99 protein-coding genes, 2 tRNA genes and 1 riboswitch (2 of these 102 running past the window's edge) are annotated in these 115,343 nt (G+C 53.6%); of the genes, 47 read left to right on the top strand and 54 right to left on the bottom strand.

What is annotated here, in order from left to right:
- From EE896_RS03540 to EE896_RS03520, 5 genes are all read right to left on the bottom strand, one after another.
- Positions 1–119: the 5' end (the start) of a ferritin-like domain-containing protein gene (locus tag EE896_RS03540; protein WP_004571240.1), read on the bottom strand. 388 nt of this gene lie to the left of the window's left edge; the window shows 119 of its 507 coding nt (coding positions 1–119); the start codon lies at positions 117–119; its stop codon lies beyond the left edge, outside the window.
- Between the two features lie 10 nt (positions 120–129).
- A complete protein-coding gene (locus EE896_RS03535; protein WP_004571241.1) occupies positions 130–612 on the bottom strand; it encodes a YciE/YciF ferroxidase family protein in 483 nt (160 codons plus the stop codon).
- Between the two features lie 503 nt (positions 613–1,115).
- A complete protein-coding gene (locus tag EE896_RS03530) occupies positions 1,116–1,280 on the bottom strand; it encodes a con-10 family general stress protein (RefSeq protein ID WP_004571242.1) in 165 nt (54 codons plus the stop codon).
- A gap of 746 nt (positions 1,281–2,026) precedes the next feature.
- Positions 2,027–2,992, bottom strand: a complete 966-nt coding sequence (locus EE896_RS03525) for a sensor domain-containing diguanylate cyclase (RefSeq protein ID WP_008925701.1) — start codon at positions 2,990–2,992, stop codon at positions 2,027–2,029.
- A 473-nt stretch (positions 2,993–3,465) separates the two neighbouring features.
- Positions 3,466–3,541, bottom strand: a tRNA-Phe gene (locus tag EE896_RS03520).
- Between the two features lie 223 nt (positions 3,542–3,764).
- Here EE896_RS03520 and EE896_RS03515 point away from each other — a divergent pair.
- Positions 3,765–5,084 carry a methyl-accepting chemotaxis protein gene (locus EE896_RS03515; protein ID WP_105099901.1) on the top strand — a complete coding sequence of 440 codons (1,320 nt, stop codon included), beginning with the start codon at positions 3,765–3,767 and terminating at the stop codon, positions 5,082–5,084.
- 27 nt (positions 5,085–5,111) lie between these two features.
- Here the strand turns inward: EE896_RS03515 and mrdA are convergent, their stop codons facing one another.
- The 10 genes from mrdA to prfC form a co-directional block, all read right to left on the bottom strand.
- Complete coding sequence (mrdA, locus tag EE896_RS03510) at positions 5,112–6,983, bottom strand: penicillin-binding protein 2 (RefSeq protein WP_008925702.1); 1,872 nt, start codon at positions 6,981–6,983, stop codon at positions 5,112–5,114.
- 220 nt (positions 6,984–7,203) lie between these two features.
- Positions 7,204–7,917, bottom strand: a complete 714-nt coding sequence (gene deoD, locus EE896_RS03505) for a purine-nucleoside phosphorylase (protein WP_003848553.1) — start codon at positions 7,915–7,917, stop codon at positions 7,204–7,206.
- A 26-nt stretch (positions 7,918–7,943) separates the two neighbouring features.
- Positions 7,944–9,167 (bottom strand): phosphopentomutase, encoded by a 1,224-nt coding sequence (deoB, locus tag EE896_RS03500; RefSeq protein WP_039659340.1) that lies wholly within the window; start codon positions 9,165–9,167, stop codon positions 7,944–7,946.
- A gap of 95 nt (positions 9,168–9,262) precedes the next feature.
- The gene (deoA, locus tag EE896_RS03495; RefSeq protein ID WP_008925704.1) at positions 9,263–10,591 is read right to left on the bottom strand and encodes a thymidine phosphorylase; all 1,329 of its coding nucleotides are present in this window, start codon (positions 10,589–10,591) and stop codon (positions 9,263–9,265) included.
- Positions 10,592–10,652: 61 nt separating this feature from the next.
- Positions 10,653–11,432: a deoxyribose-phosphate aldolase gene (gene deoC, locus EE896_RS03490; RefSeq protein ID WP_008925705.1), complete on the bottom strand. Its 780-nt coding sequence runs from the start codon at positions 11,430–11,432 to the stop codon at positions 10,653–10,655.
- Positions 11,433–11,680: 248 nt separating this feature from the next.
- The gene (locus EE896_RS03485) at positions 11,681–12,478 is read right to left on the bottom strand and encodes a TatD family hydrolase (RefSeq protein ID WP_140034097.1); all 798 of its coding nucleotides are present in this window, start codon (positions 12,476–12,478) and stop codon (positions 11,681–11,683) included.
- On the bottom strand, positions 12,475–13,527 hold the full coding sequence (locus EE896_RS03480) for a patatin-like phospholipase family protein (protein ID WP_140916622.1): 1,053 nt from the start codon (positions 13,525–13,527) through the stop codon (positions 12,475–12,477). Before EE896_RS03480 ends, EE896_RS03485 begins: the two co-directional genes overlap by 4 nt.
- 219 nt (positions 13,528–13,746) lie before the next feature.
- Positions 13,747–13,908: a DUF1328 domain-containing protein gene (locus EE896_RS03475; RefSeq protein WP_003848537.1), complete on the bottom strand. Its 162-nt coding sequence runs from the start codon at positions 13,906–13,908 to the stop codon at positions 13,747–13,749.
- Positions 13,909–14,007: 99 nt separating this feature from the next.
- Entirely contained in the window at positions 14,008–14,622 is a 615-nt protein-coding gene (gene osmY, locus EE896_RS03470; RefSeq protein ID WP_003848532.1) for a molecular chaperone OsmY, read from the bottom strand.
- A 258-nt stretch (positions 14,623–14,880) separates the two neighbouring features.
- Positions 14,881–16,467: a peptide chain release factor 3 gene (gene prfC, locus EE896_RS03465; RefSeq protein ID WP_008925708.1), complete on the bottom strand. Its 1,587-nt coding sequence runs from the start codon at positions 16,465–16,467 to the stop codon at positions 14,881–14,883.
- Between the two features lie 308 nt (positions 16,468–16,775).
- Here prfC and EE896_RS03460 point away from each other — a divergent pair, with 308 nt between their 5' ends.
- The 7 genes from EE896_RS03460 (at position 16,776) to EE896_RS03430 (ending at position 21,976) form a co-directional block, all read left to right on the top strand.
- Entirely contained in the window at positions 16,776–17,627 is an 852-nt protein-coding gene (locus EE896_RS03460) for a MurR/RpiR family transcriptional regulator (RefSeq protein WP_110411014.1), read from the top strand.
- Between the two features lie 250 nt (positions 17,628–17,877).
- Positions 17,878–18,705, top strand: coding sequence for a transporter substrate-binding domain-containing protein (locus EE896_RS03455; RefSeq protein WP_008925710.1), 828 nt, complete (start codon positions 17,878–17,880; stop codon positions 18,703–18,705).
- Between the two features lie 3 nt (positions 18,706–18,708).
- On the top strand, positions 18,709–19,338 hold the full coding sequence (locus EE896_RS03450) for a DUF1989 domain-containing protein (protein ID WP_110411013.1): 630 nt from the start codon (positions 18,709–18,711) through the stop codon (positions 19,336–19,338).
- The gene (locus EE896_RS03445) at positions 19,322–19,969 is read left to right on the top strand and encodes an urea carboxylase-associated family protein (RefSeq protein ID WP_110411012.1); all 648 of its coding nucleotides are present in this window, start codon (positions 19,322–19,324) and stop codon (positions 19,967–19,969) included. Before EE896_RS03450 ends, EE896_RS03445 begins: the two co-directional genes overlap by 17 nt.
- 6 nt (positions 19,970–19,975) lie before the next feature.
- Positions 19,976–20,626 carry an amino acid ABC transporter permease gene (locus EE896_RS03440; protein WP_003848526.1) on the top strand — a complete coding sequence of 217 codons (651 nt, stop codon included), beginning with the start codon at positions 19,976–19,978 and terminating at the stop codon, positions 20,624–20,626.
- Complete coding sequence (locus EE896_RS03435) at positions 20,626–21,291, top strand: amino acid ABC transporter permease (RefSeq protein WP_110411762.1); 666 nt, start codon at positions 20,626–20,628, stop codon at positions 21,289–21,291. Before EE896_RS03440 ends, EE896_RS03435 begins: the two co-directional genes overlap by 1 nt.
- Before the next feature lie 13 nt (positions 21,292–21,304).
- Positions 21,305–21,976 (top strand): DUF1989 domain-containing protein, encoded by a 672-nt coding sequence (locus tag EE896_RS03430; protein WP_140916621.1) that lies wholly within the window; start codon positions 21,305–21,307, stop codon positions 21,974–21,976.
- A gap of 44 nt (positions 21,977–22,020) precedes the next feature.
- On the opposite strand, the gene EE896_RS03425 is transcribed toward EE896_RS03430, so the two are convergent.
- From EE896_RS03425 to EE896_RS03415, 3 genes are read right to left on the bottom strand one after another with little or no spacing between them, the layout of a single operon-like run.
- Positions 22,021–23,124 carry a M20 peptidase aminoacylase family protein gene (locus tag EE896_RS03425; protein WP_008925715.1) on the bottom strand — a complete coding sequence of 368 codons (1,104 nt, stop codon included), beginning with the start codon at positions 23,122–23,124 and terminating at the stop codon, positions 22,021–22,023.
- A gap of 4 nt (positions 23,125–23,128) precedes the next feature.
- Positions 23,129–23,602: a YjiG family protein gene (locus EE896_RS03420; RefSeq protein ID WP_003848518.1), complete on the bottom strand. Its 474-nt coding sequence runs from the start codon at positions 23,600–23,602 to the stop codon at positions 23,129–23,131.
- Complete coding sequence (locus EE896_RS03415; protein WP_003848516.1) at positions 23,592–24,260, bottom strand: nucleoside recognition domain-containing protein; 669 nt, start codon at positions 24,258–24,260, stop codon at positions 23,592–23,594. The genes EE896_RS03420 and EE896_RS03415 overlap by 11 nt, the downstream gene beginning before the upstream one ends.
- A gap of 488 nt (positions 24,261–24,748) precedes the next feature.
- Between EE896_RS03415 and ftnA the strand changes: the two genes are divergently transcribed.
- The gene (ftnA, locus tag EE896_RS03410) at positions 24,749–25,255 is read left to right on the top strand and encodes a non-heme ferritin (protein WP_003848509.1); all 507 of its coding nucleotides are present in this window, start codon (positions 24,749–24,751) and stop codon (positions 25,253–25,255) included.
- A 60-nt stretch (positions 25,256–25,315) separates the two neighbouring features.
- On the opposite strand, the gene EE896_RS03405 is transcribed toward ftnA, so the two are convergent.
- Together EE896_RS03405 and EE896_RS03400 are read right to left on the bottom strand one after the other, a co-directional pair.
- Positions 25,316–27,679: a glycoside hydrolase family 31 protein gene (locus EE896_RS03405; RefSeq protein WP_140916620.1), complete on the bottom strand. Its 2,364-nt coding sequence runs from the start codon at positions 27,677–27,679 to the stop codon at positions 25,316–25,318.
- Positions 27,680–27,689: 10 nt separating this feature from the next.
- Complete coding sequence (locus tag EE896_RS03400) at positions 27,690–29,000, bottom strand: MFS transporter (RefSeq protein ID WP_003848505.1); 1,311 nt, start codon at positions 28,998–29,000, stop codon at positions 27,690–27,692.
- Positions 29,001–29,223: 223 nt separating this feature from the next.
- On the opposite strand from EE896_RS03400, the gene EE896_RS03395 reads away from it, so the two are divergent.
- Complete coding sequence (locus tag EE896_RS03395) at positions 29,224–30,288, top strand: LacI family DNA-binding transcriptional regulator (protein WP_003848500.1); 1,065 nt, start codon at positions 29,224–29,226, stop codon at positions 30,286–30,288.
- Positions 30,289–30,329: 41 nt separating this feature from the next.
- Here EE896_RS03395 and EE896_RS03390 read toward each other — a convergent pair whose 3' ends face one another.
- Positions 30,330–33,179, bottom strand: coding sequence for a bifunctional diguanylate cyclase/phosphodiesterase (locus tag EE896_RS03390; RefSeq protein WP_003848498.1), 2,850 nt, complete (start codon positions 33,177–33,179; stop codon positions 30,330–30,332).
- A 272-nt stretch (positions 33,180–33,451) separates the two neighbouring features.
- Positions 33,452–34,063, bottom strand: coding sequence for a cupin domain-containing protein (locus EE896_RS03385; protein WP_003848496.1), 612 nt, complete (start codon positions 34,061–34,063; stop codon positions 33,452–33,454).
- Positions 34,064–34,372: 309 nt separating this feature from the next.
- Between EE896_RS03385 and EE896_RS03380 the strand changes: the two genes are divergently transcribed.
- Complete coding sequence (locus EE896_RS03380; protein ID WP_003848494.1) at positions 34,373–34,855, top strand: YlaC family protein; 483 nt, start codon at positions 34,373–34,375, stop codon at positions 34,853–34,855.
- Here EE896_RS03380 and EE896_RS03375 read toward each other — a convergent pair.
- From EE896_RS03375 to EE896_RS03365, 3 genes are all read right to left on the bottom strand, one after another.
- On the bottom strand, positions 34,852–36,255 hold the full coding sequence (locus EE896_RS03375; RefSeq protein ID WP_105099908.1) for an aminotransferase-like domain-containing protein: 1,404 nt from the start codon (positions 36,253–36,255) through the stop codon (positions 34,852–34,854). The genes EE896_RS03380 and EE896_RS03375 overlap by 4 nt on opposite strands.
- 129 nt (positions 36,256–36,384) lie before the next feature.
- A complete protein-coding gene (locus EE896_RS03370) occupies positions 36,385–38,529 on the bottom strand; it encodes a putative bifunctional diguanylate cyclase/phosphodiesterase (protein WP_039659357.1) in 2,145 nt (714 codons plus the stop codon).
- A 153-nt stretch (positions 38,530–38,682) separates the two neighbouring features.
- A complete protein-coding gene (locus EE896_RS03365) occupies positions 38,683–40,767 on the bottom strand; it encodes a putative bifunctional diguanylate cyclase/phosphodiesterase (protein ID WP_105099909.1) in 2,085 nt (694 codons plus the stop codon).
- Positions 40,768–41,310: 543 nt separating this feature from the next.
- Between EE896_RS03365 and EE896_RS03360 the strand changes: the two genes are divergently transcribed.
- From EE896_RS03360 to EE896_RS03340, 5 genes are read left to right on the top strand one after another with little or no spacing between them, the layout of a single operon-like run.
- On the top strand, positions 41,311–41,880 hold the full coding sequence (locus tag EE896_RS03360) for a spore coat protein U domain-containing protein (protein WP_008925722.1): 570 nt from the start codon (positions 41,311–41,313) through the stop codon (positions 41,878–41,880).
- Positions 41,881–41,926: 46 nt separating this feature from the next.
- Positions 41,927–42,418, top strand: coding sequence for a Csu type fimbrial protein (locus EE896_RS03355; protein ID WP_008925723.1), 492 nt, complete (start codon positions 41,927–41,929; stop codon positions 42,416–42,418).
- A 25-nt stretch (positions 42,419–42,443) separates the two neighbouring features.
- Complete coding sequence (locus EE896_RS03350) at positions 42,444–43,142, top strand: fimbrial biogenesis chaperone (protein WP_008925724.1); 699 nt, start codon at positions 42,444–42,446, stop codon at positions 43,140–43,142.
- A gap of 7 nt (positions 43,143–43,149) precedes the next feature.
- Complete coding sequence (locus tag EE896_RS03345) at positions 43,150–45,597, top strand: fimbria/pilus outer membrane usher protein (RefSeq protein ID WP_140916619.1); 2,448 nt, start codon at positions 43,150–43,152, stop codon at positions 45,595–45,597.
- Positions 45,594–46,571 (top strand): Csu type fimbrial protein, encoded by a 978-nt coding sequence (locus EE896_RS03340; RefSeq protein WP_140916618.1) that lies wholly within the window; start codon positions 45,594–45,596, stop codon positions 46,569–46,571. Before EE896_RS03345 ends, EE896_RS03340 begins: the two co-directional genes overlap by 4 nt.
- Here the strand turns inward: EE896_RS03340 and tcuC are convergent.
- The 3 genes from tcuC to exbB form a co-directional block, all read right to left on the bottom strand.
- Positions 46,568–47,893, bottom strand: a complete 1,326-nt coding sequence (tcuC, locus tag EE896_RS03335) for an MFS transporter (RefSeq protein ID WP_003848486.1) — start codon at positions 47,891–47,893, stop codon at positions 46,568–46,570. The two genes, EE896_RS03340 and tcuC, sit on opposite strands and share 4 nt — an antisense overlap.
- 236 nt (positions 47,894–48,129) lie before the next feature.
- Complete coding sequence (gene exbD, locus EE896_RS03330; protein WP_008925727.1) at positions 48,130–48,552, bottom strand: TonB system transport protein ExbD; 423 nt, start codon at positions 48,550–48,552, stop codon at positions 48,130–48,132.
- A gap of 6 nt (positions 48,553–48,558) precedes the next feature.
- Positions 48,559–49,281: a tol-pal system-associated acyl-CoA thioesterase gene (gene exbB, locus EE896_RS03325; protein ID WP_181162245.1), complete on the bottom strand. Its 723-nt coding sequence runs from the start codon at positions 49,279–49,281 to the stop codon at positions 48,559–48,561.
- Positions 49,282–49,631: 350 nt separating this feature from the next.
- Here exbB and EE896_RS03320 point away from each other — a divergent pair, with 350 nt between their 5' ends.
- From EE896_RS03320 to EE896_RS03300, 5 genes are all read left to right on the top strand, one after another.
- Complete coding sequence (locus EE896_RS03320) at positions 49,632–50,603, top strand: TRAP transporter substrate-binding protein (RefSeq protein ID WP_078804978.1); 972 nt, start codon at positions 49,632–49,634, stop codon at positions 50,601–50,603.
- 49 nt (positions 50,604–50,652) lie between these two features.
- Positions 50,653–51,159 carry a TRAP transporter small permease gene (locus tag EE896_RS03315; protein ID WP_008925730.1) on the top strand — a complete coding sequence of 169 codons (507 nt, stop codon included), beginning with the start codon at positions 50,653–50,655 and terminating at the stop codon, positions 51,157–51,159.
- Positions 51,160–51,172: 13 nt separating this feature from the next.
- The gene (locus EE896_RS03310; RefSeq protein ID WP_003848476.1) at positions 51,173–52,459 is read left to right on the top strand and encodes a TRAP transporter large permease; all 1,287 of its coding nucleotides are present in this window, start codon (positions 51,173–51,175) and stop codon (positions 52,457–52,459) included.
- A 132-nt stretch (positions 52,460–52,591) separates the two neighbouring features.
- Positions 52,592–53,782, top strand: a complete 1,191-nt coding sequence (metC, locus tag EE896_RS03305) for a cystathionine beta-lyase (protein ID WP_140916617.1) — start codon at positions 52,592–52,594, stop codon at positions 53,780–53,782.
- A 174-nt stretch (positions 53,783–53,956) separates the two neighbouring features.
- Positions 53,957–54,619, top strand: a complete 663-nt coding sequence (locus EE896_RS03300) for a DedA family protein (RefSeq protein ID WP_003848472.1) — start codon at positions 53,957–53,959, stop codon at positions 54,617–54,619.
- Positions 54,620–54,669: 50 nt separating this feature from the next.
- Here EE896_RS03300 and EE896_RS03295 read toward each other — a convergent pair whose 3' ends face one another.
- On the bottom strand, positions 54,670–55,578 hold the full coding sequence (locus EE896_RS03295; protein ID WP_008925731.1) for an AraC family transcriptional regulator: 909 nt from the start codon (positions 55,576–55,578) through the stop codon (positions 54,670–54,672).
- Positions 55,579–55,782: 204 nt separating this feature from the next.
- On the opposite strand from EE896_RS03295, the gene dkgA reads away from it, so the two are divergent.
- Positions 55,783–56,607 (top strand): 2,5-didehydrogluconate reductase DkgA, encoded by an 825-nt coding sequence (gene dkgA / locus EE896_RS03290; RefSeq protein WP_003848468.1) that lies wholly within the window; start codon positions 55,783–55,785, stop codon positions 56,605–56,607.
- Positions 56,608–56,706: 99 nt separating this feature from the next.
- On the opposite strand, the gene ftsP is transcribed toward dkgA, so the two are convergent.
- From ftsP to EE896_RS03270, 4 genes are all read right to left on the bottom strand, one after another.
- Positions 56,707–58,137, bottom strand: a complete 1,431-nt coding sequence (ftsP, locus tag EE896_RS03285; protein WP_003848467.1) for a cell division protein FtsP — start codon at positions 58,135–58,137, stop codon at positions 56,707–56,709.
- Between the two features lie 141 nt (positions 58,138–58,278).
- Positions 58,279–59,016: a 1-acylglycerol-3-phosphate O-acyltransferase gene (locus EE896_RS03280; protein WP_003848465.1), complete on the bottom strand. Its 738-nt coding sequence runs from the start codon at positions 59,014–59,016 to the stop codon at positions 58,279–58,281.
- A 45-nt stretch (positions 59,017–59,061) separates the two neighbouring features.
- Positions 59,062–61,335 (bottom strand): DNA topoisomerase IV subunit A, encoded by a 2,274-nt coding sequence (parC, locus tag EE896_RS03275; RefSeq protein ID WP_140916616.1) that lies wholly within the window; start codon positions 61,333–61,335, stop codon positions 59,062–59,064.
- 189 nt (positions 61,336–61,524) lie between these two features.
- Positions 61,525–62,289 carry a transporter substrate-binding domain-containing protein gene (locus tag EE896_RS03270; protein ID WP_052250633.1) on the bottom strand — a complete coding sequence of 255 codons (765 nt, stop codon included), beginning with the start codon at positions 62,287–62,289 and terminating at the stop codon, positions 61,525–61,527.
- A gap of 167 nt (positions 62,290–62,456) precedes the next feature.
- Between EE896_RS03270 and EE896_RS03265 the strand changes: the two genes are divergently transcribed.
- Positions 62,457–63,038, top strand: coding sequence for an NAD(P)H-dependent oxidoreductase (locus EE896_RS03265; RefSeq protein WP_003848461.1), 582 nt, complete (start codon positions 62,457–62,459; stop codon positions 63,036–63,038).
- Between the two features lie 47 nt (positions 63,039–63,085).
- Complete coding sequence (locus EE896_RS03260; RefSeq protein WP_003848459.1) at positions 63,086–63,394, top strand: putative quinol monooxygenase; 309 nt, start codon at positions 63,086–63,088, stop codon at positions 63,392–63,394.
- 380 nt (positions 63,395–63,774) lie between these two features.
- Here EE896_RS03260 and EE896_RS03255 read toward each other — a convergent pair whose 3' ends face one another.
- The 6 genes from EE896_RS03255 to nudF all read right to left on the bottom strand — a co-directional run bounded on the left by EE896_RS03255 (position 63,775) and on the right by nudF (position 69,225).
- A complete protein-coding gene (locus EE896_RS03255; RefSeq protein WP_140916615.1) occupies positions 63,775–64,674 on the bottom strand; it encodes a LysR substrate-binding domain-containing protein in 900 nt (299 codons plus the stop codon).
- Positions 64,675–64,768: 94 nt separating this feature from the next.
- Positions 64,769–66,664, bottom strand: coding sequence for a DNA topoisomerase IV subunit B (gene parE, locus EE896_RS03250; RefSeq protein WP_003848457.1), 1,896 nt, complete (start codon positions 66,662–66,664; stop codon positions 64,769–64,771).
- Positions 66,665–66,712: 48 nt separating this feature from the next.
- Complete coding sequence (yqiA, locus tag EE896_RS03245) at positions 66,713–67,294, bottom strand: esterase YqiA (protein ID WP_003848456.1); 582 nt, start codon at positions 67,292–67,294, stop codon at positions 66,713–66,715.
- Between the two features lie 3 nt (positions 67,295–67,297).
- Entirely contained in the window at positions 67,298–68,125 is an 828-nt protein-coding gene (cpdA, locus tag EE896_RS03240; RefSeq protein ID WP_003848455.1) for a 3',5'-cyclic-AMP phosphodiesterase, read from the bottom strand.
- A 42-nt stretch (positions 68,126–68,167) separates the two neighbouring features.
- Positions 68,168–68,593, bottom strand: a complete 426-nt coding sequence (locus tag EE896_RS03235) for a DUF1249 family protein (RefSeq protein WP_008925735.1) — start codon at positions 68,591–68,593, stop codon at positions 68,168–68,170.
- Entirely contained in the window at positions 68,590–69,225 is a 636-nt protein-coding gene (gene nudF / locus EE896_RS03230) for an ADP-ribose diphosphatase (protein ID WP_033761442.1), read from the bottom strand. Before nudF ends, EE896_RS03235 begins: the two co-directional genes overlap by 4 nt.
- A gap of 213 nt (positions 69,226–69,438) precedes the next feature.
- Between nudF and tolC the strand changes: the two genes are divergently transcribed.
- The 3 genes from tolC (at position 69,439) to EE896_RS03215 (ending at position 72,887) form a co-directional block, all read left to right on the top strand.
- Positions 69,439–70,905, top strand: a complete 1,467-nt coding sequence (tolC, locus tag EE896_RS03225; protein WP_003848452.1) for an outer membrane channel protein TolC — start codon at positions 69,439–69,441, stop codon at positions 70,903–70,905.
- 142 nt (positions 70,906–71,047) lie between these two features.
- Positions 71,048–71,719, top strand: a complete 672-nt coding sequence (locus EE896_RS03220; RefSeq protein ID WP_003848451.1) for a DUF1190 family protein — start codon at positions 71,048–71,050, stop codon at positions 71,717–71,719.
- Between the two features lie 7 nt (positions 71,720–71,726).
- On the top strand, positions 71,727–72,887 hold the full coding sequence (locus EE896_RS03215; protein ID WP_140916614.1) for a glutathionylspermidine synthase family protein: 1,161 nt from the start codon (positions 71,727–71,729) through the stop codon (positions 72,885–72,887).
- Positions 72,888–72,939: 52 nt separating this feature from the next.
- Here the strand turns inward: EE896_RS03215 and ygiD are convergent, their stop codons facing one another.
- Both ygiD and ribB read right to left on the bottom strand, forming a co-directional pair.
- Entirely contained in the window at positions 72,940–73,725 is a 786-nt protein-coding gene (gene ygiD, locus EE896_RS03210; protein WP_003848449.1) for a 4,5-DOPA-extradiol-dioxygenase, read from the bottom strand.
- A 235-nt stretch (positions 73,726–73,960) separates the two neighbouring features.
- Positions 73,961–74,617 (bottom strand): 3,4-dihydroxy-2-butanone-4-phosphate synthase, encoded by a 657-nt coding sequence (gene ribB, locus EE896_RS03205; protein ID WP_003848447.1) that lies wholly within the window; start codon positions 74,615–74,617, stop codon positions 73,961–73,963.
- A 110-nt stretch (positions 74,618–74,727) separates the two neighbouring features.
- Positions 74,728–74,885, bottom strand: a riboswitch (FMN riboswitch).
- 170 nt (positions 74,886–75,055) lie between these two features.
- Between ribB and ubiK the strand changes: the two genes are divergently transcribed.
- Positions 75,056–75,445: a ubiquinone biosynthesis accessory factor UbiK gene (ubiK, locus tag EE896_RS03200; RefSeq protein ID WP_003848446.1), complete on the top strand. Its 390-nt coding sequence runs from the start codon at positions 75,056–75,058 to the stop codon at positions 75,443–75,445.
- A 40-nt stretch (positions 75,446–75,485) separates the two neighbouring features.
- Here ubiK and hldE read toward each other — a convergent pair whose 3' ends face one another.
- The 3 genes from hldE to EE896_RS03185 form a co-directional block, all read right to left on the bottom strand.
- A complete protein-coding gene (hldE, locus tag EE896_RS03195) occupies positions 75,486–76,910 on the bottom strand; it encodes a bifunctional D-glycero-beta-D-manno-heptose-7-phosphate kinase/D-glycero-beta-D-manno-heptose 1-phosphate adenylyltransferase HldE (RefSeq protein WP_003848444.1) in 1,425 nt (474 codons plus the stop codon).
- Positions 76,911–76,980: 70 nt separating this feature from the next.
- On the bottom strand, positions 76,981–79,833 hold the full coding sequence (glnE, locus tag EE896_RS03190; protein ID WP_140916613.1) for a bifunctional [glutamate--ammonia ligase]-adenylyl-L-tyrosine phosphorylase/[glutamate--ammonia-ligase] adenylyltransferase: 2,853 nt from the start codon (positions 79,831–79,833) through the stop codon (positions 76,981–76,983).
- 33 nt (positions 79,834–79,866) lie between these two features.
- Positions 79,867–81,177, bottom strand: coding sequence for a CYTH domain-containing protein (locus tag EE896_RS03185; RefSeq protein ID WP_140916612.1), 1,311 nt, complete (start codon positions 81,175–81,177; stop codon positions 79,867–79,869).
- Between the two features lie 272 nt (positions 81,178–81,449).
- On the opposite strand from EE896_RS03185, the gene EE896_RS03180 reads away from it, so the two are divergent.
- Positions 81,450–82,070, top strand: a complete 621-nt coding sequence (locus tag EE896_RS03180) for a TIGR04211 family SH3 domain-containing protein (protein WP_003848440.1) — start codon at positions 81,450–81,452, stop codon at positions 82,068–82,070.
- Between the two features lie 158 nt (positions 82,071–82,228).
- Positions 82,229–83,461, top strand: coding sequence for a multifunctional CCA addition/repair protein (locus tag EE896_RS03175; RefSeq protein WP_140916611.1), 1,233 nt, complete (start codon positions 82,229–82,231; stop codon positions 83,459–83,461).
- A gap of 15 nt (positions 83,462–83,476) precedes the next feature.
- Here the strand turns inward: EE896_RS03175 and bacA are convergent, their stop codons facing one another.
- Together bacA and folB are read right to left on the bottom strand one after the other, a co-directional pair.
- Positions 83,477–84,295: an undecaprenyl-diphosphate phosphatase gene (gene bacA / locus EE896_RS03170; RefSeq protein WP_003848438.1), complete on the bottom strand. Its 819-nt coding sequence runs from the start codon at positions 84,293–84,295 to the stop codon at positions 83,477–83,479.
- A 190-nt stretch (positions 84,296–84,485) separates the two neighbouring features.
- Positions 84,486–84,845, bottom strand: a complete 360-nt coding sequence (gene folB, locus EE896_RS03165; protein ID WP_003848437.1) for a bifunctional dihydroneopterin aldolase/7,8-dihydroneopterin epimerase — start codon at positions 84,843–84,845, stop codon at positions 84,486–84,488.
- Between the two features lie 108 nt (positions 84,846–84,953).
- Here folB and plsY point away from each other — a divergent pair, with 108 nt between their 5' ends.
- Positions 84,954–85,559, top strand: a complete 606-nt coding sequence (gene plsY / locus EE896_RS03160) for a glycerol-3-phosphate 1-O-acyltransferase PlsY (protein WP_003848436.1) — start codon at positions 84,954–84,956, stop codon at positions 85,557–85,559.
- A gap of 29 nt (positions 85,560–85,588) precedes the next feature.
- On the opposite strand, the gene tsaD is transcribed toward plsY, so the two are convergent.
- A complete protein-coding gene (tsaD, locus tag EE896_RS03155) occupies positions 85,589–86,602 on the bottom strand; it encodes a tRNA (adenosine(37)-N6)-threonylcarbamoyltransferase complex transferase subunit TsaD (protein ID WP_008925743.1) in 1,014 nt (337 codons plus the stop codon).
- Positions 86,603–86,880: 278 nt separating this feature from the next.
- Here tsaD and rpsU point away from each other — a divergent pair, with 278 nt between their 5' ends.
- The 3 genes from rpsU (at position 86,881) to rpoD (ending at position 91,132) form a co-directional block, all read left to right on the top strand.
- A complete protein-coding gene (gene rpsU / locus EE896_RS03150; RefSeq protein ID WP_001144069.1) occupies positions 86,881–87,096 on the top strand; it encodes a 30S ribosomal protein S21 in 216 nt (71 codons plus the stop codon).
- Positions 87,097–87,214: 118 nt separating this feature from the next.
- A complete protein-coding gene (gene dnaG, locus EE896_RS03145) occupies positions 87,215–88,960 on the top strand; it encodes a DNA primase (RefSeq protein ID WP_140916610.1) in 1,746 nt (581 codons plus the stop codon).
- A gap of 330 nt (positions 88,961–89,290) precedes the next feature.
- Positions 89,291–91,132 carry an RNA polymerase sigma factor RpoD gene (gene rpoD, locus EE896_RS03140; RefSeq protein ID WP_003848431.1) on the top strand — a complete coding sequence of 614 codons (1,842 nt, stop codon included), beginning with the start codon at positions 89,291–89,293 and terminating at the stop codon, positions 91,130–91,132.
- A gap of 74 nt (positions 91,133–91,206) precedes the next feature.
- Here rpoD and mug read toward each other — a convergent pair whose 3' ends face one another.
- Together mug and EE896_RS03130 are read right to left on the bottom strand one after the other, a co-directional pair.
- Positions 91,207–91,725: a G/U mismatch-specific DNA glycosylase gene (mug, locus tag EE896_RS03135; protein WP_003848430.1), complete on the bottom strand. Its 519-nt coding sequence runs from the start codon at positions 91,723–91,725 to the stop codon at positions 91,207–91,209.
- Entirely contained in the window at positions 91,722–92,306 is a 585-nt protein-coding gene (locus EE896_RS03130) for a TetR/AcrR family transcriptional regulator (protein ID WP_008925744.1), read from the bottom strand. The genes mug and EE896_RS03130 overlap by 4 nt, the downstream gene beginning before the upstream one ends.
- A gap of 138 nt (positions 92,307–92,444) precedes the next feature.
- Here EE896_RS03130 and EE896_RS03125 point away from each other — a divergent pair, with 138 nt between their 5' ends.
- The 7 genes from EE896_RS03125 to EE896_RS03095 all read left to right on the top strand — a co-directional run bounded on the left by EE896_RS03125 (position 92,445) and on the right by EE896_RS03095 (position 98,503).
- Positions 92,445–93,236 carry an SDR family NAD(P)-dependent oxidoreductase gene (locus tag EE896_RS03125; RefSeq protein ID WP_140916609.1) on the top strand — a complete coding sequence of 264 codons (792 nt, stop codon included), beginning with the start codon at positions 92,445–92,447 and terminating at the stop codon, positions 93,234–93,236.
- Between the two features lie 202 nt (positions 93,237–93,438).
- A tRNA-Ile gene (locus EE896_RS03120) sits at positions 93,439–93,514 on the top strand.
- Between the two features lie 238 nt (positions 93,515–93,752).
- Positions 93,753–94,568, top strand: a complete 816-nt coding sequence (locus EE896_RS03115) for a hypothetical protein (protein ID WP_140916608.1) — start codon at positions 93,753–93,755, stop codon at positions 94,566–94,568.
- Between the two features lie 116 nt (positions 94,569–94,684).
- Positions 94,685–94,903 carry a helix-turn-helix transcriptional regulator gene (locus EE896_RS03110; RefSeq protein WP_072008762.1) on the top strand — a complete coding sequence of 73 codons (219 nt, stop codon included), beginning with the start codon at positions 94,685–94,687 and terminating at the stop codon, positions 94,901–94,903.
- A 116-nt stretch (positions 94,904–95,019) separates the two neighbouring features.
- Positions 95,020–96,114 carry a YagK/YfjJ domain-containing protein gene (locus EE896_RS03105; RefSeq protein ID WP_140916607.1) on the top strand — a complete coding sequence of 365 codons (1,095 nt, stop codon included), beginning with the start codon at positions 95,020–95,022 and terminating at the stop codon, positions 96,112–96,114.
- 22 nt (positions 96,115–96,136) lie between these two features.
- Complete coding sequence (locus EE896_RS03100; RefSeq protein WP_140916606.1) at positions 96,137–96,844, top strand: hypothetical protein; 708 nt, start codon at positions 96,137–96,139, stop codon at positions 96,842–96,844.
- A gap of 732 nt (positions 96,845–97,576) precedes the next feature.
- Entirely contained in the window at positions 97,577–98,503 is a 927-nt protein-coding gene (locus EE896_RS03095) for a BstA C-terminal domain-containing protein (RefSeq protein ID WP_140916605.1), read from the top strand.
- A 537-nt stretch (positions 98,504–99,040) separates the two neighbouring features.
- Here EE896_RS03095 and EE896_RS03090 read toward each other — a convergent pair.
- The 4 genes from EE896_RS03090 to EE896_RS03075 form a co-directional block, all read right to left on the bottom strand.
- Positions 99,041–99,871 (bottom strand): hypothetical protein, encoded by an 831-nt coding sequence (locus EE896_RS03090; protein ID WP_140916604.1) that lies wholly within the window; start codon positions 99,869–99,871, stop codon positions 99,041–99,043.
- A 263-nt stretch (positions 99,872–100,134) separates the two neighbouring features.
- Positions 100,135–100,380 (bottom strand): GNAT family N-acetyltransferase, encoded by a 246-nt coding sequence (locus EE896_RS22525; RefSeq protein WP_238343236.1) that lies wholly within the window; start codon positions 100,378–100,380, stop codon positions 100,135–100,137.
- A gap of 516 nt (positions 100,381–100,896) precedes the next feature.
- Positions 100,897–102,147: a hypothetical protein gene (locus tag EE896_RS03080; RefSeq protein ID WP_140916603.1), complete on the bottom strand. Its 1,251-nt coding sequence runs from the start codon at positions 102,145–102,147 to the stop codon at positions 100,897–100,899.
- 340 nt (positions 102,148–102,487) lie between these two features.
- A complete protein-coding gene (locus tag EE896_RS03075) occupies positions 102,488–104,827 on the bottom strand; it encodes a KAP family P-loop NTPase fold protein (RefSeq protein WP_140916602.1) in 2,340 nt (779 codons plus the stop codon).
- Between the two features lie 319 nt (positions 104,828–105,146).
- Between EE896_RS03075 and hsdR the strand changes: the two genes are divergently transcribed.
- The 5 genes from hsdR to EE896_RS22340 all read left to right on the top strand — a co-directional run bounded on the left by hsdR (position 105,147) and on the right by EE896_RS22340 (position 112,635).
- Complete coding sequence (gene hsdR, locus EE896_RS03070; protein ID WP_140916656.1) at positions 105,147–107,579, top strand: EcoAI/FtnUII family type I restriction enzme subunit R; 2,433 nt, start codon at positions 105,147–105,149, stop codon at positions 107,577–107,579.
- A 72-nt stretch (positions 107,580–107,651) separates the two neighbouring features.
- Positions 107,652–109,127: an N-6 DNA methylase gene (locus tag EE896_RS03065; protein WP_140916601.1), complete on the top strand. Its 1,476-nt coding sequence runs from the start codon at positions 107,652–107,654 to the stop codon at positions 109,125–109,127.
- Positions 109,127–110,884, top strand: a complete 1,758-nt coding sequence (locus tag EE896_RS03060) for a restriction endonuclease subunit S (RefSeq protein ID WP_140916600.1) — start codon at positions 109,127–109,129, stop codon at positions 110,882–110,884. The genes EE896_RS03065 and EE896_RS03060 overlap by 1 nt, the downstream gene beginning before the upstream one ends.
- A 10-nt stretch (positions 110,885–110,894) precedes the next feature.
- Entirely contained in the window at positions 110,895–111,998 is a 1,104-nt protein-coding gene (locus EE896_RS03055) for a PDDEXK family nuclease (protein ID WP_140916655.1), read from the top strand.
- 478 nt (positions 111,999–112,476) lie between these two features.
- Positions 112,477–112,635, top strand: coding sequence for a hypothetical protein (locus tag EE896_RS22340; protein ID WP_167518468.1), 159 nt, complete (start codon positions 112,477–112,479; stop codon positions 112,633–112,635).
- 240 nt (positions 112,636–112,875) lie between these two features.
- Here the strand turns inward: EE896_RS22340 and EE896_RS03050 are convergent, their stop codons facing one another.
- Positions 112,876–114,180, bottom strand: a complete 1,305-nt coding sequence (locus EE896_RS03050; protein ID WP_140916598.1) for a tyrosine-type recombinase/integrase — start codon at positions 114,178–114,180, stop codon at positions 112,876–112,878.
- A 448-nt stretch (positions 114,181–114,628) separates the two neighbouring features.
- On the opposite strand from EE896_RS03050, the gene EE896_RS03045 reads away from it, so the two are divergent.
- A protein-coding gene (locus tag EE896_RS03045; protein ID WP_140916597.1) for an ATP-binding protein crosses the window boundary here: on the top strand, positions 114,629–115,343 show its 5' portion. 182 nt of this gene lie beyond the right edge of the window; only the first 715 of its 897 coding nucleotides appear in the window; it begins with the start codon at positions 114,629–114,631; the stop codon falls past the right edge of the window.

The following is a 115,343-nucleotide window of genomic DNA, read 5'->3' as shown; positions in this document are numbered from 1 at the left end:
TGTTCCAGCGCCGGATAGTGCTCAAGACGGCCAGCCATCTTGCTCAGCATACTTTCAGCCTGCTTTTCCATGGCATGCGCATCGCGCAGCCAGTCATGATAATGTTCTATCGCAGTCATGTATTACTCCTTAAGAGACGGTAATAGACTCGGCTACCTGGGTGAGTTTCTCATCCGTTTGCTTCTCTTCGTTCAGAGTAGCTTCCAGTAGCTCTGCCGCTTTGGTGTAACCCAGCTTCAGTGCCAGCGCATGCAGAGTGCCGTAGGTCGCGATCTCATAGTGCTCAACTTTCTGTGCAGCACCAATCAGCCCCTGATCGCGAATCTCACCTTTTTCAACCGAGTCGATAATTTCCTGTGCTTCTTCAACCAGACCTTCAAGCGCATGACATTTCATTCTTTTAATTTTGACTTCAGGTGTCACTTCCACCAGCTCGTCGAGTCGTTCAATCTGCGCACGGGTCTCTTCCAGATGCTGATTAAACGCAGCGATAAGATTTTCGTCACTGGCTGCACGCGCCATTTTAGGTAATGCACGGGTTATCTGTTTCTCAGCGCTGTAAACATCGGATAGGTCATGGATGAACAGGTCGTTTAACGTTTTCACTGTCATAAGATAGCCTCATTGTTTAAAACGCTGCGTCGGTAATAACGCAACGCCAGTCATATCGTTGACACCTGAAAAGTCTAGTGGAGATTTTTAATATCGCACGCTGCGTCAGTATGAATTTAAGACAAAAGTGGCATGTAAAATGCATTTTCCTTTTTACAGCAGACATTTAGCCGGGGAATGTTTTTATGTTTGCGGCTTCGCTAGCTGCATCGTAATTTGTACAAAGTAATAAAACACTGTATACATTTTTTCAGATTAACTGCATAAAAAAAGAACCAGTCAAAACTTAGTTGTACACGGTTTTATTAAATCGTATAGCTTTAACCTATCGGAAATAAAAAACCGGAAGAGTAAACTCTTCCGGTTCAATTAACAGCTCCCGCTATTGCCAATGATGGAGCAATGACATAATTCAGGGAGTAATTATCTTCGCGAGGAACTAAACAGATTCAAAATGCCCGGCTAACAGAGTAACCCTGCCGTCACAGCAGTGTTAAAGACTTTCAGCTCCGGCGGCTAACCTTACCTCCTTTGCGCCCCGCTTCAATGGCACGTTCAGGATCGTTCTTAAAGTTACCGCCGCTTTTCTGGCCTCCTTTACGTCCTGCTTCAGCAGCACGCTCTTTGTCGGCCGCAAAATTCCCGGCCCCACCGCGATATTGAGTCATATGCGTCCTCTTTGAATATTAAAAATTGGAATTTGCACAGTTAACACTTCATCAGGCCGATTCAGCAACATAAATGTAGTCAGAAAAACGGACCAATCAAGTGAGATAAATAAAAAACCCGTCACAGTTCTGGTTTATTGCTCGTACTACCCTCAACCGGATTGATAGCGGATTTCAACCAATGCTCCTTTCTATTGATAAAAGAGCCGCGGCATGAAAAAGCTTTATAACTAAAATCGCCGCGCCCTATTAATCGATCATTTTCAAAAAATGTCCAATTGAAAAAAATATAAGCGAAGCGGTAAGTGGATAGTTTAATCAATATCAGGTAGTGAATATGATCAACAAACGATCAATTTCACTAAGCGAAGCGATAAATAGGATTTTAACTTCCCCTTCTTATCGTTGGAAATAAGCGAAGCGTAAACCTTGATCACGATAGCTGAAAACAGCCGAAATTGATCATTAAATGATCAATTATCCTGATTTGAATAAATTTTTTAATTTGAAAGAGACTCGGATTTAAGGCGGATATTGCACTTTAACCGAAGCGGTAAGACTTACATATTCTGGCAGTGAAAATTGAATTTTCAGAATAGTACTAAAAGTGATTTTTGCAGCGATACGCGGAAATTGCACACGCAGGCGCAAAACAAAGTACAAAATGTTGTGGGTGAGAGTAGGCAGTAACTGAAGATAAAGTCTTTCAACAGGAGCTGGCAAAGCCTATGCCGGGTTAATCGGAGTCAGAGTGGATCCGGGAAAGCGTGATCAAACGCCACGCCGCGCTTGCCGTTTTTCTTAATGCGGTACATCGCTTCATCTGCGCGCGCAAGGGCAGTATCAAAATCATCTCTTCCCTGTACCTGTGACACCCCGACAGAAGCCCCAATCAGGGCGTGACCATTTGCCATATCAAATGGGGCAAGCACCGCGTCCAGGCAGGCATGGGCCAGTTGTCTGACCTGCGGATGGTCAATCGCAAACGGCAATAACAGCACGAACTCATCACCGCCGAGCCGGCCAATCATCACTTCTGTCGGCGCGAGTTCGGTAAACCGATGGCTTAGCTGGATCAGCACTTCATCACCGCTGCGATGACCCAGGGTGTCGTTGACGTGTTTGAAGTTATCCAGATCGATAAAGACAACGCAGAGTGGCCCCTGCGCTTTCAGCTCACAGAAATAGTTCTGCAAAGCATGGCGATTGTTAAGCATCGTCAGGGGATCGTGAAGCGCCAGCAGGGCAAGCTGCTCTTCATATTGCTTCTCTTTGGTCATGTCGATATGCGTGCCAATGACTTTGACAGGCTCGCCATGGGCATTCCACTCGCTGACCCGCCCCCGATCCAGCACCCACGTAATACTGCCGTTTTTGGCAATCATGCGGTGAAGTGCTTCGTAGTAAGGTGCTTTCCCGGCGATGTGATCGTTAAAAGCCTGCAAAACCTCATCGGCATCCTCGGGATGCAGACTCTCCTTCCAGGATTCGAAATTGGCGTCGGTCTCTTTCGGCTGGAACCCGAGCATCGCTCCCCAGCGCCGGTTGAAGATCACCAGCTTGCCACTGGGAATATCAAGCTGCCACAGGAACAGTCCGGTACCATCGAGCGCCGCGTTAAGTTTTGTACGGGCGTCATGCGCTATACGCTTCAGACGCGCATTATGCTTTTTCAGGTTCTGTATCTGCAGACGCAGCGCTTCTTCTGACATGACCGTGACGGAGCTGGAAAAAGGGCTATTGTGCCTGTCAGGTTGATTCTGTAAAGAGTGCCTTATAAAACACGATTAGCCCCGGTCAATTGCAGGCTGGACAGGATTTCAGGCGGCAACGCTCTTGCAATGCAGCACAGAGCCGGGACGGCAAAGTGATTTCGACGTGAAATCTATTTGTGTTGCTACTGAATTAAGAACTGGAATGAGCGACTATAGACGAAATTCGGATTGTTCGGGAAGGTATGGAGTCAGGTGGACCGGATTAGCGCTACAAACGCAAAAACCCGCCAGAGGCGGGTTCTTTGAATTTTGGTGCCCGAACCCGGACAAAAATGCCGGGAGCATTTTTGCATCGCGTGCCAGCGCGACCCGGAGGGCGAGCCACAGGAACGTGGCGAGTGAATCGAACCTTCGATAACGCGGTTCGCTCTATAAACGCAAAAACCCGCCAGAGGCGGGTTCTTTAAAGATGGTGCCCGAACCCGGAATCGAACCAGGGACACGGGGATTTTCAATCCCCTGCTCTACCGACTGAGCTATTCGGGCAACGGGCCGCATTAAACCAAAGCGGCCCGGCAGCGTCAAACGCTTTTCACCGAAACTCACTCGATTGACCGCTTTTCCATCAACTCAATGACTGGTTTTGAGCCGCCGCAAAAACCTCACGGCAAGCCGTATAAATTTCACTCAGCGGAGCGAGTTAAGGCTGCATTGTGCCGCGATTTTGCCGATATAGGATGCGAGACCAACACTAATAATAAGGATCGCTATGTTTTCCACCATTACATCAGGCATCGCTTCGCGCCATAGCTGGCAGAAGCGCTCACACTCAGTTGCCACGCTGAGCTCTCTCAACGGCTCCATCGCCATGATTGAGTTCTCTCCCGATGGCACCATTCTCAGCGCCAACGCGCTGTTTCTGGCGCGCATGGGCTACACGCTGGCTGAGATTGAAGGCCAGCACCACAGCCTGTTTTGCACTCCGGAACAGCTGCAGTCGCGGGAGTATCAGGATTTCTGGCTGCGACTGAACCGGGGCGAAAGCTTCAGCAATAAGTTTCTGCGTATGGCAAAAAACAGCCGCCCAATCTGGCTGGAAGCCAATTATGTGCCGGTACAGAACCGTCATGGCCGGGTGATCAAAATCGTCAAACTGGCGACCGACATCACCGGTCATATTAACGATGCGCATGAGCAGCGCGCCATCACCACCGCCATTGAACGGTCAATGGCAGTCATCGCCTTTAACCTTAAAGGTGAAGTGCTGAAAGCCAATGACAACTTCCTGAAAACCATGGGATACCGTCGTGAAGAGGTGGAAGGCATTCATCACAGTCGCTTCTGTTCGCAGGCCCTGCGTGAGAGCCGCGAATACAGTGAATTATGGCAGCAGCTGAACCGGGGAGAATTTGTCTCGGGTCAGTTTCCCCGCGTGAATAAACGCGGTGAAACGGTCTGGTTGCGCGCCACCTACAATCCGGTATTTGACGAACAGGGCAGGCTCTACAAGATCGTGAAATTCGCCACCGATGTCACCGCGCAGGTGGAAAAAAACCAGCAGGAGCATGACGCGGCACAGCGGGCTTATCACACTGCGCTGCAAACCGATCAGAGCACAAAGCTGGGGGCGGATGTTATCGCCAGCAGTGTGCAGACCATGAACGCCCTGGCCGGTGAACTGCAGGGGATCTCGGGTGATATCACTGGCCTGAGTGAATCCTCCGATCGTATCGGCGCGATTGTGGAAGGTATCCGCCGGATAGCCGATCAGACTAACCTGCTGGCGCTGAATGCCGCAATCGAAGCCGCGCGTGCCGGAGCTCATGGCCGCAGCTTTGCGGTGGTCGCTAACGAAGTCCGCACGCTGGCGGCGAACATCAATCGCGCCACCAGCGACATTGAAAATCGGGTACAGCAAAACCACCTGCTGGCGAACCGGGCGCTGAAAGGGATTGAATCGAACCTGAAACGCGCCGATCAAGGCGTGCAGCTGGCCCAGGAGGCGGGCGGCGTGATTGCGGAAATCCGTGAAGGCGCAACCGACGTCGTGCGCGCCATCAGTCAGGTGACTAAAACACTTAAAGCCTGACACGTTGAGGGGGCAATCGCCCCCTTTTTACGGTGCAGGCTGAGCAGGTGCTTCGGGTGCTGAAGGAATAAAGATGTGATCCAGAATCGCCCGCATTACGGGTGCCGCAACAATCCCTTCATTACCGCCATTCTCCAGAATCAACGCCACCGCCACTTTCGGGTCATTAAACGGCGCAAAAGCGGTGTAGAAGATATGGTCACGCAGCCGCACCGGGATCATCTTCGCGTTATAAGTCTGGTTCTGGCGCAGGCTGAACACCTGCGATGTCCCACTCTTTGCAGCGATGCCATAAGGTGCCGTATGGAAATATTTATAACCTGTGCCATTTGGCGCGTTAGCCATGCCAAACATCGCGTGTCGAACCAGCGACCAGTAGGGTGAATGCGGATCGCCAATCTGCGCCTCGCGCTGCGCGGGATGGTAGTTCTCAACCAGCGTGCCGCGCTGGGTTTTTTCCAGCAGATGCGGTGCAATGACCCGACCATTATTAATCAGCGCCACCATCGCCTTCACCATCTGAATCGGCGTCGCAACCCAGTAGCCCTGCCCGATACCCACAGACACCGTATCGCCCTGATACCAGGTCTTTTTATGGACCTTCTGCTTCCATTCACGGCTCGGCAGTAAGCCGCTGTACTCTTCATTGAGGTCGATGCCGGTCGACTTGCCATAGCCAAACTGGCTCAGCATGGTGTGAATCCGGTCGATGCCCATCATGAATGCCACCTGATAGAAGAAGGTATCGGCAGACTCTTCAATCGCCCGGGTAACATCCAGCATGCCGTGCCCGCTCTTTTTCCAGTCGCGATAGTGCCGGTCGGTGCCTGGCAGCGTCCAGGTCGGCGCGCCAAAGAACTGCGTTTGTGGCGTAATAACATGGGTCAGCAGCGCCGACATCGCCATATAGGGTTTCACCGTGGAGGCAGGCGGATAAAGGCCCTGCGTGACGCGGTTAATCAGCGGCAGGTCTTTATCCTGCAGCAGCTTTTTGTAGGCCTGATAGCTGATGCCTTTTACAAAGGGGTTGGGGTCGTAACTGGGGCTGGAAACCATCGCCAGCACTGAGCCGTCGTGCGGATCTTCAACCAGCAGCGCCGCACGCTGTCCCGCCAGCAGACTCTCTATATATTGTTGCAGATGCAGGTCCAGCGTCAGCGTCAGGTTTTTACCCGCCACTGGCGGCACCTCTTTCAGCACCCGCACAATGCGGCCGTGGTTATCCACCTCCACTTCCTGATAACCCGGCTTGCCGTGCAGCAGCGATTCGTAATAGCCCTCAATCCCCTGCTTACCAATATTGTGGTCAGCGGCATAGTTTTCGGCGATGCCTTCTGCGTTCAGCCGTTTGTAGTCGCTGTCGTTGATTTTCGACACATAACCGAGCACGTGTGCCAGATCGGCGCCATAGGGATACTGGCGATCCTGATAGGTTTCCAGACTGGCACCGGTAAAGCGAAACTGATTAACTGCAAAGCGCGCGACCTGCTCTTCATTCAGCTCCTCTTTCAGCACCACCGGCTTGTAACGACTGGTCTGTTTCAGGGCACGGCGGAACGTATCAATCTCATCGGGCGTCAGATTAATTAAAGGTGTCAGCGCCCGCAGTGTGGCGTCCATATCGGTGATTTTGTATGGGGTCAGCGTAATGGCGTACCAGCTGACGTTGCGCACCAGCGGAATACCGTTGCGGTCATAAATCAGCCCACGTGTCGGGGCGATGGGGATCATCTTGATGTCGTTCTGGTTGGATCGCGTCTGGTAGTAGCTATGATCGCGCACCTGCAGGCGATAAAGGTTTACGCCAAGAATGGTGAAACAGATACAGACCAGAGCAAAGGCTATTGCGGCACGACGGGCAAACAGCTTCTCTTCAGCATCAAAGTTACGAAAGTTCATCAGGAGGCATATCAGGCGATTAATTTTTATCTGTTATTGCGCACTATGATAAGGCCCGGATGCAGAGGTGCCAGCGCGAAGATGCACAAGCCTCAGCAAAAGTGTGTCATTTGATGTGAATGTTACCGGGACGGCGAGGCGGGAAAATCAGATCCTCCCGCAAAGGAGGATCTGAACAGGGGATCGGATAGCGGGCGGGAACGATTACCCGCCGCGCGGATTAATCACCCAGCAGGACAGACTCCAGCGCAATCTTAATCATGTCGTTGAAGGTGGTCTGACGCTCAGCAGCAGTGGTCTGCTCGCCGGAACGGATGTGGTCGGATACAGTACAGATGGTCAGCGCTTTTGCACCGAACTCAGCGGCCACACCATAGATACCTGCAGCTTCCATCTCTACGCCGAGGATGCCATATTTTTCCATCACGTCGAACATCTGCGGATCCGGGGTGTAGAAGAGATCGGCAGAGAAGATGTTACCCACGCGCGCTTCAACGCCCAGGTTTTTCGCCGCATCAACCGCGTTACGCACCATGTCGAAGTCAGCAATCGCAGCGAAGTCGTGATCTTTAAAACGCATACGGTTTACTTTGGAATCGGTGCAGGCACCCATACCAATCACGATATCACGCAGTTTTACGTCGGCACGTACGGCACCACAGGAGCCCACACGGATGATCTTTTTAACGCCGAAGTCCGTGATCAGCTCTTTGGTGTAGATGGAACAGGAAGGGATACCCATTCCGTGACCCATTACAGAGACTTTGCGGCCTTTGTAGGTGCCGGTGTAGCCCAGCATGCCGCGCACGTTGTTCACTTCAACCGCGTTTTCCAGGAAGGTCTCTGCGATGTGTTTTGCACGCAGCGGATCGCCAGGCATCAGTACGACGTCAGCGAAATCGCCCATTTCAGCATTAATATGTGGGGTTGCCATTGTTTAATCCTTATTAAAGTGCTGATTTACAGCATGTTCTTGCCATAGTCCATCTCGGACAGGCCAAAGTAGTGTGCAATTGTCTGACCAATATCGGCGAACGTTTCACGGTATCCCAGTGAACCCGGCTCCACTTTCGGTCCGTAGATCAGAATCGGAATGTGCTCACGCGTGTGTTCGGTGCCGTGCCAGGTCGGGTCACAGCCATGGTCAGCCGTCAGGATCAGAATGTCATCTTCGCCAACCAGCGCCATCAGCTCAGGCAGACGGCGGTCAAACAGCTCCAGACCACCTGCATAACCGGCTACATCGCGACGATGTCCCCAGGTTGAGTCGAAATCAACGAAGTTGGTGAAGACTATCGACTGATCCGGCGCGATTTTCATCTCCTGAATCGTCGCATCAAACAGCGCATCCAGACCGGTCGCTTTGACCTTTTTGGTGATGCCCTGCTCGGCATAGATATCCGCGATTTTACCCACGGAGATCACATGGCCGCCCTTCTCGTCCACCAGCTTTTTCAGCATAGTGGCAGATGGCGGCTCGACGGCCAGGTCGTGACGGTTGCCGGTACGCTCGAACTGACCCGCTTTGTCACCCACAAACGGACGGGCGATAACGCGGCCAATGTTGTAGCCACCTTCAGTCAGCTCTTCACGGGCAATTTCGCACAGCGCATAGAGACGATCCAGACCAAAGGTCTCTTCGTGACAGGCGATCTGGAACACCGAGTCGGCAGAAGTATAGAAAATCGGCTTGCCGGTTTTCATGTGCTCTTCGCCCAGCTGGTCGAGAATCACTGTACCGGAAGAGTGGCAGTTACCGAGATAGCCCGGCAGGTCTGCACGCTCAACCAGCTTATCCAGCAGGTCCTGCGGGAAGCTGTTCTCTTTGTCGCTGAAGTAGCCCCAGTCAAATAGCACGGGCACGCCAGCGATCTCCCAGTGGCCTGACGGTGTATCTTTACCTGACGAAAGCTCGCTGGCGTACGCGTACGCGCCAGTGATCTTCGCTTCAGGATCCAGGCCTGGCGGGAAGCGGCCGGTAGACAGCTCTGCGGCTTTGCCCAGACCCAGCGCGGTGAGATTAGGCAGATGCAATGGACCTTTACGCCCCTTGTCTGCTTCACCGTTAAAACAGGCTTCGGCGATATGACCTAAGGTATCTGAACCCACGTCACCGAATTTATCGGCATCTTTACTGGAGCCAATTCCAAAGGAATCGAGCACCATAATAAAAGCACGTTTCATGCAAGTCTCCTGCGCTATGGCGCGTGACAAGTCAAAAAAAAGCGATCAGATCAGTATACCCGAATGCATCACGGCTGGCACCGGTTACTGGTCAGTTAGCTGATATCGCTCACACGGCGATAGACAACCGGCGTCTCAGCTGGCGCGGAATCCCCGAGTACCAGTGCGGCTTTAACCGCAGCGGCAGCCTGCTGCCATTTGTCTTCGCTGCTGGCGTGAATCATCGCCAGCGGACGCTGCGCATCGGCACGCTCGCCCAGGGTGATCATCTCACTGAAGCCAACGCTGTAATCGATGCTGTCGCTGGCACGCTGACGTCCGCCGCCCATCGCCACAACCGCCAGGCCCAGCGCACGAGTATCCATGCTGCTGACGATGCCTGGCTGGTCGGCGTAGACCGGTTTACTCAGCATCGCCTGGGGCAGATAAGTGTCATAGCGTTCAATGAAATCAGTCGGTCCCTGCTGGGCAGCCACCATGCGCCCAAACACCTCGGCGGCTTTGCCGTTATCCAGCACCGTCATCAGCTTCTGACGTGCTTCGGCATCGCTGGCAGCCAGTTTGCCGGAGATCAGCATTTCACTGCAGAGCGCCAGCGTCACTTCCAGCAGGCGCGGATTGCGCTGCTCGCCGGTGAGGAAACGAACCGCTTCACGCACTTCAAGTGCGTTACCGGCTGAGGAGGCAAGAACCTGATTCATGTCTGTCAGCAGCGCGGTGGTCTGGCAGCCGGCACCATTGGCGACGCCCACAATCGACTGCGCCAGACTCTCTGATGCTTCATAGGTGGGCATAAACGCGCCGGAACCCACTTTGACATCCATCACCAGCGCATCCAGCCCTTCTGCCAGCTTCTTCGCCAGAATCGAAGCGGTGATCAGCGGAATGGAATCGACGGTAGCGGTGATGTCACGCGTGGCGTAGAAGCGCTTGTCCGCCGGTGCCAGCGAGCTGGTCTGGCCGATAATCGCCACACCGACCTGCTTAATGATTTCGCGGAAGCGGTCATCGCTGGGGAAGATATCGAAGCCCGGAATCGCTTCCAGTTTATCCAGCGTGCCGCCGGTATGGCCGAGGCCGCGACCGGAGATCATCGGCACATATCCGCCGCAGGCGGCAACCATCGGACCTAACATCAGCGACGTTACATCGCCGACACCGCCGGTCGAGTGCTTATCCACCACTGGCCCGTTAAGGTTGAGTGATTTCCAGTTAAGCACCGTACCGGAATCACGCATTGCCATGGTCAGCGCAACCCGTTCTGGCAGCGTCATATCGTGGAAGTAGATTGTCATCGCCAGCGCGGCGATCTGACCTTCCGAGACGGTGTTATCACGCACGCCATTAATGAAGAAGCGAATCTCCTCTTCAGTCAGCGCATGGCCGTCACGTTTTTTGCGAATAATTTCTTGTGGCAGGAACAAGGTAGCCCCCTGGTCAGGGAAAACAGGATGGGGAACAGGCGGTCACCGACCGCCTGAGGGATCAGTAACCCGCTTTGCTGGTGTCGCTGTCGTGACCCAGCGTGTTAAGCAGGCTCGCCAGCAGGCTTGATGCACCAAAGCGGAAATGGCGCGCATCGGCCCAGTCGGCACCCAGCGTATCTTCTGCCATTTGCAGATAGATCGCGGCATCTTCAGCGGTACGTACGCCGCCCGCAGGTTTAAAGCCAACCTGCTTACTGACGCCTTTGTCACGGATCACATTCATCATGATCTGCGCCACTTCTGGCGTAGCGTTAACCGGCACTTTACCGGTGGAGGTTTTGATGAAATCAGCGCCGGCATCAATGGCAATTTCGGAGGCCTGACGGATCAGCGATTCCTGTTTCAGCTCACCGGTTTCGATGATCACTTTCAGCAGCACGTCCGCTTCAGCACAAGCGGTTTTACAGGCTTTCACCAGATCGAAACCGACCTGACTGTTACCGGCGATCAGTGCGCGGTACGGGAACACCACGTCCACTTCATCGGCACCGTAAGCGATAGCGGCGCGGGTTTCGGCCAGTGCAATGTCGATGTCGTCATTGCCGTGTGGGAAGTTGGTCACCGTGGCGATGCGGATCTCCGGGGTGCCCTGCTCGCGCAGCGTTTTACGCGCGATCGGAATAAAGCGCGGATAGATACAGATTGCCGCAGTGTTGCCTGCCGGGGATTTAGCCTGATGACACAGGGCGATCACTTTTGCATCGGTGTCGTCGTCATTCAGGGTGGTCAAATCCATCAGTTTCAGGGCGCGCAGGGCAAGGTGTTTGATATCGGTCATGAGGCTCTCCAAAGGATTGGGGTGCAACCCACCGGCTTGCCGGCGGAATGTTATAATAATAACACTCTGAAGCGGCCTGATATGTGCCAGCAGTCACATTGGAATAAGAAAATGGTGCAATCCTGCCACATGAAACGTGACTGAAATCGCAAATTACACTACCTGAGGACGATTATACGCCAGCAGGTGCAATGTTACTATTATCACATTTTAGCGCAAGGGGTCGCGTTCAGGCGAAAGGCGGACAGTCAGTTACGCAGCGCCGGGAAAGCGGGATCGAGCTGAAACAGCTGCTGGCTGTTGTGCCACAGCGCATCGGCAATCTCTTCAGGTGACTCATTCCGCAGGCTGCAGAGCACTTGCCACACCTGACGCGCCCGTTCCGGACGGTTTGGCTGGCCCTGGAAACCCTGCAGCGGCATATCGGGTGCATCGGTTTCCAGCAAAAGCGAAGAGAGCGGCAGTTGCGCCACGGTCTGACGGGTCTTGCTGGCGCGTTCATAGGTAATGGTTCCGCCAACGCCAATCGCATAACCCAGCTTAATAAAGGCCTGTGCCTGTTGCAGGCTGCCAGCGAAACCGTGCACCACACCACGGCGCGGCAGATCGTGACGACGCAGAATCTGTGCCAGCTTGTCATGGGTCCGGCGCGAATGCAGGATCACCGGCAACGCATAACGCTTTGCCAGCTTAAGCTGTGATTCAAGAAAGCGCTGCTGCTTATCAAACTGCGGATCGTCGCGATAGAGATCCAGCCCGATCTCACCGATCGCCACCAGTTTACGCGGCCGCTGTTGCAGTAAGGTTTCCAGCTGATCGAGATGGGCGTCCTGATGATGTTCGATGACAATCGGATGCAGGCCCAGCGCCGCGTACAGCGGCGGATGTGCTGCGGCCAGCGCACAGACCCGTTCAAAACGGCTGGCATCAATCGCCGGGATGATGATCTTCTCCACGCCCGCCTCAGCGGCGCGCGCCAGACTGGCGGCGATATCCCCTTCGAACGGTGGAAAGTCGAAGTGACAGTGCGTGTCGATAAACCTCATGCCAGCGATCCTTTGTCGTAATCCGCATCATTGTCCGCCAGCGGAGGTGTGATGATCAACCGGGTATCGGGCGCATTGGCGACCGGCGCAGGCGGCGTAACGACCCGCGCTGAGACCATCGGTTCTGCATCACTCAGCCACTGGCCCAGCGTAGCGAGGAAATAGCGACCACAGCGCCGTCCCAGATGGTAATCCTGATTCAGTGCCGCGATGCTGCTGCCCAGCGCACTGCTGGCCAGTACGTGGGGCGGGAAAATTTCAATGATGCGTAAATCATCGGGGGGATTCTCAATAAACTGCTGAATTTCCCCATAGCTCTGCTCATGCTTATTCAGGACGTTAATCATCGGCTGCAGCGCGCCGGTGCTGAGCCAGCGCTCCATGCGCTTAAACCATTTCGGGGTATAGAACATCTGCGACGGCACGGTGCGGATCACCACAATCGTATCGGCCCCGCGTCGGGCGGCTTCACGCACCGGAATGGCATCGCTGATGCCGCCATCGTGATAACTGATCCCTTCCAGATTGACGCCCAGCCGGTAAAAACCGGGAATGGCACTGGAGGCTTTAATCAGATCCAGCCAGTTATCCGCCGTGGGATTAAAATAACCGGGCGTATAGTCATCGCTGCGGCAGGCGCACATATAGAACTCACGGCCGCTGGAGAACAACGGTTCCGCACTGCTCATCGCCAGCGGGAATTCACTGCGGGTGATATCGATCAGCCAGTCGAGATCGATCAGATTGCCCCCACGCACAAAGCGCAGCGGATCAAAAAAGAGTTTACTGGTTGTGTATCGGGTAATGACACGACGGGCATAGCCATGCTGGCCACAGACAAACGCTGAGAGATTTTGCGCACCGGCAGAGGTACCGAGCATCAGATGAAAGGGATTAAATCGGGCGCGCTGGAATTCGTCTAAAACGCCTGCGGTGAAAATGCCGCGCTGACCGCCGCCTTCACACACCAACGCAATTTTCTGAGATTTAAAGGGTGTCAGGGCCAGAGGTTCAATGGCGCCGAGTGTAACAGGAATGCGTATACCCACTGTGCGAACCTCAAAAAGGGTTCCGGGTATGCTGGAGGATCGATCCGTTTATGACGGCAGCATGCCGGAGAACCAGTCAACTATTCCTTTAACCGGCAGGCCAGCGGTGCTGGCTTACCTTGCAGCGATGTGAAAGTGTCCCTCTCTTCACGTCAGTCGCTACAGATGACTGGTCTCCGCTCTATGCTTTGCGTTGCATTAGACTGCAGAACTCATCGGCTAAAGCTTTTTACGGCCGGTAAACAGGCTGATGAGGAACAGGATAATACCAACGACGAAGACAACTTTAGCTGCCCATGCTGCTGTGCCCGCTAAACCGCCAAAACCTAATGCTGCAGCGATCAGTGCGATCACCAGAAAAATAATGCCCCAACGAAACATAAGCCTCTCCTTACCCTATTTAAAAATCGAACTGCTTAGTTTATCCCCGGATGGGTATCTTTTATTCGTGTGGCCACCTGAGCGGCCACACGTTAGCTATTAAGATTTAACCGTCAGGTCATTCTTAACGCTTTTCACGCCTTCAATGGCTTTAGCGATGCTTTCTGCACGATCTGACTGTGCCTGATTAGCAACATGCCCTGAAAGCTGAACAACACCGTCGGTAGTTTCAACTTTTACGTTGCGCGACGGAACAATGTCATCTGCTAATAGCTTAGCTTTAATTTCGCTGGTCGTTGCGGCATCACCGGCATAACCTTTCACTGAAGATGATTTGCTGTCTCTGACGTGTAGTTTGTCGCTGACGGATTTAACACCTTCGATTTTCTGCACCACAGCGACCGCTTTTTCAGCCTGGTCCTGTGAGGTGACGAAACCGCTTAAGGTCACGACGCCGCTATGCGTTTTTACCGAGATATCCGTGCTTTTAATTGCGTCGTCATCTACCAGCGCTGCTTTAGCTTTGGCAGTGATGCCGCTGTCATCCATATAACCATCGACTTTTTTCATAGAACTATCGATTTTCGAACCCGCGCTGTCGGCTGTCTGTGACGCTTTCTGCGACATTGATTCGTCAGCCAGTGCGCTGCCGCTGATCAGTGCTGAGCCAATCATGGCGGCCATCAGGGTTTTAGCAATCTTAGTCTTGTTCATCGATATCTTCCTTCTATCAGTTAACTCACCCAAAACTGTGGGCGAAACAGAGGCAACAAAGGCCGCTGCGTAACAGGACGTAAGGACAAGAGAAGTCTCTTCCGCCGTCCGATAGAGTAATCATAGACGGCATTTTGCAATTTGCCTGGCTAACTGGTTGATCACACGTCAAAACAGAAGAAAAACAGGGTTTTTAGGAGGAGTCTGGAAGGGGGAAAACAGGGCCATTCCCAGCTGGAATGGCCCGGAAACAGGCGATTAGTGCTCGCGCGTTTTGCGGAAACGGACGTCAGGATAACGTTCCTGAGTAATATTAAGATTAACCATGGTTGGTGCGATATAAGTCAAATTATCACCGCCATCAAGCGCCAGGTTAACTTCATTCTTACGCTGGAAGTCATCAAACTTTTTAGCATCGTCGCATTCAACCCAGCGCGCCGTTGAGACGTTAATCGCTTCGTAAATGGCTTCAACGTTATATTCGCTTTTCAGACGTGCCACTACCACATCGAACTGCAGTACCCCGACCGCGCCAACAATCAGATCGTTGTTATGCACCGGACGGAACACCTGCACGGCACCCTCTTCCGACAGCTGAACCAGCCCTTTCAGCAGCTGTTTCTGCTTCAGTGGATCGCGCAGACGAATACGACGGAACAGTTCTGGCGCGAAGTTCGGAATACCGGTGAACTTCATGTTCTCACCCTGCGTGAAGGTGTCGCCAATCTGAATCGTGCCGTGGTTGTGCAGACCAATGATATCGCCGGGATAGGCTTCCTCAACGTGTGAACGGTCGCCCGCCATAAAGGTCAGGGCGTCTGAGATCACCACATCTTTGCCGGTACGCACCTGACGCAGCTTCATCCCTTTTTCATATTTACCGGAGACCACACGCATAAAGGCCACACGGTCGCGGTGTTTCGGGTCCATATTGGCCTGGATCTTAAACACGAAGCCGCTGAACTTCTCTTCTTTCGCTTCTACCGTGCGGGTGTCGGTGTCACGCGGCATAGGACGTGGCGCCCACTCAACCAGTCCGTCCAGCATATGGTCAACGCCAAAGTTACCCAGCGCGGTGCCGAAGAAGACAGGTGAGAGTTTGCCGCTCAGGAAAGCTTCCTGCTCAAATTCGTGCGAGGCGCCCTGCACCAGCTCCAGCTCTTCACGCAGCTGTGCGGCCAGCTCTTCACCGACGGCAGTGTCGAGATCCGGATTATCCAGCCCCTTCACGATGCGGACATCCTGAATGGTGTGGCCTTTACCGGTCTGGTAGAGATAGGTCTCATCTTTGTAGAGGTGATAAACCCCTTTGAACAGCTTGCCGCAGCCGATAGGCCAGGTGATCGGTGCGCAGGCAATTTTCAGCTCGCTTTCCACCTCATCCAGCACTTCCATTGGATCGCGGATATCACGGTCAAGTTTGTTCATAAAGGTCAGGATCGGCGTATCGCGCAGACGGGTGACTTCCATCAGCTTACGGGTACGATCCTCGACGCCTTTCGCGGCATCAATCACCATCAGACAGCAGTCAACGGCGGTCAGCGTACGATAGGTATCTTCCGAGAAGTCTTCGTGACCTGGGGTATCCAGCAGGTTTACCAGGCTATCACGGTAAGGGAACTGCATCACCGAGGTGGTAATGGAGATACCACGCTGTTTCTCCATCTCCATCCAGTCCGACTTGGCGTGCTGGTTAGAGCCACGGCCTTTTACGGTACCGGCGGTCTGGATAGCCTGTCCGAACAGCAACACTTTTTCGGTAATGGTGGTTTTACCGGCATCCGGGTGCGAAATGATCGCGAAGGTGCGGCGGCGTGCCACCTCTTCTAAAAAGGGATTAGACATGGAATTCTTCTCAATAGGCAGCGCAACGTACTGGCGCTGCTGATAAATCACGGTGGCCGGCAGAACCTTACCGGCGGGTAAACGGTGCCAAAAACGATCTTTTATCGTTGGCGGGTCAGCGCGACGTTACATTGGCGTGAAGTCCGGTTACCTGGTCAGCTTTAAGGCGGCATAGCATACAATATTTTGCGCGCGGCGGCGAACAGCGGCGGAGGAAATTGTTGCCTGCCTGCGCGCAAAGGTCAAAACAGATGACAACCCGGCACACACTGTGCAGGATAAGGTTTTTCATTTTCAGGGAATCCCCCATGAGCGCCAAACCGGTCCCCCTCGAGGGCCGTATTCGACAATACTGGGATGAGCTTTCCCTTCACGAACAACGGCTGGCGGAGGTGCTGCTCGCAGCTCCCGGCCAGCTGGCGATGAATACTGCCACAGAACTGGCGCAGAGCGCAGGCGTCTCCAAAGCCACCGCTACCCGTTTTTTTCGTCATCTCGGCTATGAAAGCTACGAGGCGGCGCGTCGTCAGGCGCGCGAGATGCAGAACAGCGGATCGCCGCTTTATCTGCACTCCGGCGTCAGCGCTTCCCCACTCGACAGCCTGATGCAGCAGCATCTTGAAAAAGAGATTGCCAATCTGGTCAATACCTTCCGCTCGCTGGATGGGGAAACACTACAGGCGTGCGTTGAGGCGATAGCGCAGGCGCGCCGCGTCGTGGTGCTGGGCTGGCGTCACAGTCAGACTATTGCTGCCCTGATTTATCGCAATCTGCTGCACGTTCATCCCAGCGTTACGCTACTACCACGCGCGGGCGATTCTCTGGCCGAACAGCTTGCGACGCTCGGCCCGCAGGATATGGCAATCTGCGTCGGTCTCCGCCGCCGTATGCCCGCGCTGGATACGGCAATGGCAGCACTCAGCGTGCAGCAGGTTCCCATGCTCTATCTCTCCGATGCGCTGGCGGGAAAACCTGCACGCCACGCGCGCTGGACACTGCGTTGCCATACCGATAGCACTCTGATTTTCGACAGCACGGTGGCGCTCTCCGGCGTCTGTAATCTGCTTTGCTCGCTGGTAGCACGCCATTCAGGTAAGGCCGGCAGCGAACGCCTTGCCGCAATTGAGGTGTTGCACCAGCAACTCGACGAGCTGGAATAGTGCGCTACGCTGACGCATTTTTGTTCATCTGACGCCCTGTAAAGGTGCGCCGCTGTCCGGCGTGCCTGACCTCTTAACCTCCTCACAGAAACAAAAGAAAAATAAATATCATTATATGAAACTCACGTTTCTCACTGATTCTGTTTACAAAAGCAGGTAGCGCATCAGCCATCTGCTTCATCACTGTTACAACGTGGCACAAAAACTGCTCAGGTACAGGTGACCTTCACCCATACCAGGGACCACCATAATGAAAAAAATTGCACTGCTCATCGCCGCACTGCTTGCCGTCAGTGCGGCGCAGGCTGATACGCTAACGGACATTAAAAGTGCCGGCAAAATCACGGTCGGCATCGACCCGACCTTCCCGCCCTATGAATACACCAGTGATAATGGCGAGGTCACCGGTTACAGCGTGGCCATCATGCGATCGTTTGCCGACGATCTCGGCGTGAAACTGGTGTTTCAGAAAACCGCCTTCAGCGGCATTCTTCCCGGTCTGATCTCAGGATCTTTTAACGCGGAAGGATCATCACTCAACGTCACCGCAGAGCGCGCGAAGAAAGTGCTGTTTACCGTGCCCTACAGCAAAACCGTTAACGGTGTCCTGATGCGTAAAAGCGACGCCGAAAAGATCAGCAAATCCGGACTCTCTCCTGAGCGCCTGTCAGGACTGCGTGGCGCAGTGAAGAGCGCCAGCGTGCCGGAGCAGTTGCTGAAAAGCTTCAATGAGGCGCTGAAGAAAGCAGGTAAACCGCCCATTACCATCATCAGTGTCGATACGCTGGATCAAACCGTCAGTACGCTGATGACAAAACGCGCTGACTTTGTGCTGGATGATATTGCGGTGCTGGCACCGATCGTGAAGAAGTATCCCGACAAATTAGTACAGGCCGGAGAAGTGGGCCCTTCGCAGTGGATGGCCTGGGCCACGCGTAAAGAGGATCTCAGCCTGAACAAGGCAATCAGTGATCATATTCTGGCCATGCAGCAGAGCGGTAAACTTGCTGCACTGCAGAAGCACTATCTCGGCACCACTTTTACCGTGCCCGCCACCAACTTCATTCCCGCGGAGTAAGCGATGAGCCCTCTCTCTTTCACCATACCCGCCGGGCACGGCCGCACTTTTCTGGTTCGTAAAGGCCAGCTGATTATCATCATCGACAGCGAGGGCCAGCAGGCTGCCGATTTCGTTGCGGTGAATGCAGCGAATCATGATGAGAAACTCTCGCCGGTGCATACCCGCCAGCATCTTCGCTCGCTTTTCTTCAGACCGGGGGATTCACTCTGGTCCAGCGAAAACCGGCCGCTGCTGCGCATCGTCTCCGACACCATTGGTATTCATGATGCCAACGTCCCGGCCTGCGATCGCACCCGTTTTAGTGTCGATTTCGGTGTGGAAGGCCATCGCAACTGCGTCGATAACCTGCTGGAAGGGATGAAGGCGCACGGCATCACCTATTACGCATTGCCGGAACCCTTCAACCTGTTTCAGAACGGCCCGGTGACGGCCGATGGCCGCATGGAAGTTACCGATCCCCACAGTCAGGCCGGTGACAGGATCGTCTTCGAGGCGCTGTGCGATCTCATTTGCGCCGTCTCATCCTGTCCTCAGGACATCATTCCCGGTAATGGCCTGCAGGTCACGCCGATCGCCATTGAGATCCATGACAGCGAACCTGCGGAGGTCACCCATGCTGCTTATGCGTGAAGGTTTTACAGAAGATGGACCGCGTTCGGTTGCCGCCCCGCTCACCGTCGCGGCGGGCAGTGTGGGTTCGATTCAGGTTCTGCGGGGCCAGCTGCTGCGCATCAGCGCGCTGGCACCGGGTGCTGTGGCATCGCTGTTCGGGTTCAGCCTTGTGGATCCGGCGGTATGGCTCTCTGTTCATCACACCCGCGTATTCAGCAACAGTTATCTGCTCGGCTCCGGCATGCGCCTGGTAAACAATCGCCGCCGCCCGATGATGGTGCTGGGCAAAGATAGCGTAAAGCGCCATGACCTGCTGCTGCCCGCCTCAACGCGCGACTTCCTGGCCTCGCGGGGGTATCAGGATGAGGGGTGTGTGGAGGCAGTCAGTCGCGAGCTGTCGCGTCTCGGCATCCGGGCACCGAAGCTGCCAGACCCCATCAATCTCTTCATGCACGTCAGACTAACGCAGGCGGGAGAGATACTGCCCGAACCCAACCTGACCCGGGCTGGCGACGCGATTACCTGCCGCGTCACCATGGATATGCAGTTTGTCGTTTCTGCCTGCAATACCGGTATTGAGGGTAATGACCAGCCTGCGCCGCTTCGCCTTGCCGTTGCGGAAAATCTTTTCGATTTTAACGAGGATTAGTGGGTGATGGGGCTGAATGAACAGGTGGTCAGCGCTCTGCCCGAACTGGGACATGGTCTGCTGATGACGCTCTCACTCACGCTGCTGGCGGCGCTGCTTAGCCTTGTGATGGGCCAGCTTGGCTGTTTTCTTCAGCTGCGCCGCTTCTGGTTGTGGCGCTGCGCAGGCCGCCTCTATATCAGCCTGATGCGCGGCACTCCCGCCATCGTGCAGCTGTTTGTGGTCTTTTTCACCCTGCCACGTCTTGGTCTTGGTGGACATCCCATGCTGGCGGCGGTGATCGCCATTGGATTCAATAGTGGCGCTTACGTGGCTGAGATTCTGCGCGTGAATCAGAGCCTGGTGACGCGCGGTCAGCGCGAAGCGGCACGCACACTGGGACTGAGCCGGTGGCTGACCTGGTGGTATGTAATCAACCCGCAGGTCGTGCGATCGAGCCTGCCGATGCTGGTGAGCGAATTTACTATTCTGCTCAAGACCACGCCACTGGCGTCGGTGGTGGCGCTTACCGAACTGACCTACGCCGGACAGATTGTGATCGCACGTACCTATGAGGCAACCCAGGTATTACTGCTGGTCGCGGCGGGCTATCTGTTAATCGCGCTGCCGCTGATGCGCATTGCCCGCCGGCTGGAACTCAGAGGGAAACGCCTATGATGGACTGGCAGGCGATTCTTACAGCACTGCCCTCACTTGGCGAGGGGATGGCGGTGACGCTGCAACTCTGCGCCGTCGCTGCATTATGCTCGTTATTGTGGGGCATCATTATGGCGATCGGTATGCTGCGCGCTCCCCATTTCTGGCGAAAGCTGTTGCGTTTATACAGTGCGCTAACCCAGGCGCTGCCGTTGCTGGTGGTGATCTATCTGCTCTATTTCGTGTTGCCAGACTATAACATCACCCTCAGCTCGCCGCAGGCAGGCGTGCTGGCGCTGACGCTCTACTACGCCCCTTACGTTGCCCAGGTTATACGCAGTGCGATTGAGACGCTGCCGCGCGGTCAGTGGGAGGCGTGTCGCGTGCTCGGGCTGAGCCGGATGGAGCAGTTGCGTGATGTGGCACTTCCGCAGACGCTGCCACAGATGCTCTCCCCGCTGGTCGGGTTGCTCATCGGTCTGATCAAGGATTCCGCGCTGCTCTCCATCGTCTCAGTACAGGAGTTTATGTACGCAGCTAAGGAAGCGATCTCCGAGACCTATGCTCCGCTGGAGATCTACCTCACCGTAGCGCTCAGCTACTGGACACTCAATAGCCTGCTCGACGGGCTGATCCGCCGCATTGAATTTCGCATGACGCGCTACCGGCGCACCTTGCCACATTAGTCAGGAGAATCTTATGTCAGCTGAATATCCGCAGCGCGATACGCTGCTTATTCCCGCGCGTTACGGTAAAGCCGTTTTACTGCGCAAAGGCGAAGCGGTGCAGGTCATTAATCTGCACGGCACACAGGTCGTGGATTGCTGGGCGTATAACGCAAACGACCTGACTGAATATATGTCGATGGAGGCGACACGCGTCTGGAACCAACGCCTCAATCCTCACGTTGGTGACAGTTTTATCACCAGCCAGCGCCATCCTATCCTGACGCTGGTTGCGGATACCTCGCCGGGCGTACACGACACCTTTATGGCAGCATGCGATGCACGCCGTTATGAGCTTCTGGGGTGTACCGAACCGCACCGAAACTGCCATGACAATCTGTTTGAGAGTATGGCGGCGCTGGGCGTAAAGCTGCCGCACGGCAATCTGGCGTCGTTTAATATCTTTATGAATATTCAGGTGCAGCCAGACGGCATGACGCTAAAAACGCTGCCGGTTGTGACGCGTCCGGGAGACTACATCATCCTTCGCGCCGAGATGGATTGCTATGTCGCCTTTTCCGCCTGCCCGCAGGATATCGTCAGCATTCAGGGGGCGGGCGACAATACCCCACGTGATGCGGAACTGCGTATTCTCACAGGAGGATTTCCGCAACCCCAACTGGCCGGACCGTGGGTGCCAGCCTGACAGAATGATGTTGCCCGCCGCAAGGAGACGGGCAACGTTAATCTCTATCCCAGCACCTTTCTGACACAGGCTTTAAAGATCTGCACGCCAATTTCCAGTGAGCTGAGATCAAAACGCATATCAGGATGATGCAGTCCTGGCGTCAGGTTGGTACCCAGCCCCCAGAAGCCCGCTTTCACACCCGGACGCTTCACCGGATAGTAGAAAAAGTCCTCGCTGCCCGGCGTGGTGCGGGTCGACAATGCGCCCTCTTCGCCCAGCACCTCGACGATGGCGGCGCGGATCACCGCCGTCGCCTCATCATCAATCTCGGCGGCGGGCATCTCTTTCAGCACGCGGACCTCCGCGGTGGCACCCAGTGCCGCCACGCTGTGAGTGATGGCACGCGTAACCTGCTCTTTCAGCAGCGTCATCGGCCCGTTCTCCTGCGAACGCAGATCCCAGACTACGCGCGCTTCATCCGGCACCGAGTTGGTGACACCCGCATCGCACAGGAAGCGAGTCGCTTTGACGCTCCAGGTCAGGCCGGGCGAAAGATGGATAGCGTTAACCGCCTGCACTGCCTGTACGGCCGCATCCAGCGCATTCACACCCAGATGCGGACGCGCCGCATGGGCGGGCTGGCCTTTGATGGTGGCTTCGAGCGTGCTGCAGGCGGAGTACAGTACCGCAGGCACCGCCTGGCCGACGACACACTCCTCCAGCGGACGCAGGTGGAAGCCAAGAATCATCTCCACATCATCCAGAGCGCCACCTTCGATCATTGCCAGCGCCCCGGCACCCAGCTCCTCGGCGGGCTGGAACAGGATCTTCAGCCGGCCACGTTTCACCGTGCCCTCCTGCAGCAGCGCCGTCGCCGCCGTCAGCACAACCGATGAGTGGCCGTCGTGACCGCAGGTGTGGCGCGCGCACGGCACGCCATCAATGATGTGGCCCAGTGCATCCATATCTGCGCGCAGTGCCAGCACCGGCCCCGGAACACCACTGTCGATCTCCGCCACAATACCGGTGGTGTTATTGATGTTACGCGTTACCTTCAGGCCCGCTTTCTCCAGCTGGTCCGCGATATAAGCCGAGGTTTTCACCTCCTGAAAACCCAGCTCCGGAATTTCATGCAAATAGTGGTAATGCTCTAAAACCTCAGACACAGCGTTACTCCTGAATAAACAGACGCATAACAGACATTGCGATCAGCGCGTTAATGATGCTCACCAGCATCAGCAGCGGCCAGTATTTTTTGGGCACATCAGCCACGCCCAGCAGCCGCCCCATATATTGCAGCTGCGATCCCATCAGGAAAATCGCCGGGGCCAGAATCGTAATATCCGCACCGGTCAGCAGTCCTTTGGTCAGCAGGCTGACCGCGACACCCGTGCCTGCCGACGATGAGAGCCACGCGGTGAGCAGCACAGTAATCGCCTCACCCGGCAGACCAAACAGCCCCATCACCGGCGCAAAAACATGCCCGAGAAACTGCATGATGCCGAGCAGATTCAGCACCTCAGCCAGCACATATGCCATCACCACATTCGGCATGAGATTATGAATGGCGATGTGAAAGCCTTTACGCGCGCCGGTTACAAACACATCAAAGGGATTACTGCTGGTTGCGATTTTATTTTCCATCAGCGAAATCCTTTTTATAAACACTGTTTAACACAGCGCGCGTTATCGCCGCACCGACAAATTTAAGAACAAACATTAATAACAGCGGAATAATAATCGGCAGTGTCATGGAGGCGAACAGCGCTGAACCGATGGCGAAGTAATTATTGATTAACCCGGCACCGGAATATTGCCAGGCACTCATGACGACCACCTCTTTTTTGCTGATCTGCTTTTGATCAGCCATCTCTTTGGTTAATGCCGCGCCCGCATCTGTGCTTTGCAGGTCGGTGATTAACGCCAGACCGCAATGGCCAGGTAATCCCATCAGCGGTTTAAGCAAAGGTGTCAGCAACCGGTGCGCTGCGCGAATCGCGCCATAGTGGGTGAAGATTTCCAGCACGCCCAGCGCCAGCATCACCGTGGGCGTCAGCGACAGCGCAAACAGGAAACCCGCTTTGGCGCTGAGTCCGCCAGCGCCCAGAAAGGTGTTACTGGCGGGATCTTTCATGGTACCAAAGCTGCCGCCCAGGGTGGTGAAGTCGAACGCACCCAACCATGAAAGGCCCTCGACGTGATAAAACAGCCCTGAAAAAAACAGAATGGCAAAAATTAACGACACATAACTGCCTTTGGTCGCCGTCATTTTCACCGGATTAACCACACTCTCGTCTGACATTTCTTTCTCCTGATAACTGCCTTGCCGAAAATTCCCTGGCATTGCAAATTTCAACGTTGGGAAGTGAGTTTCAAGCAGGATTTATGCCAGAGCAGTTGTGAATATGATTATTAGTGTCTCGTCTGTCGCGATGGGACGTTTTATTCATGCCGGCTATATACTTTTATTCAGAATAACGTTGTTATACCGCAACGTTATATTTTCGGGTCGTCATCAGAATGCGGTTATTTGACCTGTTGCTGCAGCGCCTGCACCAGCATGAACACCCCCGGTCGCACTATCATGGTGCTGATTACCCTGAATTAATTGGCCAGCAAAGTATGATGCAGGATGAGAATTGGTCGCATTCAATTTCCGAAATAATTCTATTTAAATCAATCAGATAAAATAGCTTATTTTGCCGAAAAGGCTTCACATTACGCACATGTTTGATGCATAATTCACCGACTTTACATCTGTATTTAACATCTTCTTAAAAGGACTCGGCCATGCTGACTGCTGAAATGACTGGGCGTTTAAACGACCAGCTGAACCTGGAATTTTTCTCTGCCAATCTTTATCTGCAAATGAGCGCCTGGTGCAGCGACAAAGGCTTTGAGGGTGCCGCTTCCTTCCTGAAGATGCATTCACGCGAAGAGATGCAGCACATGCAGCGTCTGTTTGACTACCTGAGCGATACCGGCGGCATGCCGGTGCTGGGCACCATTGCCGCACCACCCGTCGCCTTTACCTCGCTGAATGAAATTCTGCAGCAGGCGCTGGAGCATGAGCAGCTGATCACCAGCAAAATCAATGAGCTGGCCCACGCTGCTATGACTTCACAGGACTACTCTACTTTCAATTTCCTGCAGTGGTATGTGGCTGAGCAGCACGAAGAAGAGAAGCTGTTCAAAACTGTGCTGGATAAACTGGCGCTGGTCAGCAACAGCGGCAACGGTCTGTTCCTGGTCGATAAAGATCTGGGCCGCATGAGCACCGAGAATCACGCAGAATAATGTTTATCGGCCCCTTTTCGGGGCCGATCTTATTTCCGTCTTGCTGACACTACTGCACCGCTATTCCAGCCGGTAACTTGCCGCTTTCTCGCCATTCACCCACAGCTCACGACGTTCACCTTCAGGCAATAACAGCGCGATCTCGCGCCAGGCGGGCTGGTAATCGCCGCGTTTTTCCACCGTCAGGTCGATTCGGCTAGCGCTGCTGCACAATGTCCAGCTTAGCCACAGTGCATTGCCCTGCTGCCAGCCGTGGCTCTCACCATCGTCATCAAACATTTCGCCCTGAGTCGTTATGCCTTCTGGCGCTGGCCACAGTTGCCACTGCCGTACCGTGTCGCGGCGGGCATCCGTCGTGGTTTCACATTCGCCCAGTGGGATGATCGCACCAGCCCGCACCAGCAATGGCAGCCGATCCAGCGGTGCATCCAGCGTGATGGTTTCGCCGCCCGCAAACGCTTTACCGCTGTGCCAGTCATACCAGCCCCCACGGTTACGCGGCAAATAGACATCGCGGCTGCGCGCGCCCTGCTCTACGACGCTGGCAACCAGCAGATCGCGACCCAGCATAAAGTCATCACACTCCTGATAAGTCTGCGGGTCCTGTTCATGATCGAGGAAGGTCGGACGCAGCATTGGCTCATCTTCTTCGCTCGCCTGCCACGCCAGGTTGTAAAGGTAAGGCATCAGGCGATAACGCAGGCGGATCGCCTCGCGGATCATCGGTGTCACTTCCGGATACATCCACGGCTCGTTCACCGTGTGATCGTCATTCCATGAATGGATGGTAAAACGCGGATGCATCACGCCATTCTGAACCCAGCGCACAAACAGCTCGGCATCAGGCTTATCGCCAGAGAAGCCGCCGACATCGTGTCCGACGTTAAACAGCCCGGACAGGCTCATGCCCAGCCCCATGCGGATGTTGTAGCGCAAAGTCTGCCAGCTGGTGCGATTATCGCCGCTCCAGGTCTGCACATAGCGTTGCATTCCCGCACAGCCGGAACGGGAGATCAGATAAGGGCGTTTGTCTGGCGCAAACTGCTGCTGGGCTTCCATCGAGGCGCGCATCATCAGCAGCGGCATTACCGGACGGATATGCTTGATAGCAATCGGCTGACCGAAACCGTGACAACGCGCTTCGCCATCCCACACCTCATATTCGTTGTTGTCGTTCCAGGTGGAATCGATGCCCTTTTCCAGCAGCTGTTGAGTCACATTCTCCTGCCACCAGCGCACCGCCTGCGGATGGGTGAAATCAAGGTGCGATCCCTCATCATCCCAGAACACCGATCGCTCCGGGCGATCCTGCTCAGAGTCACGAATAAACAATCCCTGTGCCGCCACTTCCTGATAACGCGGATGATCCTGCAGCAGACAGGGTTTGATGTTGGCCGCCAGCTTCATGCCGGCACGGTGAAACGCGTCGCTCAGCGCATTGGGATTCGGGACTTTGTCGTAGTTCCAGTTGAAGACGTAACGCTTGTTATTAATCGAGGTGTAACCGGATGAGAGCTGGAACGAGTCGCAGGGAATCTCATGCTCGCGACACAGACGGATAAAGGATTGCAGCTGCTGCTGTGCGTCCGGCGCGTCGGTGTAATGCATGGTTGAACCGCTGTAACCCAGGCTCCACTTCGGCTGAAACAGCGTGCGTCCGGTCAGGCGTACAAAAGCTTTGGTCACGTCGAGCAGCGTCGGGCCGAGCATCATGTAGTAATCGAGATCGCCCGCCTCGGCGCGGTAACGGCGATAAGGCAGATGGTAGTTATCCAGCTCATTCCCCAGATCGAGCCAGCTGCTGCTGAGGTTGTCGTAAAACAGGCCGAAGCTGACGCCATCGCGCTGCGTCAGGGTAAACGGAATATGTTTGTAGAGCGGATCGGTACTGGCGGCGTTGTAGCCCATGGCGTCGAGATTACGCATCTCAAAGCGACGGTTAACGCGGTTCAGGTCGCCACTCTTCTCACCCAGACCATACACCCGATCCTGCGGCTGACGACGCTGATAGTGCTCGACCCCGTCGCCGTGTGCATTCAGCAGATAAGCGCCGGTGTGCCGATCGGCTGTCAGGGGCTGCCAGCTCTCGCCGTCAAACTGCTCCCAGCTCAGGCAGAGCGGCTGATGCACGGTGACGCGCAACTGTTGCGTGCTGAGACGCAGTTGCTGCGCATCGTGCTCCACCTGAAACGTCGGTAATGTAAAACCATCCAGCGCCTCGCGGTCACGTCCTTCCCAGGGCACATCCTGACCGGGCGCAATACTCCAGGTGCGGTTCAGCGCCAGCTCACCGTCGCGTTTCAGCAGCACACGCATCAGCTTCTCTTCCAGCACATAAAGCCGCAGGAAATGACGATCGTCGACCTTGAGCTCAACAAAATGATCGGCCTGCTGATGCAGCGTCCAGTTCTTCAGGGTTTTCATCGCGATATCCTTATGGGTTAGCAGGGCGCTGGCGGCGTTCGGCGATCAGCATCACCAGGAAAACGGCACCAATCAGGTCAAAGAAGCCCATCGCCACAAACAGCGGATTAAAGCCGATGGTATCGGCGGTGACGCCAATAATCAGCGAGAAGATAAAACTGGCGATCCAGGCGCAGGAGCCGCGCATGCCATTGACAGTGGCCATCTGGCGGCGATCAAAACGCTCGACCACCAGCGCACTCAGCATGCAGGAGATCACCTGATGACCAAAGCCACCAACGGAAATCAGGGCAATCGCCAGCCAGGGATCTTTCACCAGCGTCATCAGCGCCAGAGAAACCATCAGCAGGGCGCCGGTCACCGAACTGGCGACGATCGAGTTGACGCGGGTCATGCCAAACCAGCGCACATAGATTTTGGTCAGATAACCGCTGGCGACGCTGCCGAGGTCGGCAGCCAGGAATGGCAGCCAGGCGAACATCACGATCTGCTTGAGATCCATGCCGCGCTCATTGGCCAGATAGAGTGGCACCCAGAAGCTCAGCACCGCCCAGGCCGGTTCGGCCAGAAACGCAGGAATCGCAATGCCGTAGAATTTCTTCTCTTTACCAATCACTTTCAGCGCGGTGAAGAACGGCAGTTTTTCACCGATGGCTTCATTATCCTGATTAATGAAGGCACGTTCCTCATCTGAAAGACGAGGATGGCTCTCCGGCGAGTGATAGCCCCACCACCAGAGTCCCACCCACAGCAGGCCCAGGCCGCCGGTCAGCAGAAATGCGCCCTGCCAGCCAAAAGTAATATGGGCGACATAGATAATCGGGGGAGCCAGCATGGCACCAATCGAAAAGCCGACGCCCGCCCAGCCCGCCGCAACCGGACGCTCCTTTTTGGGAAACCAGTCACCAATCGCTTTGGCATTAGCCGGTGTGGCCGCCGCTTCCGACGCACCCATGACGAAACGCAGCAGCGCCAGATGCAGCCAGCTTCCCGCACCGGCGTGCAGCAGACAGGTCACCGACCAGATAAGCGCACAAATCAGGAACCCCATCTTCAGTCCGATCACATCGATCAGCCAGCCGCAAACAGGCTGAAACAGGGTGTAAGCCAGCTGAAACGCAGCGACCACCCAGGAGTACTGCTCGGTACTCATATGCAGACTGTTTTTCAGTTCCGGTGCCAGAATGCCGAGCGAGTTGCGGGTGATGTAGTTGACGGTCACACCCAGCAGGAACATTCCCAGCATCCACCAGCGTAAATTTTTAATCACGCGCACCGTGCGTGACGCACTGATGGGTTTCGTTGTTGATTCGAGGCTCATTGTGCCACTCCTGATTACCATTGATGACGCACACCGCCAGCTGGCGTACCGCGTGTCCTTTTCACGAACTTAGAAAAGTGCGAAACGTGGGTACAGCCACTTTTTTGCAACGATTTTCATGGCAGGCTTTAACACGACAGAAATGGGCACTGAAACGCTTATCTGACGCGATTCAGCAGCCTATGAAAAATTTTTCATTAGCAGATTTGAAGGCGATCACAGAATGAAACAAAGGCTGAAAGTGGGTGAAATTGCGGCACTGAGCGGCGTCTCGATCAGTACGGTGTCGCGCGTACTGGCGGGTAAAGCCAATACCCGGCCCGCCACCCGCGATAAAGTGCTCGCCGTGGCGCAGCAGCAGGGCGTGCTGACTAACCTGCATAGCGGTCGCCTGCTGCTGAATAACCTGATGGTCTTTGCCCCGCCCCGCGCCTTCGATGTGCGAAGTGATATTTTTTATTACAAGGTCATTCAGGGGATCAGTCAGGCGGTGGAGCCGCATGAAGTGCGGCTGCGCTACTGCCCCCTGGAAGAGGTGGAAAGTGATGCGGCATTGTTTATCGATAAGATGCAGCAGACCGAAGCGGCGCTGCTGATTGGCATTGATGATGAGCATATTCATCAGCTGGCGGCAGAGATGAACAAACCCTGCGTGCTGATTAACGCCCGCGATCGTCGTATGCGCCTGCCCTCGGTCTCGCCGCATCATCAGCTGATCGGAGAGTTTTCAGCGCGTTATCTGTTTGAGCAGGGACACCGGCAAATTCTCTCGCTGCACTGCCTGCGCCGCTACACCATGGAGCAGCGACTTCAGGGTGTCCGGGACGCCTGGCACGCCATGAACCTGCGCTTTGACAGTCGTCAGCATCTGCTGACCCTCAACAGTTTCAGCAGCAATGAGGCAGCGGAACGGCTGGGTGAATATCTGCGCCATTGTCCTGATGCGCTCCGCCCTACGGCGATTCTCGCCAGCGGCGATTACATTGCAGCAGGTGCCGTCACGGCCCTGGAGCAGGCTGGTTTACGGGTACCGCAGGATATTTCGGTGATGAGCATGGATGGGTTTAACCTGGCCGCTATCCACGATATTCCGCTGACCTCGGTGCAGGTGCCGCGTGATGAGCTGGGTGCGGCGGCAGTGAGAATGCTGCAGGAGATGCGGCTGAATCCCGGTACGCCGACCGGCAGTCTGCTACTGAATGGCAGGCTGGTGGTGCGTGAGTCGGTGCGACGCATCCGCGATAATCTCAGCCATGCGCCGGTCCAGCAGCATGGCCTTTATGATTGATCCAGCATTGATTATCCCAGCGTCGACTCATTCCGCGCGGGTTAACCCAGCGTTTTCAGCCGCAGTTCCGATGGCTGAGGCCGTCCAAACAGGAAGCCCTGGAACAGCGTACAGCCTTCGTCGCGCAGCTTAGCAAACTGCTCATCGCTCTCTACCCCTTCAGCGGTGATCTGGATATCCAGACTGCGGCTCATGCCGGTGATGGCGCGGATAATCGCCAGCGCCTCGCGACTGTCGCCCATATCGTTGATGAACGATTTGTCGATTTTAATTTTGTCGAACGGGAAAGAGCGCAGATAACTCAGCGACGAATAGCCGGTGCCGAAATCATCCAGCGCAATCTGTACGCCCAGCGCCTTGAGATTTTGCAGCGTCCGGATGTTTCCCAGTGAGTCATCCAGCAGCACCGATTCGGTAATCTCGACTTCCAGTCGCGCCGGATCGAGCCCCGACTCCTTCAGCGCACCTTCCACCACCGGCACCAGCGAGCTGTTTTTGAATTGCAGCGGAGAGAGGTTGACCGAAACCGACTGCTCCCCTTCCCAGCTCGCCGCTTCACGACAGGCTTCATAGAGTGCAAACGCCCCCAGCATATGAATCAGGCCGGTCTCTTCTGCAATCGGGATGAAGTCATTAGGCATGATCAAGCCACGAATCGGATGATGCCAGCGCATCAGCGCCTCGTAGCCAATAATGGTGTGATGATCGCCGTTGGTGATGGGCTGATAGTAGAGTCGAAGGTGCCCGCCGCTGATCGCATCACGCAGATCGTTTTCAATCAGGCGCCGACTGCGCGCCACATCATCCATCTCCAGCGTAAAGTGTTCATAACGATTGCGGCCATTGCGCTTGGCTTCATACAGCGCCATGTCAGCACAGCGCAGCAGCTGCTCCGGCGTGTTAGTGATGGTGGTGCTAAGCGCAATGCCCACGCTTAGCCCCACAGACAGATTATGGCCTTCAATGTTAACCGGTGGACGAATCGCCTCGATCAGGCGCTGAGCTACTGCGCTCGCCTCATCATTACCGGCGACGTGAGGCAGCACGATGGCGAACTCATCGCCACCAATACGCGCCAGCGTATCCTGATCACGCAGCGCGTTGCGCAGACGCTTAGCCACGCTGCGCAACAGCTCATCGCCAATCTGGTGACCCAGCGCATCGTTCACATTTTTAAAGTTATCAAGGTCAAGGCAGAGCGCAGCAGTCTGGCGTTGCATCTGTCCAGCGGTGCGTAAGGCTTCGCTCAGACGCTGGCGGAACAAAATGCGGTTAGGCAGGCTGGTCAGATTGTCATGATGCGCCATATGGTGAATTCGGGCATCGGCTGCGCGCTGGTCGGTGACATCTTCTACTAGCAGCATTAAGTAGTTACGACGTGCATCCTGACCATTAATCGCGGTCGCGCGGGTATGCAGGATACGCTCGCCGCTGGCGGTCATCAGCAGTTGCTCACGCTCATGCATGCCCTCACTGCGCAGCGCAACATCGGCCAGATTATTGAAGTAGTCACTGAGTTCAGGGGACATGCATTCGTGCGGACGCTTGTTGACGATCAGTGATTTCGACAGGCCAAACAGCTGCTGAGTGCGGTCGTTAACCAGCAGAATTTCACGTGTGATCGCATCTTCCACAATCACGCAGGAGGGGATGTTGGCGATGATGTTATCAAGGAATTTGGACAGCGCGGTTTTCTGAGTGCTCTGAGCTTCAGCCAGATCGCGGGCGCGCAGGATCTGCTGCTCCTGCTCACGGCGTTCGGTGCGATCACGCGTGATTTTGGCGAAACCGACCAGCTTACCGTCATCATCGTGGATGGCGTCGATCACCACATGCGCCCAGAAAGCGCTGCCATCTTTGCGGTAACGCCAGCCCTCATCTTCAAAGCGGCCAGTTTTGAGCGCGATACCGAGGTTGGCTTCCGGCGTCCGGTTCAGCCGCTCATGGGAACTGTAGAACAGTGAGAAGTGCTGACCGACCACTTCTTCTGCCTTATATCCTTTGGCGCGCTCGGCACCGGCATTCCAGTTCACCACCACGCCGTCGACGTCGAGCATATAGATGGCGTAATCAGTGACGCCCTCTACCAGCAGACGGAAACGCTGCTCCTGCTCCCGCTGCTCACTGCGAATGCGCTGCTGTTCGGTGCAGTCACGGGTGATTTTGGCGTAGCCCAGCAATTGGCCCTGATCGTCGCGGATCGTGTCGATCACGACATGCGCCCAGAAGGCGCTGCCATCTTTGCGATAACGCCAGCCCTCATCTTCAAAACGGCCGGTGCGATACGCGGTTTGCAGGTTCTGCTCCGGGACATGGTCCAGCCGATCCTGCGCGCTGTAAAAGCGGGAGAAATGCTGACCGACGATCTCTTCTGCCACATAGCCTTTGGCCCGCTGTGCACCCGCGTTCCAGTTCACCACGTTGCCGTCATGATCGAGCATGTAGATGGCGTAATCGGTGACGCCTTCCACCAGCAGACGGAAGCGCGACTCCTGCTCCCGCTCTTTGTGTTGCTGCTCCTGCTGCCGGGTACAGTCACGGCAGATAGCGGCGAATCCGACCAGCCGGGCTACTTCATTGCGGATCGGATAGATCACCACATGCGCCCAGAAGGTGCTGCCATCTTTACGACAGCGCCAGCCTTCGGTTTCAAACCGTCCGGCGTTCGCCGCAATATCGAGTTCACGCTGCAGCTGACCGCGACGACGATCCTCTTCGTTGTAAAACAGGGTGGCGTGCTGACCAATAATTTCGTCTGGCCTGTAACCCAGGACGTGCAGGCCTCCGCCGTTCCAGCTGGCGACGGTTCCGTCCGGTTTAAGCATGGTGATCGCATAATCGATCACGCTTTGTACCAGCATGCGATAGATGACATCAGAGTTATTATCCATTGTTATTTGCCTGCTGCTCGATAGCCGGGTAGTGGCTTAGGAATGTTCTTAATAAACTGGCCGAGACTAAAGCGGAAAAGGTCTGCAAACACAAGCGCATTAAGAAGAATAACTAATATTAGCAGGTGATATATCGGCAGCGGCGGACAAATATTCAATGGAATGACAACAGGATTAGGCCCATGTCATTAACGTTTAAAAGAGATTTCAGGCCAGAAAAGCAAAGCGCGAGCCGTGCTCGCGCTTAACCATTTCACGACGGACGCAGGTCTCTACAGGTCCATCTGTTGCTGTAAATGCATGGCGGCAATCGGCTGCCAGATCTCCGTCAATGCGCCCTCTTTACCGGTGAAAGGGTCCTGCGTCGGCAGTGGCACTTTTTTTACCTGTTCCTGGGCCATTTTCAGCTTAGCCGGTTCATCACGCAGCGTCTCCGGCGACATGCCGTGCGGATAGGCACCAATCACCATGAAGTCGTCGCTGGCGCTGACCTGACGATGGCCGACGCCTGCCGGAATCAGCACCGCATCACCGGCGCGCAGCGTCACCATCCGGCCACTGTCGCCGCCAAACAGTACTTCTGCCCAGCCCTCCGCCACGCCCAGCAATTCATGGGTGTTGGGATGAAAGTGGGTGTAGGGAAAAATCGGATAGCGCCAGGCGGGTGGCCAGCCGTTCTCTTCAAAAGTTTTCTCAAACCACGTCGCGATTTCCTCATCTTCCGGCACCACGCGCGGCCAGATAATCAGAGGTAACGGGTTATTCGGGACGCCACCCGACGGGATGCCAAGCATAAGATGCTGAGGATTATCAGAAGCCCCTGCCGAGAAAGTGCCTGCGGCAAAGGACATCATTAACATCAGGCTGGAGGATGAGGCACACATACAGGTTCTCCGGTTTTTTATTAAGTGTGGCAAACCCGCGGCACAATGCAATGTGCGCCAGACAACACATTTTGGATAATTGACTGATATTGCTGCCTAAAGCCAAATGTGTCGTTAACAATAGGGCAAGAGTGTGCATGGGTGGCAGAGGGTAGCGGTTTTTACTGCGGCAAAGTGTTGCAAAATGTCAGGTGGGAGGATGGCCAACAACTGTTTTATCAACTGTTATATAAAAAATGCACGAATCTGTTTCTGATATGCTTGACTGTTATCTGTTGTAATAGCTAACAGATGACAGTGAGGTAACAAATGGACGCTATTAAACAAATCCTGATTGACGAGATCGCTACGCTTAATCGCGAAGAACGTCGCGACAATTTGCCGCGCTTTAGCCTCTCGTTTCTGAAAAAACACCCCGGCCTCTGGGCAGTCATGTATCTCTGCTACGGCCTGTGCGTGGCGCTGATTTTCTCTACCGAGATGCTCGGCTGGCCCGCATTCTGGTTTGCCACCGCATTTGTGCTGGTCATGAGTGTTCTGATGCTGCTGGATATCAATCCGAAATATCGCTTTGAAGATATTGATGCACTCGATCTGCGCGTCTGCTACAACGGCGAGTGGTATTACATTCAGCCCGTGCGCGAGCAGGCTATCTCTCGCATTCTGTCGCTGCCTGAAGCACCGGAACGGGTGAAGACAGGCATCCAGCGTCTGCTGACGCAAAAAGGGGAAGTGGACTTCTATGATGTCTACTACCTGACCTGGGGTCACCAGGAAGCGGCGCAGGTTTAATCTGCCAGCGGCTTCGCCATCAATTGACCCAGCGTTTCTATTGCCGCCTCGGCCCGGCTATCCCACGGCCAGGCGGTATTCAGCCGAAAACAGTGGCTGAACTGCTCTCCTGCCGAAAATAACTGCCCCGGTGCAATGCTGATCCCCTTCGCCAGCGCCTGCTGATAGAGCCGGGTCGTATTAATATGGTCCGGCAGTGTCACCCAAAGAAAATAGCCCCCGCGCCCTTCACTGACCGTTGACTGCGGTGGCAGTACTTTCAGTAATGCCTGGCGCACCATTTGCTGTCGTTTCGCCAGAATCTGTCGCAGCCGCTTAAGATGGGTGTCGTAACGCCGCGTAGCGAGGAAATCGGCCAGCGCCAGCTGCATTGGCGCGCTGGTAGAAAGCGTGCTCATCAGCTGAAGCCGCTGAATGCGCTGCGCATGTTGCCCTGCCGCAACCCAGCCAACGCGAAATCCTGCCACCAGCGACTTTGAAAACGAGCCGCAATGCAGCACGTTCCCCTGACGATCCCAGGCTTTAGCCGGCAGCGGCGCAACATCACCCGCCCAGAGTTCGGCATAGACATCATCTTCAATCATCGGCACCTGATAACGCGCCAGCAGCTCGACCAGCTCTTGTTTACGCTCCGGGGTTAAGGTCACGCTGAGCGGATTTTGTAGCGTCGTCATCAGCCAGCAGGCTTTCACCGGCCAGCGCTGCAGGGCCTCCTCCAGTTGGGCAAGGTCGATGCCCTGCTTTGCATCGACCGGAATCGCCAGCGCCTTGAGTTTGAGCCGTTCAATCGCCTGCAGCGCACCATAAAAACCCGGATGCTCAATTATCACGTAATCGCCCGGCTCGGTCAGGGACTGCAGGCTGAGATTGAGTGCCTCCAGTGCCCCGCTGGTGATGACAATTTCATCCGGCGACAGCGTAATGCCCTGGCGCGCATAGCGCTGGGCCAGCAGCTGTCGCAGCGTGGCGTTGCCAGGCGGCAGATTGTGCAGCGCATCCGTTGGGGTGAGATGATGAGAGACGTTTGCCAGCGAGCGCATGAGCTGGCGCTGCGGAAACAGAGCGGGATCAGGGAAAGCAGAACCAAACGGCACGATGGCGGGATCGCGCGTGGCCTGCAATACATCAAACACAAAGTCGTTGATATCAACCTGTTCGCTGATCGCCACGCTCAGCGGTGCGGGCGCCAGGGCACGCGGTGCCACGTAGTAACCTGACTGAGGACGAGAAACGATCCAGCCCTGGCTTTCCAGCAACTCATAGGCATGCAACACGGTCATCAGGCTGACACCCTGCTGCGCAACCTGCTGACGCAACGAAGGTAAACGGGTGCCTGGCAGCCAGATGCCGGCCTCTATTTGCTGCTGAATCTCATCCATCAATCGCTGGTATTTCGCCACGGGTCGCCTCTCCCTGTTTTACCGTGAATAATCTGGCCGCGAGACTTTACCACGGCAGGCGATCAATGACAGGCGGTGCGAATCGCTTATCGTCTCAATTCACGCAGATGCTACGCTGTGTCAGGTGTGTCAGATCGCAGCAACCTGCGGTGTCAGCAGCGGTTCAGCTTCACTCATCTGGCGGATATCCGTAACGACCTCTTCGTCTTCTGCTACCACAAAGTTAGCCAGCTCCGGCACCTGTTCCGCGGGAACCGGCCTGCCCAGCAGGAAGCCCTGCAGCGTATTGCAACCCAGGCCGGTCAGAAAGGCCTGCTGTTCAGCGGTTTCAACGCCCTCGGCCACCACTTTCAGTTGCAGTGACTGCGCCAGTGCCACAATCGCCGACACGATGGTGGCATCTTCCGGCTGATGCTGGAGTTCATTCACAAAGGCCCGATCGATCTTAAGTTCGCTGGCCGGTAGCCTTTTCAGGTAGAGCAGGCTGGAGTAGCCGGTGCCAAAGTCATCAATCGAGGCTTTCACCCCAAGCTGAGTCAGCTCGGTGAGAATACGCACACTCTCATCGGGATCGCGCATCGCGGTGGTTTCCGTCACCTCCAGCGTCAACAGTTCGGCCGGAATCTGATGTTTTGCCAGCGCATCTACCACTGTCTCTACCAGATTCGATTGCTCAAACTGCAGCGCCGACAGGTTCACCGCCACTGACCAGTCCGTATGGCCCTGCAAATGCCACTGGCGCAACTGGCGACACGCTTCATTAATCACCCAATTGCCGATGTTGACAATCATCCCGGTTTTTTCCGCCATTGGCAGAAATTTGTCAGGCGATAACAGACCCCGCTTTGGATGTTCCCAGCGCAGCAGCGCTTCGAAACCAAGAAGCGGGCCGCGTGGCGCGCAATATTTTGGCTGATAGAACAGGCGCAGCTCATTGTTATCCAGCGCCTGCCAGAGATCATTGTTCAGCTGAAGCTGGCTCTGCGCCTGAATGTTCATTGAGGGCTGAAAAAAGGTGTAACCATTGCGGCCATTATTTTTGGTGTGATACATCGCCGCATCGGCGTTGAACATCAGTTCACGCTCATCCTCGCCATCGCCAGGATAGACGGCGATGCCGAGGCTCAGCGAGACCACCAGCTCATAGCGTGAGATATCAAACGGACGGTCCACCGCTTTCACCAGTTTATCGGCAATGGCCGCTGCATCGTTGGGATCGTCGATCTCCACCAGCAGCACAAACTCATCACCGCCGAGTCGCGCCAGCGTGTAATAGCCAGCCATCTGCTGGCTCATACGCTCGGTCACACCCACCAGCAGACGGTCGCCAATGTGATGCCCGAACGCGTCGTTAACCGCCTTAAATCCGTCCAGATCCATAAACATCAGGGCAAACAGCGTCTGCTCACGATTGGCTTTGTTGATCGCCTGTTCCAGTCGATCTTCCAGCAGAATGCGGTTTGGCAGGCGAGTCAGATTGTCGTGCAGCGCCAGCTGTGCCAGCTCGCGGTTCGCTTCAGCCAGTGAGCTGGCGAGAATGGAGGTGCGCGCCTGCATCCGCGCATCCAGCATCGAGACCAGCAGAGTAATCCCCAGGATTGAGATAGTGACTACCGTGACCAGAATCGCCAGCCAGTTACTGTTAACGCCCTGCCCCATCGAATGGCTGTGAGCGGGAAACTCTGCCGCCATCATGCCGGTGTAGTGCATGCCCGCAATCGCACAGCCCATCACTACGGATGCGCCAATACGCAGCAGGGTCACCCGGCCAGTCTGACCTTCACGCAGGTTAAATGCCAGCCACAGCGCTGCGCCAGAAGCGGCGAGCGCGATCACCACCGAAAGGCCTATCCAGCCCCACCGCCAGACAATACCCGGCGAGAACATCAGGGCTGCCATCCCGGTATAGTGCATCGCCACGACGCCGCTGCCGAGAATCAGTGCGCCGCCCGCCAGGCGCGGCAGGGGCAAATCGCCACTGCAGACCAGCCACAGGGCAAATATCGATGCGCAGACCGCGATGGCAGCGGAGAAGGCGGTCAGCCCGGCGTTGTAGCTCATCACCATCTCCATGTTCATCGACAACATGCCAATGAAGTGCATCGCCCAGATGCCGATGCCCATGGAGAAACCGCCGCCAAACAGCCAGACCAGCGCGACTTTGCCCGTGGAGTGCACCACCCGTCCCGCCATATCTAAGGCGGTAAACGAAGCCAGCATCGCGACAAGAACGGAGACGATGACGATAAAAGAGTCGTATGAGGTTGCTAACATAGTGCGTTCCCGCGAAAAGCCGTGCTTGTGTTTAGGTAAGGGATTTTTAAAACTTCTTTTCTTAATTATCGGCACTGCCCGGCGGTTAATGAGCCGCGAACCCTGCATCTTTCCACTCACTCTGAGTGCTGAAATCTATCGTCAGCTTCAGCGTCAGACGGATGCTGATGCCAGAGGCGGTCGCAGTCCGGGAAAACGAAACGCCTCTATGCGATCCGCTGGCGTCGGCTTGCCCAGCAGATATCCCTGCAGCGCATCAAAGCCCAGGCTGGTGAGCAGGTGCTGCTGCTCTTCTGTCTCAACCCCTTCCGCCACCATGCGCAGGTTAAGACTCTGCGCCAGGGTCAGCATGGCGCTGACCACGGTCGCATCTTCACTGCCGGGTCGCAGGCAGTTAATAAAGCTGCGATCGATTTTGAGTTCGCTGGCATCCAGATCTTTCAGATGCAGCAGGTTGGCATAGCCGATGCCAAAATTATCAATGGCCACACTGACGCCCGCCTGCTGCAGTTCACGAATACGTTGCTGGCTGAAGAGGGGATCACGCATGGCAATCGCTTCCGTGATTTCCAGCATCAGTGCGCTGCCTGACAACTGGTAACGCGCCAGCGTCTGCATCAGCGTGTGGAGTAAATCACGCTGGTGAAACTGCAACGCGGAGAGATTGACCGAGACCGTCCAGTCGCTGTTGCCCTGGTTATGCCAGATTTTCAGCTGACGGCAGGCCTCATCAATCACCCAGTTGCCCAGTGCAACGATCTGGCCGGTTTTTTCGGCGCGCGGCAGAAACAGCTCAGGCGTCAGCAACCCGCGTTGCGGATGCTGCCAGCGCAGCAGTGCTTCAAATCCCATTAGCCGTGTGCCGCCGGAACGGAATTTGGGCTGATAAAAGAGTCGCATCTGTTGCCGATCGATCGCCTCCCACAGATCGTTTGCCAGCGCCAGCTGATGCTGCGTTGCATCACTCATCGCCGGCTCAAACAGGCACCAGCCGTTACGTCCGCTGTGTTTAGTGTGGTACATCGCCGAGTCGGCATTGAATAACAGCTCCTGCCGGTTACGACCGTGCAGCGGGAATATCGCAATGCCCGCACTGAGGGAAACGTGTAACACATAGCGATCCAGTTCAAACGGCGTACTGATCACTTTGACCAGTTTTTGCGCCAGCTGACGGGCTGGAGTGACATCGCATGCCTCCGCCATCAGTACAAATTCATCGCCTCCCAGACGCACCAGCAGCATCGTGTTGCTGAGCTGGCTACGCAGCCGTTCCGACACAGCCACCAGCAACCGATCACCGACGTGGTGTCCCCAGGTGTCATTGACCGCTTTGAACCCATCAAGATCCATGTAGATCACGGCAAAGCGATTTTCGTTGAGCATAGCCTGTTTAATCGCCAGATCGAGCTGCTGCTCCAGCATGGCCCGATTGGGTAGCGCGGTCAGATTGTCATGCATCGCCAGCTGACGCAGTTCCTGGTTAGCGTGTCTGAGTCGGGTCGCCAGTCGCGCGGCACGCAGTTGGGCATCCAGCATGGAACTCAGCAGCGTAATGCCCAGAATAATCAGCGTAATGAGCGTTACCCAAACCGCCAGTCCTGGATTGCTCACACCACCCGGCTGCATCATACTGCTCTCGCTGAATCGGGCTGCCGACATGCCGACATAATGCATACCAGCAATGGCCATCCCCATCACCAGTGAGGCCAGTCCCCGCATCAGCAGCAGATGATGGTCGCCCTGGCGCAGATGAAACGCCAGCCACAGCGCCACGCCCGAAGCAACAAACGCAATGATCACGGAGAGCGCCACCCGCAGCACATTCCACTCAGGTCGCGGCTCAATCAGCAGCGCATACATGCCGAGGTAGTGCATCACGACAATCCCTGAACTCAGGATCAGTGTGCCGCGCAGTAACCGATAACGGGTGAGATGCAGGCCGCCTACTGTCTGGCCAAAAGCAAACATTGACGCCATGATCGCCACAAGCAGCGAGAGTATCGTCAGCCGCGTGTCATAGCGCATCGTCATCGGCATCATCATCGCCAGCATACCAATGAAATGCATTGCCCAGACGCCAATCCCCATCGCAGTTCCGCCTGCCAGCAACCAGAATCGGGCGCTCCAGCCACGGGATACCGCCACCCTTCCGGCAGTATCCAGCGCTGTAAATGAGGCAATAAACGCGACGATCAGCGAAACGCAGATCAAAACGCTATCCCAGGTGACAAGCAACATGTGCAGCTCCTCACCACCCGCTGAGAAACGGGTGCTGTGTAAAGTCAGAAAGTGATTCAAAAAACACCCGTTGGGTGAAAGTCATTAAATTTCGGTTTTTTGTTATCCCGGAGGCCCGGTAAAGCGCGCCCCCAGACGCAGGGCATTTTAAACCTGCATCTTATTTCCCGCCTGCTGAGACAGCCGGTAAATCGTTATTATGTCTGATTGGTAAAGGAACATATCACCGAAGCGGAAAGCATGCCAGAGACCGAAAAAACAAAGAGTTTTCTTTTTCTTTCTTGCTTTTATGCCTTGCTGTTACTGGGTTATCGGCCACTTAGGCCATTTGATTAATGAAAAATAACTGGCAGGGCTTCGCGTAACGCTTTAACTGATCTATAGTAAGTAAAACTAATATAAATCATCATTCTTAAGTCTAAGATTTCCCTCAGGACAGTGGCACTAACCGCCTTGTAATTTTTATTTCATCATTTTGAGTTGAATCGTTAATAAACACCGGGTGAAAAAGCACTGACTCTCGATAATCCGTAAGGAAATATTATGAAACTCAAGCTTTTTCTGTGTGCCGCTGCAGGATTAACTGTCGCAATGACACCCTTAACCCAGGCGGCAACGACCTCGGGAACCATCAATGCCACGTTAACGCTGACCACGGGTTGCCTGGTAAACGGTCAGTCAGCTACGGCGGGCGTTAACTTCGGTACCCTGAATTTTGGTAGCAGTGCAGCGACCTTCGACACCCTGAACGCCACGCTGGTCGGTGCGGCGGGTAACGGTATTTTTGTCCGCTGTACCACGGGTCAGGACTATAACGTGGTGGTGACCAGCAGCAATACTGCGCCAGCGACCATTTATGGCACCGCCTCTGCATCACCACGTTATCTGGTTCTGGGATCGGATAATGCACAGGGCATCGCCTATACCCTCTACAGTGACGCCTCTTTTACCACGGCTATCGCCAACAATACGCCAATCGCCGCCAGTGGAACCACGGACCCAACACTGGGCACCAACTACGCCATTTATGGCCGGGTTGTTGGCGGCGGTTTTAATCCCCTGATTCCTGCCGGAACTTATACCGATACGATTAACGTTGCCGTGAACTATTAACGACTGTCGCAGGTAGATAAGGGTGGTTCTCTGGCGATCCAGCCTGATGATCGCATGCGGTCTGCCTCTGCTGATAAGGTGTTTCAGCGCCTGGGGTCTGCCCACCAGCACCTTTCAGGTCACGGCTTCTGTCGTGGCAGGCTGCGTAATATCCGGAACCAATACCGGTGTTTTCGGCACACTTAACTTTGGCACACAGTCTGGCGTGGCGGCCACTCCCGCCAGCGCCAGCTTTGTGCAGAGTACCTCGATAAATCTTGCCTGCACGCCGGGCACCACGCTGAGCATGAGCATTAATCAGGGCGCCAATTTCACGACCACCCGCAACCTGAAACTGCCCAACTTCAGCAATACCGTTCCCTATACGCTCTTTAGTAATGCCAGCCGCACCACGGTGATCCCGGTCAATCAGGCGGTGCCGCTGAGCTATAGCAATGCCAATAACATTACGCTGCCGATCTATGGCCAGCTGCAACTGCCCGGCACTGCGCGCGCCGGCGTTTATACCGATACGCTGACCGTCACCCTGAGCTGGTGAGGTGATAGAAAACAAGGATACGATCATGAAGCCACTGCGCGCCCTGCTGTTGCTGTTAAGTTCTCCCCTATTCCATGCAGCCTTTGCTGCTAACTCTGTGATGATATGGCCTATCGATCCCGCCATTAATCCTGAAGAGAAAGCCAGCGAACTCTGGCTGGAGAATCGCGGTAACACGACCACGATGATGCAGATCCGTGTTTTCAGCTGGCAGCAAATCAATGGACAGGAACAGTACCAGACCCAGCAGCGGGTGGTCGCCAGCCCGCCAATGGTGCGAATGGAGCCAGGACAAAAACAGCTGGTCAGACTGATTAAACAGACGCCGCCTGCGGCCGGTAAAGAGCAGGCTTATCGGGTGGTGCTGGATGAGATTCCCACGCCGCGCAATCCTGGCGAGAATCAGGCCGGACTGACCTTTCAGATGCGCTACTCAGTGCCGTTGTTCGTGTATGGCACCGGGCTCTCCACCGACAGTGCCCGTCCGGCTCTGCGCTGGCAACAGATTAGCGAGGGAGGCAAGCGCTGGCTGCAGCTGACCAACAGCGGCAATGGCCATGCCCGACTGAGCAATGTGACTATCGGCGGTCGCAAACTGGGCGACGGTTTATATGGCTATGTGCTCGCGGACAGCACATATCGCTGGCCACTCACCACGCCGGTCAGCGGCGAACTCACTGCAGAGGTCAACAAGAGCCCGTGGCGCAGCGCTGCCCAGAAATAAGCGCTGAATGAGACCTTTTTCCCTGCATCCCTGCGCGCTGGCGGTAGCCAGCGTCATTTACGCCTTAACGCCGGATCCTGTGCTGGCGGAGACCTATTCATCCCTGCCTCCACCGCACAGCCTGCAGACCAGCAGCAGCGGTCAGCAATATATGCTGGAGCTGGTGATTAACCAGCAGGAAAACGGCAACATTGTGCCAGTCGAGCAGCGCAACGACCATTTCTGGCTGCGTAGCGGCGATCTGCAGCGTGCCGGTCTGCCACTGGATAAGCTGGGTGAGCAGGCGCAGATCGATGTCAGCAGCCTGCAATCCGTCAGTGTGGAATATGACGCCGCCCGTCAGCGGCTGCTGCTCACCGTACCACCGGAATGGCTTCCCGGTCAGGTGATTGGCGAGGCGAAGAACGGACCGCGCTATCCGGGGCGCACCAGCGCCGGCGCGCTGATTAACTACGATCTCTACGCCAGCCGTACCGATACCACCGGCACCCGGCTTTCTGCCTGGAACGAACTGCGCCTGTTCGGTGATGCCGGACACGTCTCTACCAACGGCGTCTGGCAGCAGCAGCTGGAAGGCAGCCCCGGTTATCAGGACAACGGTTATATCCGTTACGACAGCTGGTGGAGCAATGAAGATGAGAACGCGGTGATGAGCTGGCGGGTCGGGGATCTGGTGACTGACTCGCTTGCCTGGAGCAGCAGCATCCGACTCGGCGGCATCAGTGTGGGTCGCGACTTCAGCGTCCGTCCTGACCTGGTGACCTATCCGCTACCCGCCTTCTCTGGCCAGGCTGCAGTCCCCTCCACCGTCGATCTCTTTATCAATGGCTATCGCTCCGGTCAGGCAAATGTGCAGCCTGGCCCCTGGTCATTAACCAATGTGCCATTCGTCAATGGTGCGGGTGACGCGGTGATCACCACCACAGATGCGGTCGGCCGACGCGTCACCACCACCATGCCGTTTTATGTCTCCAGCAATCTGCTGAAATCGGGGCTGGCTGACTACGCTATCTCCGCCGGGGCGATTCGCGAAAATTACGGCATTAAAAACTTCGATTACGGTGCGGCTGCCGCCAGTGGCTCATATCGCTACGGCATGACCGACTGGCTGACGCTGGAGAGTCACGCCGAGGGCAGCGAAAATCTGGCGATGGGCGGGCTGGGAGGTCAGCTTCGGGTTGGCAGCTGGGGCGTGGTTAACGGCGCGGTGGCACAAAGTCATCTTGATGGCGACAGCGGCAGGCAATATAGCTGGGGCTATCAGTACAACAATCGCTGGTTCAACATCGGCACGCAGCAGACCCAGCGCAGCAGCGACTTTGGCAATCTGGCCTTGGTCGGCAGCCGTGCCGGTAGTCAGGCGGATAGCCGTTACACGCTATCGCGCCGCACTGCCCAATACAGCGCCAGCATCTCACTGAACCGCTTTGGCAGCGTCGGCGCCGCCTTCATCGATATCACCGACGGCCAGGGCGATCGCACCCGCCTGTGGAACCTCTCATGGAGTAAGAATCTGTGGGGAAACAGCAGCCTCTATGTCTCCGCCAGCCGCGATCAGGAGGAGAAGAGCTGGACCGGTGCGCTCTCGCTGGTGATCCCGTTTGGCGAGCAGGGCAGCGCGGCGATCAGCACCGAGCGCGATCAACGCGGTCGCGATAGCCAGCGTCTCTATGCCTCCAGTGCCATGCCCAGCGACGGTGGATTCGCCTGGGATGCCTCATGGGCGAATCAGAGTGGCGACAGTGGCGACTACCGGCAGGGCAGTCTGCGCTACCGCAATAACCATATCGACACCTCGGGGGGCTTCTACGGTGATGATGACAATCTGACTCAATGGGCCGATGTCGCCGGTGCACTGGTATTAATGGACAACGGCGTCTTTGCCGCCAACGCCATCAACGACGCTTTTGTGCTGGTGAAAACGGGCTATCCCGACGTTAATGTCCGCTATGAAAATCAGTCGATGGGACGCACTAACCAACAGGGCTATCTGCTGGTCCCCGCCATCAGCAGCTACTACCCGGCCAAATATGATATCGACACCCTCGACCTGCCCGCCGATATGACCACGCCCCATGTTGAGCAGCGTTTTGCGGTGAAACGTCAGAGCGGCTACCTGCTTAACTTCCCGGTGGAAAAACTGCGCTCCGCCAGCGTGATTCTGGTTGATGCACAGGGCCAGCCGCTGCCGGTCTCAAGCCTGGTACAGCGTGCGGATCATGCCACTGAGTATGTCGGCTGGGATGGCATCGTCTGGATGGAAAATCTCACTGCCAGAAACCCGATGGAGGTGGTGACGCCCGATGGCCGCCGCTGTGAAACCGAACTGCGCATCGCCAGCGGTCAGCCGCAGGCGCTGAAAACCTATGGCCCTCTGACCTGCGCGCTGCCCGCGCCCGCCGCAGGCAGCGCAGCCTCTCCCGCTGAATCTTTCACGTCCGGAACCCAACCATGATCAAATCTCTGTTACTGGCTGCCCTGCTGCTGACACTGCCGTCGGTGAGCTACGCCGCCTGCGGTCTGCCCGCGTCGACCGCCAGCTTCGGCTCGGTCACGACGTTTGTGGCGAATACCACCGTCAGCTCGGTGACCACTAACGCCAACGTCAACTGTGGCGCAGGCTCGGCGTTGTCACTGCTTGGCAATAACCAGATAACGTTTCAGCTGACCGGCGCGACCAATATCAGCGGCACACGGGGCGTCCTGAAACGCAGTGGTGACACCGGCAGCGATAATGTGCCAGTACGGCTCTGCACCGACAGCGCCTGCGCCAGCGAACTGACGATTGGCAGCACGCCGTTTGTTTACAGCTCACAAACCCTGATAAATCTGGCAGGTTTGCTGGGCAGTCTTAACTTTGCCCTTCCCGTCTATCTGCGCACTGTTCCCGGTCAGGTGGTTGCAGCGGGAACCTATTCCGTTACGCTAAATATGGCTGTGACTTACCGCATCTGCACCAGCATTGGCGTGGGTAATCTCTGTTTAAGCGAGCAGCAAGGCAGCGGCGTGATTCCGATTAACGTTACCGCTGTCCTCACCAACGATTGCACGACGATCACCGCACCCAACATCAGCTTTGGCAGTGCGCCGCTGGTGAGTAGCTTCTCCGCTGTATCCCAGACCATTAACGTGCTGTGCAGTAAAGGCAGTACCTATACCGTCGGGCTGAACAATGGCAGTTATCCGGCGGGCAGCGTCAGGAACATGGCGAGCGGAGCGAACCGTCTGAGTTATGAGATTTATAAAAGTGCCACCAGCAATCGCTGGGGAGCGGCAGGCACTGAACGCTGGAGCAGTACCACCTCGACAGCGGTATCAGCGGATGGACTGACGCGCGGCTTTAACTACACCGCGCGCATCCTGACCACTCAGAACACGCCGCCTGCGGGAAATTACAGCGACAGCGTGGTCGTCGATTTATCGTTTTAAAGTGACGCGCTGACCGTCGTTGTGGCGCTGTGACGCCGCTGATACTGCTTCACCATCCGGCCAATCAACAGCGTACCGATCAGCCCGCAGACCGCCGCAAAGGTGAGCCAGACGCCAGGCATCGCTTTGTCACCGGTGGCGTGAATCAGATAGCTGGAGATGGCAGGTGTAAAGCCGCCAAATAGCGCCGTTGCCAGACTGTAAGCCATGGAGAAACCGGCAGCGCGCACTTCAGCAGGCATAATTTCTGCCAGATAAACCACCATCGCACCGTTATAACTGGCATAGAGAAACGACAGCCACAGCTCAGCTTCCAGCAGGTGAGCGAAGCTGGCCGATCCCACCATCCAGTGAAGCACCGGCCAGGTGGTGGCAATCATCAGCAGGGTAAAAATAATCAGCAGCGGACGTCGTCCCACGCGGTCCGACAGCGTACCCATCAGCGGCAGCCAGAAGAGGTTGGAAACACCCACACAGAGCGTCACCAGAAACGCCTGCTTGTCGCTCATCATCAATACAGTTTTGCCAAAGGTCGGCGTAAAAGCGGTGATCATGTAGAACATCACCGTGGTGGTGACCACCATCAGCATGCCCGCCAGCACCAGCGCCCAGTTGCTGGCGACCGACCGCATGATTTCCGTCATGCTCGGGTGATGTTTACGTTTACTGAACGCTTCAGTCTCTTCCAGCATCCGGCGGATATAGAACAGGAACGGCACAATCAGACAGCCAACCACAAACGGGATACGCCAGCCCCACTCCGTTACCGCTTCTTTCGCCAGCAGATGATTCAGCATCAGGCCCAGCAGGGCAGCAAAGATCACCGCAATCTGCTGACTGCCCGACTGCCAGCTCACGAAGAAGCCTTTACGTCCTTTGGGTGCAACTTCGGCCAGATAGACCGATACGCCACCCAGCTCAACCCCCGCCGAGAAGCCCTGCAACAGACGCCCCAGCAGAATCAGAATCGGTGCTGCCACGCCTAAGGTAGCGTAACCCGGTACCACCGCAATGGTCAGGGTACCAATCGCCATTAAGCCCAGCGTCAGCAACAGGCCTTTACGGCGCCCATGATGGTCGATGTAGGCACCTAAAATGATCGCCCCCAGCGGGCGCATCAGGAAGCCGGCACCAAAGGTCATCAGGGTCAGCATCAGGGAAGCAAACGGGTCATCACCCGGGAAGAAGGTTTTTGAAATGGCGGTCGCGTAGTAGCCAAACACCATGAAGTCGTACATCTCCAGGAAGTTACCACTGGTGACGTTGAAGATAGTTCGGGCAGCACTTTTCGGCGGCTTTTGTAAAGACGGGGTGTGACTCATAACGGCTTCCTATTGTTTTTTAGCCGTTTTAGCCTGACTGAAGCGGGATTAATGTGACGTGAGTCACCATTGCAATTTACAAATCTATGTACATAAGTAACAACAAATTAACAATCCGAATCAGGCAGCATAAGTGATCGGCTTGAGCACTGCTTGACCCGATTTTATGTGGTCAGAGAGCCAGCATAAAAAAAGGCGACCTCAATAGTCGCCTTCTAAGGATGCCCGATAATTCGCTATTTCTTCACGGTTTCCATGCCCATCAGCCCGATTTTCAGATAGCCCGCCGTGCGCAGTTTATCCATGACGCTCATCAGGGTTTCATAATCCACCGACTTGTCCGCCTGGAAGAAAATCGTCGTCTCTTTGTTGCCCTGCGTCTGGCTGGTCAGCACGTTCACCAGCGAGTCAGGCGTAACCTGATCGTTACCGACGTAGAGCTGCTTATCCGCTTTAATAGACAAATAAACTGGCTTCTCCGGGCGCGGCTGCGGCGCGCTGGTTGAGGCGGGCAGATTGACGCGCACGTCGACCGTCGCCAGTGGCGCGGCGACCATAAAGATGATCAGCAGAACCAGCATGACGTCGATAAACGGCGTCACGTTAATCTCATGCATTTCACCGTCGGTTTGCAGATCGTCGTTTAATCGCATGGCCATAACAGCTTACCCTAAGCGCAGTTTCTGGGCGGTCGCGGGACGTGGAACCTCTTTGGCCACAGTGCCCAGGTCGATGTCACGACTCTGCAACAGCATCACCTGAGCGGCAACATCACCCAGCGAGGCTTTGTAGTTAGCGATCATGCGGGCAAAGACGTTGTAAATCACCACCGCCGGAATCGCAGCGACCAGACCCACCGCCGTTGCCAGCAGCGCTTCGGCGATACCCGGTGCCACCACCGCAAGGTTCGTCGTCTGGGTTTTCGCAATACCGATAAAGCTGTTCATGATGCCCCAGACAGTGCCGAACAGACCAATAAACGGGGCGACAGAGCCGATGGTTGCCAGGAAGCCATTGCCCCGGCCTGCATGGCGGCTGAAAGCAGCCACGCGGCGCTCAAGGCGGAAACTGGTGCGATCTTTAATGCCGTTGGTATCTTCCACACCTGCCGACAATTCGAGTTCATTCTGCGCATCGTTCAGCAGCACGACGCTGTGGCTGTGACCGGTAAACGACTGAGCAATGCGGGCGGCGTCATTAAGACTACGGGCTTCGCCCAGCGCCAGTTGCTCACGCTTCAGGCGGCGCTTAGCAGCGCTGAGTTCAGCATATTTGCCGAAAAAGATTGCCCATGTCACGACCGATGCCAACAACAGGCCAATCATGACGACCTTTACCACGATATCGGCATGTTGATACATGCCCCAAACGGAGAGGTCCGTTTGCATCAAATCACTGGCTACCACGCTGCTTCTCCAACTTCTGATTCAGGGATGCGAAACAAGCGCGAATAATAGCAAAATGGCGGCGAATTGATAGTAGTTCTCATTAGTATTTACAAACCCAACCCTGGTCACAGACCTCGCTTTGACCAGCTTTGCACACTTTCCGTCAGGGACGTTTCGAAAATGTGAAGCTGCATGAAAATTTATTAAAACAACGTTTCAAAATGTGACGCCATTCATTCAATCAACATTACTGCATTTTACTCAGACGCATTTTCACTATGCTGGCTCCACACGGCACTCTGCGGTTAGCCCAGACTCCAGGCCGTCCTACCTCTGCGGGAGACAAAATAATGAGACTGACAAAAACATGCCTGGCCAGTGCCCTGGCGGCAATCATGATAAGTTCCACCGCCACGGCACAGGTGATTAAAGTCGCTGAAGTGCAGCCAGCCGGCTATCCCACTGTGGTTGCCCTGCAACACATGGGCGACAAACTCAAACAGGCCACTGATGGACGGCTGGAGATGAAGATCTACGCCGGTGGCGTGCTGGGTGATGAAGACCAGACGCTGCAACAGGTGCAACTGGGCGCCATCGATATGATCCGCGTCTCACTGGCTCCGGTCACGTCTATCGCCCCGGAAACCAGCGTGCTGACCCTGCCCTACGTTTTTCGCGACATCGACCACATGCATAAAGTGCTGGATGGTGAGATAGGCAGCGAGATTGCCAGCAAGTTTGATAAGGATCCCAACGCCCGCATGGTCTTCCTGGGCTGGACGGATGCCGGTGAGCGCAACATGATCACCAAGAAGCCGCTGGCAAAACCCGACGATCTTAAAGGTATGAAGATCCGGGTGCAGAACAGCGCCATTTCACTGGCGACGCTGAAAGCGATGGGCGCAAATCCGGTGGCAATGGGCGTCAGCGAAGTCTTTAGTGCGATGCAGACCGGCGTGGTCGATGGCACCGAGAACAACCCACCTACCTTTGTCGCCCACAACTACATGCCGGTCGCGAAGTACTACACCCTCACCGGCCACTTTATTCAGCCAGAGATGATTCTGTTTTCGAAACGTGCCTGGGATCGCCTGAAACCCGACGATCAGACACTGCTGAAAAAGCTCGGTAAAGAGGCACAGGATGAAGAGCGTCAGCTCTGGGCGACCTACACCGAACAGTCGATCGCCAAAATGAAGGCCGGCGGCGTGACCTTCCAGCAGACCGACCGCGACTACTTCGTTAAGGCTACCCAGCCGGTGCGCGATCAATTCGGCGGCAAATATCAGGATCTGATGACCCGAATCGCCGACGTGAAATAACCCTTCCCGCGCCACACTGCCGTGTGGCGTGCTTAATCAGGTATTAATTATGTCTGCTTATACGCGTCTGATGGATGGGCTTTATCTGCTGTGCATGCTGGTGGCCGCCGTGGCGCTGTTGATCATGGTGACGGTCATTCCTGTTGGCATCTTCGCCCGTTACGTGATGAACGGCGCACTCTCCTGGCCAGAACCGGTCGCCATTATCTGCATGATCATATTCACTTTTATCGGCGCGCCGGTCGGCTTTCGTGCCGGAACACATATCTGCGTGTCAATGGTCACTGATCGTCTGTCACCTGCCCGCCAGCGCCTGATGCTGCGGGTCTGCGATCTGCTGATGATCCTCACCTGTCTGGTGATCTTCCAGGCCAGTTACAGCCTGTGTGAAGCGATGTGGGTGCAGACGCTCGCCTCACTGCCGGCGGTGACCTACGGCGAAATGTATCTGCCGATCCCGATTGGCGCGATCTTCACCCTGCTGTTTGTTGTTGAGCGATTGCTGACCGGCGATCAAAGTCAGCGACCCATTGTCACACTGGGCGGCACCCACTAATCCGGAGCAGAAGATGGATGCATTAATCTTGATAGGCAGTTTGCTGGTGTTGCTGTTGGTGGGGTTTCCGGTCGCGTTTGCGGTCGGCCTGAGCGCTTTTATCGGCGCCTGGTGGATCGATCTGCCCCTGGAAGCGGTGGTGATTCAGATAACTAATGGCATTAACAAATTTTCGCTGCTGACCATCCCGTTCTTTATTCTTGCGGGTGCGATCATGGCGGAGGGTGGGATTGCGCGGCGGCTGGTCAATTTCGCCTATATCTTTGTCGGCTTTATTCGCGGTGGCCTCTCACTGGTTAACATCGTCGCGTCGACCTTCTTTGGTGCCATCTCCGGATCGTCAGTCGCGGACACCGCTTCGATTGGTTCGGTGATGATCCCGCAGATGGAGGAGAAAGGCTATCCGCGTGATTTTGCCGCTGCGGTAACGGCCAGCGGCTCCGTTCAGGCCGTGCTGACGCCACCCAGTCACAACTCGGTGATTTACTCGCTGGCAACCGGCGGCATGGTCACCATCTCTTCGCTGTTTGTCGCAGGTATCCTGCCGGGACTGATGCTGGGAGGCTGCCTGATGGTGATGTGCCTGGGGTTCGCACGCAAACGCGGCTATCCCAAAGGCGAGCGCATTCCGTTTCGTCAGGCGCTGAAGATTTTCTTTGACGCGTTCTGGGGCCTGTTTACCGTGGTCATCATCATGGGTGGGATTCTCTCCGGTATTTTCACCGCCTCAGAGTCCGCGGCGATCGCCTGTATCTGGGCCTTTTTCGTCACCATGTTTATCTATCGCGACTTTAAATGGAATCAGCTGCATATCCTGCTGTTTCGTACCATTAAAACCGTCACCATCGTGATGGTGCTGATCGCTTTCGCCGCCGGGTTTGGTGCGGTGATGACGTTCATGCAACTGCCGACGATGATCACCGAAGCCTTTACCAGCCTCTCTGATAATAAATATGTGATTCTGATGTGCATCAACATCCTGCTGCTGGTGGTGGGCACGCTGATGGATATGGCGCCGCTGATTCTGATTCTCACGCCCGTATTGCTGCCGGTGGCGACCTCACTGGGCATTGATCCGGTGCACTTCGGCATGATCATGCTGACCAATCTCGGCATCGGACTGATTACGCCGCCGGTCGGCACAGTACTGTTTGTCGCCAGCGCGGTAAGTAAACAGAAGATTGAGCAGGTGGTCGGGGCGATGCTACCGTTCTACGGCATGCTGTTTATCGTTCTGATGCTGATTACCTATATTCCCGCCATTTCGCTCTGGTTACCGCGCCTGATGGGCGTGATGTAACGCAAAGAAAAACGGCCCGTGAGCGGGCCGTTTTTTTCCTGCGATGCACTCTGATAATCACCATTGAGTCTCAACCCTGCTGGCTGTTTCGTGGTAACGTGAAAGCTTAGTCCGAAGCGGTAAAGGCGACTCATGACCACCAGAAAAATTGATACCACGCTCGTCAATGCAGGACGCAGCAAGCGTTATACCCAGGGCTCGGTGAACAGCGTGATTCAACGGGCCTCCTCACTGGTTTTTGATACCGTCGCGGAGAAAAAACGCGCCACCGCCGGTCGGGCAAAAGGTGAACTCTTTTATGGCCGTCGTGGCACCCTGACGCACTTTGCGCTGCAGGATGCGATGACCGAGCTGGAAGGCGGTGCAGGCTGCGTGCTCTACCCTTGCGGCGCGGCTGCCGTGGCCAATGCGATTCTGGCATTTGTTGAAGCGGGTGACCACGTGCTGATGAGTGGCGCGGTCTATGAACCGACGCAGGACTTCTGTACGAAAATTCTGGCTAAGCTGCAGGTTTCTACAGGCTGGTTCGATCACTGTATCGGCAGCGAAATCGGTGAGCTGGTTCAGTCGAATACCCGGATTGTTTTCCTGGAATCTCCCGCGTCTATCACCATGGAAGTTCAGGATATCCCAGCGATTGTGGCGGATGTACGCGCCAAAGCGCCCGAGGCGATCATCATGATCGACAACACCTGGGCGGCCGGTATTCTGTTTAATGCGCTGGCGCACGGTATCGATATTTCCATTCAGGCCGGCACCAAATATCTGATTGGTCACAGCGATGCGATGATTGGCACCGCAGTCGCTAATGCGCGCTGCATCGATCAGCTGCGCGAGAACTCCTATCTCATGGGCCAGATGGCCGATGCCGATACCGCTTACATGGCAAGCCGGGGTCTGCGCACGCTGGGTACCCGTCTGCGCCAGCATGAAGAGAGCGCAATTCAGGTGGCAGAGTGGCTGGCGGCGCGTCCCGAAGTGGCGCGGGTGAATCACCCGGCGCTGGCGCAAAGCAAAGGTCATGAATTCTGGAAGCGCGATTTTAACGGTAGCAGCGGCCTGTTCTCATTTATCCTGCAGGAAAAATTAGACGCACCCCAGCTGGCGGAATATCTCGATCACTTCCATCATTTCAGCATGGCTTACTCCTGGGGCGGCTATGAATCGCTGATCTTGGCGAATCAGCCGGAAGAGCTGGCAGAGATTCGTCCGGCGGGCGGTGTGGATTTCACCGGCACGCTGGTGCGGTTGCATATTGGCCTGGAGCATGTTGATGACCTGCTGGCTGACCTGGAAGCCGGTTTTTCGCGCCTGACGCGCTGAGTCGCTCAACAGAAAGTAAACAGAAGATAAACCGGGTCGCGGTGGCCCGCAGTGTTTGCCGGGCAGCGGCTCATTTGTTGTTAAAATTTATCCCGCATCGTTCAGATTGTTGGTGAGTTCACTGTACTGTCTGAACGCAGACGGATTGTTCCTTGTGACGTGATGGAATCGCTAATGGGTGTTTTACACGAGATTGTCCAGGCGCTCTGGCATCAGGATTTTGCCGCACTGGCAAATCCGGATGTGGTATGGGTAGTGTATGGCGTGATGTTTCTGACGCTGTTTCTGGAAAATGGTCTGTTACCCGCCTCTTTCCTGCCGGGAGACAGTCTGCTGTTGCTGGCAGGCGCGATGGTGGCTAAAGGGGTGATGGATTTTGTACCGACCATGGTGATCCTGACGACAGCTGCCAGCCTCGGCTGCTGGCTGAGCTATTTGCAGGGTCGCTGGCTGGGCAATACCCGACTGGTTAAGAGCTGGCTGATGCATCTGCCCGCGCAGTATCACCAGCGCGCCTGGAATATGTTTAACCGTCACGGTCTGATGGCGCTGCTGGTCGGCCGCTTCCTCGCGTTTATCCGCACCATCCTGCCTACCATGGCGGGCATTGCGGGCTTACAGAACAGTCGTTTTCAGCTGTTTAACTGGCTCAGCGGTCTGCTGTGGGTCGGCATTGTGGTGACCTTTGGCTATGGCATCAGCCAGGTGCCGTTCATCAAGCGTCATGAAGATCAGGTGATGGCGATTCTGATGATACTGCCGATGGTGTTGCTGGTGCTCGGTCTGTTCGGCAGCATTCTGGTGATCTGGAAACAGCGTCGCCAGAAACGCGCCTGACGTGCCCACAGCCTCGGGATCCGCCGCCTCCGGGCGGCCGGATCGGCGACCTACAAAGAGGAATCCGTCACCGTCTGCCTGACACGATTAACCTCTTCCCCCGGCGTCACGCCAAAATAACGTTTAAATTCCCGCGAGAACTGCGAAGGACTTTCATAGCCAACCCGCACCGCCGCCGCACTCGCTTTCAGTCCATCGTGCAGCATCAGCAATCGCGCCTGATGCAGGCGATAGCGCTTGAGATACTGTAGTGGCGAGGTTTGCGTTACCGCTTTGAAGTTATGGTGAAAGGCTGAAACGCTCATGTTCACTTCTGCCGCCAGCGCATCGACGCTGAGGTTTTCCGCATAGTGATTTTCAATCCGCCGGAGGGCGCGCGCGATCAGGCTGAACTGCGTCTGTCGGCTCACCAGTGAGAGCAGTGCGCCGCCAATCGGGCCGGTCAGCACATAGTAGATAATTTCCCGCACGATGTGCGGCCCCAGCACCCGCGCATCGCGCGGCTGGGTCATCACATCCAGCAGTCGCTCAGCGGCACACAGCATCGGCTCCGTCAGCCAGGCCGAGTGAATGCCCGAGGTCTGTGGCTGCGGCTGAAACTGATCGTCATCACCAATTTCAATCAGCAGATCCTGCAGACTGGCGGTATCGACGTTGAGGCACAGCCCGGCAATGGGTATCTCCGGCGAAGCCCAGGTTTCGCACTCCACCGGCAGCGGCACGGTGAGCATCAGATACTTGCTGGCGTCATACTGAAACACGGTGCTGCCGAGATAACCGGTTTTGCTGCCCTGAAACAGGATCACAATGCCGGGCTGATACATCATCGGCGTACGCGGACGATATTGATTCGCATAAATCAGCGACACATTTTCGACCGGACAGAGACGGTCGTGACCGTGGGTCATTAACGTGACGACCTGCTGTGCCAGCCGGTGACACAGTGCATCGTGCGCCATAGCGACTCCTTTTTCGGACAAAAAGCCAGTTTGCCGTGCGAATGCCTGAATCGCCAGCAGCCAGGAGAATCAGGCAATAAATTTACCGAATCGGGCATAAGACCAGGCGTGCTGTTATCGACTGAGCTAAGCAGGCTGAGAATTGTTGGCTAGACTTAAGCACAGTGAAATCTCACGGATTAACCGCAACGGAAAGGAGCAACTATGGCAGACCAACCCATTATCAAACTGCGCGATGGCAATATGATGCCGCAACTGGGACTCGGCGTATGGCAGGCCAGCATTGAAGATGCACGTCATGCGGTGCTGAAAGCGCTTGAGGTCGGCTATCGTTCCATCGATACTGCCGCCGCCTATAAAAATGAAGAGGCGATTGGCCAGGCGCTCCAGGAAACCGACGTGCCGCGCGAAGAGATTTTCGTGACCACCAAACTGTGGAACGACGATCAGCAGAACGTTCAGCAGGCGATGGAAACCAGCCTGGAGAAACTGAAACTGGATCAGGTCGATCTCTATCTGATGCACTGGCCGTGCCCGGAAAAAGACAACTACGTTGATGCCTGGAAGAAGATGATCGAACTGCAGCAGCAGGGACTGACCAAAAGCATCGGCGTCTGTAACTTCCATGAAGCGCACCTGAAGCGCCTGCTGGATGAAACCGGTGTGACGCCAGTCGTAAACCAGATTGAGCTGCACCCGATGCTTCAGCAGCGTACGCTGCATGCGTGGAACGCGCTGCATCAGATCCAGACCGAATCCTGGAGTCCGCTGGCTCAGGGCGGCAAAGGGGTTTTCGATCAGGAGATCATTAAGTCGCTGGCGAAGAAATACAGCAAGACACCTGCGCAGATCGTGATCCGCTGGCATCTGGATAGCGGCCTGGTGGTGATTCCGAAGTCGGTGACGCCAGCGCGTATCGAAGAGAACTTTAAGGTGTTCGACTTCCGTCTGGATAAGCATGAAGTGAGTGATATTGCGAAACTGGACAGCGGCAATCGTCTGGGTCCGGATCCGGAGACGTTTAACTAAGGGGATGCGTCGCCCGGTGATGCGTACACGCTGCCCTGGAAATGCAGAGTAGCGTGTAATTAACGCGGTCAGGCCGGTCTTTCCAGCCTGACCGCGCTGTTATGAAGTGGGCTGCACCTCAAGCTGCCCCGCCGTACCCCGATCGGCCAGTTCCAGCGTCTGGCTGTAATAGACGAACGGGAAATGATCGGATGAGCTTTGCGGGAAGGTGACCATCAGCTCCACGCTGCCATCCACCCAGACCGTATCTTTCCAGCCACGATCTTCGCCCATCGGCTGCGCCCCATTCACACTTTTAATCAGGAACATCACGCCCTGAATATGCAGTGACTGTGGCCGGTCAGCGTGCAGGATCCAGCGCTCAAAAGTGCCCTGCTGCGCGGTCGTGTCAATGCGGTTCATATCCCAGAGCGCGCCATTAATGCCCGGCATGCTGTCGCCAATGCGGAATTCGCGTGTGCGAACCGCCACACCATCCAGAATCTGATCGGCTAAAAGCCGCATCGGCAGATTATCTGTCACCAGCGGCAGTAAGCCGGTGGGTCGCAGCGTCAGGATCAGGGTAGAGGTAAGAATAGAGGATGGCTCAAAGAAACCGCGCAACCTGTCCATGATGCCCGCCGCCGTACCCGCCGTTATCGACACTTCATCACCCTGCGACATATCTATCAGCACTTCGCGGCGTTCGCCCGGTGCCAGTGACAGACGCTGCACCGCCACCGGTGCAGGCAGATAGCCCTGATCGCTGGCGATGACCATAAACGGACGGTTGTCGCTTAGCACCATCTCATAACGTCGCGCATTTGAGGCGTTCAGCAAGCGCAGACGCACCCAGCCGCGTGACACCTCGACAAAGGGATTGCGTACGCCATTCACCAGCAGAGTGTCACCCAGGAAGCCGCCATCCTGTGGCGGGTCATAGACTGGCGTGGCGAAGTTATCGAGCCGTTTGTCCTGAATGATAATCGGGAAGTCATCGACACCGTAATGCTTCGGCAGCGGCAGCTGTTTGCCGATATCATCTTCTACCAGCCACATGCCCGCCAGACCATTATAAATGTGCGGAGCCATGCGGTTTGGGGTATTAGCGTGATACCAGCAGGTTGCAGCCGCCTGACGAATCGGCAGCACTGGCGACCAGTCCACACCGGCCGACATCATACGTGGCGCACCGCCCATTAACGCCCCTGGCAGCTGCAAACCGCTGACCGTCATGGAGACTGACTCATTCAGCCGATTGCTGTAGATCAGCTTAACGTCATCGCCACTGTAAACCCGAACGGTCGGCCCCAGATAGAGGCCATTAATGCCCCATACCGGCACTTTGTTATTGTCACCATTAAAGGACCAGTGGCTACGCTGCATCGTCAGAAACAGCGGCTGGCCACGACGGGATTCCAGTAACGGCGGAATGGGCAGTGGCGTATCGCCATTAGCTGGAGAAGCGGCGCGCGCCGCATGAGGTAGTACACTGGCGCTAAGCGCCGCTCCGGCAGAAAGCTGGATGAACTGACGTCTGCTGAAAGACATAAAACTTCTGACCCTTTACGCGTGGCGCTGAGCGCCGACCCTGTTTTTATTGATCTGTTTTGCTGTGCTGCGTTCACGACGAGCCGATAAAGGCTCGCCGGGTTGCATCCCTGCAGATGAGTTCGGCGAGTGATTCGCCGGTCAGATTTTTCCGTTTTTTTCGCGTTCGGCGACTTCGGCGTTCAACTCTTCCAGCTTTGCCGCCATCTGTTCGCGACAGTGGGTTGCCAGCTTACGTACCGACGACGACTCGAAAGCTTTAACATCAACCGGTGGCAGCATTTCAACGATGACCAGTCCATTGTTCCAGCGGTTAAGATTGATCTTGCCGTGTGTGTTCGAGACCACAATCGGGATGATCGGCACACCGGCCGCCACGGCAGCGTGGAAGGCACCCGTTTTAAACGGCAGCAAGCCACGACCACGACTGCGCGTCCCTTCCGGGAACATCCAGATCGAGATGCGCTTGCTGTTGAACTGATCCACCAGCTCACCGATGGTGCCGCGCGCTTTAGCCCGGTCATCGCGATCAATCAGCAGATTACCGGTCAGCCAGTAGAGCAGGCCAAAAAACGGCACCCACAGCAGGCTCTTCTTGCCCACGGTGACCGTATAGGGCTGCACCATTTTAGCCGCAGTGACCATGTCGTAGTTGTTCTGGTGGTTGGCGATGTAGATCGCATTACCATAATTCTCTGCGCCTTCCGGTCTGCGCAACTCTACTTTCAGGCCAAACACCGTCGACAATTTGCCGAACAGACGACCAAACGTCGCGACGTGGCGCGGATCGCGGGGTGAAAAAAGACACCAGATACAGCCAAAGATACAGATTAAAATCGAATAAATGATGACGATAATGGCACGCAGAATCAGTAACATAGTTCCCTCATTGAGCCACGGCTGACGCAGGGTCAGCCGGGTAGTTTACGCTTCGCTATCCGGGCTCGCCGGACGCGCAGGCGCATCCAGTTCAACACGATCAATTTTTTGCAGGCCGCGCGGTAACAGCGTGCCGCGACGTCCGCGATCGGCGCGGAATTTCTGGAGTTCTTCACTGCGCAGCAGCATTTTACGCTTGCCCACATGCAGCGTGATAGCGCTGCCCGGCGGCAGAATCATCAGCCAGGCCAGTTTATCCTGACCGGCAGCCGCTTCCGCTGACGGAATCGAGATGATTTTATTGCCCTTGCCTTTCGACATTTGCGGCAGTTCGCCAACCGGGAACATCAGCATCCGTCCCGCCTGTGTAATCGCCAGTAGCATGTCATCTTCATGATGGACGGCCATCGGCGTCATCACGCGGGCATTTTCCGGCAGCGTCAGCAGCGCTTTACCGGCGCGGTTACGTGATATCAGATCGCTGAAAGTACAGATAAAGCCGTAGCCTGCATCAGAAGCCATCAGCAGACGCTGGTCATCCGGCTCCATCAGCACCTGTTCAACGACGGCACCCGGCGGTGGCGTCAGCTTGCCGGTCAGCGGCTCGCCCTGACCGCGCGCGGAAGGCAGTGATGTCGGATCCAGCGTGTAGCTGCGGCCGGTGGAGTCGATAAAGGCCACCGGCTGATTGCTCTTGCCGCGTGCCGCAGCCAGATAGCTGTCGCCCGCTTTGTAGCTCAGTCCGGCCGGATCGATATCGTGACCTTTGGCGCTGCGCACCCAGCCCATCTGCGACAGCACAATGGTGACCGGTTCAGACGGCACCAGCTCGGTTTCGCTCAGCGCTTTGGCTTCTTCACGCTCACGCAGTGGTGAACGGCGATCGTCGCCGTAACTGGCGCTATCAGCCTGTAACTCTTTTTTCAGCAGGGTGTTCATCTTGCGTTCAGAGGCCAGCGTGGCCTGCAGCTGATCGCGCTCTTTTTCCAGATCCGCCTGCTCGGCACGGATCTTCACCTCTTCGAGCTTCGCCAGGTGACGCAACTTCAGTTCGAGGATCGATTCGGCCTGGGTTTCGCTGATGCCAAAACGTGACATCAGAACCGGCTTCGGCTCATCCTCAGTACGGATGATGTCGATGACTTCATCAATGTTCAGGAACGCAACCAGCAATCCTTCCAGGATATGCAGGCGGCGCAGCACGCGATCCAGTCGGTAATTAAGACGACGCTTGACCGTGTCGCGGCGGAACACCAGCCACTCGGTCAGGATCTCATGCAGGTTTTTCACCGCCGGGCGGTTATCCAGCCCGATCATGTTGAGGTTAACGCGGTAGCTTTTCTCAAGATCGGTGGTGGCGAACAGATGGTTCATTATCTGATCGAGATCGACACGATTGGAGCGTGGCACGATCACCAGACGGGTCGGGTTCTCATGGTCAGACTCATCACGCAGATCCTCAACCATTGGCAGCTTTTTATTGCGCATCTGGTTAGCAATCTGTTCCAGCACGCGTGCGCCGGAGACCTGATGCGGCAGCGCGGTAATGACCGCCTCACCCTCTTCCTTTTTCCATACCGCACGCTGGCGAATAGAGCCGCGACCGGTCTGATACATTTTACGGATCTCGTCACGCGGCGTAATGATCTCCGCCTCGGTCGGGTAATCCGGTCCCTGAACGATATCCAGCAGCGCTTCCAGCGTCGTTTTTGGTGCGTCAATCAGCGCAATGGCGGCCTGAGCGACTTCGCGCAGATTATGCGGCGGAATATCGGTCGCCATACCGACGGCAATGCCGGTAGTGCCATTGAGCAGGATATTAGGCAGACGCGCCGGCAGAATTTTTGGCTCCTGCAGCGTGCCGTCAAAGTTCGGCTGAAATTCCACCGTTCCCTGGCCTAGCTCACCTAACAGCAGCTCGGCATATTTTGACAGGCGTGATTCGGTGTAACGCATGGCTGCAAACGACTTGGGATCATCCGGTGCACCCCAGTTACCCTGTCCATCGACCAGCGTATAACGGTAAGAGAACGGCTGCGCCATTAATACCATCGCTTCATAACAGGCGCTGTCGCCATGCGGATGGTATTTACCCAGCACATCACCCACGGTGCGCGCGGATTTTTTAAATTTGGCGCTGGCATTGAGACCCAGTTCCGACATGGCGTAGATAATGCGTCGCTGTACAGGCTTCAGCCCGTCACCGATATAAGGCAACGCGCGGTCCATGATGACGTACATCGAATATTTTAAATACGCATCCTCGGTAAAGGTATGCAGGGCAAGACGCTCTGCACCATCCTGCGTCAGTTCACTCATGAATTTCTCATCCTCACATCGTGGCCCACAACGGCGGGACACCCGGCGGTGGTTTGGCGAGGATAGTACCTTATTCGCCAGTGTTAGTCACAGGGGAAGCGCGGGACAGCAGGCGTCACTCAGCGCGATTTCAGTCGCCGGAAGTACCTGATTCTCGCGCCAGGTGCATGGACTCTCAGCGCGAGTGCGTCAGGGCTTTGCGCCCATCCACTGGCGGGCAATATCACGATATTCGCCGGTGGCGGTGCTGAGATGCACCCACTGGTCGACATAGAGCTTCCAGCTGATATCGTCACGCGGAATCATATAAGCCTTCTCGCCATACTGTAGCGGTTTGTCGGGATTGATCGCACAGAGCGTCGGGTAATGCTGCTGCTGAAAACGCGCTTCAGAGGCATCGGTAATCATCACATCCGCCTTTTTATCCACCAGTTGCTGGAAGATGGTGACGTTATCGTGGAACAGCGTCAGTGAGGCTTTCGGCAGGTGGCTGTGTACAAAGGCTTCGTTGGTGCCGCCCGCCGGTTCAATCAGCCGCACCTCAGGCCGGTTGAGCTGTTCAAGGGTCTGGAAGCGATCTTTATCTGTGCAGCGCACCAGCGGGATTTTGCCATCCACATCCAGCGGCCGGGCGAACCAGGCGGTCTGCTGACGTTTCAGCGTGACGGAGACGCCGCCGACGGCGATATCACACTGTTTTGCCAGAAAGTCAGGCATCAGGGTTTTCCAGGTGGTCGGTACCCACTCCACTTTCGCGCCGAGCGACATCGCCAGTGCGTTCGCCATGCTGATATCCAGCCCTTCATACTGACCATCCGGGCGAAGAAAGCTGTAAGGCTTGTAATCCCCGGTGGTGCAGACCCTGAGCGTTTTAGAACTGAGAATGGTGTCGAGATGAGATTGTGCCTGGACCGCACTGCTGGCCAGCAGTAAAGAGAAAACGATTTTTTTCATTTTGATGTTTTCTTGACTGTTTTCATAGTGAGTTTGCCCAACGATGGTGCCATAAACCGGCGTATTGTTGCTGCCACAGCAAAAGTGTTGTGATCTACCTCCCATTTTTCCGGGAATGGCGCACGTGTAAGCTAGGCGACATATTCAGAAAACGAGGCAACCTGTGCATGAGCAAGATTTTAATTATTGATGGCGGCAAAACGTTTGCCCACTCTAAAGGTGAACTGAACCACACCCTGACCGATGTTGCAGCCAGTCAGCTGCGTGATATGGGCCATGAAGTGTCAGTGACCGTGGCCGACAGCAACTACGTGATTGCCGATGAAGTGCAGAAATATGTCGACAGCGATGTCGTGATTTATCAGATGCCGGGCTGGTGGATGGGCGAACCCTGGACCGTGAAGCGTTACATTGATGAGGTCTTTACCGAAGGTCACGGCTCGCTCTACGCCAGCGATGGCCGAACCCGTTCTGATGCGGCGAAGAAGTACGGTTCCGGCGGTCTGCTGCAGGGCAAAAAATATATGCTGTCACTGACGTGGAATGCGCCGCTACAGGCTTTTACTGACCCGGAGCAGTTCTTTGAAGGTGTTGGCGTCGATGGTCTCTATCTGCACTTCCACAAAGCCAACCAGTTCCTGGGAATGGAAGCGCTGCCGACCTTTATCTGCAATGACGTGATTAAAGCACCGGACGTGCCGCGTGATATTGCCGCTTATCGGACCCATCTTAGCCGCGTTTTTGCGTAAGATGATGAGGGGCTACCCCTATTTTCCCACGAAAGAGGAATTCACGAATGTTAACCGTCGTTGCTGAAATTTGTGTTAAACCCGGTCGCCGTCAGGCCGTGCTGGATGCGGTGAAAAAGCTGATCCCGCTGGTGTTAGAAGAAGATGGCTGCCATCAGTATGACGCGTTGCTGGACCATCAGGCGCAGGTGCCGTGGAAGCAGAACTCGCCGGACTCCATTTTCATGTTAGAGCAGTGGGAAAGCCTGCGCCATCTTGAGCAGCATCAGCAGATGCCGCACATGGATGCGCATCGCAGCATCATTAAAGATGATGTGGTGGATGTGAAGATTCTGGTGCTGGAACCCAGCGCCTGATTAGTGCTGAAGGCTTTACTGCGGTTGTGTAGCTGGGGTTAAGGCTGGGGATAAATTCCGGCCACCGTCGCTGTGAGATCGAGCTGGCACAGGGATCAGGGTCAGATCGGAAAAACGCAAAAGCCGTCATCCATGACATGCCCGGCCCGCGCGATTACGCACCTCATCCCTGAGGTGCGCCCGTTACCGGGCCAACGCGTTGCGTTGTTCAAAAACGCTCCCGGCGTTTTTGTCCCAGGCCGCGGGACGTTTTCCTCCTCTGACCCTGGCCCCTGCGCGCTGAGCGAATGCATTGCGGTCAGATGTGCCCGAATGCGTAATTGTCATCTATCTGAACCTCTGTCCTGCGACAGAGGTTTTTTTGTTTCTGGCAGACCGGCTTACAGCAGTTGCCGCCGATCAATCTCACTGCGAAGAAAATCCAGAAAGCAGCCGATGCGCGAAGAGAGCGTGGTGTTTCGGTAATAAACCGCATGCACCGGCAGGCGCAGATCGCGGGTTTCCGCGGAGAGTACAGGCACCAACCGGCCAGTGGCGCAATCTTCCCGGCTGAAAAAGTCGGAGATACGCGCAATGCCCTGTCCCGCCAGCGCCAGCTGCCGGATGGTTTCGCCACTGGAAGCTGAGATAGTCGGCTTAATACGCATGAAATCACCATCAGGCTGCAGGACCGGCCAGACGTTGAGGGATTCAGGATGACTAAAGCCGATTTTTTGATGCTGTGCGAGATCGGCCACGCTTTGTGGCGTGCCCGCTTTTGCCAGATAGGCCGGACTGGCCATCAGCTGAATCGCACTGCTGCCGAGCAGCCGTGCATGTAATGTAGAGTCACGCAGTTCACCGATACGAATAGCAATGTCCGTCTGCTGCTCAAGCAAATCGATCATAATATCGTCGGTATTCAGCTCAAGCTGGATCAGCGGATAACGGGCGCGGAAATCGTCTACCAGCGGCACAATCACATGCAGCATGAAGGGTGTTGCAGCGTTCACCCGAAGCCGTCCTGACGGCATCTCGCGCCGCAGGGCAATCTGCTCTTCGGCCTGCTCAACGGAGGCCAGGATCTGGCGCGCATGCTCCAGAAAAACCTGACCCTCTTCGGTCAGCGCCAGCCGTCGGGTAGTGCGATGCAACAGCGTGGTATGCAGCTTGCTCTCCAGCCGGGAGAGTGCCCGGCTGATGCCTGAACTGGTCTGCGCCAGCTGGGATGCCGCCGCAGTAATGGAACCACTGTCTACCACCGCTACCCAGGCACGTAGCTCTTCCAGGGTAATTTTCACAAGATTGCTGTCTCTGCTCTCTAAATCAGCCAGGTTCGATGAAGGTGTACAGGTGCAAGCATAAACAAAACAGGACGCTTTCGCGTCCTGTCTTTTACACGTCGATATCGGCCGTGTCGCCTTTTTCCTGCAACCAGTTGCGCCGGTCTTCGGAACGTTTTTTCGCCAGCAGCATATCCATCATGCGTATCGTCTGATCGACATCCTCTTCGCTGATAGTCAGCTGTACCAGGCGGCGGGTATTCGGATCCAGCGTGGTTTCACGCAACTGCAGTGGGTTCATCTCACCCAACCCTTTAAAGCGCTGAACGTTAGGTTTACCCTTTTTGCGTTTCAGCTGCTCCAGCACGCCCTCTTTCTCATCTTCATCCAGCGCATAGTAGACCTCTTTACCGAGATCAATACGGTAAAGCGGCGGCATGGCCACATAGACGTGACCATTGCTGACCAGTGAGCGGAAATGTTTGACGAACAGCGCACAGAGTAGCGTGGCAATATGCAGACCATCTGAGTCCGCATCCGCCAGAATGCAGATTTTGCCGTAACGCAGCTGCGAAAGATCTTCGCTGTCAGGATCAATGCCGATCGCCACAGAAATATCATGGACTTCCTGCGATGCCAGCACCTCATCGGACGAGACTTCCCAGGTATTCAGGATCTTGCCCTTGAGCGGCATGATCGCCTGATATTCACGATCGCGCGCCTGCTTGGCCGATCCGCCTGCCGAATCCCCTTCGACAAGGAACAATTCCGTTTTATTCAGATCCTGCGCGGTGCAGTCCGCCAGTTTGCCCGGCAGCGCCGGACCGCTGGTGAGCTTTTTACGCACCACTTTTTTGGCTGCCCGCATACGCCGCTGGGCGCTGGAGATCGCCAGCTCAGCCAGCTGTTCTGCCGTCTGAATGTTCTGGTTCAGCCACAGGCTGAAGGCATCTTTGACGACGCCAGAGACAAAGGCTGCGCACTGACGTGAAGAGAGACGCTCTTTGGTCTGCCCGGCAAACTGAGGATCCTGCATTTTGACCGACAGCACATAGGCACAGCGATCCCAGATATCTTCCGCTGAGAGTTTGACGCCACGCGGCAGGATATTGCGGTATTCGCAGAACTCGCGCATCGCATCCAGCAGTCCCTGACGCAGACCGTTAACGTGTGTCCCGCCCTGCATCGTCGGGATGAGGTTAACGTAGCTTTCGGTTAACAGTTCACCGCCTTCCGGCAGCCATAACAGCGCCCAGTCCACCGCCTCCACATCGCCGGCAAAACTGCCGACAAAGGGTTTTTCCGGCAGCGTCGGTAAGCCATTCACCGCTTCGCACAGGTAGTCCGTCAGGCCATCTTCGTAGCACCAGGTCTGTTCGGTATTGTTCAGTTTGTCTTTAAAGACAATCTCAACGCCAGGACAGAGCACCGCTTTGGCTTTCAGCAGATGGGATAAGCGTGATACCGAGAAGCGTGGGCTGTCGAAGAAGCTTTCATCAGGCCAGAAATGGACGCGCGTACCAGTGTTGCGTTTCGCCACCGTGCCGGTAACCGTGAGATCCTGAACTTTGTCACCATTTTCAAACGCCATGTCATAGATTTCGCCATTACGGCGCACCGTGACTTCGACGCGTTTTGACAGGGCGTTAACCACAGAAATGCCGACGCCGTGCAGACCGCCCGAGAACTGATAGTTTTTATTGGAGAACTTGCCGCCCGCATGCAGACGACACAGGATCAGCTCGACAGCAGGTACGCCCTCTTCCGGGTGAATATCCACCGGCATGCCGCGCCCATCATCAATAACTTCCAGCGACTGGTCAGCGTGCAGAATCACTTCAACCCGCTTCGCGTGGCCGCCCAGCGCCTCATCGACGCTGTTATCAATCACTTCCTGACCCAAATGGTTGGGCCGCGTCGTATCGGTATACATGCCCGGACGACGGCGAACAGGCTCAAGGCCAGTCAGGACCTCAATGGCATCCGCGTTATAGTTTGATTGACTCATCGTAAATGTCTGATTAGAAGGGTGAAATTGGTGCGATTTCCGCATTACTCAGGGATGATTCAGACCAAGAAAGTCCAGAATCTGCGGGAAATGGCGCTCGAATCCAGTAAATGCATGATTTCCGCCCTCTTCTACCGTGTGACGGCACGCGCTGTAATAGTCGAGTGCCTGTCGGTAATCGAGAACTTCATCGCCGGTCTGTTGCAGCAGCCAGAGTAAATCGGGCGCTTCCAGCGGTTCAATCTGCATTACTTTGAGATCGTAAATGTGGCGTGACTCTAACACATATTGCTGGCCCGTGTAGGGATTCTGATTTTCGCCAAGGAAATCCACCAGCAGTTCAAAAGGGCGTACTGCGGGATTGACGACAACAGCCGGCAGCATAAAACATTGGGACAGCCAGGTAGCGTAATAACCGCCCAGCGACGATCCTACCACGCCCAGGGTTTCGCCACTGCGGCTCAGCACCAGGTCTTCCAGCACTGCCGCCGCATCAGCGGGAAAGGTCGGCAGCTGTGGCACGATCATGTCGATCTCCGGGTGCTGCATCGCTAACCATTGCCGGAACTGAGTCGCCTTCGCGGACTGCGGCGAACTGTTAAAACCGTGCAGATAGAGCAGTGCTGCCACGCGTCAGTATCCTTCGGAGTCTAAATCGGGACGAAAAGCGTCGGTGTCAAGCCGGTTCACTTCGGTCTCAAGGCCGCCATCCGGATGCAGTGTAAACCAGCGCCAGCCGGGAGCCACGGTGTCAATCGCAAAACTGGTACAGTGCGGTTTGAACTGGACACAGGTAGAGGGCGTCGCCAGCACCCGACGGCCATGCCATTCCATATCCAGCTCCTGGTGAATATGGCCACAGACCAGCGTCCGGGCTAACGGATAGCGCTGTAACACGGCATCAAGCTGATGCGAATTGCGCAGGCTGTGCTGATCGAGCCAGGTGCAGCCAGAGGCCAGCGGATGGTGATGCAGCATAACCAGCGTATGCCGTTGCGGAAAGCGGGCCAGCGCGTTGTCGAGCCACTCCAGCTGATAGTCGCTCAGCATTCCATGCGGAACACCGTAGACCTGGCTGTCGAGCAACACAATCTGCCACTGCTCACCCACCAGCACCTGCTTATGGGCATTGATGTGCGCTGCCGCCAGTGTATCCACCATTGCGGGCTGAAAATCGTGATTACCGGGTAGCCAGACGCAGGGCCGCGGCAAGCGAGAGATGCCCTCAGCAAAATGCTGATAGGCTTCGATAGAGTGATCCTGGGCGAGATCGCCCGTGGCGATGATCAGGTCATAGTCGCGATGTTGCGCAATAATCGCATCCAGCACGGCGTCGTAGCTCGACCAGGTGTTCACCCCAAGCAGCGATTCATGTTTTCCCGCGAACAGGTGGGTATCCGTGATTTGCAAAATCCTGATTTCGGAACCGTTCGCTGCAGGAAGAGTTAGCAGGCTATCCAAAGCGTTTCCTTCGTCTCCACGCCATTTACTGCATTATACGCATCAGCAGACCGGAACCGCCATCGCGCCATGTGCCAGGCAGTAACGCAGCCAGTCTGCGAGAAACTGGTTTATCTGATGTTTTTCATCGCGCTGATGCAATTTTTTATTAGGATAATCATAGCGCGCTTTGAACCGATAGATCTGTTGAGTTGAACACACTTCGGCGACCATCGCATCGTGATAGAGCCTGACCGACATCGAGGGCAGACTCCAGTAACTCACGGCAGGTGCGACCTGGCGGATCTCCACCAGCGTGGTGTAGCGTGTCGACTCCTGAATCGTCAGTTGATAACGGGCGCCACTCACCTGATAGATCACCGATTCTCCCGCCTCATCGTTACGCGGCAGCAGGCGGCGTAACTGGGCGAAATTGGTTTCGCAGAGCCGCATCATTTCGGGAAAGTCAGGGGTATAGCGCTGTTTCATTTTTGTATCCACTCTTCGCGTAGTTTTTCATGGTGCAACGCCAGCCATTGCAAGGCGATGACAGACGCCGCATTATCAATTATCCCCTCTTCCACCCAGCGGTACGCCTGTTCGCGGCTCACCACATGGACAAGAATATCCTCATTCTCTTCCTCCAGACCATGGCATCCCTCTGCCTGGCTGGCATCCACTTCCCCAATCAGCACCGATAAACGTTCGCTGGTGCCGCCAGGGCTGGCCAGATAGCTAAGCATGGGCTTAACCCGACCGACGTCCAATCCTGCTTCTTCAACGGCTTCACGGCGCACAACCTGCTCGACCGATTCACCGGGCTCGATAATACCGGCGACCATCTCCAGCAGCCAGGGTGAAGCACTGCTGTCATAAGCCGGGATGCGGATCTGTTCAATCAGCACCACTTCATCGCGTAAGGGATCATAAGGTAGCAGCACGGCAGCATGTCCGCGCTCAAAAACTTCGCGTTGCACTTCTCCACTCATTTCGCCATTAAACTGGCGGTGGCGGAAGCGGTATCGCTCAACGGAAAAAAAACCTTTGTAGAGTGTTTCTCGTGCAATAATTTCTACATCGTTTTTTGTGAAAGTCACAGGGGATTTTTTTTCTTCCGGCATCATCAGGTTCCTTGTGCAGATTGGGGTGGAGCGAAAAAAGCCTGTAACCGTGCTCCATGTAAGTAGTTCTTTCTGAAATATTTACGTAGATTAGAGATAGAAGGCACTTTCAGCCAACTTATCTCACAGTTGCCCTCTGCTAGAATCGGCGATAATTTTTTGGCTTACCCGGCAGCGCACCCACTGCAATTTGCTGCAACAAAAGGAATGCAAATGAAAAAACTGCTCCCATTTTTTATTGGGCTTAGCCTGGGCGGTTTCAGCTTCGCCAGCCAGGCCGAAGACCTGCTTCAGGTTTACCAGCAAGCACGTCTGAGCAACCCGGATCTGCGCAGCGCCGCTGCCGATCGTGATTCTGCTTTTGAGAAAATCAACGAAGCGCGTAGCCCATTATTACCTCAGCTCGGACTGGGTGCAGACTACGCCTATAATAACGGTTATCGCGACAGTAGTGGTCTTCATTCCAACACGACCAGCGGCTCTCTGAATTTAACCCAGACTATTTTCGACATGTCGAAATGGCGCGCGCTGACTCTGCAGGAAAAGACCGCCGGTATTCAGGATGTGACCTATCAGGTGGCGCAGCAGGATCTGATTCTGAACACCGCAACGGCCTACTTCAACGTGCTGAAAGCGATTGATACCCTTTCTTACACTGAAGCGCAGAAACAGTCTATCTACCGCGAGCTGGATCAGACCACCCAGCGTTTTAACGTTGGCCTGGTTGCCATCACTGATGTTCAGAACGCCCGTGCGCAGTATGACAGCGTGCTGGCCAATGAAGTGACCGCGCGTAACAATCTTGATAACAACGTAGAAACGCTGCGTCAGATTACCGGCATGGACTATATGTCGCTGGCTTCGCTGAGCATTGATCGTTTCAGAACCGATAAGCCCGAAGCGGTGAGTGCGCTGCTTAAGCAGGCTGAAAGCCGTAACCTGTCACTGCTCTCTGCGCGTCTGAATCAGGATCTGGCGCGTGAGCAGATTCGCTCAGCGGAAACCGGCCATATGCCGACGCTGGATCTGACTGCCTCCACCGGCATGTCAAACAGCAAATATGGCGGCAGCCGTGCAAACCAGAGCCAGGGTTCTACCGATTCAATTACCGGTTCAAACCAGGTTGGCCTGAGTTTCTCACTGCCACTGTATAGCGGCGGCAGCGTTACCTCTCAGGTGAAACAGGCGCAATACAATTTTGTCAGCGCCAGCGAACAGCTGGAAAGCGCTCACCGCACAGCAGTACAGACGGTACGCTCCTCGTTTAACAACGTGAATGCGTCTATCAGCAGCATCAACGCCTACAAACAGGCAGTCGTCTCTGCGCAAAGCTCACTGGATGCGTCCGAAGCGGGCTATCAGGTGGGTACACGTACCATCGTCGATGTGCTGGATGCAACGACCGTGCTCTATAACGCTAAGCAGCAGCTCTCTGATGCGCGTTATAGCTACCTGATTAACCAGCTGAATATCAGCTATGCACTGGGTACGCTCAACGAGCAGAGCCTGCAGAAACTGAACAGCCAGCTGGGTAAAGAGATCCCGACTTCCCCGGAAACGGTGGCGCCGGAAAATGCCCAGCAGACCGCTCGTGTGGATAGCGGTCCGGTGGCAACTGGCTCGTCTGAGGCAGCGCGTCCTGCGGCTCGCCACAGCAGCGGTAATCCTTTCGGTCAATAATCAGTGGACGGGCTGCTTTGCGGCCCGTCTCTCTGTTGAACGTATAACTAAGTAAAGATCCCTGTTGTATCAGGCCTCCAGCTTCAATTTTACCCCCCCTTCCCCTATTCTATGCGCTACCTTTGGGCACAGGATAATCATAATGAAACGCACAAAATCTATTCGCTATGCCGCTTTTCGTAAAAGCTGGCAGGCACGCCACTTGACGCCCGTTGCTATCGCCGTTTCAGCCGTATTTATGCTGGCTGGCTGCGAACAGAACGATGAAACGGTTTCGATGTACCAGAATGCGGATGACTGTTCGAAAGCCAATCCGGGCCAGAGTGCGCAGTGTACTACCGCATTCAATGAGGCTAAAAAAGAGGCTGAACGTACTGCGCCAAAATATGCCACGCGTGAAGATTGTGTCGCTGAATTTGGTGAAAATCAGTGTCAGCAGACACCGGCTCAGGCGGGCGTTGGCACCACCAATGCTGAATCGCAGCAGAGTGGCGGCAGCTTCTGGATGCCACTAATGGCCGGTTACATGATGGGCCGCATGATGGGCGGTGGTTCGGGCTTTGCGCAGCAACCGCTATTCTCACCGAAAAATGCCCGCAGCCCGGCAAACGGCCAGTTTGTTGATGCCTCCGGCCGTAACTATGGTGCTGCCACTTCCGGCAAAACCATGACCGTGCCTAAAACGGCGCTGGCACCAAAACCGGCAACGACCTCCACCATTACCCGTGGTGGCTTTGGTGAAACCGTCGCGAAACAGAACAGCATGCAGCGAAGCAGCGCCAGCGGTACATCCAGCCGCTCAATGGGAGGCTAACGCCCCGATGGAACGCATTGCCATTTCAGAACGCCCAGGCTGGCGTGAAAAAGCCACCGAGTTCGGTTTTCGTTTTCATACCATGCATGGCGAACCCTACTGGTGTGAAGGTGCTTATTACCAGTTCACGCTGGCGCAAATCGAGCATCTGGAAGATGTCACTGCAGAACTGCATCAGATGTGCCTGCAGGTCGTGGATAAGGTCGTAAACAGCGAAGCGCTGCTGACCAAATTCCGCATTCCAAAACACACCTGGGACTTCGTGCGCGATTCATGGCATCAGCGTCAGCCGTCGCTTTACTCACGCCTTGATCTTGCCTGGGATGGCAAAGGCGATGTGAAGCTGCTGGAGAACAATGCCGATACGCCGACCTCACTGTATGAAGCGGCATTTTTCCAGTGGCTGTGGCTGGAAGACCAGCTCAACGCAGGTCAGCTCCCGGCAGGCAGTGACCAGTTTAATAGCCTGCAGGAAAAGCTGATTGAACGTTTTGCCGCATTACATCAGCAGCACGGCTTTAACTGGCTGCACTTCGCCTGCTGCCGCGACACCGACGAAGATCGTGGCACCGTGCAATATCTTCAGGACTGCGCTACTGAAGCGGGGCTGCCGAGTGAATTTCTCTATATAGATGAAATTGGCCTGGGCGAAAAAGGGGAATTTACTGACGCTCAGGATCAGGTGATCAGTAACCTGTTCAAGCTCTATCCGTGGGAGTTTATGCTGCGTGAGATGTTCTCAACCAAGCTGGGTGATGCTGGCGTACGCTGGCTTGAACCGGCATGGAAAAGCATCGTCTCGAACAAAGCCCTGCTGCCGTTGCTGTGGGAAATGTTCCCGAATCACCCTAACCTGCTGCCCGCCTGGTTCGCCGAAGATGACGTTCCGCACATGGACAAATATGTGGTGAAGCCGCTGTTTTCACGTGAAGGTGCCAATATCCGGATCGTAGAAAATGGTCAGGAGATTGCCCGCGTTGATGGGCCATACGGTGAAGAGGGAATGATCGTTCAGCAGTTCCATCCTCTGCCTAAATTTGGCGACAGCTATACGCTGATCGGCAGCTGGCTGATTGACGATCAACCGGCGGGTATTGGCCTGCGTGAAGATCGCGATTTGATCACTCAGGATCTCTCCCGTTTCTACCCGCACGCATTTATCGGCTAACGCGCCGCGAGAATACAGGTCAGCTTCTGGCCTGTATTCTCTTAGCTTTGCCCTAACCTACCTGAACCGACAACATGCTGATTGCACCCATCTCCATGCCATCAATCGGAATGCTGATGGTTTCATCCGGCTGACGTGCGCCCAGCACATACAGCAGCGGCAGATAGTGTTCGGGTGTTGGATTAGACAGCGCCGCACCCGGATGGTCCATAAAGTTGACCAGCGGATGAGAAGCCGCATCGCTCTGCACCGCCAGGTTATCGCGGACAAACTGCTCAAAACTGCTGGCCCACGGATAGACTTCGCTATTGCCGTCCCAGCGCACTTTACGCAGGTTATGCACCACGTTGCCGCTGGCAACAATCATCACACCCTGATCGCGCAGCGCAGCCAGTTTCTGGCCCATCTCAAAGTGCCACGCCGCTGGTTTAGTGCCATCAATGCTTAGCTGCACGACCGGAATGTCGGCATCGGGATACATCCTGATGAGGACGCCCCATGATCCATGATCCAGTCCCCATTCCTGATCAAGCTTTACGTCGACAGGCGCTAAAAGCTCTGCCAGTTGCTGGGCCAGTTCAGGCGATCCCGGCGCCGGATAGCGTGTGTCAAACAGCGCCTGCGGGAAGCCACCAAAATCATGAATCGTCTTAGGATGAGCCATTGCTGTCACGGCGGTGCCGCGCGTATACCAGTGCGCTGAAACCGCAATAATCGCACGTGGACGTGGCAGAGTGTCACCCGCATGACGCCATGCGGCGGTATAGCGGTTCTCTTCAAGGGCATTCATTGGGCTGCCATGACCCAAAAACAGCGCTGGCATACGTAACTGGCTCATTCGTGATCCCCGGGATCGTCTGTTTGATAGCCACTACGATACGCGCATTCGCCGCTTTATCACGCTGATAAGCATGATGGAGATCATCAGGAAATTTGAATGAAATTTAACGTAGCAGGAATTTCAGATATTTATCGGATAAAAGAGAAGGAATGCGAAGAATTAAACCGGGCCATCCTGAGGACGGCACAAAGGAAACAGGCCCGAAAGGGGCCCGTTAAATGCAGCAGAACGATTAGCTGGCGTGGCGCGTTTCGTGCGTGCGACGCCATGCAATCAGGTCTTCGATAGTCACTACTGGCATGTTGTGCTGGCGAGCGAAAGTAATCGCTTCGGGTGCATGAGCCATGCTGCCGTCATCGTTGGTCAGTTCGCACAAGACACCGGCAGGCTTGAAGCCGGCCAGCGTCACTAAATCGATGGTCGCTTCCGTATGTCCGCCACGTGTTAATACACCGCCTTCGCTGGCGCGCAACGGGAAGACATGGCCCGGGCGATGCAGGTCAGAAGGTTTGGCATTGTCGGCGATAGCTGTACGGATAGTGGTGATACGATCCTGAGCGGAGACACCCGTGGTGACGCCTTCTGCGGCTTCAATGGTCACAGTGAATCCGGTGCCAAAGGAGCTGGTGTTGTTCTCCACCATCATAGGCAGATCGAGCTGCTGGCGACGCGCTTCGGTCAGGCAGAGGCAGACGATGCCACTGCCGTGACGAATGGTCAGCGCCATCTGTTCAACCGTCATGGTTTCTGCGGCGAAGATCATGTCGCCTTCGTTTTCACGATTTTCATCGTCGAGTACCATCACACCGCGTCCCTCACGCAGGGCGGCGATAGCACGTTCTACACGCTGTTCAGGCGTGCCAAATTCAGAAAGTAGCGTCTGATTCATGGTAATAAAAACCTTAAAATGTATGGGTTACCAGAATCAGGGCGTGCTTAGGAGTGACGTCAAAAAGACGTGGCAATAACGTGAAGCAGACACAATTGTCCGACAGAAGTCGTTACCCTCTCCCATCCGGACTGTAACCGTCGGCCCCGGAATTACACCGGATCTGCTGACCTTTATCTCTCTTTTCATCAAGATAAAGCGCTCGCGGGCTTTCAGCCGAAGCTGATTTACCGCCGGTGGGGAATTGCGCCCCGCCCTGAGAATAAGCCTTTAAACTATAACGCCGATCGTTTGAAGCGGCAATCATCAATAGCGCAATTGCTTTTGCATTTCCTGCGTTACCGATTTGAGGTTTATCCTTTTCATTTCTGGCATTACACTTAACACTTATTACGTTGGTAAACACGCTGACACAGCTCCCGTAACCAGGAAATCATCATGATCGACACGAAAAAAATTGAACAACTTGCCCGTCAGGTTCACGAAGCGATGCCTAAAGGTGTTCGTGAGTTTGGTGATGATGTCGAGAAGAAAATTCGTCAGGTTCTTCAGGCGCAGCTGACCCGTATGGATCTGGTCAACCGTGAAGAGTTTGATGTGCAGACGCAGGTATTGCTGCGTACGCGTGAGAAACTGGCGGCGCTGGAACAACGTCTGGCCCAGCTGGAAAGTCAGGGTTCGTCAGCCGGTACGCCACCGACCGCAACGGCACCTGTCACCACTTCTGCAGCAGTCACCCCTTCTGCCTCCGTAGCGAGTTCGCCAGCGGCGTCACCGGCACCGGCTGCCGACGTGGCGAAGCCTGCTGCGGATAATAAGCCAGAATAAGCGGTTTAGCGGGAGCCCGGCTCCCGCTTACTGCTCTGCTTCAGCTACCGCGAATGGTTTTAATAATGTTGGTGGTAGAGATACCGTCTTCGAAGTTCAGCACCTGCACGTCGCCGCCATTTGCCCAGACCTCTTTACTGCCCGCGATATCTTCCGGCTTGTAATCGCCACCTTTGACCAGCAGGTCCGGCAGAATGCCGGCAATCAGACGCTGCGGCGTATCCTCTTCAAATACCACCACCCAGTCGACCGCTTCCAGTGCGCCCAGCACGATCATCCGGTTTTCCTGTGGATTCACCGGGCGGCTTTCGCCTTTCAGACGTTTAGTTGACGCATCACTGTTCACCGCAACAATCAGTCGATCGCCGAGCTTGCGGGCATTTGCCAGATAGGAGACATGGCCGGCATGCAAAATGTCGAATACGCCGTTGGTCATCACCACTTTTTCGCCACGACGGCGGGCCATCTCAACGGCGGCTTTTAACTGCGCTTCCGTCATGATGCCAAAACCCTGTTCAGGGCGGGCGTGAATCGCATTTTCCAGCTCGACGGTGCTGACAGTCGATGTACCCAGTTTACCCACCACCACACCCGCCGCGGCATTGGCCAGGAAACAGGCTTCTTCCAGCGAGTCACCCGCAGCCAGCGCCGCAGCCAGCACGCCGATCACCGTGTCGCCGGCACCGGTCACGTCATAAACTTCCTGTGCCTGAGTCGGCAGATGCAGCGGTGCTTTGCCCGGCTGCAGCAGCGTCATGCCATTTTCTGAACGGGTCACCAGCAGCGCAGCGAGATCAAAATCTGCAATTAACTGCGCGCCACGCGCGACGATCTCTTCTTCGTTTTTGCATTTGCCGACCACGGCTTCAAATTCAGAGAGGTTCGGCGTCAGCAGCGTCGCGCCCCGGTAACGCGCAAAATCGGTGCCTTTCGGATCGATTAATACCGGCACGCCCGCTTCGCGCGCCAGCGTAATCATGGTCTGCACGCTGGAGAGCGCGCCTTTGGCGTAGTCGGACAGAACCAGTGCACCTGCTGCTGCCAGTGACTCACGCATTTTCTGATGAATCGGCGCCGGATCAACCTGATCAAATCCCTCTTCAAAATCGAGACGGATCAGCTGCTGATTGCGGGAAAGCACGCGCAGTTTGGTAATCGTCGGATGGCTTTTGATCGCCACAAAGTCACAATGAACGTTGACGTCTTTCAGCGTGTTACTCAACACGCGCGCCGCATCATCTTCACCGGTCAGGCCAATCAGGCGCGACGCGGCACCGAGTGCTGCAATGTTCATCGCTACGTTTGCCGCGCCGCCAGGGCGCTCTTCAACCGTGTCCACTTTCACCACCGGCACCGGCGCTTCAGGGGAGATACGGCTGGTTGGGCCATACCAGTAACGATCCAACATTACATCGCCAACAACCAGCACTGAGGCTTGGCCGAACGCGGGCAGAGTCACTTTCATTCCAGACACTCCAGACTGCATTAAAAATAGTGCGCGGATGATAGCACAGTTGCGATTTGTGCTATCAGCATCACGCCAGGATAGACGCAGGGGTTACCAGCCAGCGCTGCCAGCTGTTCATCACCGTCTGCCGTTCCGCTGCATACGCCTCAGGTTCAACATGACCAGGCAACTCCTGCAGGGCGCGATGGTGCAGTGCGTCGCGTAGCGTCACATAGGACTGCGTCAGCGCCTGCGCTTCATCTGCGGGCATTTTATGGTACTTCGCCATCAGCTCAAAAATGCGCACATTGTCAGACCAGCGCGTCAGTTCAGGCTGCTCAGCGGCGTAGCGTAAGACAAGATATTGGGCGATGAATTCAATATCGGTAATGCCACCCGCGTCGGCTTTGATATCCCAGCGCCCTTTATGTTTGTTACTGAGATGAGTACGCATCTTTTCACGCATCTCGCGTACTTCGGTTTGCAGCGCATCCGCGGCGCGTGGCAGTGAGAGAATCGCCTGACGGATTACGTTAAAACGTTCACCCAGTGTCGCCTCGCCAAATACTACGCGCGCCCGGACCAGCGCCTGATGCTCCCAGGTCCAGGCCTCACTGCGCTGATACTCCTCAAAGGCCTCAAAGGTACTGACCAGCATGCCCGCCGCACCCGAAGGACGCAGCCGCGCATCGACTTCATAAAGAATGCCGGACGAAGTGCGGGTACTGAAGAGATGCATGATGCGCTGGGCCAGGCGCAGATAGAACTGACGGCCATCAATGCTGCGCTCCCCTTCTGTTACCGCGTCAGCCGGACAGTCATGCAGGAAGACGAGATCCAGGTCGGAACTGTAACCCAGCTCCCAGCCACCCAGCTTGCCGTAGCCCAGCACCGCAAAGCCGCGCTCATGTTCATTACTCAGATGCGAAGGACGCCCGTAGCGCTGTACCATCATATTCCACGCCTGGCGGACCACCGACTCGATAATCGCCTCTGCCAGCCAGGTAAGATGGTCGCTGACTTTCATCACGGGCAGCGTGCCCGCAATGTCAGCCGCAGCAATGCGCAAGTGTTGCGCCTGCTTAAACTGCCGCACAGCTTCCAGCTGCTGCTCTTCATCCTCAGTGGGGATGCGCAGCAGGTACTGACGCAGCTCATCGCGATAGGCGTCGGTGGCCGTCGGCTGATAGAGCGTGGCGGGATCGAGTAATTCATCCAGCAACAAGGGGTGACGCGCCAGCTGGCTGGCCACCATCGGTGAGGCGGCGCACAGGCGAATCAGGTGACGCAGCGCACCGTGATATTCGGTCAGCAGCTCCAGATAGGTACTGCGGGTCAGCACGCCGATCAGCAGCGGTGTCAGGCGACTCAGCGTGACAGCCGCATCGTCACGCGGGCAGACTTCGCTCAGCAGTCGCGGCATCAATTGATCCAGCGCCTGACGACCACGCGGACCGATAGTGCGTCGATTGATATCCTGACGAAACGCCTCCAGTGTCTGATGCAGCGTTAATCGCTGCTCGTCGCTGAGCTGCGGGACCAGCGGCGCCAGCTCGCTATCCTCCAGCTGGTCCTGCCACAGCACCTGAAACTCCGCCAGCTCACGCTGATCGCCAATGTCTGGAGTATCTTCACCAATCAGCTCGTCAAAGATGGCGCGTACCGCCGCCATCTGACCGTCGAGCCGCGTCATCAGAGCATCCCAGTCGACACAATCCATCGCCCATGCCAGACGGGCACGATGCAGTTCATCCTCTGGCAACGTTTGGGTCTGCTCGTCGCCCAGGCTTTGCAGCAGATTCTCCAGCCGCCGCAGGAAGAGATAAGCGTCGCGAAGTGTATCGACCTGCTCAGCAGGAAGCAGGGCCAGATTTTTGATCGCCTCCAGCGTCGGCAACAGCGATCGCAGCTGAAGCGAGCGCTCTCGTCCGCCACGAATCAGCTGGAACACCTGCACGATAAACTCCGTTTCACGGATGCCGCCCGCGCCCAGTTTGATATTGTTTTTCAGCCCACGTCGACGAACTTCGCGGCTGATCATCCCTTTCATGTTACGCAGAGACTGGATCACGCTGAAGTCGATGTAGCGCCGGTAAACAAAGGGCCGCAGCATCTGCTGGAGCTCCAGACTCCAGCGATCGTGGTCATCGCCCATCAGCCGCGCTTTGACCATGGCATAACGCTCCCAGTCGCGCCCCTGCTCCTGGTAATAATCTTCCAGCGCGGCAAAACTCATCACCAGCGGGCCGCTGTCGCCAAACGGACGGAGCCGCATATCCACCCGATAGACAAAGCCATCCATGGTGGGTTGATCCAGCACTTTGATCAGCCGCTGTCCCATGCGGGTAAAGAACTGGGCGTTGTCGAGCTCACGCCGTCCGCCGCGTGTGGTGCCGTTTTCCGGCCAGGCAAAAATCAGGTCGATATCAGAGGAGAAGTTGAGTTCGCCGCCGCCCAGCTTGCCCATGCCCAGAATCAGCAACGGCTGAGCATCACCCTCCGCATTACAGGGTGTACCAAAATCGCGACAGCAATCCTGATAGACCCAGTCACGTGCCCGGCTGATTAGCACTTCAGCTAATACGCTGAGCTGCTGCAGGCTCTGTTCGGTCGTCGCGTGTTGCAGAGCCTGCATCCAGGCGACACGTACCAGCATACGGCGTCGAAACAGCCGCAGTTCGCGCATCAGGCTCGCTTCGCTGTCGACTGCATTCAGCGCCTGATTCAGCCATGCAGAATAGTGTTGCCACTCTTCAGGCTGAGGCGGCTGGTCGAGCATCGTCTGCCACCAGTCGGGATGTTGTTGCAGGTTTTCCAGCACAAAATCGCTGAAAGCCAGTCCGGTTGCCTGCTCCGGGCTGAGCGAATCCAGCGGAATCTTCAGCTGTCGGGCGGCCGCTTCGGCCTGGTCGCGTAGCAACGCGGGCAGTGCTGACAACATAACTCCCTCCTTGATGGCGTGACGGAATGTCCCTTAGCGGGCAGCGCCGCTGGTGAGCCAGAACGGCTGCTGTTTCAGGGCCTGCGACGTCAGCCAGGCTAATCCGGACGTCTGTTTTTCGTGAATCGCTGACTGCAGTTGCTGCCAGGGATCAAGCCAGGCCATCACCGTTTCCACAGGATAAGAACCCGCCAGCAGGTGCACCGTCAGCAGCTGACGCGCCAGACGGGTGGCTTTGTCCTGATACTCATTAGGCTGTTTTACCGTAATGAAGGTTTCTCTCAGATCGGCATTAACACGGCTCAGCATGATATCGCTGAAGCGTTTAAACGATCCCTGAAGCTTGGCTTCTCCTTTAGCGTCGATCCACTGACGCCATTGCGATTCCGCCAGCCAGTGGGTCAGCGCAAGTTGCGTCTCAACAGAGAGGGAAGTTAAGCAGAACGTGGTGGCTTCCTGCTCTTCATTCACCAGCGTCTCTTCCAGCGTGGTCAGTTGCTGACGCAGAGCGCTACTGGCTTTACGCGGCACCAGCGCACCAAACAGACTGAACGCCTGACGCAGCAGATCCAGCGCTTCGCGCACTGCGTCCTGCGCCGCCGCGTTACCACGCAGCCAGACTTCTTCATGATATTGCCAGTGACGAAGCCCCGCCGACATTGAGGCGACCATACCCTGCTCCACAGTCGCTTTCGCACCGGCTTTCAGCAGCGGGAACGCCTCAACCTGACGCGGTGGATTACCCTGGGCCAGCTGATAGCCTCGGGCGGCTTTGCTCAGGCTGCCCATACGCAGACCGCCCAGCGCCACCAGCTGCTGCGCAAAGGCCAGCAGATCCTGGCGTTCACCCCGTTTCAGCTCTAATTCGATCTCGCACAACGGTTCGCTGAGCTCACCCGCCGTGACTTCGCCCTGATCAAATGCCACTTCAATTTCACTGTTGCCTGCGGTGATCAGCCAGACTTCACGCTGGAAATGGGTAGTGAACAGCGGCTGTAAGCGCGGCTGCAGCGCAGTGACATCGGTGCCCTGCGGCCAGATCTCTGCGGGCAGGCGCGCAATGTCGAGCACTGGCTCACTGAGTTCTACATTGTATTCCGGACGCTGATGCAGTCCACCAAGCGTCTGCCCTGCGGCTTTCAGCGTCATTTCATAGCGCTGATCAACGCCACGGATACGCAATCCCATGTCCCAGCGTCGCAGCTGGTTATCGTCGGTTTCGAAGTAGATGTTGGTCAGCTCGCGAGCAGCCTGATGCTGATGCGGCAGAGTGGAGAGCAGTTCAGCCAGTTCCCCGGCTGCCTGTGGAGTTGCAATGAACTTTAGTTCGATTTCGATGGTCATAATTTTTTATTCACTACGCCGCTGGCACTTAAGAGGGTTTTTCCTGCATATTTCAGGCGATTATCAGCAGGTTACTCATGCTGTCGCCTGGAGGGCAAGGGGTTATCAGGCGAAGATTAATGCACAGAAGCCGCGCTGTCTCTGCTTTCTTTGCTCTTTCGCAGACCTTTTCGCACTCTCATGAGACCAGGATAGTTCTCATTCAGATTTATGCGAGGCCTCTCCAGACTGTGCCGGTAAATTTTAAGTCAGACTAAGCCAAACGAAATCGAATGAAAAAAATTACACTCGCTGGACTCACTTTGCTGGCCCTTAGCAGCCTTGCACCTGCCCATGCCGACGAAAAACGTTATGTGTCTGATGAGCTTTCGACCTGGGTTCGTAGCGGGCCGGGCGATCAGTTCCGCCTGCTCGGTAAGCTGAATGCCGGGGAAGAAGTTCAGCTGTTACAGACCAACAACGATACTCATTATGGCCAGATCCGCGATTCCGAAGGCCGCACCACCTGGATTCCTCTGTCGCAGCTCAGCGCAAATCCGAGCCTGCGCACCCGGGTGCCGCAGCTTGAGCAGCAGGTGAAGGATCTGACGGCCAAGCTGGATAATATCGACAACAGCTGGAACCAGCGTACCGCTGAGATGCAGAACAAAGTCGCCAGCAGCGACGGCGTGATTAATGGGCTGAAAGGCGAAAATCAGAAGCTCAAAAATGAGCTGATTGTCGCGCAGAAGAAAGTCAGCGCCGCCAACGTTCAGCTGGATGACAAACAGCGCACCATCATTATGCAGTGGTTTATGTATGGTGGTGGCGTGCTGGGTGTCGGCCTGCTGCTGGGACTGCTACTGCCGCATATGTTGCCGCGCCGTAAGAAAAGCGATCGCTGGATGAACTGACCCCATTCTGTCGGGTTTTCGCGGGGGATCGCAGGATCCCCCTTTTGGCATGTCTGCAATCCGGGGAATCTGTGCAACAATAAAATGAGATGCACTGCTGATTTCAGGCGCGGGACGTGCACGGCATGCAGATCATTTCTTTTTCTCTGGAGTTTTGCGTGAAGACGTTTCTTGTTGGCGGTGCGGTGCGTGATGCGCTGCTGAATCTGCCGGTTACAGATAAAGATTGGGTTGTCACTGGTTCCACACCCGAAGCCATGCTTGAGCAGGGTTATCAACAGGTCGGTCGTGATTTTCCCGTTTTCCTGCATCCCGTCAGTCGCGAAGAGTATGCACTGGCACGGACCGAGCGGAAAAACGGGAAAGGCTACACTGGATTTGTCACCTGGTCCGCGCCCGACGTGACGCTGGAGCAGGATTTACAGCGCCGCGATCTCACCATCAATGCTATCGCGCAGGATGAAAACGGCGAACTGGTCGATCCCTATAATGGCCAGCGTGACATTGCCCTGCGCCTGCTGCGTCATGTCTCTGAAGCCTTCAGTGAAGATCCGCTGCGGGTATTGCGCGTCGCGCGCTTTGCTGCGCGTTTTGCTCATCTCAACTTTCGTATTGCCCCCGAAACCCAGCAACTGATGCAGCAGATGGCCGACAGCGGCGAGCTGTCGAATCTCACTGCCGAACGCGTGTGGAAAGAGACGGAAAAGGCGCTGAGTGCCCGTAATCCTCAGATCTATTTTCAGGTTCTGCGTGACTGCGGTGCGTTGCAGGTGCTGTTTCCTGAGCTGGATAATCTGTTTGGTATTCCTGCGCCGATTAAATGGCACCCGGAAATCGACACAGGTGTTCATACGCTGATGACACTGGCGATGGCAGCAGCCCTCTCCAGCGAGATCGATGTGCGCTTCGCCACATTGTTCCATGACGTCGGCAAGGCGCTGACGCCGCCTGAGCTGTGGCCGAGCCACCACGGTCATGGACTGGCGGGCGTTCCACTGGTCGAGGCGCTGTGTCAGCGACTGCGGGTACCTAACGCGATTCGCGATCTGGCGTTAATCGTGACCGAATTCCACGACATTGTGCACACCATCGAACGGCAATCCCCGGCATCACTGGTGGCGCTGTTTGATCGGATCGATGCCTGGCGTAAGCCGCAGCGTATTGAGCAGATGGCGCTGACCAGCGAAGCGGATGCTCGTGGGCGGGCCGGACTGGAGAGCATGCCTTATCCGCAGGGCGACTATCTGCGTCGTGCTTTTGCGCTGGCGCAGGCGGTGCCGACTAAAGCGGTCGTCGAAGCAGGGTTTAAAGGTGCAGAGGTGCGGGAAGAGATGACGCGGAGACGAATTGACGCCGTCGCGCAGGGTCTGGCGATCAGGCAGCCTGACTAGCAGGCTGCCCAGGGTTTACATGAAGACCATGTAAACCGCTGCCGCCACGATAAAGCGATAAATCGCGAACGAGACGAAAGAGATACGCTTAATCAGCTCAAGGAAGGCTTTGATCGCAATCAGCGCCACGATAAACGCCGTGACAAAGCCGACGGCGAACATCGGGAAATCCGCCATTGTCAGGAAACCGATGCTCTTGTACATGTCCAGCACGGTCGCACCCATCATCATTGGCACCGCCAGAATGAAGGAGAACTCTGACGCGGCATAACGGCTCACGCCCATCAGCATGCCACCCGAGATGGTTGCACCAGAACGTGAGAAGCCCGGCCACAGTGCTAAGCACTGGAAACAGCCAATCATAAACGCCTGACGATAGGTAATATCATCAACGCCGACGGCTTTCGGCTGTTTTGGTTTGAGGTACTCAGCAGCCAGCAGCAGAACGCCCCCCACCACCAGCGCGTACATCACGTTGATCGGGTTAAACAGCGTTTTAATCTGATCGTGCAGCACCAGACCCACGACCACCGCCGGAACCATACCCAGCAGGATGTGGATCAACGACAGACGGCCGGTGCCGACACCTTCATGTTTAACTTCGCCAAAGTGGATGCCGATCAGGCCAAACAGACGGCGCCAGAACATCACTACCACAGCCAGAATTGATCCTAACTGAATCACAACTTCAAAGGTCTCGGCTTTTTCACCTTCAAAGCCCAGCAGGTGACCCACTATAATCATGTGCCCTGTGGAAGAGACCGGTAAAAACTCGGTCAGCCCTTCCACAACGCCCAGGATTGCAGCTACCCAAAGCTGATGAATATCTGCCATCAAATGTTCCCTCTATCCGTTTCAAACCATTAAAAAGGCGGTAGCGCACTGCTATCGCCTGAAATTATGCCGCTATAAGCCTGAATTAAACCTTAAGGTCTACACCGTTTCGCCTGCTGTAACGAAACGGCACACGCTATGACAGACAGTAATTTGGTTTGGTTTCATTGTGATGGCAATCACATCGTATTTATTTAGGAATAGTCCCGCGCTCAATTCGCACGCCAACCTGCGCCGCCTGGGCTACAGCCCCCGGTTTGCTTACCTTTATTCGCACGCCAGGCGAACTGAAACGGTTCATCAACAGATCCGCGATTTCTTCAGCAACCCGCTCAACCAGGGCAAAACGCCCCCCGTTCAGATGCGTCAGGATCGCCGATGAGACATCCGCATAGCTCAGGCAATCTTTCACATCGTCGCTGCTGGCCGCCAGACGGTTATCCCAGGCCATTTCGACATCGAGCACCAGCTTCTGCTGTATGCCCTGTTCCCAGTCGTAAACGCCAATGGTGGTGAACACCGTGAGTTGTTCTATAAATACGATATCCATGATGAGGGTCTCTGTTTTTGGCTAAGCCGGATACCACTTCCGGCGGATTATGCGTATTATCCACGGTTGATGAGATCAAAACGACCCTAAAGGGAACGGTACGGTGTTATGAGTGCTTTCGCGCTTGGTATGATTATTTTCGCGTATCTTTGCGGCTCGATTTCCAGTGCGATTCTGGTTTGCAAACTCGCTGGCCTGCCCGATCCGCGCACACACGGTTCCGGCAATCCCGGTGCGACCAATGTACTGCGTCTGGGCGGTAAAGCCGCCGCAGCAACCGTATTAGTGTTTGATGTGCTGAAAGGGATGGTGCCGGTCTGGCTGGCCTATCTGATGCACGTCACGCCGCTTTATCTCGGCCTGACCGCCATTGCGGCCTGTCTGGGTCATATCTACCCGGTGTTCTTTCACTTTCGCGGCGGCAAAGGCGTGGCGACTGCATTCGGCGCGATAGCGCCAATTGGCTGGGACTTAACCGGTCTGGTTACCGGGACCTGGCTGTTAACGGTCTTACTCAGCGGCTATTCCTCGCTGGGTGCCATCGTCAGCGCGCTGATCGCGCCCTTTTATGTCTGGTGGTTCAAACCGCAGTTCACGTTCCCGGTCTCCATGCTCTCGTGTCTTATCCTGCTGCGTCATCACGACAATATTCAGCGGCTGTGGCGGGGTCAGGAAGGCAAGATCTGGAAGCGCAAAAAGAAATCTCAACCATAAAAAAAGCCGGCAAGCCGGCTTTTTTCACATCAGATGGCGGGCAGTTCCGCCAGCGGCCAGCGCGGTCGCACGCTGACGCTCAACTCGCCTCGGGTGCCGCCTTTTAACCGCACCATGCCCGCATACGCGATCATCGCACCGTTATCGGTACAGAACTCAGGACGGGCGTAGAACACCTCTCCGCCGCGCTTTTGCATCATGATCGCCATCTGCTCGCGCAGTGTGCGGTTAGCGCTGACACCGCCCGCAATCACCAGACGCTTAAAGCCTGTCTCATCCAGTGCACGCTTGCATTTGATCGACAGCGTATCGACGACTGCATCTTCAAACGCACGGGCGATATCAGCACGGGTCTGATCATCGTCAGGATTGGCGCGAATGGTATTCGCAGCAAAGGTTTTGAGGCCGGAGAAGCTGAAATCCAGGCCCGGACGGTCAGTCATCGGACGCGGGAAGGTAAAGCGTCCCGCTGTGCCCTGCTGCGCCATTTTCGACAGCATTGGCCCACCCGGATAATCCAGACCGAGCAGCTTCGCCGTCTTATCAAAGGCTTCACCCGCGGCATCATCGATCGATTCACCGAGCAGCACATATTCACCGACGCCGGTAACGCTAATCAGCTGAGTATGTCCGCCCGAGACCAGAAGGGCGACAAACGGAAATTCCGGTGGATTCTCTTCCAGCATCGGCGCCAGCAGATGGCCTTCCATATGATGGACCGGCACCGCAGGCACTTTCCACGCAAATGCCAGGGCGCGACCAATGGTGGCACCGACCAGCAGCGCACCAACCAGTCCGGGACCCGCTGTGTAGGCTACGGCATCAATCTGCTGCGGCGCCAGACCGGCCTCTTTCAGTGCGGCCTGAATCAGCGGCACGGTTTTACGCACGTGATCACGTGAGGCCAGTTCCGGTACCACACCGCCATAATCGGCGTGCAGTTTTACCTGGCTGTAGAGCTGGTTAGCCAGTAATCCAGTCTCGTCATCATAAATAGCGATGCCAGTTTCATCGCACGACGTTTCAATACCCAGAATTCGCATTGCATCACCTCATTCTTGCGGCGCGCAGTTTATCACAGCAATAGGATGTGCAGCGCGGACATCCGGCGTAAAAAGTCATTTTCTGTCGGCTAAAGAGTGCGCTATACTCCCGCCCCTGGAAAAACCGGCAGCCGCACAGGCAAACGCTCCTGTTGGTTTCAAATTATCCTTGGTGCTTTACAAACCAACGCGAGTTGGAGTAAAATGCTGCACCATTTTGAAATGTGCTGGCGCCGCAGTCAGCAGCAAAAACCGAATTTTATCGAGGTGAGAGTTACATGCCGGTAATTAAAGTACGTGAAAACGAGCCATTTGACGTAGCACTGCGTCGCTTCAAGCGTTCATGCGAGAAAGCAGGCGTTCTGGCTGAAGTCCGTCGTCGTGAGTTCTATGAAAAACCGACTACCGAACGTAAGCGCGCTAAAGCGTCAGCAGTTAAGCGTCACGCCAAGAAACTGGCTCGCGAAAACGCACGCCGCACTCGTCTGTACTAAGTCGTTCCGGAGGTTCGCCTCCACCGCGTGATTCACGCAGACAGAGTCAAGTAAAAGGCCGTGCTTTCCGAAAGGAAGCGCGGCTTGTTGCCGTTTATGAGCTGAAAATCTGGGGCGTATGGCTGGACGAATTCCACGCGTATTTATCAACGATTTACTTGCCCGCACGGATATCGTGGATCTTATCGATGCCCGCGTTAAGCTGAAAAAGCAGGGTAAGAATTTCCATGCGTGCTGTCCTTTCCATAATGAAAAAACGCCCTCTTTCACCGTAAACGGCGAAAAACAGTTCTATCACTGTTTCGGCTGTGGTGCACACGGCAATGCTATCGACTTTTTAATGAACTTTGATCGTCTGGAGTTCGTTGAAAGTATTGAAGAGCTGGCCACTTCCCACGGTTTAGACGTGCCTTACGAAGCAGGCAGCGGGCCCAGCCAGATGGAACGCCATCAGCGCCAGAGCCTGTATCAGCTGATGGAGAACCTGAACGGTTTTTATCAGCAGGGCCTGCAGCAATCCAGTGCGCAGCCAGCACGCGACTATCTTGAGCGTCGTGGTCTGAGCGCCGACATCATCAATCATTTCGCTATAGGTTATGCGCCAGCCGGCTGGGACAACGTTCTCAAACGTTTTGGCAAGCAATCGGAAGACCGCGAGTCATTGATGGAAGCGGGCATGCTGGTCAGCAATGACAAAGGCCGTACCTATGACCGGTTTCGCGACCGCGTCATGTTTCCGATCCGCGATAAACGTGGACGCGTCATTGGTTTTGGCGGACGCGTGCTGGGTAACGATACGCCGAAGTATCTCAACTCACCGGAAACACCCATTTTTCATAAAGGCCGTCAGCTCTATGGCCTGTATGAAGCCGTTAAGAACCATCCTGAACCCGCCCGCCTGTTAGTGGTCGAGGGATACATGGACGTGGTTGCGCTGGCGCAGTACGGCATCGATTATGCCGTTGCGTCATTAGGCACCTCAACCACTGCTGAACATATTCAGTTGCTGTTTCGCAGTACCGACACCGTGATCTGCTGTTACGACGGCGACAGAGCGGGTCGTGAAGCGGCCTGGCGTGCGCTCGAGACCGCATTGCCTTACATGAATGATGGTCGTCAGCTACGCTTTATGTTTTTACCCGATGGTGAAGATCCGGATACGCTGGTACGTAAAGAGGGTAAAGCCGCCTTCGAAGCGAGGATGGAGCAGGCGATGCCGCTCTCTTCGTTTTTATTTGATAGCCTGCTGCCGCAGGTGGATCTGAGCTCACGCGATGGAAAAGCGCGCCTGAGCACATTGGCTTTACCGCTGATAACGCAGATTCCCGGTGAGACCTTACGCATTTATATGCGTCAGGAGCTGGGGAATAAACTGGGTATTCTTGACGATAATCAGCTTGAAAAGCTGATGCCGAAGCAGGCCGCAAGCGGAACCGCGCCGGTTGCGCCTCCGTTGAAGCGTACCACTATGCGTGTACTGATTGCGTTACTGATTCAGAACCCGCAACTGGCCACGATGGTGCCTTCTCTGGATGGGCTGTCTGAGTCAAAAATGCCGGGTTTACCGCTATTTATTGAATTAGTGGGTCGTTGTAATGAGAATCCTGGATTGACCACCGGTCAGCTACTAGAGTTATATCGCGGAACAAATTTTAGTCAGACGCTTGAAACACTGGCGATCTGGAACCACATGATAGTAGATGAAGAAGCCGAAGCGGTGTTTCAGGACTCGCTGGCCAGCATCTATGATGCAGCTCTTGAAGAGCGCCTGGAGTTTTTGATTGCGCGTGAGCGCACTCAGGGACTCAGCGCCGATGAGCGCCGTGAATTCTGGACACTCAGTCAGGCGTTTGCCAGGAAATAACCGTTTTCAGCATGCTGTCCATTCCGAATCATGAAAGGGCAGCCGCACGAATTTTAAGGGTCGGCGTCGATGCCAGTCTGGTTACCGCCAGCGCACAGCTCCCGGAGCGTACTGATGTACGTGAGGAGAGCGAGCACTGCCGGGGAACAGAATGGCGAGTAAGCCAGGCCCTTAGCACAGAGTTAACAAGCGGCTTAAGTGCCGATTACTGATGGGCAAAGCCCACGCCGCGACGAAGGCAGCGGCAAGAACTAAACGCCTTCACTGCTTATTGTTGGCGCGCTGCCGACCGACACCAATCTAATTTAACAGAAGTGTGGATACCGTCTTATGGAGCAAAACCCGCAGTCACAGCTCAAGCTTCTTGTCACCCGTGGTAAGGAGCAAGGCTATCTGACCTATGCTGAGGTCAATGACCATCTGCCGGAAGATATCGTCGACTCAGATCAGATCGAAGACATCATCCAGATGATTAACGACATGGGTATTCAGGTGGTTGAAGAAGCCCCGGATGCCGACGATCTGATGCTGAACGAAAACAGCTCCGATACTGATGAAGATGCCGCAGAAGCTGCCGCTCAGGTGTTATCCAGCGTTGAATCTGAAATCGGGCGTACTACCGACCCGGTTCGCATGTATATGCGTGAAATGGGTACCGTTGAACTGCTGACGCGCGAAGGCGAAATCGACATCGCTAAGCGTATTGAAGACGGTATCAACCAGGTTCAGTGTTCAGTCGCCGAATATCCTGAAGCCATTACTTATCTTCTGGATCAGTATGACAAAGTTGAAGCAGGCGAATCACGGCTCTCCGACCTGATCACCGGTTTCGTCGATCCTAACGCAGAAGAAGATATTGCCCCAACGGCAACGCACGTAGGCTCTGAACTTTCTGAAGCCGATCGCAACGACGATGAAGAAGAAGATGAAGAGGATGACGACAGCTCCGACGACGATAACTCAATCGACCCGGAACTGGCGCGCGAGAAGTTTTCTGACCTGCGTAAGCAGTATGAAGCGACCCGCAGCGTGATTAAGAGCAAAGGTCGCAGTCATGCTGCTGCCGTTGCCGAAATCCAGAACCTCTCTGACGTCTTCAAACAGTTCCGCCTGGTACCGAAGCAGTTCGACTACCTGGTAGGCAGCATGCGCACTATGATGGAACGTGTCCGTACTCAGGAACGTCTGATCATGAAGCTCTGTATTGAGCTGTGCAAAATGCCGAAGAAGAACTTCATCACGCTGTTTACCGGCAACGAAACCAACGAAAGCTGGTTCAAAGCCGCTCTGGCGATGAACAAGCCGTGGTCTGAAAAGCTGCTGGAAGTGCAGGATGACGTGATGCGTTCCCTGCAGAAACTGGCACAGGTGGAAGAAGAGACCGGCCTGACCATTGAACAGGTCAAAGATATTAACCGTCGCATGTCGATCGGTGAAGCCAAAGCGCGTCGCGCTAAGAAAGAGATGGTGGAAGCTAACCTGCGTCTGGTTATTTCGATTGCGAAGAAATATACCAACCGTGGTCTGCAGTTCCTCGACCTGATTCAGGAAGGTAATATCGGCCTGATGAAAGCGGTAGATAAGTTTGAATATCGCCGTGGTTACAAGTTCTCGACTTATGCGACCTGGTGGATCCGTCAGGCCATCACCCGCTCTATCGCCGACCAGGCGCGTACCATCCGTATTCCGGTGCATATGATTGAGACAATCAACAAGCTCAACCGTATTTCGCGCCAGATGCTGCAGGAGATGGGCCGCGAACCAACGCCGGAAGAGCTGGCTGAGCGTATGCTGATGCCAGAAGATAAAATACGCAAAGTACTGAAAATCGCTAAAGAGCCGATCTCTATGGAGACGCCGATTGGTGATGATGAAGATTCACATCTGGGCGATTTTATCGAAGACACCACGCTGGAGCTGCCGCTGGATTCTGCTACGTCAGAGAGCCTGCGTTCTGCCACCCATGACGTGCTGGCTGGCCTGACCGCGCGCGAAGCGAAAGTGCTGCGCATGCGTTTCGGTATTGATATGAACACGGACCATACGCTGGAAGAAGTGGGCAAACAGTTCGACGTTACGCGTGAGCGTATTCGTCAGATTGAAGCGAAAGCCCTGCGTAAACTGCGCCATCCGAGCCGTTCGGAAGTGCTGCGTAGCTTCCTCGACGATTAAGTCCGACAAAAACCCCGGTTCGCCGGGGTTATTTATGCCTCCCTGTTCGCGCCACTCCCCTGCCCTGCCGGACGTCAGTGACTCTCCGGATGCAGTTCCAGCCAGAGCTGACGATACGCCCCGACCATCTCGTCCAGTGATGCACGATTCAGTCCGCTGGGATTCGGCAACACCCACACCTGGGTTTTCCCCATACATATCGGCTGTTTGCCCCATTCGACTTTGCTCTGTTTAAAAGCACGACGGAATGCATCCTTACCCAGAATGGCCAGCGCGGCGGGTTGATAATCCAGTACCTTCTCCATCAGGCGTTTACCGCCATCCCGCAGCTCATCAGGCGCCAGCTCATTTGCCTGCACAGTTGGCCGCTCAACCAGCATGGTGATACCGCAGCCAGTTTCCGTCAGGCGCTGCTCCTCTTCCGGCTTCAGCTGCTGCCGGGTGAATCCCGCCAGATGAATAACCTTCCAGAACCGGTTTCCGGGATGCGCAAAGTGAAATCCCTGATGGGCCGTTGACTGACCTGGGTTGATGCCGCAGAACAGCACATCAAGATCGGAGCTGATAATGTCGCGGATAGCATGCTCACTCATGCCGCCACCTCCAGCGTACGCTGCTTAAGCGCGTCGCGACTGCGTTGCAGCATCTGACTGGCCCGCTCAGCATCCGGACAGGCCCGTGCCAGCGCCAGTGCGCCCACCATCTCTGCCAGCATGCTGGAGGCCAGCGCTTCCACATCCGGCAATCTCAGCTCACGCAGTATCTGCACCAGACCGGCATGCATCGTATTGAAGCCCTGGGCGAAGATCTGCCGTGTCGGCTGTGGAAGATGGGCCACTTCGCTCACCAGTGCCGCCAGCGGACAGCCCTGAGCCGGTGCATTGCGATGCGCCTCGGAAAGGTAGCTATCAATAAAATCAGCCAGCTGCGTTGCTGGTTGGGTCACGGATTTAGCAGGCCTGAAGGTATCAGATTCAGCAAACATATGTTTCAGCACCTCCTCAACCAGCTCCTCGCGTGACGCAAAATGTGCATAGAAGCCGCCATGTGTCAGGCCAACCCGCTTCATCAGCGCCGCCACCCCAATCCCTTCAGTGCCGGTTTCACGCATCACACGCGCCGCCTCATCAAGGATACGCTGGCGGGTCTGCATCTTGCTGCTCTGCTTCTCCATCTCATCTCCTGCGGTTTTAACTGCATGGCTTCTGGCTATTATAGTAATTATTACACTCATCATATTCCAGCTTGACGAATCATATGATGGTCGTCATATTTATAACCATTATGACGACCATCATACGAGGAAGCAAACATGTCAAAATCAGGCACAGCATTAATCACAGGCGCATCCAGCGATATCGGTGCAACGTACGCAAAACGACTGGCAGCACGCGGTTATGACCTCATCCTGGTCGCACGGGATCAGGCACGACTCACCACACTGGCTGATGCGCTGACACAACAGCACGATATTCGGGTAACCGTGATGAAGGCTGACTTAACGCATGAGCGGGACCTGCAGCGTGTGGAGTCAGAGCTCGCAAACAACGCACAGATTACGCTGCTGCTGAACAACGCAGGCATGGGTGTCGAAAGCGAGTTTCTGGAGGCGGACATCACACGCATCAACAGCATGCTGGCGTTAAATATTCTGGCACCGACGCGTCTGGCACAGGCGGCTGGCCGGGCATTTAAAGCACGCGGTCACGGCATTATTATCAATATCGCCTCGGTGCTGTCGCTGGTGCATGAGATGTTCAATGGCGCCTATAACGCCACTAAGTCTTATGTGCTGACCCTGACGCGCGCCATGCAGCGTGAACTTGCGGAGAGCGGTGTGCAGGTACAGGCGGTGTTACCCGGCGCAACCCGTACAGAGATTTTTGATCGCGCAGGCCAGTCTATTAATGAAATCCCGGCTGAAATGCTGATGGACGTTGATGAGATGGTGGACGCCGCGCTGGCCGGACTCGACAGCAAGGAGACGGTAACTATTCCGGCGCTGGAAGATCTGCAGATGTGGCACGACTACGATCAGGCACGTGGCGCGATGGTTCCCCATCTTTCAAGGAATCGATCAGCATCCCGCTACCGTCAGGGCTGAGTCAGCATTAACCCATAGCGGCTGAAGTGTTGTTGAGTTAACGGCATGGATAAGCATTTTCCATGCCGTTTTGCGACTTCGACTTCATGACAAGAGACATTTGTTATAGAAATCAGCAGGTAAATCACTGCTGCTTATTTCAGCAACCAGTGGCTGAGTGCTGGATCGCCCTGAAGAGATACTTTATAATCCCCGCTCCGCTGGCCCCTTAGCTCAGTGGTTAGAGCAGGCGACTCATAATCGCTTGGTCGCTGGTTCAAACCCAGCAGGGGCCACCAAATAAAACAAGGAGTTAGATGAGAAATCGTCTGACTCCTTTTTCTTTGGGCGCGAATCAGGTGATGTAGTGGGTGACGTAAGTGAATGGCTGGGTGACGTAAGTAGTATGGGTTTAAATGTCTGGCTGGCCGGTTGCCAGAAACCTGATTTCCTTTTTCGAAAAGCCTGACAGCCATCCACATTCAATCATTAAGACAGCCTTATCTGCCCCCCAGGATTGCAGGACAAAAACAAGCCATGAGTTTCGACGATTCCATTCAGCAATTGCGTAATGAGCAACTCGCGCGCCGGTCCGATACAGAACGCTTCATCAGTGTTAAAACTCTTTTTGAACAGCTCAAACAGCGTTATCCAGATCAGAGCTACAACGCCCTGTGTCTTTTAGCGTTGAAAAAGTATCGACGTTCAGAGCATCAGCCTTCGCTTTATTGGTTCAGATATGAAAGCTGGTATGACACTCCACCCATTGCCCCATACCAGCTCCTGGATAAACATGGCGCGCCAAACATAGGTGCTCCTGACTATTATCCTAATGCCGAGGCGGCACTGCGGGCGGTAAGTGATGATGTCATGAATACTGATAAGCTGGCTGATTGTGGTTTTCTGCGCAGTGAAATTACTTCAGTTCTGGAAATTGACCTTAACACTATCTCGCCAAATGAATTGATAGAACCCGATACTGTCAAAGAGTTACAGGCAGAAAATGACGAGTTGAAAAAACAAATAGCCTATCTCAATCAAAGGTTAGCGGTTCCAGTAGAGGGTGGTGAATTATATGCGCAGAAGCGTGAAGAATTTTTTATAGCCGTGATAGCAAGCTTATATGACAAAGGCCGAATAATTTCTTCGAAAGGCGCGCTGCCTATTGCTACCGAATTATTGGAACTCGTTGTGCAGAGAGCGAAGCTATTTTGGTCTTATGAGCAAAAATTGCCCATAAGTGATGATAAATGCCTAAAGATGTTGCGTGAAGCAATGGGCTGGCTAACTCGCACAGAAACCGACATTCATGACGTCAAAAAAAACCAAAGAGCAGCCCGAAATAAAAAATAAATAAATTTCAGAAAGTTAGTAAGGGTATCCAGGGTATCTTTCCAGGGTAACCACGACACAAGCACTCTCGGTTTTTAAGATACGTTTCATATTGATTCGCTACCGAGAGATTAAACATGAAACACATCAATTCTTTATCAACGACTATCAGCCACCTTCCAGGCCCTCAACGTCTGATCCGTATATGTGAGATGCTTGACCTCCTGAATTGCAGCCGAACCACCCTTTATCGCTGGGTAATCAGCGGTGAATTTCCTGCGCCAAAAAAACGTGCAGGCAGAACTATGGGCTGGACAGTCACACAGTATGAACAGTGGCTCGATAACTGCTGCTAAAACTCTAAGCAGGGCTGGGATTTCCAGCCTTTCTTTTTATCTGCTGATGCAACCATTTGAAACAACCAGCGCATCAAATCGTTATCAATCCGTGATTCTGATACAGCCGTAACCCTATGATAAACATCAAAACTGGCAGTCTGGATTCAGCCTACCAGGAACCGGTAATTAATAATATTACGCGCGGTACGGTTTATCCGGATATCCGGGCTAAAGGCGAGTTTCTGTATGACGATGTTCTCTGGCCAGTCATGCCTGAAGAATGTCAGCAGGATGTGAAGATCATGAATTCTTTGTTCAAGGCAGTTGATAGAACCTATGTCAGTTGCTCTCGCTTTCTGGCAATCCGTTATGATTTTCATCTGCCTCAGTACACTGCTGACAACCGCGTTATTACCCGCTTTCATCAGCTATTGATTCCTGCTCTAAGGAAGGAGTATCCCAAAAGCTTTGCTCGGGTGTTTTGGGTCAGAGAACAGAATCAGGCACCAGCACAGCATTATCATTACTTACTGATGGTGGATGGTAACTGCGTGCGTCATCCTCTTAAAATTAACAAGCTGGTGGAGAGCTGCTGGAAAATAGCAACGGGCGGAACGGTCTGGTTTCCAAAGCATGGTTACTACTTAATTCGAAAGAACGACACTGAGGCTATGACCGCATTGTTACTGCGGGTTAGTTACTTTGCTAAGCGGCACTCTAAGGAAAGAATTGCTAAAGACATCACGCGTTCCGGAACCCGGCATTACCCGTTTTTAAAAAAAGCCAAACACACTAAAACTGCGCAATTACGTACTCAGATTGCCCATTTTGATCGGGCACAAGCGCATTGCCCTCTTCCCGGAAAGCTGGATTCGTTTTTCACTTCCGCACAGCCTTCTGCTGGTAAGCCTGCGACACTGCCCCTGAAAGATAGCCAACGATTGGATGAGGCTGCCTCACTGCCAATGAAGGCGCTTAGACGAGCGCTGCAGCGTTTTAGTAAAATCAGGGGCCGCCTGCGTGACGGTAATAGCATTGTGGCAAGCGCTCAACTCAGCCCTCACTGGCACCGTCATTTTGAGCGCTACTACCGATATTACTGGCCATGCAATATCAGCGTTTCACAGTATTGCCGCTGGTATTACCTAAATCCGTCTACTGCAAGCCGCTATTTGTGTAACTACCCGGCTAATTTAATTAATCCGTGGCTTTTAGCACGCTGGCTATAAGCACCTATTAAGACTGGTAAAAATGGAAAAGATAAAAGAGGAGTACAATGCAAAAATTGCGATGCCCTACTCTCTTAATCGTAAGATGAAGACTTATGCAGGCGGAATTGACTGGCTAACCGGTTATGAAATTGTGCCGCTGACTGATGAACAGCGGCTGCAAAGAAAGCAGCATCTGCATGCTCTGCCTGCAACGCTGGATGAGTTGTTTGAGCGTTTCCTGCTGCCTGCCATGGAGTGCGACGTGCATTACAAGGACTACAACTTCTGGAGCGATACGTGGCGCATCCAGTGGGCTTACCACAAACAAAATTATCGTCGTGAAGCAATTATGAATGGCATAACGCAGCAGCAATATGCACAAGCGCGTAAGCTCCCTAAACGTGTAATGTACAACAATCTGCATAAATGTGGAGGTGCAGCAATCCGTGTGCTGTTTTGGGTTTATCATCGTCGGCAGTTCCACCAGCAGCAGCGACACACGGTTCAGGAATACATTTCTGAGCATCAGCTTCCCCAACGTACAGCGCATCGTCAGTTGTCGCGACAGCCAATGAGTGATATCTGGGATCAGCATTTTGATAACTATTACAGTGATGCATGGCTGAGGCATTGTAACGTCAGAGAGTATGCAGATTTCTACGGTTTGAACGTTACTACGGCCCGCCAGTATCTGTTTAACTTTCCCATCGGGCTTTTTGACCCAATGTTGATTAAACCTTGGATGTGATTGTTCAAGGCAATCGCTGAAGGATACGATCATGAATTCTGATCACTGGATAATGATCAAAATCGTCAAACGGTAAACAACGCAATGATCAGAATTTGAAAACCCTTCCATCAGCCTTTTTATATAAAACAAGCATGTCTTGACTGGTGTGAAAAAGACACACATCTTGTGTTTTAACTTAGTGAACAGCACTGGAAGTCAGCGGCAGTTAGCACTGCAGGCGCTTGATGATGAAATGCCCGGCTTTGCACGTGACTGTGCGTCTGCATAAGGCAGTAAGCTGCTGGTATTTGAAAAATCCGAGACGAAGATCACTGGGCAGCTTCACGTTGATTAAAACTTTATGATGCCAGTGATTCCTTGCAAATCTCCACTATGCGCTCTCAGAAGGTGTACCCCGTTGCAAGTCCGCTATGTGCCAGAAGCGGATGCAAGCGATTGCACTTTGCATCAAAGACACCGCGGGGCGGTTTTCCTATGCTGTTCACCCGGAATCGGTAAAACGCCTAGTTTACCCATTCCGCCCTAGTCAGACTTAACGATGCTGGTATAATAAATACGCTAAAGCCGTATAGGACAGTCATCTTTTTTCCTGCAGCCGATATGATCAAAACTTTATCAGTAAAATTCACACCCTCTGATTGAGGAAGCGGAAAGGCTCAGGTCTCAAGGCAGGCACTTGCGTGCTGTTTTTTTGGAAAAATAGTTAATAATTAAAAAGGATAATATTTTATGACTTCAACCAATCAGCCTTTAAACACAAATTTCGGCGTGTTAGACCTTGGCGTTAAACAAGAAGGTGTGTTTAACAATATTGAAATGGGTGTTTTAGAAAATGGAATTCCATACCTTACTCAAAATGGACTATCTAGAGTATGTGGCGTAAGTCCAACAAACATAGCTGATATAGCTAGTGAATATGCTCAATGTTTCCATAGTGGCATCTTTTCACGTGGTCGAATGGAGTTTATTAGCTCTTATTTACAGCAAGCCGGCTATACAGACCAAGTCCTTTTTATCTCAGTCATGCGAGCGGGAACAATCCATTACGCCTTCCCCGATATAGTATGCATGGCTCTACTTGAATTTTATGCTTTTGAATCACACGTTGCATCGAATGTAACGGCACAGCAATACTATCGAGAACTAGCCAGGGTAGGACTTCGCGACTATATTTACGGCGCACTTCGATACCAGCCGGAAGATCCTTGGGGCCCCTACCATCAACGAGTTTCAATTATTCAAAGCACTGGCACAGTGCCTGATGGTCATTTCATTATATTTAATGAAATTGCAGGTTTAATGGTAGATCTTATTACCGCTGGCCTTGTTGTGAATATGTATACCGTACCCGATATTAGTGTAGGCTCTTGTTGGGGACGCCATTGGACTAGCTCTGGTCTATCACGCCGCTTTGGCGAACGTGTACAGTGCGCACATCATTACCCTGATGATTTCAATCAATCAGCGTCTAACCCACAGATGATTAATGCATATCCAAATGAAGCATTATCCGAATTCCGTCGCTGGTTCCGACATGAGTATCTCCCAACAAAATTCCCTAAATATATACTTTCAAAAGCAGGAATGCTGCCTGGAGGAAGTACCGAGGCATTACGTATTGCTGATAATTTCCGACCCAATCAGATTGGAAGTTAATTTGTTGTGAGGATACCGCTCTGACCGCCGCCAGGCGGTTTTTTTATGCCCTTCTCCTTGCATTTTTTAATACGCCAATATCACCGAGCCACAGCACCACGCCGCCGCAGACACAATATGTGGTGATTTTCTCAGCTGATGCCGATATTATTTATTGAGAACGCTGGGGGGCATTACGGCCAACACTAGGGCAGAACGCGCTGGTTTCAATGCTGCGTCATTCGGTAAAACTCCAGTGGAGGCGAACTTAACCGAATACGATTTACCGCCAGCGTGTTTTTTATTCTTGCTTTTAACCGGGTTCATAATGGCGAAGTTCAATCACAAAATTTTTTTCTGACATTAAGCCAATGTTCGCTTCTTGATCATAGCGGACCAGAGATTAATTAGTGCGTCTTATTCGAGCCAGAAGCTGTCATTATTGCTAGCATAATACTCTGGTGCCCTGTGAAACGAATCTGTCTACACTACAACTGGAAAGAAATTTCATGCTTACATTCCACATGGTCCCCTCAGTTAGTCTCGAGAGAGTTGTGTTCATGACGAGAACGCAACGAATTTTGTACATTCCGGCATCATGGTCAAATAGCTCAAAAAAGTTTCCCTGCGAAGGTCTTCTTCAGTAATGGGCAATTCTTTAAATTCAATGATATCGATTTCGTCATTGGTACAAGCTAGATAGTTAGCTTTCATAAGTTGTAATAGCTGCTTTGGGGTAAGAAGAGGCGGAAGGTTTATTTCTCTTGAAATATGAGCCGGTGTAGGCTGGGAGCACCATTGCGCATTATCACCCATAATGGTCTGAAAGTAGATATAGTGTGTTTCTTGGTCTCTATATGTTGGAACTTGGTGAGTAACCTCAACGAGGTTAAGGTCGCTGAGAACTCTTTTTGAAACGGGAGGGATTCCCGTTGACTTCAAAAATTTCGGAGAACAGTAAAAGACGTCAGCACCTTTGATTTTTGCCAAACGGCATAATGCATCATGCTGACTAAAGGGCCGGCGCTTTGTTCCATTGGCGTATAGCTTCCTTTTAGTGTAAAGCTCTACTCTGAATGCGGGTGCGCTCACTTTATAACCTTTTTGAATAAGCCCATATTTTGTAGACTTGTTTCGTGTTAATGATAGTCGCGTTACAAAATCAAGAATTTTATACTGATAAAAGTATGCCATCAGGAAAGCGCTGTCAGCTGATGATGTTCTGCTTATCCTATTTTTCATCCATTCAAAAAATTGATCATCTTTGAATTTAAATTTACTAAGTGGCCGGGCGAATCCCAAGTCATATCCAACATGAACTTCCTCTGAATCAGGAATGTAAATCTCAAATTTTTTTTGTTGTATTTTTTCGCATAATATTGCTCCCACAATACATGATAGGAATTGGCAATCAATGTTTCGCTATATCGAGCACTCATACTTACCCCTTACTTCCAAGAACCTGAGCATAACCTTTTCAAGATTGCCGAGAACCTGGAGATCAATAATGTTAGCTAAATTGATAATGATATCACCAAAGGTCTTCTCGAGCTTGGCATGTCTTAACTGGAATGAAGTTAAGAATGAACCAGTAGTGATCAATCATCCAGTTAATCCGATTTTTATGAAACACCAAGCTAGGCGACAGGGCTTCAAAGTCTTCCATCTTTTTTAAAATTATAGCCCTGATTGTTCCAATCCTTCCTTGAAGTGACGTGGTCTTCTCTAACGCCCCACACAACCTCATCAAGCCCGATCTCATCAAATCCGAATCGTATCGCCCTTCTGGAAAGCTCTGTTGCATAACCTTTACCCCCAGCATCAGGTTCGAATTCATCTCCAATATTGTTTGTTTTCCTTTCATCGAACTGGCTGAAAAATACGCCATCAAATCCTATAACTCGATCCGTATTATATTTCTCAAAAAAGTTCCAATCACCAAAACTATATTTCTCATATATTCTTAATATTTTTACATCACATCTTTCAAAGATTCAATATTTACATGAGGGCCACGTGAGTTGAATTAATGCGTTTTAGGTTTTCCATAGATCCTGAAAAACTGTTCATATCTTCACGTGTGATATAACGCAATAATAAACGTTTAAACTCCCATACCATAAAGTAATTCCCCTATAGATCTGCAGGCTAGGACAGTTAGTAAAAAGCTAATCCAAAAAAATTGAGTGCAATAGGCGATAGTAGCTTGCAGCTTCACATTGAAAGATTGGGGGACAATATCTCGCCCCGGTACAGCAATCTCAGCATTTGCTACAACAATGTGCAACTTCCGCTGTTTGCTCATAGCGGACATCTGTCAGACGTTCGTCCGCTTTGTGCCAAAAGCGGCCGTTCCCAATGTCATGGAGTGCATTTACCCCCAAATGGACAGGCCACATTAGTTAATCATTACTTCAAGTATTAAAGTTAATTATACTAAGCGGGCCTGAGTCTCCTTCATCTAACATAATCAATGTACTCACTAAAACATTAGCTCTGGCACGGGGACCAAGACGCTCTTCCCTATCCCAACCATCAACCTCTAACACATCAATAATGCGAGATACATCTATGAAGTTTTTAATTTTATATGTCATTTCATTTTTACCGTATGCTTCAAGCAATTCGTTAAATCTAGCTACTGCTAAGTTGTAGCTCCTTGGGGGGGGTAAATCTGCAAACGCGAAAAGATATTTAACTTCAGAAAAAGGTATGTTACGGATCAGTTCAGATATTGGCATGTCAGGCCCCCATTTTATAAGTCCGATGCTTATTAACTCTTCAATAATGTATGTATCATAAAAATCTTCACTCAATACTGAACGCCCCGTCCAATGAGTGAGATACCAATGAGCAGCCTCCTGAGATACCTGATTCATTACATCAGCAAGTTCATCGCGGCGGGTTAATGAACCTCTGAGACCGAACGTTTCATCTACAAATTCCCTTGGAAGCCATGGCGCGTCTGCTTCTTTAAGATATTCGTCCAAAAGTGGCCAACGTATACCGTATCGAATTACTTCAAGTATAGCTGGCCAACGGGAAGAATGGCTTTGGTCGTTGAATGCGCAAATATTGGCTTGAAAAAATGTTATCCCTTCCTGATAACGAGCAAAAAGTTCGATTTCTTGCCCTGCCAATTTTATATGGAAAGGTGTTAGTGAGGGCTGTGGTGGAACTGGTAAAATTATATTCTTCATAAAAGAAAACGCTTCATGAACAATCGCTTCACGAGGCAGGTATTTTTTCTGGGGAGGCCAGTAACTAGGCCATGGATCGCGAACTAAAATTTTCGGCCAAGATTTCAACATTCCTTTAATTTCAAGAGAAGACGCTCGCTCTTTAGCTGAGAGAATTTTTTTCTTTAACTGTTCTAGGTCTTTTAAAGCAGCAGCATACTTAACAAGGCGACCATCAATTTCGCCGTTATAGCGCTTTAATTTTTCACACTCTCTTTGCATCCTAGTCTGGACCGGATACGAATTTATATCAAAACCTGAATATTGTTCAGCCGCTATAGCGGCTGTTTCATTGAGCCATCGCTGAACTAAAAATTCCTGTGGAGGTATGCTTGTTAACCTGTGTTCAACAGCTTCACGTGCTGTCAGTGCTCGATCATATGCGAGGCTTAAAGCAATGGCCAATGGATCAGTTGATTTTGGCATAACATTTCCTATTTCTGCATCAGACTGGAAAACTTCCTGCGGCTGAATATTCTTTTATTTTAGTTATAGCTTATTATTCTATTTGCTACTCTATAAGTCGTTAAACCACACTCTCATTGAAAACAGCTAACGAAACCATTTTAGATAGATGGTTACTATCAGCGTTAATGTCTGCTTTTCACTCATAGCGGACATTGACCTGCACAACGTCCGCTTTGTGCCAGAAGCGAACATCGTGGGCGTTATGGTACGTTAGGCCAAATATCTAAAAGCGCATGAACTACATGGGTTAAGGTTCTACAGCATAACTTCTGGCTTGAGCTTTTGCCGTTCCAGCGATCTAGAAATCGAAAGCGTCGTTTTCTCTTAACCCAAGCCATCCTTGTAGATGCCAAAGCAGCGTTCGCAGAGATTCTTCGTGCTCCGGGAACTGTGCAGGATTAATTGCATCACATTTAGCTTTCGCCACGTCAATGCCAATAAATTCGTTAATTGTCTCTTTGTTAAAACTGTTATGCTGTGTGGAGACCCAATCCCCGTATGTGTGGCTAGTGCCACGACTCATCAAGCGTGTAACTATCGTTGCGAAGCCCTGATCCGTTTGAATCGCTTTCATCATCCACTCACGTGGTTCATCCATTGAATCGGTATATTTTTTCCAGCGATAGAGCAAGGATATGAGATCCGGTTCAGCAATCAGCGCATCACCATTTGCTGCGCGTATCCTTATCAGCCGCAGCCATTCAGTCTTCATTGCCACAACGGTATTGTAATCTAATGCCGGATCGAAGACTCCCGTCTCGCCCTCATTCCGATCAGTGGGGTCACTGAGATGGATCAGGAGCGAGGCAACGGATAGAGCTTCAGTTTTACGGAGTGCCTCTAAAGCCAAACTGCCTCGCACATCCTCAGGAATGCGCTTCAGGTACCAACTTGTGGCTCGCCATGCTGCCATATATGACGAATCGAAAGTGCCGCTATTCGTCCCTGCGAGTTTTTCAGCGAGTAGGTACATACCTGGAAGCAGAACAGCAGCGTGCTCGAAGGGTAATCGATCGACGGATTCGTCGAGTCTCGCAACGAGCGAACCTAGCAGCCCATCAGCTTCGAGGTCAGTGATTGCAGCTAAGAGCTCATCCTCTGTCGCTGTTGCAACGAGAAAATCAACGAAACGGCGTTCAGACATTTCTCCAACACTAGTCTGGAGTTCAAAATAACGTGGGAAGTAGCGCGATGTGCATACTCGTTTTTCAGTCAACCACTGGCGATTGAAGCCGTCCGCATATCTTGTTCCTCCATATGCCCATTCAATAGGTGGAAATAAGTCTTTGAGGACATTACTAATGATATTGCGGCGTTGCTCTGAGACTGTCTCAAGAAGCTCCTTAGCCGCAGCCTGGTCTACCTCTCGTCGTCCATCACTGGAAAAGCGCATTTCTTGAAGAACCAACTCTCGCTCACGAAACAGTGCATCGTGGAGATCTGGTTCGAAGACCCGGAGAGTCTCAAGAAGCAGGAAATCTACAATATTTACCTCGAATACGTTGTCGACCACATGCAATGTTATGTGTACAGCAATTGACGAGATGAGACGGCGTGCATCGCGCATGTTGCGAAGCAGGGGCTGGATACAGCCGATGCAAGCATTACCCCAGCGTCTCTGAGAGAACCCGTTGGCCTCAGTCGCGTAGGAGCCCGCTATTTCAGAGAGTTCCTCCTTGAACATACGATGCACGAACGATGCTGGGACGGCCGGTAAATCAAAGCTAACCTGCACGATCTTTTCAAGGAAGGCTCGCCCGTCGTCGGCAGCGACCGGATCGAGTGCCCTTTCTACGATACTGGGCTGAAATAGGAGCACAAAAACAATGTTAGGGAGGTTAGCATTTGCCTTTACCTGCCGAAGTAACATCCTAATCTGTTCTGGCTCAAGCCTGTCAATATCATCGACAAAGACAACCAGCGGTCGGTCAAGTTCGCGAAGGCGAGCTTCAAGCGAACTGCGTATCTTGTCGAGAGACTCGCCGGTATGGTCTCGCCCGAGATACGAAAGCACGCGTCCAACAAAAGGTATTCCGACTGAGAGAAAGGCAAGAACAGCCGCAACCTTTGTGACCGTAGGAAGGCCATATCCAATGGCCGAAGCGATTGCTAAAACTGAGGCATTTGTTAGTACCATCGAGATTAGATGGCCTGAGCCTCCAGCCTCTTTAAGAGGCTTACCGACTCCGGTTAGGATCGCGCCGTAGCGTCGTAGTGCTTCGGCACGGTCATGTGCAGCCTTCGAATGCTCGCCTCCCAAGCTATTTGCTATCTGGCCAAATAGCGCGCTGGCAATTGCATCGCCGTCCCCCCATTGCCAGGGGTTGAAATCGAGCCAGTCCGCTCCGCTGCTCTTATCATCGAGCTGTTCGGTAATGAGGTTTTTAAGAGATGATTTCCCGAAGCCCCACCCTCCGCGAATAGCAAATACACGGCCTTCGCGCAAACTAAGCTCCGAAAGCACGTCGGCTATACGAGCCGCAAATTCAGCCCTTCTGAGACGATCTTCGGATGCTTTTCGAATAGGAGCCTCTGCCCCGATCCCTTCGTCCGGCTGCCCGTTCCTTACCACTTCAGTATTAGGCTTCGCGCGACGATGAGCGCGCCATGTTGCCAGACGGAACAACCGTTTACTCATCGCACACTTTCTCCCAAGAATACATGTACCAAGCGTCCTATCGTTAGAAGCGTTACTGATTGAACTTTTCCTAAGCCAGCTAGTAGAAGAGAACTCTCTACTTCAATTACAAGCCAGTATAGCGGTGACCCTGAGCATTGATGAACACAAGAGGATAATCAATAAGGAAGGTTTAACAAAAAGCACCAAGCTGCATATTTGACTTAGCAAGGTTAAAGATCTCACCGTGCTGATTCTGTTGGCTAAAGACATTAACGAAGCACTTTATTTGTGCAAGAATTGGTCCATATTCCTTCACTTTAATCTGACCGGAAATGCTATGGCTGGCGTGAACAAAGCTCAACTGACTGAAACCGACATCGTAACTAAATTTATTCTGCCTGCAGTCAAGAAGGCCGGATGGGATGACATGACGCAAATTCGCCAGGAGGTGAAGCTACGTGATGGCAAGGTAGTTGTGCGGGGTAAACTGGCATCCCGTCAGAAAGTCAAATCAGCAGATATAGTGCTCTACCATAAGCCTGGTTTACCGCTGGCAGTCATTGAAGCGAAAGCAAACAAGCATGAAATCGGCAAAGGGATGCAGCAGGGACTGGGTTATGCCGCCTTGTTAGAGGTTCCTTTCGTCTTTGCCTCCAATGGTGATGGCTTCGTATTTCACGACAAAACGAACCCCGATCAGCTGGAACGAGAAATTACACTCGAAGAGTTCCCAACGCCTGCTGAGTTATGGGGGAAGTTCTGTCTCTGGAAAGGTTATACCGCCGCACAACTGCCTGTTATTACGCAGGACTACTATGAAGACGGCTCCGGTAAATCGCCGCGTTATTATCAGCTTCAGGCAATCAATAAAACGCTTGAGGCTATCTCAGCAGGCCAGAACCGTATCTTATTAGTGATGGCAACCGGTACCGGCAAAACCTACACCGCCTTCCAGATTATCTGGCGGTTATGGAAAGGCAGGCACAAGAAACGCATTCTGTTCCTTGCCGATCGCAACATTCTTGTTGATCAAACCCGCACCAACGATTTCCAGCCTTTTGGGCAGGCAATGACCAAAATCACTGGCCGCACTGTCGATCCCGCTTACGAAATCCACTTGGCGCTGTATCAGGCGATGACAGGAACCGAAGAGCATGAAAAAGCATATAAGCAGGTTGCGCGTGACTTCTTCGACCTGATCATCATTGACGAATGCCATCGCGGCAGCGCCGCTGAAGACAGTGCCTGGCGCGAGATTCTGGAATATTTTAGTAGTGCGACTCAGGTCGGTTTAACAGCGACGCCGAAAGAGACCCATGAGGTTTCAAATACAGACTATTTCGGTGAGCCGGTCTATACCTATTCGCTTAAACAGGGCATTGAGGATGGCTTCCTGGCACCTTACAAAGTCGTACGCGTTGATATCAATGTTGACCTGCAAGGATGGCGTCCAGCGAAAGGAGAAGTCGATAAAAATGGTGAGCTGATCGAAGATCGCATCTACAACCAAAAAGATTTTGATCGCAACTTAGTCATTGATGAACGCACTCAGCTGGTGGCGGAAACCATTACGGATTACCTTAAACGCACCAACCCCATGGATAAAACCATCGTCTTCTGCAATGACATCCCTCATGCAGAGCGCATGCGGCGCGCCCTGGTGAATCTCAACGCAGCGCAAATGAAAGAAAATGATAAATACATTATGCGTATTACAGGCGATGAGACTGAGGGAAAAAACCAGCTCGATAACTTCATCAATCCGAAGAAGCCCTACCCAGTTATCACCGTAACATCAGAACTGATGACAACGGGTGTAGATGCCAAAACCTGTAAGCTGGTTGTGCTTGAACAAAATATCCAGTCGATGACCAAATTTAAGCAGATCATCGGACGCGGCACACGTATTGATGAACGCTACAACAAGCTGTGGTTCACCATTCTGGATTTCCGAAAAGCCACCGAACTGTTTGCAGATGAACGCTTTGATGGCTTGCCGGTAAAAGTCATGACGACGACAAAAGATGAGGTCGCCGATCCAGAGTCAGATTTTGATGAACAGCTGGAAGATGAAGTATCAGATGGATCGAGTCAAACAGGCCATGCAGAAGAGGCATCGCCAGACTATCCCTCTGGTCCCTCAACAGATACCGAACCTGACAGCGAACTGCCCGAAACAGACGAAGAACGACGCAGGAAGTTTTACGTTAAAGGCGTTGCTGTTAACGTGTTATCTAAACGCGTTCAGTATTACGACGCTGACGGTAAGCTGGTCACCGAATCTTTTCAGGATTACACCCGTCGTACGCTGATGAAAGAGTATGCATCCTTAAACGATTTTGTTCAGCGCTGGCAGAGTGCTGAACGTAAACAGGCCATTATCGAAGAGCTGGAACAGCAGGGCATTATCTGGGATGTGCTGACGGAAGAGGTCGGCAAAGAGCTGGATCCGTTCGATATGCTCTGTCATGTCGTGTACGGTCAGCCGCCGCTCACCCGCCGTGAACGCGCCGATAATGTGCGTAAGCGTAACTACTTTACCAAATACTCTGAGTCGGCTCAGGCCGTGTTGAGCAACCTGCTCGATAAATACGCCGATGCGGGCGTAAAGGAAATCGAAGATATTCAGGTACTGAAGCTTCGACCTTTTGATACCATGGGCCGCCCTTTGGAGATCATCAAAAAGAACTTTGGTGACAAGGAAAGCTACATGAGTGCCGTGAGTGAACTGGAAAACGAAATCTACGAACTCCCTCCTCGCTCGGCCTGATTCCCTTTCAGTGTCTGTCACCGTAGCGACCGCTCGGTGGCAGACTTTTTTATTACGGAAATTGCAACAAACATGTCTATCAGTTCAGTTATCAAATCCTTACAGGACATTATGCGTAAAGATGCCGGTGTGGACGGCGATGCGCAACGTCTGGGTCAGCTTTCATGGCTGTTGTTTTTGAAAATTTTCGACACTCAGGAAGAAGAGCTGGAAGCCATAATGGATGCTGAAGAGTATCGCCTGCCGGTTCCCGCACGCTATCTGTGGCGCAACTGGGCGGCCGATGCAGAAGGTATAACGGGCGACGCGCTGCTTGAGTTCGTCAATGACGATCTCTTCCCTGCCCTGAAAAACCTGCCTGCACCTCGTGATAAAAATCCACGTGGATTTGTGGTACGGGAAGCTTTCAGCGACGCCTATAACTATATGAAAAACGGCACGCTGCTGCGTCAGGTCATCAACAAACTGAATGAGATCAATTTCGGCGACAGCAACGAGCGCCATCTGTTTGGCGATATCTACGAACAGATTCTTCGCGATCTGCAAAGCGCCGGTAACGCTGGTGAGTTTTATACACCACGCGCCGTTACCCGCTTTATGGTTAACCGTATCGACCCCAGACTGGGCGAGCGTATAATTGATCCCGCCTGCGGCACTGGCGGATTTTTGGCTTGCACGGTTGATCATATCAAAGCCAACTACGTTCACAGCACCGATGATCACCAAACGCTGCAGAAGCAGATTCACGGCGTAGAGAAAAAGCAGCTACCGCACCTGCTTTGTACCACCAATATGCTGCTGCACGGTATTGAAGTCCCGGTGCAGATTCGTCATGACAATACGTTAAGCAAGCCACTCTCTTCATGGGATGAGCAGTTCGATGTGATTGTCACCAACCCGCCATTTGGCGGTACCGAAGAAGATGGCATTGAGAAAAACTTCCCCTCTGAAACGCAAACGCGCGAAACCGCCGACCTCTTCCTGCAGCTGATAGTGGAAGTGCTGGCGGATAAAGGACGCGCCGCTGTCGTTCTTCCGGATGGAACGCTATTTGGTGAAGGTGTTAAAACCAAAATCAAAAAGCTGCTGACAGAAGAGTGCAACCTGCACACCATCGTGCGCCTGCCGAATGGCGTGTTTAATCCCTATACCGGCATCAAAACTAACCTGTTGTTTTTCACCAAAGGCCAGCCGACACACGACATCTGGTTCTATGAACATCCCTATCCTGAAGGTGTGAAAAACTACAGCAAAACCCGCCCAATGAAGGTTGAAGAGTTTCAGCCGGAGATCGATTGGTGGGGCAATGAGGCCGACGGCTTTGCCAGTCGTGTTGAAAACGAACACGCCTGGAAAGTCAGCATTGATGAAGTCATTGCACGTAACTTCAACCTTGATATTAAGAATCCGCATCAGGCAGAAGCAATCAGCCATGATCCTGATGATCTGCTGGCGCAATATCAACAACAGCAAGCGGAGATTAGCCAGCTGCGCCACCAGCTACGAGATATCCTTGGTGCCGCGCTTGCGGGTAAGGAGGTCAACTGATGTCTGCTGAGCAACTGATCACCCAGCATATCAATACCTGGACATCTGCCTTACAGACACGTTCAACGGCTGGACGCGGTAACAACGGCAAGATTGATCTTTATGGCATTAAAAAACTGCGCGAACTGATTCTGGAACTGGCCGTACGTGGCAAGCTGGTGCCTCAGGACCCAAATGATGAACCGGCTTCTACATTATTAAAATGTAATGAACAAAGAAAACAGGAGTTAGCAAAAAGCGGCAATATGAAAACTGCTGCAAACGTCAATATCAACGTAGGAGATTGTTATCTCGACCTGCCTAAAAATTGGTCATGGATAAGGTTAGGAAATTTAGCAAAATTTATAGATTATCGTGGTAAAACCCCAAAAAAAACAGAATATGGCATTCGACTTATAACAGCAAAAAACATAAAAAAAGGCTATATCGATCTTAACCCAGAAGAATTCATTACTGAAAAAGATTACCAGTTATGGATGACAAGAGGCTTTCCTAAAAAGGGTGATTTACTATTCACTACAGAAGCTCCTTTAGGAAATGCTGCAATTATTGAATTGAATGAGAAATTTGCTCTTGCTCAACGTTCTATTTGTTTTCAGTGGCATATTCCAGAAATAAGTCCCTTTATGCTGATTCAACTTTTAGCAAGACCTTTTCAGTCACAGCTGAAAGACAAATCTACGGGTATGACAGCAACAGGAATTAAAGCAGCAAAACTCAAAGAAATTCCAGTAATATTACCGCCAGTTTATGAACAACATAAAATAGTATTAAGAGTCAAAGAACTCATGTCCCTTTGTGACCAACTGGAGCAGCAATCTCTGACCAGTATGGAAGCACATTCCCAGCTGGTTAAAACGTTGCTGGCAACACTCACCGACAGCAAAAATGCTGAAGAGCTAGCCGAAAACTGGGCGCGAATCAGCCAGCATTTCGACACACTGTTTACCACAGAAGCGAGTATCGATGCACTTAAGCAAACCATTCTGCAACTGGCTGTGATGGGCAAACTGGTGCCTCAGGACCCGAATGATGAACCCGCTTCTGAACTGCTTAAACGTATTGAGCAGGAAAAAGCGCAACTGATGAAAGAAGGTAAAATAAAAAAACAGAAACCTTTACCACCAGTTAGTGATGAGGAAAAGCCTTTTGGGTTGCCGGAGGGGTGGGAGTTTATTAGGCTGGGTGACCTAACCGGCAAGATGGGCTCGGGTAGCACTCCTCGAGGAGGGCAAAGTGCATATGTAACTGAAGGCATTCCATTTCTTCGCTCTCAAAACGTGTGGAATGAGGGCCTCCGTTTAGACGATGTAGTGTATATTGATAAAAATACACATTCTAAAATGGATGGAACGAAAGTTTTTCCAGGTGATATTCTTCTAAATATCACCGGAGCTTCATTAGGCCGCACTTTAATATTTCCTGATCACATCATAGAGGCAAACGTTAGCCAGCATGTCACAATCATTCGTTTGTTATTGGGCGAGCTTGCACCATTTGTTCACTTGGCCATTAAATCTCCCCTTATTCAAAATTTGGTATGGAGAAGACAAGTCGGCATGGCAATTGAAGGACTTAGTAAAAAAACATTGGAATTATTTGAATTCCCAGTACCACCTTTATTAGAGCAACATCGAATTGTTACTAAAATTGATGAACTATTCATTATCTGCGAACAAATTAAATCCCGCCTGCGATCCGCCCAGCAAACCCAACTCCACCTGGCTGATGCACTCACAGACGCAGCGCTAAGCTAAGGAACAAATGATGCCGGTTTACCATGCTATCTGGCGTGTAGGTGATAACCCTCAGCCACTGACTATCAGCAAACTGGCCAGTGAGTGTTTGCTGGAAAGAATGATCTTAAACGACCCAACCATTCTTTCAGACCAGTGGATGATTATCGGTCATCAGGAAAATACGCTCGATAAGGGACGTATTGATCTGCTGGCGATAGCGCCCGATGCCTCGCTAATTCTAATAGAGCTAAAACGCGACCGCACGCCGCGCGAAGTAGTCGCTCAGGCGCTGGATTACGCTTCGTGGGTAGACGATTTAACCGCAGACCGCCTGTCACAAATTTATGAAAAATTCTCTGGCGGCGGCAATTTGGGCGATGCCTTTAAGCAACGTTTTAATGCTGAGTTAGAAGAAGAGTCTATTAACCAGTCGCATCAAATCATTATCGTAGCGGCGGAACTGGATCCGTCTACCGAACGCATTGTCGACTACCTGAGCAAAAATGGCATCTCAATTAACGTTCTGTTCTTTAAGGTTTTTCAGCACGGGGACGAACAGTTTTTAAGTCGCGCCTGGCTTATTCATCCCAGCGAAACGCAAACTAACGCTGCTCAAGCCACCGCAGGTACGAGTGCTCAATCAAAAGAACCCTGGAACGGAGAGTTCTATGTCTCGTTCGGTGACTCAAATAGTCGTAACTGGGAAGAGGCGCGCCGTTACGGCTTTATCAGTGCCGGTGGCGGAAGCTGGTACAGCCAGACCTTAAAACAGCTTCAGCCCGGTCAATGCGTCTGGGTTAACATCCCAAAAACAGGTTATGTTGGCGTCGGTATTGTGCAAAGTGCCGTTGAGCCAGCCAGCAGCTTTATAATCAATACTGAGGCTGGTGAAAAACTCGCAATGGACGTGCTTAAGCATGGAAACCTTTATCGCGATAACTCAGGTGATCCCGATAAATCTGAGTATTTTGTTTCAGTGAAGTGGCTTGAAACCCGTAGTGAACAAGCTGCAGTAAATGAACTTGGATTCTTCGGTAATCAAAATACCGTTTGCAAACCGACAACGCCAAAGTGGCGACACACTGTTGAAAGATTGAAAAACCACTTCAGAAACTGGAATACTAACGAGTAGAATTTTCCGGCAGTCAGGCGAATGGATTTTAATAAGGATCATAACAATGCGTAAAATCCTCCACTCCGAATACCCGTTCCGGCGGTCACACGAAGGTGTGGCTGCCCTGACGGTATATTCGGGGATTACCCATGCATACAAGAAATCGAGCGTTTCGTCGCCATCATATGAAAAGGCTCAAAACTAAACGCGGTCGTTATAATAATGCGGCTTACAGCTGGTCTGAAGGCGCGACTATCGTCAATATCGGTAAGGCTTATCATACGCCATGCCTCTGTTCATGCTGGATGTGTGGACATCAGCGTTTTCATCACGGAATGAACATGCAGGAACTGAGAGCAAGAGCCAGGTATCAGGATTAAGCAACTAAGCCCACCTCAATGGTGGGCTACCTCCCGGCAAACATCCTCTGATAAACCATCTTGTAAGCTTATCTACCACCCACTACAAACCCGATAAGCACAATGAGGACCTCACAATGCAAAGTCGAGCCACTAGCGCCAAAATCACCAGGCAAAAAATTTACCGCTCCGTTGCTAGCTCAACGGCTATTGAAACGGGTGAAGCTGTGCAGAAAATTGAGCAAAATCTTAAGCAGTATCAAGCTAAAGCAAAAGCTATCGGTTTAGCTCGCTAATTCGGCCAAATATCGTCAACAAGCTGTATCATCGGCATATAGTTGTCAGTGATTTCGGCCTGAATAGCCTTTAAAACGATTTATGCTCGTCAAAAAGACTGTAACCCAGCATCTGCCTGAACTGATAACACATCAAATTCTGCTTCATTGATAATGCCCAGTCTCTTCAGCAATACGCTGTCCGATGAACCAGACTGGCGTATACTCTTCAAAGAATTGAGACTAATATTTAGCCAATTCTCATCCTCTCTGGAATAAATTCACCACATTGCTGGTGGCCTGCTCAACATGATTAACCCTGTTTTCCCACTGTTCTAATGCCCTTCTTTTCTCTACGAGATAATCATAACGGTCATAATGCTTCGAGCTGACATCCTGTAATGCATGGTTTTGAATGCGGTCGCGCAACTCTTTCGAAACACCGATTTCGCCCATCAGCGTTTTGCAGGTCCGCCGTAAATCCCTCGCAACAAATACCGGATGATCAGGAAAGTGCTCGCGATAATAGATAATTGCCTGCGCAAAGCTGTCAGTTCGTAGATGCTTGCCCGCATCCAGTCGCTGCGGGAAGATAAACGGACTATCGTTAACGTTTTCCACCTTCAGCCTTTCCAGCATTTCGACCGCTGAATCCGTTAACGGCACCAGATGGTCACGCTTGTTCTTTGAAACGTCAGCAACTATCAACAGCGTTTTCTCTTCCCAGTTCACGGCATCCCACCGACTGGAAGCCAGTTCATGTGGGCGCTGACCACCAGCGTAAACACATAAATTAAGAAGCAAACTCACCGTGCTGCCGACGCTTGGCGTTTTAGGAAAGTCACCCATCAGCTGTTGCAGTTCATTCAACTTCAGCCAGTTCGTCCCCGCTTTTTCTGCAGCCGACTGTTTGGGGATGACGCTCACCGGGTTCATCTCAAGCCCAAACATCACGTTCTGCTGGTGGTTGGCCGGATCGTTATCCGCTTTAAGCCCGTAGTTGAAAGCTGCCATCAGATAAGAACGCACACGGTTTGCTTCAACGCTCGCACCGCGCTGAATGATAGCGGACAGAATCTGTTTGATATGTAGCGGTGTGACTTCGTTAGCTTTCGTATCTTTGGCAATAAAGGAATAGGTTTCCTTTTCCAGACGGTATAGCACCTGCTGCCATGTCCGCTTTCCATCTTCCCGCATTTTGTTGGTATAGCCCTGAATAAGCTGCTCGATGCTGCCCTTTAACTGTTCGGCACGCTTTTGCTTTTCCAGCGCGATTTCCTGTTCAGCCTTTTCGACCTTAGGGTTCTTCCCTTCCTTCAGCGTACCGGCATAACCTTTAGCAAGCTGACGAGCCTGAGCTAACGACATTTCAGGGTAACGACCCAACTGAATAAAGTGGCGCTTAGCATCCCAGTAGTAGCGATAGTAGAAAACCCGCTGCCCGGATGGCTCAACTTTAACGCCCAGACGCCCTGCTCCACGCTCACCACTCTTGTCCCATACCTGATAAGCCGAATCGCGAGCTTTAAGGCCGCGTACCATTGAGTCCGTTAAATTGTCTGCCAAAAGAGAGTCCTTACGAGAATTTTATCGTCGTTTTCTGGGTGATGTAGCAGGTGACGTAAGGATGATACTGAAAGGAAAAACCCGGAACAACATGAAACCAAGAGATAACCATAAACAACTGATTTATATTCATAAATGCGTAAATATAGTTAAAGATGAAAAACGATGAAACAAGCTATTCATATGACTCATAATCGCTTGGTCGCTGGTTCAAACCCAGCAGGGGCCACCAAATTATTCTATAAAAATCATTAACTTAACTTCGGCTTTAGGCTGGATTTTAATTTAAAAGATCTTCTAGTGCCCCCTTTTTGTCCCCCCAAAAATTTCTTTGAGCCTTTCAACATTACTTTTACCGCTCTGTTCCGCAGATTAAGCAGACAACTGCCGATTCAAAATCAAAACGAACTATGCGATATTGGAATGAAAGTACATGCTGGGACGAAGTATGTTCGATGAAAAAACAGGTTTAACCATTATGGTGCCAACCTTGAATGGCACGGAAAGTGACTTTTGCAGATTGTTCATGATTTTTGAGCAAGCTATGGCTTCAGGAACAGCGCAAGTTCGTTTTGTTTTTACTTATTGTAACTTTCTGAGACCGAACGCAGTTGCTTTCTTAGGAGGAACGGTTCGTTCGCTTCAACTTCAAGGCAAAACAGTCTTTTTTTTCTGGGAATCGTTGTCGCCTAAAGTGAAAGCGTCATTAGTTCAGAATGGATTTTGCAATGCGCTTGGCCATGGCGACCGAGGTTATACAGGCCATGCAATACCTTATCGTGAAGATCGATATGAAGATTTCAATTCTATTTTAGATTATTTGACCCAGAATTGGATTGGTAAAGGCTGGGTGCGAGTCAGTGAACCTTTGCGCGATGCTATCGCTGGCAAAGTTTGGGAGATATATACAAATTCTTTCGAGCATGCTAATTCGCCCGTTGGCGTCTATTCTTGTGGACAACATTTTCATCAAAGAAATGAATTGGTTCTATGCGTTGTTGATTTTGGTGTCGGAATACCGAATAAAGTCAGAGCTTATCTCTCCGCGGACACCAGGGCAGAATCAATTACTGCTGAGTCATGCTTAAGATGGGCATGTGTTAGTGGAAACACAACTGCTGCAGTAAATGGGGTTCCAAGAGGCTTAGGTCTTAATTTGCTTA

The sequence above is a fragment of the Pantoea eucalypti genome (assembly GCF_009646115.1).
In the GTDB taxonomy this organism is placed as follows: Bacteria; Pseudomonadota; Gammaproteobacteria; order Enterobacterales; family Enterobacteriaceae; genus Pantoea; species Pantoea eucalypti.
Note: the sequence above shows the minus strand (reverse complement) of the source record. Positions and strands in the feature narration are given on the sequence as shown.

Coding starts and splice junctions, on each gene's coding strand:
- EE896_RS03535 (WP_004571241.1), bottom strand. CDS start 612: ATGACAGTGAAAACGTTAAACGACCTGTTCATCCATGACCTATCCGAT.
- EE896_RS03530 (WP_004571242.1), bottom strand. CDS start 1,280: ATGACTCAATATCGCGGTGGGGCCGGGAATTTTGCGGCCGACAAAGAG.
- EE896_RS03525 (WP_008925701.1), bottom strand. CDS start 2,992: ATGTCAGAAGAAGCGCTGCGTCTGCAGATACAGAACCTGAAAAAGCAT.
- EE896_RS03515 (WP_105099901.1), top strand. CDS start 3,765: ATGTTTTCCACCATTACATCAGGCATCGCTTCGCGCCATAGCTGGCAG.
- mrdA (WP_008925702.1), bottom strand. CDS start 6,983: ATGAACTTTCGTAACTTTGATGCTGAAGAGAAGCTGTTTGCCCGTCGT.
- deoD (WP_003848553.1), bottom strand. CDS start 7,917: ATGGCAACCCCACATATTAATGCTGAAATGGGCGATTTCGCTGACGTC.
- deoB (WP_039659340.1), bottom strand. CDS start 9,167: ATGAAACGTGCTTTTATTATGGTGCTCGATTCCTTTGGAATTGGCTCC.
- deoC (WP_008925705.1), bottom strand. CDS start 11,432: ATGACCGATATCAAACACCTTGCCCTGCGCGCCCTGAAACTGATGGAT.
- EE896_RS03485 (WP_140034097.1), bottom strand. CDS start 12,478: ATGAGGTTTATCGACACGCACTGTCACTTCGACTTTCCACCGTTCGAA.
- EE896_RS03475 (WP_003848537.1), bottom strand. CDS start 13,908: ATGTTTCGTTGGGGCATTATTTTTCTGGTGATCGCACTGATCGCTGCA.
- osmY (WP_003848532.1), bottom strand. CDS start 14,622: ATGAACAAGACTAAGATTGCTAAAACCCTGATGGCCGCCATGATTGGC.
- prfC (WP_008925708.1), bottom strand. CDS start 16,467: ATGTCTAATCCCTTTTTAGAAGAGGTGGCACGCCGCCGCACCTTCGCG.
- EE896_RS03460 (WP_110411014.1), top strand. CDS start 16,776: ATGAGCGCCAAACCGGTCCCCCTCGAGGGCCGTATTCGACAATACTGG.
- EE896_RS03455 (WP_008925710.1), top strand. CDS start 17,878: ATGAAAAAAATTGCACTGCTCATCGCCGCACTGCTTGCCGTCAGTGCG.
- EE896_RS03450 (WP_110411013.1), top strand. CDS start 18,709: ATGAGCCCTCTCTCTTTCACCATACCCGCCGGGCACGGCCGCACTTTT.
- EE896_RS03445 (WP_110411012.1), top strand. CDS start 19,322: ATGCTGCTTATGCGTGAAGGTTTTACAGAAGATGGACCGCGTTCGGTT.
- EE896_RS03440 (WP_003848526.1), top strand. CDS start 19,976: ATGGGGCTGAATGAACAGGTGGTCAGCGCTCTGCCCGAACTGGGACAT.
- EE896_RS03435 (WP_110411762.1), top strand. CDS start 20,626: ATGGACTGGCAGGCGATTCTTACAGCACTGCCCTCACTTGGCGAGGGG.
- EE896_RS03430 (WP_140916621.1), top strand. CDS start 21,305: ATGTCAGCTGAATATCCGCAGCGCGATACGCTGCTTATTCCCGCGCGT.
- EE896_RS03420 (WP_003848518.1), bottom strand. CDS start 23,602: ATGGAAAATAAAATCGCAACCAGCAGTAATCCCTTTGATGTGTTTGTA.
- EE896_RS03415 (WP_003848516.1), bottom strand. CDS start 24,260: ATGTCAGACGAGAGTGTGGTTAATCCGGTGAAAATGACGGCGACCAAA.
- ftnA (WP_003848509.1), top strand. CDS start 24,749: ATGCTGACTGCTGAAATGACTGGGCGTTTAAACGACCAGCTGAACCTG.
- EE896_RS03405 (WP_140916620.1), bottom strand. CDS start 27,679: ATGAAAACCCTGAAGAACTGGACGCTGCATCAGCAGGCCGATCATTTT.
- EE896_RS03400 (WP_003848505.1), bottom strand. CDS start 29,000: ATGAGCCTCGAATCAACAACGAAACCCATCAGTGCGTCACGCACGGTG.
- EE896_RS03395 (WP_003848500.1), top strand. CDS start 29,224: ATGAAACAAAGGCTGAAAGTGGGTGAAATTGCGGCACTGAGCGGCGTC.
- EE896_RS03390 (WP_003848498.1), bottom strand. CDS start 33,179: ATGGATAATAACTCTGATGTCATCTATCGCATGCTGGTACAAAGCGTG.
- EE896_RS03385 (WP_003848496.1), bottom strand. CDS start 34,063: ATGTGTGCCTCATCCTCCAGCCTGATGTTAATGATGTCCTTTGCCGCA.
- EE896_RS03380 (WP_003848494.1), top strand. CDS start 34,373: ATGGACGCTATTAAACAAATCCTGATTGACGAGATCGCTACGCTTAAT.
- EE896_RS03370 (WP_039659357.1), bottom strand. CDS start 38,529: ATGTTAGCAACCTCATACGACTCTTTTATCGTCATCGTCTCCGTTCTT.
- EE896_RS03365 (WP_105099909.1), bottom strand. CDS start 40,767: ATGTTGCTTGTCACCTGGGATAGCGTTTTGATCTGCGTTTCGCTGATC.
- EE896_RS03360 (WP_008925722.1), top strand. CDS start 41,311: ATGAAACTCAAGCTTTTTCTGTGTGCCGCTGCAGGATTAACTGTCGCA.
- EE896_RS03355 (WP_008925723.1), top strand. CDS start 41,927: ATGATCGCATGCGGTCTGCCTCTGCTGATAAGGTGTTTCAGCGCCTGG.
- EE896_RS03350 (WP_008925724.1), top strand. CDS start 42,444: ATGAAGCCACTGCGCGCCCTGCTGTTGCTGTTAAGTTCTCCCCTATTC.
- EE896_RS03345 (WP_140916619.1), top strand. CDS start 43,150: ATGAGACCTTTTTCCCTGCATCCCTGCGCGCTGGCGGTAGCCAGCGTC.
- EE896_RS03340 (WP_140916618.1), top strand. CDS start 45,594: ATGATCAAATCTCTGTTACTGGCTGCCCTGCTGCTGACACTGCCGTCG.
- tcuC (WP_003848486.1), bottom strand. CDS start 47,893: ATGAGTCACACCCCGTCTTTACAAAAGCCGCCGAAAAGTGCTGCCCGA.
- exbD (WP_008925727.1), bottom strand. CDS start 48,552: ATGGCCATGCGATTAAACGACGATCTGCAAACCGACGGTGAAATGCAT.
- exbB (WP_181162245.1), bottom strand. CDS start 49,281: ATGCAAACGGACCTCTCCGTTTGGGGCATGTATCAACATGCCGATATC.
- EE896_RS03320 (WP_078804978.1), top strand. CDS start 49,632: ATGAGACTGACAAAAACATGCCTGGCCAGTGCCCTGGCGGCAATCATG.
- EE896_RS03315 (WP_008925730.1), top strand. CDS start 50,653: ATGTCTGCTTATACGCGTCTGATGGATGGGCTTTATCTGCTGTGCATG.
- EE896_RS03310 (WP_003848476.1), top strand. CDS start 51,173: ATGGATGCATTAATCTTGATAGGCAGTTTGCTGGTGTTGCTGTTGGTG.
- metC (WP_140916617.1), top strand. CDS start 52,592: ATGACCACCAGAAAAATTGATACCACGCTCGTCAATGCAGGACGCAGC.
- EE896_RS03300 (WP_003848472.1), top strand. CDS start 53,957: ATGGGTGTTTTACACGAGATTGTCCAGGCGCTCTGGCATCAGGATTTT.
- EE896_RS03295 (WP_008925731.1), bottom strand. CDS start 55,578: ATGGCGCACGATGCACTGTGTCACCGGCTGGCACAGCAGGTCGTCACG.
- dkgA (WP_003848468.1), top strand. CDS start 55,783: ATGGCAGACCAACCCATTATCAAACTGCGCGATGGCAATATGATGCCG.
- ftsP (WP_003848467.1), bottom strand. CDS start 58,137: ATGTCTTTCAGCAGACGTCAGTTCATCCAGCTTTCTGCCGGAGCGGCG.
- EE896_RS03280 (WP_003848465.1), bottom strand. CDS start 59,016: ATGTTACTGATTCTGCGTGCCATTATCGTCATCATTTATTCGATTTTA.
- parC (WP_140916616.1), bottom strand. CDS start 61,335: ATGAGTGAACTGACGCAGGATGGTGCAGAGCGTCTTGCCCTGCATACC.
- EE896_RS03270 (WP_052250633.1), bottom strand. CDS start 62,289: ATGAAAAAAATCGTTTTCTCTTTACTGCTGGCCAGCAGTGCGGTCCAG.
- EE896_RS03265 (WP_003848461.1), top strand. CDS start 62,457: ATGAGCAAGATTTTAATTATTGATGGCGGCAAAACGTTTGCCCACTCT.
- EE896_RS03260 (WP_003848459.1), top strand. CDS start 63,086: ATGTTAACCGTCGTTGCTGAAATTTGTGTTAAACCCGGTCGCCGTCAG.
- parE (WP_003848457.1), bottom strand. CDS start 66,664: ATGAGTCAATCAAACTATAACGCGGATGCCATTGAGGTCCTGACTGGC.
- EE896_RS03235 (WP_008925735.1), bottom strand. CDS start 68,593: ATGAAACAGCGCTATACCCCTGACTTTCCCGAAATGATGCGGCTCTGC.
- nudF (WP_033761442.1), bottom strand. CDS start 69,225: ATGCCGGAAGAAAAAAAATCCCCTGTGACTTTCACAAAAAACGATGTA.
- tolC (WP_003848452.1), top strand. CDS start 69,439: ATGAAAAAACTGCTCCCATTTTTTATTGGGCTTAGCCTGGGCGGTTTC.
- EE896_RS03220 (WP_003848451.1), top strand. CDS start 71,048: ATGAAACGCACAAAATCTATTCGCTATGCCGCTTTTCGTAAAAGCTGG.
- EE896_RS03215 (WP_140916614.1), top strand. CDS start 71,727: ATGGAACGCATTGCCATTTCAGAACGCCCAGGCTGGCGTGAAAAAGCC.
- ygiD (WP_003848449.1), bottom strand. CDS start 73,725: ATGAGCCAGTTACGTATGCCAGCGCTGTTTTTGGGTCATGGCAGCCCA.
- ribB (WP_003848447.1), bottom strand. CDS start 74,617: ATGAATCAGACGCTACTTTCTGAATTTGGCACGCCTGAACAGCGTGTA.
- ubiK (WP_003848446.1), top strand. CDS start 75,056: ATGATCGACACGAAAAAAATTGAACAACTTGCCCGTCAGGTTCACGAA.
- hldE (WP_003848444.1), bottom strand. CDS start 76,910: ATGAAAGTGACTCTGCCCGCGTTCGGCCAAGCCTCAGTGCTGGTTGTT.
- glnE (WP_140916613.1), bottom strand. CDS start 79,833: ATGTTGTCAGCACTGCCCGCGTTGCTACGCGACCAGGCCGAAGCGGCC.
- EE896_RS03185 (WP_140916612.1), bottom strand. CDS start 81,177: ATGACCATCGAAATCGAACTAAAGTTCATTGCAACTCCACAGGCAGCC.
- EE896_RS03180 (WP_003848440.1), top strand. CDS start 81,450: ATGAAAAAAATTACACTCGCTGGACTCACTTTGCTGGCCCTTAGCAGC.
- bacA (WP_003848438.1), bottom strand. CDS start 84,295: ATGGCAGATATTCATCAGCTTTGGGTAGCTGCAATCCTGGGCGTTGTG.
- folB (WP_003848437.1), bottom strand. CDS start 84,845: ATGGATATCGTATTTATAGAACAACTCACGGTGTTCACCACCATTGGC.
- plsY (WP_003848436.1), top strand. CDS start 84,954: ATGAGTGCTTTCGCGCTTGGTATGATTATTTTCGCGTATCTTTGCGGC.
- tsaD (WP_008925743.1), bottom strand. CDS start 86,602: ATGCGAATTCTGGGTATTGAAACGTCGTGCGATGAAACTGGCATCGCT.
- rpsU (WP_001144069.1), top strand. CDS start 86,881: ATGCCGGTAATTAAAGTACGTGAAAACGAGCCATTTGACGTAGCACTG.
- dnaG (WP_140916610.1), top strand. CDS start 87,215: ATGGCTGGACGAATTCCACGCGTATTTATCAACGATTTACTTGCCCGC.
- rpoD (WP_003848431.1), top strand. CDS start 89,291: ATGGAGCAAAACCCGCAGTCACAGCTCAAGCTTCTTGTCACCCGTGGT.
- mug (WP_003848430.1), bottom strand. CDS start 91,725: ATGAGTGAGCATGCTATCCGCGACATTATCAGCTCCGATCTTGATGTG.
- EE896_RS03130 (WP_008925744.1), bottom strand. CDS start 92,306: ATGGAGAAGCAGAGCAGCAAGATGCAGACCCGCCAGCGTATCCTTGAT.
- EE896_RS03125 (WP_140916609.1), top strand. CDS start 92,445: ATGTCAAAATCAGGCACAGCATTAATCACAGGCGCATCCAGCGATATC.
- EE896_RS03115 (WP_140916608.1), top strand. CDS start 93,753: ATGAGTTTCGACGATTCCATTCAGCAATTGCGTAATGAGCAACTCGCG.
- EE896_RS03110 (WP_072008762.1), top strand. CDS start 94,685: ATGAAACACATCAATTCTTTATCAACGACTATCAGCCACCTTCCAGGC.
- EE896_RS03105 (WP_140916607.1), top strand. CDS start 95,020: ATGATAAACATCAAAACTGGCAGTCTGGATTCAGCCTACCAGGAACCG.
- EE896_RS03100 (WP_140916606.1), top strand. CDS start 96,137: ATGGAAAAGATAAAAGAGGAGTACAATGCAAAAATTGCGATGCCCTAC.
- EE896_RS03095 (WP_140916605.1), top strand. CDS start 97,577: ATGACTTCAACCAATCAGCCTTTAAACACAAATTTCGGCGTGTTAGAC.
- EE896_RS03080 (WP_140916603.1), bottom strand. CDS start 102,147: ATGCCAAAATCAACTGATCCATTGGCCATTGCTTTAAGCCTCGCATAT.
- EE896_RS03075 (WP_140916602.1), bottom strand. CDS start 104,827: ATGAGTAAACGGTTGTTCCGTCTGGCAACATGGCGCGCTCATCGTCGC.
- hsdR (WP_140916656.1), top strand. CDS start 105,147: ATGGCTGGCGTGAACAAAGCTCAACTGACTGAAACCGACATCGTAACT.
- EE896_RS03065 (WP_140916601.1), top strand. CDS start 107,652: ATGTCTATCAGTTCAGTTATCAAATCCTTACAGGACATTATGCGTAAA.
- EE896_RS03060 (WP_140916600.1), top strand. CDS start 109,127: ATGTCTGCTGAGCAACTGATCACCCAGCATATCAATACCTGGACATCT.
- EE896_RS03055 (WP_140916655.1), top strand. CDS start 110,895: ATGCCGGTTTACCATGCTATCTGGCGTGTAGGTGATAACCCTCAGCCA.
- EE896_RS22340 (WP_167518468.1), top strand. CDS start 112,477: ATGCAAAGTCGAGCCACTAGCGCCAAAATCACCAGGCAAAAAATTTAC.